We start from the raw sequence: 115343 nt of genomic DNA on the forward strand, positions 1-115343 counted from the left end.
TGGTTTCCCTACCGGTTTGATTTACGATAGCCGTAATAATAAGTTTAATGCAACAAAAGGGTTATATGGTGAAGTTCTGATTGAGCCTTTTTATGAAATGCGATTTAACGATTTTGTGACAAAAATAACGGCAGAAGGTCGTTCTTATTGGGCGCTAGATGAAGGAGGCCGTTTTGTTTTTGCTGCACGGGCAAAGCTTGGTACAATTCTTGGGAGTGATAAAGCACAAGTCCCTGCAGATACGCTCTTTTTTGCTGGAGGTGGTGGCTCTGTTCGTGGTTATGCTTATCGTAATATTGGTGTCAAAATAGAAAATGATGCAGTCATTGGTGGACGGGCGCTTATTGAGGGTGCGGCAGAATTGCGTGTTTCTCTAAATGATAAAGTAGGATTTGTCAGTTTTCTTGATGGAGGTCTCGTAGGAGAAAAGGCAAAATTTGATTTTTCTCAAAAAATTAAATGGGGAGCTGGTATAGGAGGTCGCTATATGACGGGTCTTGGTCCTTTACGCATTGATTTAGCCTTTCCTTTAAAAAGAGAGCAAGGTGATCCTCGCATTGGTTTTTATGTGGGTATAGGACAAGCATTTTAATGAAAAAAAGTGTACGTTTATCAGCTTTCTTCTTTGTTTTTTTGTTTTTGGGGGTCGGTAGTTTTGTTTTTGCGCAGAGAGAAGACCGTATTCCCTCTAACGAGGAGACAGTAGATGATCGTTCGTGGTTTGTTTCTTTAATCGAACGAAAGCTTTCAGCGCCTAATCGTCAAGTTCGTTTACACAATATGCAAGGGGCACTGTCCTCTCAAGCATCAGTTGATGTTATTACTGTCAGCGATAAAAAGGGGATTTGGCTTAAAATTACTCATGCTAAAATGGATTGGAATCGTCTAGCGTTATTAAGAGGGCGGATAGATATTAATCAACTTTCGGCAGAACAGGTTACGTTTTTACGCAAACCACAAGGCAATTCCTCCCTTGTTTCTTCCCTTGAGACGGGGAAGTTTTCTCTCCCCAAATTGCCACTTGCTCTTTCTATCAATAGGCTTACAGCGCAACATGTGACGTTTGAACAGAATCTTTTTGGTCTTCCTGCTGATACGTCTTTAGAAGGCAGTTTCACTTTGGCGAGTGGTAATTTTGATATTGATATAGCGGCACATCGTTTAGATGCGCCGGGTTCTTTTTCTGTTCTTACCAAGATATCTGAAAGCGATCGTACAGCTCAAATTGATATCTCTGCTGATGAACCACAAAACGGTATTTTGGCAAATGTTTTGAATATTGAAAAACGCCCGGCATTAAATTTCGTCATTAAAGGTAAGGGTACTTTTGATGATTTGGTTATCAAACTTTCTTTAGAAGCCGATCATCATTCTGTTTTAGATGGTAATATTATTCTTGCAAGTGTTTCAGAAGGATACAATTTTTCTACGCGACTAGAGGGTGTACTGAGTCCTTTAATGCCTTCTCAATATCGTGACATTTTTACGTCTGGTATAACGTTAAAAGCAGAGGCAAAGAGAACAAGAGAAGGTGTGACACATCTTGATCAGATGGTACTTCAGAGCAAAGAAATGAATGTTTTAGCCAATGCTGAAATAACAGCCGATGGATTTTTGCGGCGGCTTTTTGTCGATGGCAAAATGGCTTTTGATAAGGAAAAGGACTCTGTTCATTTACCTTTATCAAAAACGCCAAAACCTGCAAATAATATTTCTTTAAACATTGACTATGGTCGCGAAGGACAGCAATCTTGGAATGGGCGGTTGGTTGTACATCATTTGAGCAATAAAAATATTTATATTCGCGATGCTGTTTTTGATATGGGGGGAGTAAGCGAAAATCTTGATAATGCGGCTTCTCGTCATGTTGGTGTTCAGGTTAATGGAACGCTTCAAGGAGTTAAAAAGATTAAAGGAACATTGGTAGAAGATTTAAGCCAAGTGGTTCATATGCATTTAGATACGGATATTGTTTCGCATAAACCAATTTTGATTCATGATTTTAGTGTTACGGCTCAGGGGTTTTCTTCTTGGTTAAAAGGGACAATGGAGCATTTTATCTTTAAAGGCGATCTTGGTTTAAAAGCTCAAACATTAACTCCTTTGGAAATATTCAATAAACAACCGCTCTCTGGTAGTGCAGATATTAAAGCCAAGGGGACTCTCGGTTTATTGAATGGTACTTTTGATCTAAAGTTATCAGGGATAGCTGAAAATATGAAAATAGGCGTGCAGCCTTTTGATCGTTTATTCAAAGGAAATATCACTCTTTCAGGTGGCGCTGCTCGAAATATGAATGGCTTCACTTTACGTCATTTGAATTTGAAAAATCAATATGCAAATATAAAGGCTGATGGTTATTTTTCAGATGAAAATGCTAAAATGGATTTGTCTGCTCAAATATTAGATTTGGCCAAATTAGATCCGAAGATAAGCGGTGTACTTACCATTCAAGGGACAGCAAGAGGGCGCAATAGCCATATAAAACTCAATACAAGTGCTCATATTGCTGAAGCGTTAGTCGTTGGGAAGAAACTTCAAAACACAACATTTAATATAAAGGCACTTGTAGATAATACAGCACCGATTACTTCTTTAACAGGAGAGGTAAAAGGTGAAGGAATTTTTTCTCATAAACCTCTGCATTTATCTGCTTCTTTTCAAAATTCTCAGAAAATAAGGAAACTTGAAAATATTGATATTAAAGGGGGAAGTGCAAAAATAACGGGTGATATTTCTCAACAACTTGGAGGTTTTTTAAAAGGAGCGTTGCATATTGATGCCGATGATATTTCAGTACTTTCAGCGTTATTTTTGCAGGATGGGAGTGGAAAAGTAAAAGGAGATTTTATTTTTGATGAACAAAATGGCAAACAGATAGCCAATGTGAAGGCGCATGTTAACCATTTGAATTTTGCTAAGAATAAAATAAAAAAATTAGCAATAGATGCTGATATATTTGATCCTTTTGGCGTGACTCAGTTTGAAGGTGTTATCAATGCAGAACATATTCAAACACCTTTTATAATGGTCAATCATTTAAATGCGCACGCTAATAGAGATAATGAACAAACGGTTTTTACTGTTAAAGCAATGTTGCATGACACTCTCAAGGCTCATCTTTCTGGTCGTATGATGGCTATGGAATTTCCAGAAGGCGTAAAACGAGAAGTGCAAATTGCAACCATGGATTTAAATCAACACAATCTTCATGCAACGCTGCCGAAACCATCGATAATTATTTTTGATAAAGATGGAATGGCAATTAATGAATTAGGAATTGCAATAAATGGCGGTAAAATTACCCTTGCAGGGAATATTCAAGATACTCTGAATTTGCAACTTAACATAGATTCTCTTCCTGCTACTTTAGCCAATCTGTGGAAATCCGATCTTGGAGCCGCAGGGAGTGTAACAGGACAGGTTATGATTCGTGGGCATTTTAAAAAACCCGATATAATCTACGATATAAAAGGTGAAGGACTGACAACCGTTGCTCTTCAAGATAAAAAAATTATGCCTTTTTCGCTTTCTGCTACGGGGAAAACCTTAGATCAAAATCTTACTTTGAATGCAAGTTTAACAGGAGAAGGAGCACAAGCACAAGCTCAGGGGCTTGTATCTTTAGACAAAGACAAGCTTGATTTCCATATCAATTTGCAAAATTTATCTGCACGTTTTGCAAATAGTTTTATTGCAGGACAAGCATTTGATGGGACGTTGATAGGCAAAGTTGATATTGGGGGGACAATGAAAGATCCATCTGCTCATTTTGATTTTTCTAGTCAAAGTTTAACTGCTATGACACCTAAAGGACCGATGTCAATCAATATAAATGCTCGTGGTTCTTATAAAAAATCGACATTTCGCATTGAAAATATGATAGCAACAGGAGATAAAGGATTAGATCTTTCCATCCATGGGCCTGTTTCTCTTAATGGTTCAGAGGCAAAATTAAACATTAAAGGGATAATGCCTCTTGATTTTGTTAATCTCTTATTAGCTAAACGTGGTGCAAATATAACGGGTACAGCAAGAATTGATACAGTTCTTAATGGTGCGTTATCAAAGCCGCAATTGACAGGAAATATTTCTATAGGCGATGGTAGTTTTTTTGATTCAAAAACCAATGTAGGACTGAATAATATAACGCTTGAAGGCAAATTAAATGGCGATCATATTCTTATAGAGAAAGCTTCAGCTTCTTCGTTTGAGGGGGGGGGAATTTCTGCTTCAGGTCGTATCTCTCATGATCTAGAGACAGATTTGATCTTTCATCTTGATAATGCCAACTATAATGATGGTTCTATGATTCTTGCAACATTGTCAGGTGAGATGAAAATGACAGGTCATTTTTTGAGTGATCTTGTTATTGGTGGTGATATTATCGTTGAAAAAGCTGAAATTGTGGTTCCTGATCATTTTAAAAATGCTAAGTTTCTTGATATCAGAAATAAGAATTTAACAAAACCAATTCAAACAACACTTGAACGTGCTGATGTTAAGAGCACGAACAAAAGCCCTAGTGTCACAGAAGAATCGTCATCTGTTGTGCTATCAAATATGCGTATTACAGCACGTAATCAGTTTTTTGTACGCGGAAAAGGGTTAGATGCTGAACTGGGAGGACGCATTAATCTAGCGGGTCCATTAAATGATGTGCATCCAGTGGGTGAGTTTAGAATGATTCGTGGACGTTTTGATATTCTTTCACAACGTCTTAATTTTGATCAAGGACAGGCGAGTTTTAGCGGTACTCTTAATCCTATAGTTTATTTTGTAAGCAACAATAACAGTGGTGACATTCGCGTTACTGTAACCGTAAGTGGCACGATTGATAATCTTGATATTAATTTTTCTTCACAACCGAATTTGCCTCAGGATGAGATTTTGGCACGTTTGATTTTTAATCGCTCTCTTAATGAACTATCGCCATTTCAGATTGCTCAACTTGCGGCAGCCGCAGCTGATCTTGCGGGGGCTTCTAATACATCTTTGTTGAACACTTTACGCACTAAAATTGGGCTTGATGATCTTGATGTTATTGTTAATGAAAAGGGTAATACAGGCTTACGCATTGGACGCTATATACACAATAACATTTATTTAGGTTTTGAAGCAGGGTCTGATGGAACGACGAAAGGAACAATTAATTTGGATATTTCGCGTCATCTCAAAGCTAAAGGTGCTGTAGGAAATGAACAAAATTCTAGTATTGGTCTCTTTTATGAAAGAGATTACTAAAGTTTAAATTTTAAAAAACAAATTCTTTATTTTTTGTCTCTCATTTTTAAGGTTGAGGAAGGAAGCCTAGACTAGGAATACACCTAAAGAAGAAATGTTTTATTGCGATGTGAAGAGAACGATCTAAAATATTCGGTTTTTTCTTTATGACGTCTTCTAAAGAGACAAAATCTTCACAAAAGAGAGTATGTTATTTTGCTAATCTATACGTAATTTTAGAGAAATACTTAAACCTTGTTCTCAAGCCCATTTCATACTGTTGCCTAAAGAGTATAACTCATGCAAAATATTGACTTTATAAAGATAGTTTATTGTTATGCAACTTGAGTTAGAACTTTTAACGTTGAATGCCATAAGATTTTCTCATTCATTACAAATCTCTTTCATGTTGAATCACTCAAAACTATTCGCTTGCATGTTACAAGTGGGGAAGCCCCGCGTGGATAAAAACAATTAAGCAATGGCAAAATACCTCCTATGAACCATCTCGAGAGCTAAGGGCTGTAGCAACACCCACGAGTTGGCAAAATAGTGTGAATGGTACCGGTTTGTTACTCCGTAAGCGTAAAGATAGGGGCGCTCAATAGATTGATCGTTGTACAATTCATGCAGGTTTTCGCGAAATGAACTTGGGAGAACGTTGCGAGACATATCTTTAAAACAAGCCCATGAATTTGCAATGCAATGGCATTTCTATTTAACGTGAAGGACGTGTCTCCATTAAAGAGCAAGACAAACAAAAGCGTGAGGCACGTGTAGAATTCAGAAGATATCGATTTCATTTGCAAACGTATTTAAAGCAATATTTTTAATAATAAAAAGTGATCTATTGTTTTAAATTTTTGTTTATTATGTTTTTGAATGATATCACTTTTCTTATAACGAACAGCCCCTCAAATAGAACACCATTATGTTGCAAATTCATATGTTTGTGCTTGTTTTAAAGAAACATTTTTCCGTGTAGGCTTGAGTCTATTTCACAATACTGCTTGTGAAATGAGATAAAGTATCTCTTATGATGGTATAAAATCCATATTACCGTTATCAATAAAAATATAAGTATTTAATAAAGATATAAGTTGGCATTATCATTCTATTTTCAGCTTCTCATGTCTGCCGATAACTTTTGCACTTGAAAGCGTAGAGGTATTTTTATTGCTTATTTTAAGCGTTTTTATAGATACACCAATGTTTTTTTATGATGTACCACAAGTGCTTTTGATTGTTTCATCGTAAATGTAAAGAAGAAATAGGCAAATGACATTGTATCTTTTATCTGAGATGAAAATAATAAATTATGATTACAAATCAATATGTTAATATATATCAAAAGATATTTTTTGTAAAAATATTTATCAGACTTATATCGTATTTTTCTATTTAAACGGTTAGAAAGAAGAGAAATTTTGTTTTGCTTTTCATCTGTTTTTTGAGCATATTGAAATTATAGCTTTATATCAGAAATAACGTTGTGCATGTACAAGCGCTTCAAGAAGTTAAGGTATTTGAGGAATATCATTTTAGCTTCTAGAGGCGAAGATAAAACAGAAAAGCTTGCTCTCAAGCAATCTACAACAGTAAAAAGTTTTATAATAAATCTTTTCTTATTTTTTCAGTCTTTTTTTACATTGAGTGTATCTATAGTTTACAGCACACTTTTTGTAATTGGTAGTTTATCCTGCTGTACCATAAAAGACTGTTATTTGAGGTCTAGTGATAGTAAGGCGTGTAGCCTTTTTGATCAAGTGTTTTGAAAGCATGTGGTGAATGGGTGGCTTTGTTCGTTGAGCTTTGTAAGTGAATCACATAAGTTGTTATCGGGTAGAACGAATTCAATAAAAATCTGGATTTTTTATAAATTAGGTTGAGTAGAAATCTTTTTACTTTCAAGGTGTTAAGAGGAAAAAATTATTAGCGGAGAGATAAGTATGGATAAAGGTGGCATCAATCTAGATTCTTCCTCTTTCGTGGAATTTTTTAAAAACTTTATTCTCCTTTAGGATTCGCAAAATTTACGAATGTTTCATTACTTTTTTAAAAAGAGAAGAAGTTTTTTTCTCAAGTTTCATTGTTAAAAATCAATTGCATTCAACAAAACAAAAGAGAATGTTTTGTCTAAATCCAAGAAGTTTATTCTCAATAAACCATAAATTCTTTGCCAATTCTTAATTGAAATAATACTTTTCCTTGGTGATTCTGCTTTTGAAAATGGGGTGTCAGCTTCTATCCATTTTTTTATTTTAAATCTTATTTAAAAACTTAGAAATTAGGATGTGTGTTTTTTGAACTGAATGTTATGAAGTTTTTTATAAAACCCATGTTCTTTTGCGAGCAATTCTTTCTGAGTCCCTTGTTCAATCAGTTGTCCATTTTGTATGACCACAATTTTATGGGCGCGAGTAATCGTTGAAAGGCGATGAGCAATAACAATCGTTGTGCGCCCTTTGGTAAGATGATGAATGGCTTCATTAATTTGTGCTTCGGTGTGTGAATCGAGCGCGCTTGTTGCCTCATCAAGAATCAGAATTTCACTATCGTGAATCATTGCTCTAGCAATTGCGAGTCGTTGTTTTTGTCCCCCTGAAAGATTACAGCCATTATCGCCTATCTGTGTATCATAACCATTTGGCAAATTCATAATAAAGTCATGAGCATTTGCTGCTTTTGCTGCTTCGATAATTTCGTCATCACGAGCGCCTTCTTTTCCAAGTCCAATATTATATTTAACGGTTCCTTGAAAGAGAAAAGTATCTTGCCCTACATAAGCCATCAGGTTTCTCAGAGAACGAAAAGTTGTGTAGCGGATGTCTTGATCATTAATCAATATGCGTCCTTTTGTGGGGTCATAGAGGCGCATAATAAGATTGATAAGGGTTGACTTTCCTGAACCAGATGGCCCCACCAATGCTGTCATTTTTCCAGCTTCTATTTCTAGATTGATGTCTTTTAATACCATTTTATTATCAGTATAGGCAAAAGAAACATGCTCGAAACGAATAGCTCCTTGCGTTTTATTCAGATCTTTAGCTTCTTTATGTTCTATAACTGTAAGGGGACGATCGAGTATTTCAAACATCGTACGGATATTGACCAAGCCGGATTCAATTTTGATACGGACATTTGCTAGTCTTTTTGCGGGTTCATAAGCTAAAAGTAAAGCAACAATAAAGGACATAAATTCACCTTGAACACCTGCACGTTGGGTGGCAAGGTAACCGGAAAAGCAGATAATACCCGCAATGGCGACACCTGTGAGTGTTTCCATAATCGGATTGGTAATAGCTTCAAGTGTTGCAATATTGTTTGTTTGTTTTTCAACATCACAAATGGCTTTGTCCATCCTTTTTTTCATGACTTCTTCTAGTGAAAAAGCCTTGATGACTCGAATACCAACAGCTGTTTCCTGTACGATTTTGATAATTTCACCAAGTGAAAGAAGTTCTTTTTCCATAAGGCGACGAACGCGTTTTAAAGCCATTCGAACACCTAAAAAAGCCAGTGGTCCTACAATTAAAGTAATGGAGATTAACACAAAGTTTTGAATAAACATGACAAGCAACAGACCACTAACGGAAAGCAAATCGCGTACAAAAGTTGTGATGATAGTATCAACGATATTACGCACGGCTGTCGCATTATGGGTTACGCGAACAAGCAGATCAGATGACGTGTTATTATGATAAAAAGAGACACCTTGTTCCATAAGGCGCGCATAAATTTTGCGCTGTTGTTCAGCAATGATACTGTTGCCTGCTTTGCTTAAAAAGTAAGTTTGGGCAAAAGTTGCAATCCCTTTAAGAATAAAGATAAAAGCAATAAAGCTAGAAATCAAAACGATCATAGCAAAATTCTGCGCATCAACAATATAATTAACAACATCACGCATAATCCACGCACTGGTTGCAGTTGTACAGGAAATGATGATCATTGAGATAATAGCCGCACTGTACCAACGCGCATGTTTATGAAAATTTTCTCGCAAAAGGCGGATAATAAGATGTTTGTCAAAAGAGGAAAGTTTTTTTTGGGCCATGCAGTGCTTCTATATTTTCTTGTTGTTTTATGCAAGATTGAAGCGCTCTTAATTAAAAAGTCCCTTAATTTTTTTTACAAAAAGAGTTTTCTTCTTTCAATGCATGTCATACTCTTTCATGCGACGGTGCCTCGTGTAACGTAAAATTCTCCATACATTATCTGTGCACCACTATTTCATTTATATATATAAGATATAGATACCATCACTCTATTGGTATTCCCATATTGCAACTGTCCCTAGTTGCTATAAAAGATTCATAAGAAGCGTACGATTTCGTTCATATAATTTCTCCCCACTTGTGACGCACAGACGAATATTTTTGTATGATTTCATATTGAAAAGATTTAAAATAAGAAAACTCTACAATATTCACTTCTTTTATTCGAGAAGCAAAAATATAAATTATTAATATGTTATTCTATTTCACTCCATGTAAAATATCGCGCAAGGAGTTTTTCATGCTTGGAGTATTTTAAAATACATCATTTTCATCCTATCACGTTGCGTATCTGCTTTATCCTTTTACCTTCTAGAAGGTTAGATTAAAATCAATGGAATAAAAAAATTTTAAAGGCTTTGATAGTCAATAAACAAAACGATTCATCTTTAAAAGAGATAGTGACTAAAGTTGCTGAGAATTCTGACAATAGAGGGAATAATAAGGGGAAATCTGTAATGAGAAGATGATATCTTATTTTGAAAAATAAGCACTTATTATCCACTGGCTTATCGAATGCTGTTTGGTAAAGCGTTGTTATTAAGTACCTCCATCTTTACGCTTAAGAGGAAACAAGCCGGCACCATCACACGCTTTACCAGCTCGTGCGTGTTGCTTAGCCCTTGTCATTCGAGACGATTCATAAGAGGCATTTTTGCTCTTTTCTTGTACAGTTTTTATTCGCACACCCTCTCTGCTTATGATGTGCAAGCAAGTAATTTTGATTAATTCAAAATGAGAGAGAGCTGAAACGAAAGAACCCTACAATATTGGAGTCTCTTATTCAATATGTAAAAAAATGAATATCTTTATAAATCAGTGTGTTGTCATTGCAAGCAACAGATGAGGACGATAGCACTAACGGGCATTATTATTTTTAAGGTTATGGAAGTTCAAGCCAACGCCATCATTCTTTTACCAGTTTTTATACTGTTATAACTTTTGGCATTTGAAATGATTTACAACAGACATTTCTACTTTTTTAATATTTTATGTATTATCTCTGTTTGTGATATCCAAGCAAAGCTTATGGTGTACAAGCAAATGATTCTTTGCTGGATTCTACAAACAAGAGAACTCGAAATGAGAAGATCTTACAATATTCGTGCTCTCTCATTTAATATGCAAATAACAAACCCTTCTTAATAATTTGAGAAAGCATTATTAAACTCTTTAACATGCTATTTTATAAAACCCTAAAAGCACCACAACTCATTGTGGCGCTTCTAAATGATACCCATTCGCTTATTTCGATGAATTGAATACGGATACTATTCCAATGAAAAACTATTTAGGTGCTATCACCATCATCATTTGCCGTCCTTCAAGTTTTGGCTCCAATTCAATTTTAGCAATTTCACTTGTATCTTCTTTCACACGCTGAAGAAGTTTTAATCCAAGATCTTGATGAGCCATCTCACGACCACGAAAACGCAAAGTGATCTTTACTTTATCACCATGATCAATAAAGCGATGGATAGCCTTAAGCTTGACTCCATAATCATGGACATCAACATTCGGTCGCACCTTAATCTCTTTGATTTCGATAACTTTTTGTTTTTTACGTGTTTCAGCAGCTTTTTTTTGAGTTTGATACTTTAACTTGCCCAAATCGATGATTTTACATACGGGTGGTTCCGCGTTTGGTACAATTTCAACCAAATCAAGCCCCGCCTCTGCAGCCATAGCGAGAGCTTCTTGTATCGAAACAACCCCCTGATGTTGTCCCTCATCATTGATAAGCTGAACATGAGGTACCCGAATATCCTGATTTGAACGTGGCCCGTCTTTTTGGGTAGGTGTCATTTTAAACGGTCTACGAATGGTTTATGCTCCTTAATTTTGATTCAACTATGGTTATTTAATATACAATTATGTACATAAAAACAACTATAATTCGTGCTTTTTTCATTATTTGATTTGTTACTTTTTTAAGTGATTTAGATTGTAAAAGTTTTTCCCTTAATTTAAAGAAATTGTTTTATGGAGGAGAAGAATCATGAATCAAAATATTTCTTGCCAGTTTTTTTCGTTTGAGGATACTGCTCTTGCAGTACGCCATCGCAAGGGGCGCCATTTTCCAGGTTTGGTTTGGCTTCCTGGCTATCTATCCGATATGTTAGGGGATAAGGCTGTGTTTGTTGATAATTTCGCTCAGAAGAATGATTTGTCCTGCTTACGTTTTGATTACTCTGGGAATGGAGAATCTGGGGGCGATTTTTTTCAAGGAACGATTTCACGTTGGGTGAGCGAAAGTTTAGCGGTTTTTGAAACCTATAGTGAAGGACCGCAAATTTTGGTTGGTTCCTCTATGGGGGGATGGATTGCGCTAAAGCTAGCTAAGTTGCTAGCGCAGAAAAATAAAAAGCTTGCTGGCATGATATTGATTGCTCCAGCGCCTGATTTTACAAAAACACTGATAGAATCAGGGTTAGGTGTGAAGAAGTGGAAAATTTTGGAAGAAACGGCGCATATCGAACGATCTGAAATTAGTTATACAGAGCCGGTTCCTTTTACAAAAGCGTTTATTGAAGATGGCAGAAACAACTGTGTCATGGAAGGATGCATTGATGTTGGGTGCCCAATCCATATTCTACAAGGGATGGAAGATGTGGAAATACCCTATCAGCATACATTGACTTTGCTTGATCACTTACCTCTTCATGATGTAACATTGACGCTTGTTCGTGATGCAGATCACCGTTTTTCTCGTCCACAAGATTTTGATTGTCTGGAAACAGCCTTGAAATCTTTGATTAATCAGATTAATGCAAAATAAGGGGGCCATTTATTGATGATGAAGATAAATATATGAGCATTTCTGAAAAGCATTTTATTTTTTCTGATGGTGCTATCCCTGTGCGAATGCGGGAAAATAGGCATGCGCGCCATCTTACCTTACGTATTGATGCCAGAAGTCAGGAGATTTGTGTAACAACACCACAAGCGATAAATCTCTATACGGTTGAAAATTTTATTGAGAAACATCGGTCTTGGATTGAGGCGCGTCTTGCTCGTGTACAAGTTCCTCATAAAAATACTTATCTCAAAGAGGGGGCGACAATTCCTTTATTGGGTGTTTCTCATACCATAAAGCATAGAGAAGGACGTGGGGTAACAGAAATTGTTACAGCAGATGCGGAGCAAGGGCCTGAAATTATTGTTTATGGTCAATTAGAATATCTTCCAAGACGCATTGCTGATGTTTTAAAAAAACAAGCAGCGCTTATTATAACGCCTTTGGTGGCACATTATGCTCATCAGATAGAGCGTAAAGTCAAATCCATTTGTTATAAAGATACGAGAAGTCGTTGGGGATCTTGTTCAATCGATAAGCGTCTTTCTTTTTCTTGGCGCCTTATTATGGCACCGAAAGAAGTTGTTGAGTATGTTGTTGCCCATGAAGTTGCTCATCTTATTGAAATGAATCATGGGCCAAGATTTTGGGCTCTTTGTGAGAAACTTTGCCCTGATAGTAAAACGTATCGTGCTTGGTTGAAAGAAAATGCTCAGAGACTACATGCCATTAATTTTGATTCATATAGATTATAGGTGTAAAAAACTTTCAAATAAAGGCTATATTTAATGGAACTTTTTGTTGAGTGTTTCATTGTGTGTGTACTTGCTCATGCATGATGAGGAAGCCATTGAAGCTCTCAGCACGATTGTCCTCCCCTACTTGGTTTGCTGAGTGTCTTCAATGTTTTTTCTTTATCTTTTTTGTCATTCAGCGTAATAACCTTAAGTTCCGGTGATTTATAACAAATGGGAAGGTTTTTTTATGCTTGTTCTTACAGATCCGCTTCAGCTATTGCAGGCACTTATCCGTTGTCCTTCTGTTACACCTCATGAAGCAGGGGCTTTATCAGCTTTGGAACAATTTTTGAAAAAAATGGGATTTCATGTCGAGCGTCCTATTTTTACGGATAAAAATACAGATAATGTTGAAAATCTTTATGCCAAAATGGGAAATGAAGGACCCCATCTTATGTTTGCGGGTCATACGGATGTTGTACCGCCAGGTGCATTGGAAGACTGGACTTATCCGCCTTTTGAAGCTGTTATAGATCAGGGAAAATTATATGGGCGGGGTGCTGTTGATATGAAAGGCGGAATTGCTTGTTTTATTGCGGCTCTAGCACGCGTTCTTGAGAAACGGTCTATTAAAGGAAGGGTAAGCCTTTTAATTACTGGTGATGAAGAGGGGACTGCTATTAATGGTACGGTAAAACTTCTCAAATGGGCAGAAAAAAAAGGTGAAAAATGGACTGCGGCGCTTGTGGGAGAACCAACAAGCGTAAAGACTGTTGGTGATATTATAAAAATTGGACGACGCGGATCGATTTCTGGTATCATTACCGTGAAAGGTCGCCAAGGTCATGTTGCTTTTCCAGAGCGGGCTGCCAATCCTTTGCCTTTGGCGAGTAAGCTTATTCAAGCGTTGACACAAATTGCTTTAGATCAAGGAACAGAGAATTTTCAACCCAGTAATTTAGAGCTAACAACCATCGATACCGGTAATTTAGCGGTCAATGTTATTCCAGCGCAGACAACGGTTCGTTTTAATATACGCTACAATGATCTTTGGACAAAAGAAACATTGATGGAGGAAATTGAAAAGCGTCTTTCTTTGGTGCAAGAAAAAAATAATAGTGGTCAATATCCCTTTTATCAGCTTGAATGGATTCCAAGTTTAGGGGATGTTTTTTTGACCAAAAATGATAAGCTGATTCAAGTTTTATCCAATGCTATTAAAAGTGTAACAGGGAGTTTACCAGAATGTTCCACGTCTGGTGGAACTTCAGATGCGCGGTTTATTAAGGATTATTGCCCCGTGGTTGAATTTGGCTTACCAGGGCAAACGATGCATATGGTCGATGAATGTGTTGCCCTTGATGCAGTAGAAACACTTACTGCTATTTATGAGCGTTTTATTATTGATTTTTTTGTATAAAAAAGAAACAATTATTCAGTTTAACAATATCTTTATCTTGTTTTGCCATAAAACTCTTTTGTTGCCACAAAACATTATCATTTGAGGTGTGGTGGTATAAGGTGAGACTTAATTGTATTAGGTGGTTTTAGAGCACGTGGGGAGCATTCTTAAACTGGGACTTTATGTTCGTAAATTCTTCAGTTCAGTAAAACACATAAGTGGAAAACCAAGTAAAGCTGTTTTAAGAAGTAGAGCTGTTTACAGACAAGATTTGGGTTAAGAATACGCGTCCTTTAAGGTGTAGGGAAGAAATTAACGTGCAGTCTATATATGGAAAACAACGCACGTTAATATCATAATTGATGTGATGACAGGTTAAAGCCATAAAGACACATAAAAATATGCCGCTTTTCTAAAAATTTTCTACTACGTAAATGTGCTCATTTTCACTATAGGTTTTAATATAGTTACCATGCTCTTATACAAAACGACATATCATTATATTGTATTCACGTGCTTGTTTTAAAGAAACTCTCTCAATGTTTGTTACATTCAACGGTGCTTATGATATAGTGTAATATAAAATCTACAGGGCATAACTCTCTTTACGCTTATGAAAAAGAACGTTAGATCATCATAGACTTTCTAGCTCAAAATATTGCGATAGCTTTTAGTATTTTAAGCTGTTCATAAAAAGCATTTTTTACGCCTTTTATAGTTTTTATTCAAAAATTTTCCTACGTTTAAGGGGTAAATGAATGGTTGTCATTAATGTATTATAAATAGTTTTGAAATGAAAAAATCTTACGATATTTTAGTCTTGCTTTTGCTATAAAAATGATAATTATCATTAAAATCAATGTGTTGTTATAAAATATTTAGTTTGCAAGTTGACTGATAATGTGATCAAGAACAATACGTCCTTTGGTTGTTGCTTTTAAGCGTTGGTTATTCACCATTTCTACCAATTCTTGCTGTTGTAAATCGATAAGTTTTTCCATTGGAATGCGTTTGGAGCTTAAGGTTTCATAGCGTGTAAGTTCCAAGCCTTCGCAAAGGCGTAACCCCATAAGGAGCATTTCATTTGCCTGTTGTTCAGTGGTTAATCGTTCTGTTTCAATACAGCCATGTCCTGTTTTTTCGACCAATTCAAGCCACTGTTCGGGATGCCTTTCATTAATTGTGACATAACGTTCATGGTTTTCAAAGTGTGATAAAGATGTTTTTGAAAAGGCGGAAGAGTAATTCGGTATGTTCTCAATAAAACGTCCGTGTGCTCCTGGACCAAAGCCTGCATATTGGTGATAACGCCAATAAAGAAGGTTGTGTGCTGATTCAGCACCAGGCATAGCATGGTTTGAGATTTCATAAGCAGGAAGTCCATACAGAGCTGTTATTTCTTGGGTAAGATGATACAGATCTGCTGTTTGCTCTGAGGGGGGGAGGATAAGTCTTCCTGCATCATGAAGCCGTTTAAAGGCGGTTCCTTCTTCGATTGTCAATTGATAAAGAGAAAGATGATCCGCTGCCAAATCAATGGCTTGTATAAGTTCAGATTTCCATTGTTCAAGGGTTTGTTCGGGGCGAGCATAAATAAGATCAAAGGATAAGCGTGGAAAAATTTGCCGAGCTAAATCAATGGCGTAAAGAGCTTGTTCCACATTATGGAGTCGGCCAAGTTTGCGCAATGCTTTATCATTGAGCGCTTGTATCCCTAAAGATAAGCGATTAACACCTGCAGCACGGTATCCGCGAAAACGTTCTGCTTCCACACTGGATGGATTCGCTTCCAATGTAATTTCAACTTTATCATCAAGTATCCACTTTCTTGCAAGTGCTTGCAAGAGGGCATCAACAGTTTGCGGTTCCATAAGAGAGGGAGTTCCCCCACCAATAAAAATACTCGTAATATGACGCGGACCTATTTTATGGTATTGCGTTTCTATTTCGCGTTCAAAGGCGCTGACAAAACGTGGTTGATCAACACCATGAATGCGAACATGTGAGTTAAAGTCACAATAGGGACATTTCGCTGTACAAAAGGGCCAATGAATATAAATGCCAAAAGGTTCATTCATGAGAATGCCAAAAGGTTTTCTGCCAAAAGTTTAAAAGCCCGTGCGCGATGTGAAAGAGGAAGAATGTCATTGTGTTGCCAGCCGTGTTTTTGCTCCGTTGACATTTCTCCAAAGGTATTTTCATAACCATCTGGTAAAAAAATAGGATCAAAGCCAAAGCCTTTATCGCCCCGTGGAGGCCAAACGAAAGTTCCTTCAACACAGCCACGGAAATAATCTGCGTGGTTATCAGGCCATGCAATGCAAATGACGGATATAAAACGGCATTTTCGTTGGCTTTTTTCTCGTGCTTCGATTTTCTGGAGTTCATCTTCTATTTTTTGCATCGCTTTTGGAAAATTACGTGTACCATCGGCTTGAATCGCCCAATCAGCTGTATAAACACCTGGCGCACCACCCAATGCATCCACCTCTAATCCTGAATCATCAGAGAGAGCAGGAAGCCCTGTCTTTTTTGCTGCTGCAAAAGCTTTAATATAAGCATTTTCTTCAAATGTTGTTCCCGTTTCTTTTGGTTCTGGTAAACCAAGCTCTTTTGCTGATTGTATTATTAAACCGAAAGGTGCAACCAAAGTGGTGATTTCATGTAATTTACCAGTGTTATGTGTAGCAATGACAAGTTTTTTATCTGCTATGCTTCTCATATAGATTGCTCCAAAAATGAAAGGGAAACTATTTTAGTGCTAAAAGCCAGCTTAAATGCTTAACACATATTCTGCTTGGTTTTACATGATAGAGTTATTTTACACGTTTTATGATATTTTATTCAAATAAAATTTTTTGTATTTTTTAAAGATAACGATTGAAAAGATAAGAGAGACGATTTTTTTATAAGAGCTTTTTATGGCAAAAAAAGACAATTTTCCACTCGCAGTGGTTTGTAAACAATCAAGCTTCTCTTGGTAAGCTCCTAAAGAAGGCCACAGTTCCTGTCTTAAATATCCAATCACACTCTTTCATAAAAACACCTCATGCATAATTTATTTACCTCATATCATCACTCTAAAAGATGGTATTTTATGGCTCAATAGGATAATATATCCCTATACTGCTTTACTGCTTTAGATTATTTGACCAAACCTTAGCAAAACTTATATAAGAAAAGAGTGTTTTTTTAAGTATTGAAATAATTGTGATGAAGCACAAACCTATTGATAATGAACTAAAATATCTTGATGAGCGTTCACGTGATATTTTTCGCCATATTGTTGAAGCCTATCTTAATGATGGTGAACCTGTGGGGTCACGCAATCTTTCGCGACTTTTGCAACAGACATTATCACCTGCGACGATTCGCAATGTGATGAGTGATCTTGAACATCTCGGTTTGATTTATGCACCGCATGTTTCGGCAGGGCGAATGCCAACCCAATCGGGTTTACGCTTTTTTGTTGATGCATTTATGGAAGCGGGTGATTTGCCAAACGAGGAGCGAGAAAATATTGAAATGCAAGTCAAAGAGGCTGGTCATGCACAATCGGTTGAACATTTTCTTGTTCAAGCAAGCCGAGTTCTTTCAGATCTCTCGCGTGGGGCAGGGCTTGTTCTCGCAACAAAACAAGAAGGAACATTGAAACATATTGAATTTGTGCGCCTTGATAGGGAGCACGCTCTTGCCGTTTTGGTGACTCAACAAGGTGAGGTTGAAAATCGTATTGTTCATTTGCCAGAAGGGGTTACCCATGCACAATTGACAGAAGCAACGAATTTTCTCAATGCTCATATTCAAGGACGTACATTGAGTGAAGCTAAAGAAGAAATTGCTTGTCTGTGTGCAGAGACGCGGGCTGCACTTGATGATTTATCACATCATCTTGTTGAAACGGGATTAGCTCTCCTAGGAGGAGAAGGTGCTGATCATAAAATACACCTTATTGTTCGTGGACGCAGTAATTTGCTTGAAGATGTGAAAGCAGAAGAAGATTTAGAACGGTTACGCCATTTGTTTGATGATCTTGAAACGCGTGAGAGTATGGCACAGCTTCTCGATTTAACGGATGAAGGTTCAGGGGTTCGAATTTTTATTGGGTCAGAAAATAAGTTATTCTCACTTTCTGGTTCTTCTTTAGTCGTAGCACCTTATCGTGATTCACAACAAAGAGTCATTGGTGCTTTAGGCGTTATTGGTCCTACACGGCTTAACTATGCAAGGATTGTGCCCATGGTTGATTATACGGCTCAACTTGTATCACAGTTATTGCGTTAAAACGATGCAGGTAAGTATTTGTACTATAAAAGCTCATTGTATTAATATACATCAGTACCTCTTGATTTTTGTCTGTAAAATTTCGATATCGAGAATAATAAATCTTATGAAGGAATAAAATTTTTATGTCTGATGAAAAAAACAAATTTACTGACGCTTCATTTGAAAATTGCGATTTAAAAAATCCAGCTGATCGTAATACACTTAAACAAGCAGCTGATGAATTTTTAAAAACACATAAAACAGAAGCACGCGAAGATGTTGAGGAAGAAAGTAAAGAGGTTGATCCTTTAGCGTCTTTGCAGGATGAAAATAAAGAGCTGAAAAATCAGCTTTTACGTCTTGCTGCAGATATGGAAAATCTTCGACGCCGTACGGCGCGTGATGTAGCGGATGCAAGGGCTTATTCCATTGCTAATTTTGCGCGGGATATGTTATCTGTTTCTGATAATCTCAATCGTGCTTTGGAAGCGATTCCAGAAGGTGCACGGGAGAGTGATGCTGGTTTGAAGTCATTGGCAGAAGGTGTTGAAATGACTGAGCGCGCCATGATGGCAGCATTAGAACGTCATGGGGTGCAGAAAATTCATCCAGAGGGGCAAAAATTTGATCCTCACTTTCATCAAGCGATGTTTGAAATTCCTAATGCCGATGTTCCCGATAACACTGTTCAACAAGTCGTTCAGGCCGGTTATATTATCGGGGAAAGAGTTTTACGTCCAGCTATAGTGGGTGTAGCCAAAGGAGGAACAAAAGAAGCTTCTATTGAAACTGATAAGGCTTCACATCAATAACAGTCCTCCAACGTAAAATGCAGCATTCCCTGCAATTTCGACGTATGGGATCTTTTTCAATCAAAGAACTTTAAAGGGTGTTACAAACACCCTTTTACCTTTGAAGTGGCCAACACCCTTTTACAATATATGGTGTATCACTTGAGGGAGATGGTGATAAAAATAAAAAAAAATGATCAACCTCAAAAGGAGGAAATGAAAAATCACCCCGATAGGACAGATAAGGAGGAAGATCTTCGGATTTAATATCGAGCAATCGTGCAACAGTAATATGTGGAGTAAATTCTCTTTCATCAGGCGCTAGCCTTAAATGACTACGAATACGTTGCATCTTTTCGTGTAAAAGATTGAGAGTTTCACAAGGTTCAATGCGAATAACAAGAGAATGTGGAGCGTTTTCTGAACCAAAAATGTCAAAACCCTTCATTTGTAGCATAAAAGGAGGGAGTTTTATCGTGTCAAAGGCATGCATAAGTACATCTGCTGTAGAACTTTCAACTTCACCGAAAAAAGACAAAGTGACGTGGAAGTTTTGCGGATTGATCCACTGCGCATTTGGCAAGGCAGTTTGTAATGATACAAGCTGTTGTGTTGTTTGTTGAGGAATTTGAAGGGCACTAAATAGACGAGACATAATATTATATCCTTATAATGAAAAGATGCTATCCCAAGTGCAATGACGGATAAATTAAAAGTGAAAAATGCCACAGAAGATAAGGCAATAGTATAGAAAAAGAATGTCCAAAAAATGCTTATCATAATTATGCGTGTACAAAGCTTATTAGTTTTAAGAAAAAGATTATGATACCAATAAAAATTGCGTTTTTACGATATGCATCACAATGATGGGCAATTGGAAATTGTTTGTGTGTTATGAAAAGATACGAAGTTAGCAGAAAATAAAGAAAATTGATTGATTTCTGATTTGTGAAATTATCTTGATATTTTTCTTTCGCTTAAAAACAAATATATTCAATGAAAGTAAGCATTCTCTTTTTTGTAAAGATGTAAATCATATGATTATAATTGGGTAACGGCCATAATACACAACAACTGCTAAAATTGGTCACCAATTTATAAATAATTATGCCAATCTACAGTGGATATGAGTCTCGGCATAAAAACGGGAAAAGCAATAAAAATTCAAGATAATGATGGAAAGTTCTTGTTCTCTAAGGACCTAAAGATTATCATCCTCGTTTATGGTGAGAAAGCACTAATTTTCCTCTCCAAAATTGTTATTAATAAGTTGTTCAAGAGCATTAAGAACATCTGTTGCTTCTGGTCCTGAAACGCGAATGGTGAGGTTGCATCCAGATGAAGCTGCTAGCATCATAAGTCCCATAATTGATGATCCACCAACGATTTTTCCATCCTTTTCAACTTCAACAGTGGCGTTAAAATTGTCAACAGTTTGGACAAATTTTGCAGAAGCTCTTGCATGCAACCCACGTTTATTACAGATATTGAAATGGCGGCTTATACATGGGAGGGTATCTTTAGAAAGCATCAATATTTTATCATCCGCTATAAAATCATACTTGGTACATTAATATATTTACGCCCTGCTTCTTGCGCCATTCTTAACGCGTCTGATAATGAGATATCAGGACATTTGCGAATAGAAATCAGTTTAATAAGCATGGGCAAATTAACCCCCGCAATCATTTCAACGCGTCCTTTTTCAATAGCAGGAATAGCTATATTTGATGGTGTTCCACCGAACACATCTGTTAATATGATGACGCCATGATCTGTATTTGTATCGGTTACTGCGGCTATAATATCACCTCGGCGCTGATCTATATCGTCATCGGGATAAACGCATATTGTTGCAAACTTTTCTTGTGTTCCAACAACATGTTCCACGGCATGTAAAAATTCAACAGCCAGCTCACCGTGCGTTACAAGCACGAGTCCAATCATTTACGCAAACTCCTGTTAACTAATAAGATCCGACCATATTGGTGGAAAAGCTATTTTACAAGGCTTTGTCTTGCTGCCAAGAAAAATTTGCAAAAAAAAGGCAAAAAGTGTGATTTTTTTATCTTTAGGAAAAAATTAGACAGGTTTACGCCATATTTTTCTAAACAAAAATGCTTCAATAGCTTGACAAATGGCGGTACAATCGGCTTCACGAAGAGAGGGAAGTTTTAAAAGAGGAATGTGCAAATCTTCAAATTGAAAAGTTTTATTTGTGGAAAAACGTTCATACTGGGGACCGAGAAAAACAACACAATCGATAGCTGTGTTCTTTTGGAATTCTATCATATAAAGGCCAGCGCCACGAATCTCAATACCGCCCTGTAAGTTATCAGGCGTGTATCCGTGAAGTTTTCCATTTTCCGCACGCAGCACTGTATAATCATCACTGATAAGTTTCGCTTCACGTTTTGACCATTCAGCGCGGTCGAGTAGAGAGAGGGTGAGGGTTGATTTCCCTGATCCCGATGGCCCCATAATTAACAGTCCTTTTCCACTCAATTGAAGGCAATTTGCGTGGCGTAGTTCACATTTTGTTTTCATACCTTTTACTTTGGATAAAAGATTTATTTAACGAGAGGAAGCATAATAATAAAACGTGCACCAGTTTTACATTTTCCAAGTGCCGGATCAATAATATTTTCGGCTGTAATTGTCCCATTATGGGCTTCGATGATTTGCCGACTAATAGAAAGCCCAAGTCCAGAGTTTTGTCCAAAAGCATCTTCATTTGGTCGATCTGTATAAAAACGTTCAAAAATACGTTCAATATTTTCTGAACGAATACCGGGGCCATTGTCTTCAATGGTTAAAATAAGGGTTGAAGCATGACTTTTCATAGTAATGGAAATTTTGCCACGATTACGGGGAATAAAGGAACGTGCATTTTCAAGAAGATTGGAAATGACTTGCCCTAAACGGAGTTCATGTCCCAACACAAGATAAGCTTTTCCATGAGGACGTGGGACAATATTAAGGCTTACATCGATGGTTTGCGCATTGCGGTATACTTCTTGAACGGCATGAACAAGACTTTCCAAAAGCGGTTTCATATCAACGATCTCCGCGGTTTCTCGTGCAAGCTCTGCATCAAGTCGCGATGCATCAGAAATATCTGTAATCAACCGATCAAGACGGCGCACATCGTGTTGAATAATTTCAAGCAATTTTTCTTGTGCTTCTTCATTTTTAGCCAGAGGGAGGGTTTCAACAGCACTGCGTAGAGAAGTGAGGGGATTTTTTAATTCGTGGCTTACATCAGCAGCAAAGCGTTCAATGGCTTCAATACGCATATAAAGGGCATTGGTCATGTCACGAATAGAGGTTGAGAGATGGCCAATTTCATCTTCACGCATTGAAAAATCAGGAATTTCTACACGCTGATTATTGCCATTACGTACTCGGTTAGCAGAGGCAGATAATTTACTTAAGGGATGGGCAATTGTATGGGCTAAAAAGAGCGAAAGAACCAAAAGGACGCTGCCTACAACGGCAAAAACTTTAAATATAACCAGTCTTTCAGCTTTTACAATGTTATCAATATCAGAGCCAGTGGTTGAAAGAAGAAGGGCGCCAACCACTGCGCGATAGCGTTGAACAGGAACGGCAACAGAAACAATGAGTTGACCTTGTCTGTTGCGTCTTTTGGCGGTAGCAAGAGATCCGTTTAATGCTCGGTACACTTCTGGATAAGCAATGCCACGGTTTTTTGTTTGCTCTCTATCAAGAGCAATACCTTTGTCATAAAATGTGTTTGAATACCATGCAGTCAAGCGATCCCATATGTTTTGTTCTGTTTTAAGTGGGGGTAAATCATAGCTAAAAACTTCTCCACTAGAATAAAGAACGCGCGAATCAAGAAGTAAAGTAGCATCACGATCATAGATACGTGCTCTTGTCGTTTTAGGTGTGATGAGACGTCGTAAAAGAGGGGCAACTTGCTCAGGGTTAATGGGAAAATCCCAAGAGTCGGTTGATTGAGGGGCGGGTGTAACGCTTTCACCGGTCTGTAACTCCAAGAGTTTTTGGGGGTCAATAAGGATAGAATTTGTATCTACCGTTGCAGAAGCAGCAATAGCTCCAGCGATAATTTTACCTTGGGTACATAAACTTTTAATTTTTGCTTCAATTAAACCATCACGAAATTGGTTAAGGTATAAAATGCCTGTAACCAGAACGGCAAGGGCAGCAATGTTTAATATAACAATGCGGCGTGTGAGACTGGAAAAAAGCAATTGTCTAAAGAGACGTTGTGTTCGAAGACGCAAACGAGCAAACATAAGAAATGGCGTTGAAGATACACCGTTAGGGGCTGTTTTTTTTAGAGTTTCCAGTTGAGAATTGTCTGTCATCGATTTGATTGCCGTTCAAATTTTTGCGACAAAGCAGCTTTATACCTCGTGAAAACGATAACCTACACCATAAAGTGTTTCAATCATTGCAAAATCATCATCCACTTGTTTAAATTTTTTACGCAAACGTTTAATGTGACTATCAATGGTGCGATCATCTACGTAGACCTGATCACTATAGGCAGCATCCATTAAAGCGTCACGACTTTTTACAACGCCTGGCCTTTGTGCTAAGGTTTGCAGAATCAAAAATTCCGTAACAGTTAAAATAACAGGTTTATCTTTCCATGTACAGGTGTGACGTTCTTGATCCATCACAAGATCTCCACGTTTGAGAGAAGAGGTGGAAGCAGTTCCCGTAGAAAGCGGTTGATTACGCGCATTGGAGCGGCGCAAAATAGCTCTCACACGCTCAATGAGAAGGCGTTGAGAGAAAGGTTTCGTAATAAAATCATCAGCTCCCATTTTGAGACCAAATAATTCATCGATTTCATCATCTTTAGAGGTGAGAAAAATAACTGGAAGATCAGATTTTTGACGTAAACGACGCAAGAGCTCCATCCCATCCATTCGGGGCATTTTAATATCAAAAATAGCTAAGTGTGGGGGGTGAAGTGTGAGACCTTTAAGTGCAGATGCTCCATCCGTATAGCTTTCAACCCGATATCCTTCTGTCTCAAGCGCAAAAGATAGAGAAGTCAAAATATTGCGATCATCATCAACAAGTACAATCGTTTGCGTGATTGTTGGTGTATCTTTCATGGTTTCTTAGACCTTTCTATTGCTGTGGTAGCAAATTACCCACACTTATTTATATGGGAGTTCACATTTTTTTTGCAAAACAAATATGATACAAATTGCAGCAAAGTAAAAAAGCTTTTGTCATTCCCGTAAAATCTTGTTTTGCTTTCATAATTTATAATGTTTCTACGTCTATAAAGATCCCTTCGTTTAAGAGAAAATTTGCATAAAGGCTTTTTTTCTCAAAATTTATTGCACAGTTTATTCTTGTTTTTGTACCAAAATCGAACAGGTTTAGTTTTGATTGTTGAAGTTTAGAAAATCCGCCTATGTGTTTTAAGAGCAAAGACAAGAATGTGGCAATATATGCACAAAAATTTGTTTCTGCTATACGATAAGGAGGTCATTATGGGATTTTTTAATTTTATTAAAACTGTAGGGGAAAAGCTAGGTATGGGGGAGCATGAACCAAAAGAAAAAGATTTTAGAGCCGCATTTGATCATTTTCAACTCGCTACAGAAAAAGTCAATATTCAAGTTGAAGACGGTAAAGCTATTTTAAGCGGTGAGGTTCCAGATAGGGAAACACTTGAAAAAGCACTTTTGGTTGTTGGCAATTCACAAGGTATCTCTTCTGTAGATGTTGAGAAATTAAAGGTTATAGATACGACGCCTAGAAAAACTTCTCGTTTTTATGAGGTCAAATCTGGTGATAATCTTTGGAAAATTGCTGAAGAGGTTTATGGAAAAGGGCAAGGGGATAAAAACACATTTATTTTTGAAGCCAATAAACCAATGCTAAAATCCCCTGATAAAATTTATCCTGGACAAGTTTTGCGTATTCCTGAAATTGATCATATTTAACGCATCAAAGAGGATAATTTTTTGCTTATTTTATGGCATTAAACAAAAATAAGAAGCGTAAAAAATTTCACGCTTCTCTTCATTTTGTAAAATGTGTGTTTATAATAAAAAAGGCTTATTGAGCATGAGTGGAATGAGAGGGTGAGGTTGTTTTCATAGCGTTTACAGAGAAATCAACATCAATGGTTCCTGCGTTTTCAAATGTTAATTTTGCGCTAATTTTATCACCTAGCTTGAATGGTTCTGAAAGCCCCATAAACATAATATGATTACCACCTGGCTTAAGTGTGACTTCACCATTTCCCGGAATTTCAATACCATTATGCATTTTTTCCATTTTCATAATATCATTGACAACAGCCATAGTGTGCATTTCTGTTGCTTTTACGCCGTTTGTGGAAATAGAAACTAAACGGTCTGGGGTATTACTGTGATTAATAATATAGAAATAACCGCTACTAACTTTTGCACCTTTAGGTGTTTCGCGTGCCCAAGGATTGAGAATTTCTATGTCACCAAGTTTATATTGCTGGGCACTTGCGGGTAGTGTTATACCAGCAAAGAGAAGAGCACATACGATATTTGCGACAACCTTTTTGTATGAATATTGTGCATGTATTGTATTTTTAAAGATGAGATTTTTTATTTTCTTGATAATAGATACCATCATTGATTTACCCTCCTTCATAAGATTCACACTTTGAATGTTTTTTCATTTTAGCAGATTTTTTATTTAAAATAAAAGCAAAGAATTTCTAAAATAAAAATCATAGAATTCTTGGATCTTAAAGGAAAAAATAAGATTTACAAAGATAAAACATCTCTCAACATTTCCGTTTTCATCTGACAACATTATTTGTAAATGGTAAAAATTTATGGTGCATCACTATTTTACTGAATAAAAATACAATACAGAAAGATCATACACTGGATCAACTCTCAATATGACGATAGCTCTTGGTACTTTAAAGCGTTTTGACAGAAGTATTTTTATATATTTTCAAATTCCAGAAGTATAAAATTAAGAAAAAGCTTGTTCGGTGAATTTAAAGCGCAGCTTTTAAATAACAATGAATGATAAGGCTATTAGAAGAAGAATTTTTGAGAGGAGGCTGATAGATGATATCGTTATCGATATGAGCATACGGAAAAGCACCGTTTAATACTATGAAAGAGGCTCATAAAAAAGTAGTTATCATAAGTTATGACGGCTATTTCATTCTTAAGGAAGGTTTATAATATTTTATTATATAAGTTATTCGCTTTTTTTAAAAGCTTTTATGTTGGGATTTCTTAATTAATGATGAGAGATTGAGAACGTGTGTGCAATTATTCTTTTTAATTTTTAAGAGAGATATGGTTGTTGGGAATTGCGAAAAAAATAGATTATGACTTCAAGTCTTTTATAAATATGGTATTTATAGGTTATTAGAGCGCCTATTTTAAAAGAATTTTTTTATTTTGGAGATGTTTCTCTCATTATTCTCTTGTAGCAGTAAAATCCTGTTCTTATATACGGGACAGCGAGGCTTGTTGCGACTTGCGGTTTATGATTATTTTATGTTGCTTGAAGCCAATATACGGGCTTTGAGTGTTATGAGGAGCTATCTTAAAAAGATGCTTTATGAAGGTTGAGGTAGCTTGCTGAATGGAGATTATAATATGGCAAAAGTAATTGGTATTGATTTGGGGACGACGAACTCTTGTGTGGCTGTTATGGATGGCAAAAACGCAAAGGTTATCGAAAACTCAGAAGGAGCGCGAACAACACCTTCTGTTGTTGCTTTTACTGATGGAGGAGAGCGGCTTGTTGGACAGCCTGCTAAACGTCAGGCAGTAACAAATCCTGAAGGGACAGTTTTTGCAGTAAAACGTTTAATAGGGCGCCGTTTTGATGACCCTATGGTTGAAAAAGATAAGGCGCTTGTACCTTATAAAATCGTTAAAGGTGACAATGGCGATGCATGGGTTGAAGAAGCGGGTAAGAAATATTCTCCATCACAAATTTCAGCGATGATTTTGCAAAAGATGAAGGAAACAGCTGAATCTTATCTTGGTGAAAAAGTTGAGCAAGCCGTTATTACTGTTCCTGCTTATTTCAATGATGCACAACGTCAAGCGACTAAAGATGCGGGTAAAATTGCTGGACTTGAAGTTTTACGGATTATTAATGAGCCGACTGCCGCTGCCTTAGCTTATGGTTTGGACAAAAAGGACGGAAAAACAATTGCTGTTTACGATCTTGGTGGTGGTACATTTGATATTTCAGTCCTTGAAATTGGCGATGGCGTTTTTGAGGTTAAGTCAACCAATGGGGATACATTTTTAGGGGGTGAAGACTTTGACATGCGCTTGGTCGGTTATTTTGCTGATGAATTCAAAAAAGAGCAAGGAATTGATCTGAAAAATGATAAACTCGCTTTACAGCGCTTAAAAGAAGCGGCGGAAAAAGCAAAGATTGAGCTTTCGTCATCACAGCAAACAGAAATCAATTTACCATTTATCACGGCAGATCAATCAGGTCCCAAGCACTTAACGATGAAATTGACTCGGGCAAAATTTGAATCTCTGGTTGATGATTTAGTGCAGCGTACCATCGAGCCTTGTAAAGCTGCGTTGAAAGATGCTGGATTAAAGGCCGGTGAGATTGACGAAGTTGTTTTAGTGGGCGGTATGACACGTATGCCCAAGATTCAGCAAGTCGTGCAGAACTTCTTTGGCAAAGATCCGCACAAAGGTGTTAATCCCGATGAAGTTGTCGCAATGGGAGCTGCCATCCAAGGGGGCGTCTTACAAGGTGATGTCAAAGATGTGTTGCTGCTGGATGTAACACCTTTATCCTTAGGTATTGAAACTTTGGGTGGGGTTTTCACACGCCTTATTGAGCGCAATACCACGATCCCGACGAAAAAATCACAAGTTTTTTCGACAGCTGATGATAATCAGAGTGCTGTGACAATTCGCGTTTTCCAAGGTGAACGGGAAATGGCGAGTGATAATAAGTTATTGGCACAATTTGATCTTGTTGGTATTCCCCCAGCACCACGTGGTATACCTCAAATTGAAGTTACTTTTGATATTGATGCGAATGGTATTGTTAATGTTTCGGCCAAAGATAAGGGAACGGGTAAAGAGCATCAGATTCGTATTCAGGCATCAGGTGGTTTAAGTGATGCTGATATTGAAAAAATGGTAAAGGATGCAGAAGAGCACGCAGCTGAGGATAAAAAACGCCGTGAAGGTGTTGAAGCCAAAAATCAAGCGGAGGCTCTTATTCATTCAACGGAAAAGTCGCTCAATGAATATGGTGATAAAGTATCAGTTGAAGAAAAGGGACAGATTGAAGCAGCAATCTCTGATTTGAAATCTGCGCTTGAAGGCAGTGATACCGAAGAAGTAACAACAAAGATGCAAAAATTAGCAGAAGTCAGTATGAAGCTTGGACAGGCTATGTATGAATCCTCACAAGCAGCGAGCGCTGACACTGAAACAGAGACAAAGGATGATGATGTTGTCGATGCTGATTTTGAAGAAGTTAATGATAAGAAGAAATAGTGTCAGCCTATGTGTTGATTAATTGATAAACCCGGCCTTTGAAAGATAAGGCTGGGCTTTATTATTTGAGATAAGTTGCAACTTTGTTGCTAAAAATATAGATTAAAAGCGATATTATCCATAAAGATGGATGACAGGAAAACTATCAGGAATACATGATGAAGGTTGATTATTATGAAATTCTTGGCGTGACTCGTGAATGTGATGATAAAAAGTTGAAATCTGCTTTTCGTAAGTTGGCAATGCAATATCATCCTGATCGCAACGCCGGGGATAAAGAGGCAGAGCGAAGATTCAAAGAAATTGGCGAAGCCTATGAAGTTCTGAAAGATCCTCAAAAGCGTGCTGCTTATGACCGATTTGGTCACGCGGCCTTTGAAAATAGCGGTGGTCAGGGGGGAGGAAATCCTTTTAGCGGTTTTGCTTCTGGTAGTGGATTTGCTGATATTTTTGAAGACTTTTTTGGTGAGATTATGGGAGGTGCGCACCGTAAGCGTGGTGATGGTCGCGAACGTGGTGCAGATCTAAGTTATAATATGGAAGTGACCTTAGAAGAGGCATTTTCAGGAAAAACTGCGGAAATTAATATTCCTAGTTCGCTCACGTGTGATGTTTGTGAAGGTTCAGGAGCGAGAAAGGGCTCTAAGCCACAAGTTTGTGGAACATGTCATGGTTCTGGTCGTGTGCGTGCTGCACAAGGTTTCTTTTCTATTGAGCGAACATGTCCTACATGTCATGGACGTGGTGAAACGATTACGGATCCATGCCCTAAATGTCAGGGGACACGGCGCATAGAAAAAAAACGTTCATTGAGCGTGAATATTCCAGCTGGTATTGAAGATGGGACGCGTATTCGTCTTTCTGGTGAGGGCGATGCCGGTATTCGTGGTGGTCCCAATGGTGATCTTTATATTTTCCTTTCCGTTAAACCGCATGAATTTTTTCAGCGAGAAGGAGCAGATCTTCACTGTCGTGTTCCTATTTCGATGGTAACAGCGGCTTTAGGAGGAGAGTTTGAAGTTTCTGACCTTGATGGTGTTAAGGCACGTGTTAAGATTCCAGAAGGGACACAAAATGGACGTCAATTCCGCCTTAAAGGCAAAGGCATGCCCATGTTGCGTCGTCAGCAAGCAAGGGGTGATCTTTACATCCATATCACGATTGAGACACCGCAGAAACTTACGCAAGAGCAACGTGAATTGTTGCAAAAATTTGAAAAACTTTCAAATCATGAAAATTCACCCCAATCACATGGTTTTTTTTCCCGTATGAAAGAATTTTTTGAAAATATTTCTGGTTAAAATATGTGAATGTTCTCAGAATAAATGAGAAAACACTTTTGGAAGGTTATTTTCATTAAACTTTCTATTGTCTCACCATCTTTGAAAAGCTTTATTGGCTTGAAAAGAAAAGGGAAAAACGATTAATTGAGTGTAAGTTCCTGCTGCTGAGAGTTTTTTTACATTTCATGGATTTTATGGATAAGTCTTGCTTTTGAGTGCTTATAACGTTTTAAAAAAGACTTATCCATATAAGGATGCAATTGAATGACGGATAATATTTCCAGTGTTAACTGCATTTATCTTTTTGTGCTGTAAAAGATCGTCATTTAAGGCGGTAATACAAGGATGTAAGCCTCTTGTACACATGAAGTGTTTTTAGAAGTACGTGTTTATTAGGCTTGTTCGTAGAGCCTTATGTGAACAAATCGCATGAGCGGTCATCAGATGGAACCAGCCCAGTCAAAATTCAGATTATTTACAGATAAAATCTCTTAAGAATCTTCTCCTTTAAAGGAAAGGAGAGGAAGAAGTTAAGCATTCAGAATTTTTGTGTTTATCTTTCTTTTTTATGATTTTTTTACTTAAAAGACCTTTTAAAACTCTCATAATAAAACTGTAAAATTGCAAGATCTTACCAAGTAAGGCTAAAGAAGCTGTTGGGCAATCCATTTTTTCCTAATAATATAGCTCCTCATTACCGATTGTATAGAGACAGTTTTTCATAGTCTTAACCGCTGCCTCCTCTAAAATATGGGCCATTTTATTCAGATAATGCTATATTATGATTATAAATCCGATTGCATTATAAGCTTTATATGGTGTCCATACGTCCCTTTCATTTTTAATGTGAAAGCTAATTTTAAAGTGAAAGCCAATGGTTTTTATTGATTTGGAGTTTGAGAGTTAGAATGATAAACTGTCCTTATGTTCAAATCTCTTAATTTACGATATAAAAAGATAAATAACTGTTATAAATCAGTTTATTATCATTCTCCATAACATGCATTTTCGTAAATTATTTTAATTGATATTTTCGAATGTTCAATTTTAAATACGATATAAATAGAGCCATTGAGCGATTTCTATGTCGGTAATATATTGATTTTATTATTATAAGAAAATTTTATTTTTATCTTACAAAATCAATGGTTGTATATATTCCTATTCATTGTTAAGTATCCATAAGGGTAAACGGGTGCGTTGAATGTACAGCGTAGCTTAAAAATTTTGCTTTTCAATTTTATACATAAGATCATAAAATACCAACGTTTTTTGCGCTTATTTTATTTAACTTTTCGCTGTTAATTTTTTAAGAGGACGTTTTTTTCTTGTTTCATCTCATTATTATTTTTTCGCAATTTGAAGGAAAATTGACGATTTTCAGGGGGATAGATAGAGTAAAGCTTTGTTTTATTGTTTTCACTTTTCTTAAATTTCACTAAGAGATAGTAAAAAGTGGTGAGGAGGCTCTATTAATGGATGATGCTAAAAACAGTGCTGTCGATGTTTTGGAAAAACAAGCAGCATTTTTATCGTCTGCTTTACCTTATATGCAAAAATATGAAAATGAAACGGTTGTGGTAAAATATGGCGGTCATGCTATGGGTGATCCGGCTTTGGGGCGAGCATTTGCGCGTGATATTGCTCTATTAAAGCAATCGGGTATTAATCCTGTTGTTGTTCATGGTGGTGGGCCTCAAATTGCTGAAATTTTAATGAAAATGGGGATTGAATCACGATTTGAAAACGGTTTACGGGTAACCGATGAGCGGATCGTTGAAGTGGTTGAAATGGTTTTAGCGGGTTCCATCAATAAGGAAATAGTTGCTCTCATTAATGCTGAGGGTGAATGGGCAATAGGGCTGTGCGGTAAGGATGGCAATATGGTTTTTGCCGAAAAGGCTTATAGAACTGTCATTGATCCTGATTCGCATATTGAACGTGTTTTAGATTTGGGATTTGTTGGTGAGCCGATTGAAGTTGATCGTACATTACTGGATCTTTTAGCCTGTTCTGAAATGATACCAGTTCTTGCTCCTGTGGCTCCAGGTCGGGATGGTAAAACCTATAATATTAATGCTGATATTTTTGCTGGAGCTATTGCGGGTGCATTAGAGGCAAAACGTCTTTTATTCCTCACGGATGTTCCTGGTGTTCTGGATAAACAGGGCAAACTTTTAAAAGAATTGACAGTTTCTGAAGCTGAGAAACTTATCAAAAATGGAACAATTTCAGGGGGCATGATTCCAAAAGTAGAAACTTGTGTGAAAGCCCTTCAAAATGGTGTGGAAGGTGTTGTCATTTTAAATGGCAAAACCCCACATTCTGTTTTACTAGAGCTGTTTACCGAACAGGGAGTTGGAACGCTTATTGTTTCATAAATTGTACGGAAAATTGGAGGAGAAGGCCTTTCATGACGAATATAAAACAGTTTAAATATCCTTTATTAAGTAAACCAGAATTGGCAATATTTGTTGCAACAATATTGTGGGGGATTACGTTTTTAGTCATTCACATTGCGGTACGCTATAGCGGTCCTCTATTTTTTGTTGGATTTCGTTTTATTGTTGCATCCCTTATATGTGGGGCAATTTTTTGGCGCTCTATAAAAGGTATAACTGTTTATGAAGTTTTCGCTGGGATGGCGATAGGCTTATCCATGTTTTTTGGTTATGCTTTTCAAGCAGCTGGACTTCAAACGATTATTAGTAGTCAGTCGGCTTTTATCACAGCGCTTTATGTTCCGATGGTTCCAATCTTGCAATGGATTGTTTTTAAAAAACCTCCCCGTTTTGCCTGTTGGGTTGGTATTGTTTTCGCTTTTATTGGGCTTGTCCTTGTTTCAGGACAAAAGCCGGGAAGTTTTGATTTTTCAAAAGGTGAAATTTTGACTTTGTTGGGCGCTTTAGCGATTGCTGGAGAAGTCATACTCATTGGAATTTTTGCCAACAAGGTTGATAGTCGGCGTGTAACCATTATCCAGTTATTCTTTAGTGGTTTTTTTTCATTTTCTTGTATGCCTTTGATGGGTGAAAGCATTCCTGAATTTTCGTGGGTATGGTTTAGTGTTGGTATGGGATTGGCATTAATGAGTGCTATTATTCAATTGGCTATGAATTGGGCACAAAAGTCTATTTCTCCTACGCGTGCTACACTCATTTATGCAGGTGAACCGGTATGGGCTGGTATCGTTGGGCGTTTGGCTGGAGAGCATTTATCTCCTTTAGCTTTATTGGGTGGTTTGCTTATTCTGATTGGGATCATTGTTGCTGAATTACAACCTTCACAATGGCGTAAAAAAAAATAAAGCAATTGAAAAAATTGGTGAGCGATTCATCTTTACTATGATGATTTTATTGCATGCGTTTTTTGCTTGCAGAGTTTTCATTTTTGAGGCTTTTTTAAAATTAAAGATGACGAAGAGGCTTTATTTTTTCTGACTTCTGAAACGGGAAGATTACCTTCATGGGATTAAAATATGAAGGGATAAGGATAAAAACCAGCTCTCATCTTTATTGGTATTTTTAAATTTGGCTTTACAACTTTCAAAAAACATCCAAGATAATACCTATAATGGGGATTTTGCATTGGTGCCGTGTTATTTCTTTTGTTCTTTCATGGGATTATGCTTTTCAAGCAAAATAGAACGCTCAAAGCGGTCTCCCATCATGTTGTCCATTGCCATGCTTTTTAGAAAGAAACTTTTCTCAATATATGTCATACTCATTGGTGGTCCGTGTGAAGTATATAAAAGCCACAGAGCATCATCATTTTACTGAACATAAAAGGTACCAGCATTTTTTATTAGTTCCCAATATTACATGATAGCCTTTGGCATTTGAAAGAGGATGAAGAATTTTGATTCATTTTTGAAACGATTTTATTGACACACTAGCCCTGTTTGTAAGGGAGAAGAGAAAAAATTTGATTGTTTCATCCATGAGAAGATTTAAAATGAAAGGGGCTCGCGATATTCAGAGATTTCATTTAAATTGCAAAACCATAAAAGATCATTATAAATCAAAGCATTACCTAGTCAATCGTAGAGGATTTGATGTTTTTTATCTTTTATGGAAGAAGAAAGGAGTTGTATAAAAAGTACATAAAAATTCTCCTCGATAGAGCCTATTTCTAAAGTTTTAAACGTTTTAAAGAAAATTATCCCTCCTGATATGCATTTATTTTATATAAAATTACTAGAAAAGCAGATTATTGCGTGAAAATAAAAAAGCATTTTTTTCAAATTTTGTCAGAAGTTTAAGTGATATACGCGCCTACCATATATCCATACAATACATTGTATTTATAATGATAATTGTAGTATTATTCGCATTGGATGAGAACCCTAAAAACTGTAACATTTTCTCATTTCAAATCTTTTTCACGTTAAATCAATCTAAGTTACTCGTTTTACACGTCACAAGCGGGCAGTATATGTGGATAAAAACTGTACAGGAAAGGCATGCTTCTTATAAACCCTTGTCAGGTGTTAAAATTATAGCAACATTGGAGGTTGGCAAAGTATGTGATGGTGCTGGCTTATCCAGCTTATGAGTTATCAAACAAGATGTAAAAAGATCATTTTAGTTCCTTTGGTATTTAATTGAGTAAACAAAAGTCTTATTTTTTAGGCTATGAGAAGTTGTGTTTTGAGAAGCTCTTTTGGTTAATATTCTTTTGAAAGGTTCTCGATAGGACATAATTGGTCTTTGCGTTTTATATTATTCTTTGCTAAATCGCCTTATATGACAATAGATCGTAATTATATTCGTAATTTTTCCATCGTGGCGCATATTGATCACGGTAAGTCCACTTTAGCGGATCGTTTGATTCAGATGACAGGGGGGCTTGATACACGTGAGATGAAGGAGCAAGTGCTCGATTCCATGGATATTGAGCGTGAGCGTGGGATTACGATTAAAGCACAAACAGTCCGTTTACACTATAAAGCAAAGAATGGTGAGACCTATATTTTAAATCTTATGGATACACCTGGTCATGTGGATTTTGCTTATGAAGTTTCACGTTCATTGGCAGCTTGTGAAGGTTCACTGTTGGTGGTGGATGCAAGCCAAGGTGTCGAGGCGCAGACTTTGGCAAATGTTTATCAAGCCATTGATAATTCCCATGAATTGGTTGTTGTGCTCAATAAAATTGATCTTCCAGCAGCAGAACCTGAACGTGTTAAAGAACAGATTGAAGATGTAATAGGCATTGATACATCTCAAGCGGTAGAAATATCAGCAAAAACAGGTTTGGGGATTCCTGATGTTTTGGAGGCAATCGTTACACAATTGCCACCTCCACGTATAGGCGATGTTACAAATCCCTTGAAAGCAATGTTGGTTGATAGTTGGTATGATGCATATCTTGGTGTCATTGTTTTGGTACGGGTGATAGATGGTATTTTAAAAAAAGGTCAAACCATTCGTATGATGGGGACGGGAGCAAAATATCCCGTTGAGCGCGTTGGGGTATTTACACCTAAAATGGTCCAGGTTGATGAATTAGGACCAGGCGAGATTGGTTTTATCACTGCTTCTATCAAAGAGGTTGCCGATACACGGGTTGGGGATACGATTACCGAAGAACGTCGTCCTTGTGAAAATGCTTTGCCTGGTTTTAAGCCTGCGCAACCGGTTGTCTTTTGTGGACTTTTTCCAATTGATGCTGCCGATTTTGATGATTTGCGTGCAGCCATGGGTAAATTACGCTTAAATGACGCGAGTTTTTCCTTTGAAATGGAAACATCAGCAGCTTTGGGATTTGGTTTTCGGTGTGGTTTTTTAGGGTTGCTTCATCTTGAAATTATTCAAGAGCGGTTAGAGCGTGAGTTTAATTTAGATTTAATTGCAACGGCACCTTCGGTTGTTTATCGCATGAATATGAATGATGGTTCTGTTAAAGAATTGCACAATCCAGCAGATATGCCTGACGTGGTTAAAATTTCTTCTATCGAAGAACCATGGATTCGTGCAACAATCATGACTCCTGATAATTATCTTGGATCGATTTTAGAACTATGCCAAGAGCGGCGGGGAATACAGGTTGGTTTATCCTATGTTGGAACGCGGGCTATGGTGACGTATGATTTACCTCTGAATGAAGTCGTTTTTGATTTTTATGATCGCTTAAAATCAATCTCAAAGGGCTATGCTTCTTTTGATTATCAGATGACGGATTATGCAGAGGGGGATTTAGTTAAAATGTCTATTTTGGTAAATGGAGAGCCTATTGATGCCTTGTCGATGCTTGTGCACCGTACGATTGCAGAAAAGCGGGGGCGTTCCATGTGCGAAAAACTGAAAGATCTTATTCCCCAGCATATGTTTCAGATTCCGATTCAAGCGGCTATTGGTGGTAAAATTATAGCGCGCGAAACGATTCGTGCTTTGCGTAAAGATGTAACAGCAAAATGTTACGGGGGCGATATAACACGTAAACGCAAACTTTTGGAAAAGCAAAAAGAAGGTAAAAAACGAATGCGTCAATTTGGGAAAGTAGAAATTCCTCAGTCGGCCTTTATTCAAGCGCTCAAAATGAATAAATAATGAAAAGAGAGTATTTTCTCTTAGTTTATTGCACTTTTGCTTTTCTTGATTGGTTCAGTTTTAGAAGAGTGCTTTTTAATATAAATTACGCAGTAATTACATTTTTAGGTAGAATGTCTTTTCATTGTGTCACATTGCTCACGTAAACATAAAACAGAATGCTTTAAACAAAAATATATTTGTGTTGCATATTAGCGTGTTTATTTTAAAGAAAATCTCTCAATACACCTTATCTCATTTCACTAATGGTATTTGTAAAAAGTATAACGGTAAAGCTTTCGTGAATGACATAAAACTTATTTGGCACGACCATCTTTACATGTCATAAAGACGCATGGTGCTATCATCACACTCTTTGCGCGTTCAAAATGTTATGATAGCTCTTAGTGTTTAAGAAAATTCATTAAAGACATTTTTACTCTTTTTAAAAGCGTGTTTTACTTATACACTGACTGTGTTTGTGATGCACAAAGAAAAGAGAGTGATTGATTCGATATGAAAGGATTTAAAAGGATACAATCCCTGTATTTTGGGGTGTTATTTAAGTTGAAAAACAATGAATGATCATTATAAATTAACATTGTGTCTCATCACGTAAAAGCTCATTAATGGATGTTTTCTCTCGTGTTTTTTGATCAACGCGTTTTACAATAACAGCACAATAAAGGTTTGGTCCTGCTTCACCATTAGGGAGTGGTTTGCCAGGAAGAGAACCCGGTACAACAACCGAATAGGCTGGTACTTCACCAATAAAAATTTCTCCTGTTGTACGATCGATAATCTTGGTGGATTGTCCAATAAAAACGCCCATTCCTAAAACAGCGCCTTCACGAATAATACAGCCTTCAACAACTTCAGAGCGTGCACCAATAAAACAATGATCTTCAATAATGGTTGGATTTGCTTGCAGTGGTTCTAAAACACCTCCGATTCCAACACCACCAGAAAGATGAACATGTTTACCAATTTGTGCGCAAGAACCAACGGTTGTCCATGTATCAACCATTGTACCCTCATCGACAAAAGCGCCAAGATTGATAAAGGATGGCATGAGTATGACGTTTGGTGCAACATAGGCAGAATGGCGTACAATCGCTCCAGGAACAGAACGAAACCCCGCTTTTTGAAAATCATCTTCTTTCCAACCAGAAAATTTTGAGGGAACTTTATCCCACCAATGTGTTCCATTGATTCCACCAGTAATAATTTGCATTGGGTTTAGCCGAAAAGAGAGCAAAACAGCTTTTTTCAACCATTGATGAACATACCATTGTCCATTTTTTTGCCGTTCTGCAACACGGATTTCACCTTTATCAAGAAGGCTCAATGTGTGTTCGACACTCTCACGAATTTCACCTTTTGTGGTAGTATTAATAGAATCGCGATCATCAAATGCTTTTTCGATAATGATTTCAAGTTGTGTGAGATGGGTCATGACGAAAGTTCCGTTAAACAAGTTGAAAGCTTCAAGATTTATTCTCTATGACCTACGCGAAGAAATGTTTTCAGTCAATAAAACGATGAGAAAGTAAGACATGTGCATGAAAAAAGGCTGTAAAGAAAAAATAAAAAAAGAACGAGACAATTGGACACCACTTCTTCATACGAAAGAAGCTCTACAACAGATCCATAAAGTTTCTAATTCAGCACAAATGCGTTCTCCGACTTATCGTTTAGCCTATATCGATCAAGATTTTATGATGCGTCCAGAGCTGCGTTCACAACGTATTGGTCTTGAATTTTTAAAGCCAGAAATAACCCTTAAAGAATATAATATTCAATCAACAGTTGTTTTATTTGGTGGTGCGCGTATTCCTGAACCCGGGCAAGCAGCGTGGGCTGCAAAAAATGAAACACAAAAGAAAAACTTGCATGCTATGTCGTATTATTACGATGAAGCAAGAGAATTTGCACGTTTGTGTTCCCTCTATTCGGCAAAAACAGAATACCGTGAATTTGTGGTTGTCACAGGGGGTGGGCCAGGGATCATGGAAGCAGGAAATCGTGGCGCTTGTGATGTTGGGGCCCCAACGGTTGGCTTAAATATTATTTTACCGCATGAGCAAGAGCCTAATCCTTATGTGTCTCCGCATTTGTGTTTCAATTTTCACTATTTTGGGATGCGAAAAATGCATTTTTTAGTACGTGCGAAAGCATTAGCTATTTTTCCTGGAGGATTTGGGACTCTGGATGAGTTGTTTGAGACGTTAACTTTAATACAAACAGGACGTATGAAACAGGTACCAATTTTATTGTTTGGCAAAGAATTTTGGAGCAATACGATCAATTTTGAATATTTAGCTTCACAAGGTACAATTTCTCCTGCGGATATTAATTTGGTGAAATTTGTCAATACAGCAGCAGAAGCTTTTGAAGAGATTCGCTCTTTTTATAAGTTGCCTTAATTGCTTTTGAAAAAGTCATTTTTGTGGGACAGTTAATATTCTACCTTAGTTAAATAAAGTCCTGAAGGGGGAGCAACAACACCACAACGTTTACGATCTTTAGCATGAAGAGCTGCTTCAAGATCTTGAGCTGTCCAACGTCCAATACCCACTTCCATGAGGCTTCCTGCAAATGAACGGATTTGATGATGAAGAAAAGAGCGGGCTTTTGCATAAATGAAGATTTCCTCTCCTTCTTTTTGAATATCGAGGCGTTCAAGGGTCCGAATAGGGCTTTTGGCTTGGCAATGTGCTGAACGGAAAGTTGTAAAATCATGTTGTCCTACAAGCTTTTGAGCCGCTTCATGCATAGCTTGCGCATTAAGAGGCTTTGGTATCCACCACACGCGTTTAGCATTTAAAGCTGGTGGAGAGCGACGATTAAGAATTTTAAAAAGATAATGGCGTTTGATAGCGGAAAATCGTGCATCAAAATCATCAGGGACATTTTCTACGTTTAAGATTGAAATTGCTTCACTCTGTTGACGTAAAAGAGCATTGAGCGCATCTCTTACAGTATGGGGGGGCCAGTTTTTTATGAAATCAACATGGGCAACTTGCCCCGTAGCATGTACCCCTGCATCCGTTCGTCCTGCTGTTGTTATGGTCAATTGTTGCCCACTAAAGCGAAAAATCGCTTGTTCAAGAGCTCCTTGTATTGTGTGAAGTTTTGCTTGACGTTGCCAGCCAGCGTAATTTGAACCATCATATTCAAGAGTGAGTTTGAAGCGTGACATTTTAAAAAACAGCAGAAATGTGAGCACCTCGTAAAAAGGTTGCGCTATCAAGAATTTTACCGCCAGATCTTTGGAGAGTGGTTATTTCTATCCGTCCTTGTCCGCAATGAACAATCAAAGAATTTGGTTCTATTCGACCAATTTCAAGAGAAGTTCCGGTTGCTAAGCGACTTTCAAGAATTTTTACGCGTTCTTCTCGTCCACCGATATTCATATTGCACCAGCAACCAGGAGAGGGAGAAAGCGCACGGATATGCCTATGAATAAACTCTGCTGGTTTTTTCCAATCAATGCGGGTTTCTTCTTTTTTGATTTTGGCAGCATAGGTGATGCCTTCTTTTGATTGGGGGATAAGTTTGAGTTGTCCTTTTTCTAGAGTTGATAGAGTTTCTATCATAAGTTCTGCGCCGATATATGAAAGCTCATTTGAAAGTTTATCCGTGGTGGTGGTATCAGTGATGGGAATGGAGCGTGAGAGAACAATAGACCCTGTATCAAGTCCTTCGTCCATCTTCATAATCATCATCCCCGTTTCTTTATCCCCAGCCATAATTGCACGCTGAATAGGTGCAGCACCACGCCACCGTGGTAAAAGTGAAGCATGGGCATTAAAACATCCAAAACGCGGTGTTTCAAGAATAGCTTTCGGTAAGAGGAGTCCATAAGCCACGACAATAGCCGCATCAACAGAAAGTGCTGCAAATTGGGCTTGCTGTTCGGCTGTTTTGAGTGTTTGGGGTGTAAAGGTAGGAATAGATCTTTCTTCTGCTGCATTTTGCACAGGCGAGGGAATAAGTTTAAGCCTCCGACGTCCTGCTGGACGAGGAGGTTGACTATAAACGGCAACAACATCATGCCCAGCATCTAACAAAGCATGTAAAATGGGAACAGAAAAATCTGGTGTTCCCATAAAACTTAATCGTAATGCCATTACAAAACTGCTTCCTGCGTGTTTTTTTCTTTTGCACGTTTTTTAAATTTTCGTATCACCATATCGCGTTTGATCCTTGAAATGTAATCAATAAACAGGCGGCCATCCAAATGATCAATTTCATGCTGCAAACAAGTTGCCAACAGATCATCTGCTTCAATTTCTTTTTGTTTTCCTTCACGGTTCTGATAGCGAACGCGCAAACGTTTAGGGCGTTCAACTTCTGCAAAATAGTCAGGTATAGAAAGACAACCTTCTTTGTAAACATTGCGCTCATCTGAAAGCCATAAAATCTCAGGGTTGATAATAACAAGTGGTTTTTTCTGCGTATCTTCAGCATTTCCAGAGACATCTATAACCAACATACGTAGTGGTATACCAATTTGAATAGCAGCAAGACCAATACCTTTAGCATGATACATGGTTTCCAACATATCATCCGCGAGTTCTTGGAGAGCGGTATCAACCTGTTCAACAGGTTTGGATACTTCCCGTAAAATCGGATCTGGTAAAGTAACTAAAGATCTCATTGGCATGAAGAAGAGATTAATCAATGGTTTGTTATTGGTCAATATTGAATAACAGATTCTTGCGCTTTTTTACGATAAGGGCTTTATATTACTGTTTATGTTTGATTCGTTTTTTTCTATACTCGCTGGTGAGTTTTTTTCTAAACTAATGCTTTTGCTTTTATTTATACTTGTCTGTTTGGCATTTTTTATGCTGATGCATTCTCATCGAAAAAAGGCACTTTTGGAAAATGAAATTGCTGAACGCGCACGTGAGGCACAAATTCAGATGGCTACTTTGCTGAAAACACAAGCTGAAATGCAAGGGCGCATGCAAACGATGGCTGAAATCTTTGGTCAAAGACAGGCTGAGTTGAATAAGTCACTCAGTGAACAACTCAATGGCATGACAGCCAATATCGGTCAAACACTTCAGGTACAGACAAAATCAACGTATGAAAATTTAAATCGTTTGCAAGAGCGTTTAGCAGTCATTGATGCAGCACAAAATAATATTCAATCGCTCACGGGACAAGTTGTGCAACTGCAATCCATTTTAAGCAATAAGCAGACGCGTGGTACCTTTGGTCAGGGGCGGATGGAAGCAATTATTGCCGATGCCTTACCAGCAAATGCTTATGTTTTTCAAGCTGCTCTTTCAAATGGAAAGCGGCCAGATTGTCTCATTCATATGCCAAATAAAGCACCTTCTCTTGTTGTAGATGCTAAATTTCCTCTGGAAGCTTGGAATAGCATGCGTAAAGCAACAACAGCTCAAGAACGTCAAGAGGCAGAACGCCAATTTCGCACCAATATGGAAGTTCATATCCATGATATTGCGCAAAAATATTTAATTCCTGGAGAAACCCATGACACGGCTTTTCTTTTTGTACCATCGGAATCGATTTTTGCAACAATTTATGAGGACTTTGAGCCATTGGTACAAAAAGCCAATAGAGCCCATGTGATCATTGTTTCACCGTCTTTGTTGATGCTCTCTGTCCAAGTTGTACAAACCATTATGAAAGATGCGCGGATGCGTGAACAAGCGCATTTAATTCAATCAGAAGTGGCAAAATTGATGGAAGATTTTGGACGAATGGATACGCGTGTTCGCGCACTACAGAAGCATTTTCACAAAGCAAGTGACGATATAGAGGGAATTTTAATATCATCCTCCAAAATTATGAAACGGGCAAATCGCATTGAAACTGTCGAATTAAAAGAAAATTATTCTGAACCAGCACAAATGACAACATCGGCTCAGTCGCAAACATTGCGTTTGGTTGATGAGGAATAAAGTAAAGCAAGCTTCTCAACGATAACAAGTTAAGATCATGTTCTTTATTGATTGGTAATAATTTTTTAGTATCTCTATCTTGTTTTATTTCTTAAACGAGAGGAATAGGGAATATGCGACACCTTTTGTTTTTAGGGGCACTGGTGTTTCTGCTAGGGGGGTGCGCAACAACCACTCCCATCTACACAAACAATGCTTGCGCTATTTTAGCACAAAAAAATGGTTTTTTTGATAATTGGGGTAGGGCGTCTCAAAGAGCAGAAATGCGCTATGGAATTCCTATGTCGATTATTCTTGCAACCATTAATATGGAATCGAGCTTTCGTCATAATGCACGTCCTCCACGCAAAAAACTCCTTGGTTTTATTCCATGGAAGCGTCGGTCGACAGCTTATGGTTATTCTCAAGCACTTGACAGTACATGGGCAATGTATCTTCGCTCTACAGGAAAGTCTTTTGCATGGCGTACCAATTTTGCAGATGCTGCTGATTTTGTTGCTTGGTATCATCGCCAAACTGTTCAACGCAATGGAGTGAGGTTTGATGATGCCTATAATCTTTATTTAAATTATCATATGGGGCATGGTGCTTATGCGCGTAGTGGTGGATATGTCAGTGCTTCGCTTTCACAGGCAGCACAGCGCATGGCAAGGATATCGAGACTTTATGAACAGCAATTAAAGAGATGTGGATGGCGTTAGGGAGAATTCTGAAAACTTCAATTAGGGAATTGATGGGATAAAATTATTCGAGAACAAAGTTTCTTATGACGTGATAAGACAATGTCGTCTTGCCGATTATCGAATGAAATAAATTGTTATTTTTTTAAAATAAACTCAAGCAATAGAAAGCTTTAACACTACACAATATATTTGAAGATACGCTTGATATTTTTGTTCCCCTTTGTTCAAAGAATTTACATTTCTTCAAAAAAATTACAATGGACACGATCTTCCATTGAACGCTAGCATTTAACTTTGGGGAAAATACTAGAGATTATTGAAGGAAAATTTTAAAATATAATATCATTTTTTATTTTCATTATGTGCATTATTGGCTGATGACGACATGAATATTCTACTTATTAAGCGTATAAAATAGCAATTAAAACAAATGCAATTCGAGAATCATAAAAAAGGTAAAACATTCAATATAAAAAACAAGAAATGCATTAAATTAAAGAACATTGCTTCATAAAATTTTGCTTTGTATAAAGGGGGTGCTACAGTCCTCAAAAGGACTAATGAATAGTCTTTAATACTATATAGTCTTTAATATTAATGAAGTCTGTCCATTCATCTTGCCTGTCCATCTTAATTAAAAAAGTTATTTTGTTGTACGACGCTATCATTTAGGAGGGGTAAGGTACATACAACCTTACATATTAATGAGTATTCATGGCAGGACTTTCCTGTAGCGTGAAGTAACATTGGGAGCTGGAAAAGTGTGTGATAGCATCGCTTTGCTCCTACACCTCAACCTGGCTCATAATATGCCAAGAAAACGATTTTATTGATTCAATATGTGAGAGTTTATAATCAGAGAAGCTTACTCTGTTTGGAATTATTATTTAATGTATAAATAAGTTATCGCGATAAATCAATATGTTATTAAAAAATTAACATATCTCAGGAATTAGCTGGTGAACGCTACTCAAGGGGGATAATTTTTTAAAATTGGTAGAACATTTATAAGGCTAAAAACACTCAAAAAAGTTCTGATTCGCAATAATTGAGAAATATATCCTATTCCCAAGCCGTTATTTAAGTAGCTCGCACCTTTTAAAAAGATATCCATAATCAATATATTATATTTTGCGGAAATTTTGTAGCGGAGGGGAAGTTAAGATTTTGTTTTTTTTACAATGCGTAAGCTAAACAGCTCACTTTTTATTTCTGTACAAAGCATAAAAAACTTCATTTATTTTTCGTTGTTATGAAAGTAAAATTTTACCAATCCAACAAACGATTAAAAGTGCATCATGATAGCGTTAAAACACAAGCAGTGCGCCGTTAGACTTCAAAGTTACAAAGCACATAAACTTTTTTCTCTTGACAGAAGAGCTGGTCCTTTTGGTGGAGCTAAGCGGGATCGAACCGCTGACCTCTTGCATGCCATGCAAGCGCTCTCCCAGCTGAGCTATAGCCCCTATAAAAACAAATTTTTCCCAAAAGAACAGTCTATCATTCCAACTTTTCTAAAACGAGAAAAATTGAAGATCAAGAAAAATTTGCATTCAACGGAAAAGATGCCTTCTTTTAAGCATCGTCATCATTAGAAACGCCGCCTCCAAGAATATCGGTAACGTCATCCTCCTCATCGTCATCATCGTGAGATAAAAATGTATCATCGTCATCACCGAGATCGACATCACTGTCTTCCAAATCAGGAAGATCGTCATCTTTAGAACCGTCATCATCCTCTTCAAGAAGCATAAAAGCAGACTTTTCAAGTGCTGTATCAAGCTCTTCAGTATCCACTTCTTCTTCATTGTTTGCTTCAGCTGCCGCAACCTCAAAATAAGAACGCGGATAAGAAATTCCTGTATAGGGTGACACAATAGGATCGCGATTGAGATCGTAAAACTTTTTTCCTGTTTCTGGATCAACACGTTTCGTTCCAAGTTCTTGTTTTGCCATAAACCGTGCCTCTTTGATTAACTACATTCTATTAAAAGATAAATTTCATGGTGCTTAATCGAAAAATAACGCCTTTGTCAAAGATAAATACACTGTTCCACGTAGATTTTTTCATGACGCCCTTTAAAGCATGTGCTAAAGGATGCATAATTTCATAAAGATTAGATAGAATTTCCATGCAAAAAGCAATCCCTATAACCGCCTATAAATCGAGTAGTCTCTCTGGAAAAATTCGAATACCAGGAGATAAATCAATTTCCCATCGCTCTCTTATATTGGGAGGGTTAGCAAATGGTGAAACATATATCCACGGATTACTTGAAAGCGCTGATGTCCTCAATACGGCTTCTGCTATGCAAGCTATGGGTGCTTGTATAATTAAGAAAGATGACTTCTGGATCATACGAGGAACAGGGAATGGTTGCCTCTTAGCTGCACAAAAACCTTTAGACTTTGGAAACGCTGGAACAGGTGCTCGTTTGGTTATGGGAATGGTTGGCCCCTATCATATGAAAACAACTTTTATTGGTGATGCTTCTCTCTCTAAACGTCCTATGGGACGTATCCTCGACCCCTTACGTCTTATGGGGGTGGAAATTGAGGCTACACACGGTGACCATCTTCCTTTAACGCTTTATGGTCCCAAAATGGCTAATCCGATTCGCTACCATGTTCCAATAGCTTCCTCTCAAGTTAAATCAGCGATTCTCCTTGCTGGACTCAATACCGCCGGCATTACAACGGTTATTGAACCGGTTCTCACACGCGATCATACGGAAAAAATGTTAAAAGCATTCGGTGCTACACTTGAAATAGAAAGAGATAAAGAAGGTGCGCGTTTGATTCATCTTTATGGTCACCCCCATCTTACGGGACAAACGATTCATATTCCGGGTGATCCTTCTTCTGCTGCTTTTCTAATTATCGCAGCTCTTCTTGTAGAAGATTCTGATATCACTATTGAAAATGTTCTGATAAACAATTCTCGAATAGGACTTATCGAAACATTGTGGGAAATGGGCGCTCACATTGAATTTTTGAACCAACGCCAAACAGGTGGAGAGGATGTTGCCGATCTACGGATAAAATCATCAGTTCTTAAAGGTGTTACTGTGCCTAAAGAACGTGCTCCATCGATGATTGATGAATATCCTGCTTTGGCGGTCGCGGCAGCCTTTGCAGAAGGTAAAACCGTTATGCTAGGAATTGAGGAATTACGCGTTAAAGAATCAGATCGACTGTCTGCTGTTGCTCAAGGATTAAAAATTAATTGCGTAGACTGTGAAGAAGGGCAAGATTTTCTTGTTGTTTATGGAAAAGGTTCCGCCAAAGGTTTAGGTGGTGGGTATGTCTCCACACATCTTGATCATCGAATTGCTATGTGCTTTCTCACCTTTGGACTTGTATCAGAAAAACCTGTTACCATTGATGATCAACGAATGATTGCTACGAGCTTTCCAGAATTTATTCCTTTTATAAAACAACTTGGAGGGAAAATTGCTTGAAGCCTTTTGTTATTGCCATTGATGGACCTGCCGCTTCAGGCAAAGGGACCTTAGCACGTAAAATTGCTGCGCATTATCATCTTCATCATTTGGATACAGGGCTTACTTATCGTGGTGTTGCTTATGCGCTTTTACAACACAATTTAGCTCTTGATGATGAAAAAAATGCTATCACTTATGCTAAAGAACTTGATTTTAATACCTTAAATCTTGCTTTTCTTTCTTCTCATGAACTTGGTGAGGCGGCTTCAAAAATAGCGCTTAATCCTACTATACGCAAAATTCTTGTCGAAAAACAACGTAACTTTGCCAAAACTTTACCTGGAAGCGTGCTCGATGGGCGAGATATTGGCACCATCGTTTGTCCTGATGCTGATATCAAGTTTTATATTCTAGCCAATGTTCAAACACGTGCCAAACGTCGTTACCAAGAGATTTTAAAAAAAGGAGGGCAAGCAAATTATCATGAAATACTTAACGATCTTGAACAGCGAGACAGTCGCGATATAACGCGCAAAGAAAGCCCCCTAAAACCAGCCGAAAACGCCCACTTGCTTGATACGTCAGAATTGAGTATAGAAGCAACATTTGCAATTGCATGTAGTTTTATTGATCCAATCATAAAAATGCATATAATTGGATGAATTCGTTAAGGTAACTTCCAGCCTCGCGCTAACTTTTCTTCCTGTATTATAAGGAAAAAGGCTAAGGAGTTGCTCATGTTAACACTAACCTAGCGCTCATACCTTATAATACAAGGTATATATTAGGAGTTCTTATGTCACAATACAATCCCACAACAGCGGATTTTGAAGCCCTTTTAACAGAATCTTTTCAAACCAATGATCTTAATGAAGGATCTGTTGTTAAAGGTCGTGTTATTGCAATCGAAAAAGACATGGCCATTATTGATGCTGGACTTAAAGTCGAAGGACGTATTCCTCTCAAAGAATTTGGAGCTAAAGCAAAAGATGGTTCTTTACAAGTTGGCGATGAAGTTGAGGTTTACATTGAACGCATTGAAAATGCCATGGGTGAAGCTGTTTTATCGCGCGAAAAAGCACGGCGCGAAGAAAGTTGGGTCCGTTTAGAAGAAAAATTCAATGCTGGTGTACGTGTTGAGGGCGTTATCTTTAGCCAAGTAAAAGGTGGCTTTACAGTCGATCTTGATGGTGCTGTTGCTTTTTTACCGCGCAGCCAAGTTGATATTCGTCCTATTCGTGATGTTTCACCTCTCATGCATAATTCACAATCCTTTGAAATTTTGAAGATGGATCGTCGTCGTGGCAATATTGTTGTTTCACGTCGTACTGTCTTAGAAGAAAGTCGCGCTGAGCAACGTTCAGAAATTGTACAAAATCTTGAAGAAAACCAAATCGTTGAAGGTGTGGTGAAAAATATTACAGATTATGGTGCCTTTGTTGATCTTGGTGGGATTGATGGTCTCTTACACGTTACGGATATGGCATGGCGGCGTGTTAACCACCCCTCTGAAGTGCTGACAATTGGTCAAACAATTAAAGTTCAGATTATTCGCATCAATCAAGATACACACCGTATTTCTCTTGGAATGAAACAGCTTGAAAGTGATCCTTGGGAAAGCATCAGTGTCCGCTATCCAATTGGTAAAAAAATTACGGGCGCTGTTACCAACATTACGGATTACGGTGGTTTTGTTGAAATTGAACCAGGAATTGAAGGATTGATCCATGTTTCTGAAATGAGTTGGACAAAGAAAAATGTTCACCCTGGAAAAATTCTATCTACATCACAAGAGGTAGAAGTAGTTGTTCTTGAAATTGATCCTTCTAAACGACGTATTTCTCTTGGCTTAAAGCAAACATTTGAAAATCCATGGGAAGCTTTTGCCAATAAATTTCCTGTCAATTCACAAATTGAGGGAGAGGTTAAAAATAAAACAGAATTTGGTTTGTTTATTGGGCTTGAAGGCGATGTTGATGGTATGGTTCATCTCTCTGATCTTGATTGGAACCGTCCAGGTGAACAAGTCATTGATACTTACAATAAAGGCGACATTGTTAAAGCTGTGGTTTTGGATGTTGACATTGAAAAAGAGCGTATCTCTCTTGGAATTAAGCAGCTTTCCAGCGATAAAGTTGGAGAAGCAGCCGCTTCTGGCGAATTGCGCAAAGGTGCTGTTGTAACCTGTGAAGTTGTTGCTGTTAACGACAATGACATTAATGTGAAATTGATTGACCACAACCTTGAGACAACCATTCGCCGTACTGATCTTGCGCGTGATCGTGATGAACAACGGCCTGAACGTTTTGCAATTGGGCAAAAGGTTGATGCGCGCATCACAGCGTTTGATAAAAAAACACGTAAAATTTCAGTATCAATCAAAGCGTTAGAAATTGCAGAAGAAAAAGAAGCTGTTGCTCAATATGGTTCTAGAGACTCAGGGGCTTCTCTTGGCGATATTCTTGGTGCAGCTTTGAAAAAACAAGAACAAGACTAATCATCAATCATTAAAATTGATGGTGTTATTAAGGTCACTCGTTTTAGGAGTGACCTTTTTATTTTCTGAAGAAATTCTCTCCTTATTTTTTAATGATTGCATTAAAAATTATTATAAATGCTTGCAAATAAAAACAAAAAGTTTGTTTTTTGCCTATCAACGGTTCACTATTCAGATAAAATGCTTACAATTTAAATAAAAAACGATGTAATTAAATAACAACGAGACATTATGGCGTGCACAATACCTTTTATAAAGTACTTTTTCTCTCACAAGAAGGGGAAAGATTATTTTATTAATACGGACTTTCCTCTTCGTGCAATTTATAAAGTACAGGAAGATCTTTATAATCTAGGGCATGATATAGCTTCTGGCAAAGCAATTTTACTTCCTGAATATGAAGGAGTAGAAGATTTTCGCAAGAGATTGAATGAAAATGCTAAACTTATCCTTCATGCCTTTCATACCAGTTATTTTGCTGCTCAAAATGATGAAACGATCGCACCGTCTGCTCAATGGCTCATTGATAATCATTACGTCATTGATAAAACCGTACAACAACTACGCCGTAGCCTTCTCAAGTCCTTCATAAAGCAACTTCCTCTTTCTACACAAAAAGCAGGAATGCCACGCATTTTTACTTTAACTTGGCTTTATATTGCACATACCGATAGCAGCTTCTCACAAGAAACACTTACGGCTATGATTAATGGGTTTCAAGAAGTTTGTGCGCTCACAATTGGTGAATTATGGGCTCTTCCTTCCGTTATGCAAATGCTGCTCATTGAAAATGTTCGTCGTCTTTCAGTGCGTATCGAAAAAGCGCGGCATATGCGCCATCTTGCTAATCAAGTAGCGGATAAAATTTCTCTTGTAGAGAATAAAACAAGTCTAAACTCTCTTTTCACACAGTACAAACCATTCACTGCTGACCCAACTTTTTCAGCGCATTTATTCTATCGCTTACGCAGTGCAACTGTCGATTCAACCGTAGCATTAACTTGGCTTGAAAAGCAATTGGAAAGTCAAGGCAGTAGCTTAGAAAGCGCAACAGCCGATGAACACACTCGACAAGCCGCAGATGGTGTGACCACGGGTAATATTATCCGTGCTCTTAAAGCTATAGATGATATTGATTGGACAGTGTGGTTTGAAACAGTGAGTTGTGTCGATGCTATTTTGCGTAAAAATAATGATTTTTCTGAAATTGATTCTCACTCACGCAGTATTTATCGACAAGTCATTGAAAAAGTAGCACGTTTTTCGCTTCTTAGTGAGCTAGAAGTTTCCCATAAAGCTGTAGAAATGGCAAATTCCACTTTTGAAGATACACCTCATCATTCTTGTGTGGGATGGTATCTTGTCGGTGATGGTCGTGACGCCTTTGAAAAGGCTTGTGGATATACGCCGCCTTCTCTCATAAAATGGGCACGCGCTTTTTATTGCTTAAAACTGAGAGTCATTGCCCTTCCTGTCTCTTTTCTAACACTTGCTCTTTTGCTTGCAGTTTACACCCTTTTACAAATATCTGGTATGACATCATGGATGTCCCTTTGCTTTACTGTATTGGCGATTTTTCCTGCTATGGATGCGGCTTTTGCTCTATTTAATACAGTTATTTCATGGTTTGTTCCATCAAGACAGCTCATTGGTTATGAATATAAAGAAGGTATTCCAAGACATGCGCGTACAATGGTTGTTGTTCCTACTTTGATAACATCACGCGATGATATTGATGCGCAAGTGCACAATCTTGAAGTGAATTATCTTTCCAATCCTAAAGGTGCTATTCATTTTGCACTCATTACAGATTGGGTGGATGCTCCATTAAGAGAAACACAAGATGATCTTGATTTATTGCATTATGCGCAAAGAAGCGTTGATAAACTCAATGGTCGTTATTATCGTGATGAACTTCCTGTTTTTTTCCTTTTACATCGCCGACGTCTTTATAATAGCAGCGAAAAATGTTGGATGGGATGGGAACGAAAGCGGGGAAAACTTCATGAATTCAATCGGTTTTTAAGAGACGATAAAAACACCAGCTTTTATCCTCCCGATCTACCTCTTCCTATGGATTGCCGTTTTGTTATGACGCTGGATGCCGATACACGTCTTACTCCTGAGAGCGTCACAAAACTTGTTGGAAAGCTCAACCATCCACTCAATCATCCCATTTTCGACCCCAAAAGTGGCAAGGTTGTAAAAGGCTATAGCATTTTGCAACCGCGCATTATTCCTTCTCTGACAACAGAAAAAAAAACATCAATTTTCCAACGTGTTTTTTCTACCAACCGTGGTATTGATCCTTATGTTTTTGCTGTTTCTGATACTTATCAAGATCTTTTAGGAGAAGGCACCTTTGTCGGTAAAGGTCTTTATAATATTGATGCATTTGAACAAGCACTTGATGGCAAAGTTAAAGAAAATACTGTTCTTAGTCATGATCTCTTAGAAGGAGGATATGCCCGTACCGCTCTGGTAAGTAGCATCACAGTCATTGAAGATTATCCAACGGCTTATAATATTGATGTTATGCGTTATCATCGCTGGATTCGCGGTGATTGGCAACTTTTGCCTTATCTTTTTTTACCTCATCAAATAAGCTTCGTGACGCGTTGGAAAATGCAGGATAATTTGCGCCGTTCTCTCACTCCATTGATGTGGTTAATCGCAGCATTTGCAGGATGGGCTCTTTTGCCATTAAAGAGTGCAATCGTCTGGCAGATATTTTTGTTGCTTAGCGCCTTCATTGCACCCATTTTATGTGTATTAAAAACGCTTATCTCATACAATATAGATCATTCTTTGCGCGGACATTTTCAATTAATTTGGAATAAAACTGCTCTTACAAGCGCTTATATGTTTCTTAAAGTGACGTTTTTTGCTCATTCGGCGTATTTTATGACCGATGCGATTATTCGTACACTCTATCGTATAACGATTTCAAAACAGCATCTTCTTGAATGGAAAACTTTTTTTGCAACAAAATCAATGCCTAATAGTTTGCCTTTCTACGTGTTTACAATGGCACCAGCATCGCTTATTGGTGCTCTTGCCCTAATACTCCCTCTTTTTTTTGATAGTTTTGCAGGCTTTATTGCTTTGCCTTTTGGGATAGCATGGTTTTTTTCACCTTTCATAGCTTGGGTTGTGAGTCGACCTTCAACATTTCAAGATGGCCTTTATCTTTCTTCAAAAGATGAAAAAATCCTTCGTTCTATTGCACGGCGGACGTGGCTTTATTATGCAACCTTTGTTAATGCACAAAACAACTATTTGCCTCCCGATAATTTTCAAGAAGATCCTGAACCTCTTGTTGCTCAACGTACATCCCCTACGAATATAGGGGTTTATCTTCTTTCTATTATTGCTGCACGTGATTTTGGCTGGATTGGTTTTGAAGAGACCATCACCCGTATTGAATGTACATTACGCTCTCTTGCAAAAATGGAAAAGTTCCATGGTCATCTTTATAATTGGTATGAAACGGATACACTCAGACCTCTTTTGCCTGCTTATGTATCAACTGTTGATTCAGGAAATCTTGCTGGTCATTTGGTAACCCTTTCTTCTGCTTTAAGGGGATGGGCTGAAAAACCGCATCTTCTTTTTCAAAGTGATCGAGAAGGCTTATCGGATGTTCTGACTATTCTTGAAGAAACTGTCAAAGAAATTCCAGATCATCAACCCAGTTTATGTTCCTTACGCCAAAGAATCGAAGAAAATATTGCTCGTTTTCATCACTCTGTCTGTAGTTTTGTAGAACAAAAAAATACGATTCCTTCTCATATCAGGGATCTTTCACGCGCAGCCCATGATATTGTACACTTAGTCGATGAACTCGACCAAAAAATTCAAACGACAGAATCTGCTCGTGCGCTTTCTTGGGTTAAATGCCTTATCGAAACCTGCGACGCTCATCATCTTGATGCAACGACTCATTGTGATACTGAAAAATTATGCAAAAAACTAAACAAGTTGGCTATAGCGGCACGGCAAATAGCTTTTGATATGAAATTTGATTTTTTAGAACAGCCTAAACGGCATCTCTTATCGATAGGATATCGTGTTCAAGAAAACAAACTTGATGAAAATTGTTATGATCTCCTTGCTTCAGAAGCACGTCTTGCAAGCTTCTTTGCCATTGCAAAGGGAGATATAAAACTTAAACATTGGTTTCATCTTGGTCGACTCCTCATCCCCGTAGGTTGGAAAAGTGCGCTCCTATCATGGTCTGGTTCCATGTTCGAATACCTTATGCCATCTCTTGTGATGCATGAACCTTTAGGATCTCTCTTAGATCAAACCAATCGATTAATTATTCGTTGTCAAATACAATATGCCCATACACGGGAATTGCCATGGGGTATTTCAGAGGCCGCATTTAACGCTCGTGATCATTTAATGAATTACCAATATGCTCATTTTGGTGTTCCAAGCCTTGGACTCCAACGGGGTCTTTCACGCAATGCTGTCATTGCTCCCTATGCCAGCTTTCTTGCAGCACAATATGTGCCTCACAAAGCTGTAACCAATTTAAAACGACTCCGTGATCTTGGAGCTTTAGGAACATATGGTTATTATGATTCTATTGATTTTACTCCTTCACGCGTAAAAACAGGGGAAAAATACGCTATTGTACGCAATTATTATGCGCACCATCATGGTATGTCTATCCTTGCTCTTAACAATGTTATTTTTCAGGGGAGAATGCGTGATCGTTTTCATCGTGATCCCATTATTGAAGCAATGCAATTTCTTTTACAAGAGCGCGCTCCCCATCTTATTCCTATTATTCACACCAAAGCTATTAAGCGTATGCGCAATAAATCTCAAGTATTGGATGCTGCTCCTTTACGCATTATTAAAAATCCATTGCTCAAACCACGGGAAACTTTGCTCTTATCAAATGGCTCTTATTCCACCATGCTAACAGCGAATGGTTCTGGCTATAGCCGTTGGCATGATTATGCGATTACACGCTTTATTCCTGATGCAACAGAAGATCAACAAGGGACTTTATTTTTCTTACGTGATACACATAGTGGACGGTGGTGGTCTGTGACCAGTGAACCAACACGCGTTATTGAAGAAGAAGCCGTCAGCATTTTCACAGATGAAAAAGCTGAATATACAAAAATAGTTGATGGGCTCAAATCAACACTTGAATGTCTTATTACATCTGAAGGATGCGGCGAAGGTAGACGTATTCAACTGATGAATACAACAAACAAAGATTGTCTTATTGAAGTTACCTCTTATGGTGAACTAGCGCTCGCAACAATGGATATGGATAGTGCTCATCCTGTTTTTTCGCGGATGTTTATAGAGACAGAAATTGCTGAGGAAGGCAAAACAATTTTTGCCAAAAGGCGCAAACGCTCACCTAACGATCCTGAGATTCATATTGCCCATTTTGTTTCCAGTACAACGGATACTCTTCAAGAGACAGAAGCTGAAACAGATCGTTCATTGTTTATTGGTCGAGGGCGATCCATTTATCGTCCCGCTGCATTTGATCAAAATGCTCGTTTGAGTAACAGTCAGGGTTGTGTTCTTGATCCTATTATGTCATTGCGATGTCGTATAAAAATTCCAGCGCATGGAAAAGCAGAACTTACCTTTTGGACTTTTGCGGCTCATACAAAAGAAGCGCTACGTAATCATATGAAACATTATCGACAACCTGATATGTTTCAAAAAGAACTTTCAATGGCATGGACACGCTCACAAGTTGCACTGTATCAGAGTGGAACCCATCTTAAAGAAGCTATTATCTATCAAAAATATGCAACGCCGCTTATCTATCCTGATCGCACATGGCGTCTTCCTTCTGAAATATTAGCAAAAACGCTTGGAAAACAGTCTGATCTTTGGCCCATGTCCATCTCAGGAGATAATCCACTCTGTCTTCTTAGATTAAATAACGAGGGAAATATAACTGTACTGCATGAACTCCTTAAAGCACACGAATATTGGCGTACGCGTGGCCTTATTGTTGATTTGGTCATTCTCAATGAACAAGCATTTTCTTATATACAAGATACACAACGCGCTCTTGAATGGGTATGCGAATCTTATCGACATCACATGCAAAAAACAGATGAGCGCCAACATATTTTTACACTTCGGCGCGATCAAATAAATGAACAAAGTTTTAAAACGCTTCTTGCATCAGCACGCATTATTCTTGATGCCCAAAATGGCTCTCTATCTGAACAGCTTAAACGAATTGAGGAGAATGATTTTGATTTTTCAATTCGTAAAAATTATCAGGGACCTCATGATCAATTAGACCCCCAAAAATATAACGAGGGAAGGCAAATTATAACACAAACTGAACAGAATCTTTTTGCTTCCATTGGTCTTGCGAGCCAACAAAAACCCTCTTATCCTTTCGTTAATGGAGAAGATCTAAAATATTGGAATGGTTATGGTGGTTTTAATCAGCATAATCATTATGTAGTACGTCTTCATGGACACACCACCACACCGCATCCGTGGATTAACGTCATTGCTCATCATGGGTTTGGTTTTCATGTTTCTGCTGAAGGTGCAATCTTTACTTGGGCTCACAATAGTCGCGATTATCAATTAACCCCTTGGGCGAATGATCCAACGTCTAACCGGCCAGGCGAAGCACTTTATCTGGTCGATCGCCAGTCTTTAAAACGTTTCTCACCTGTTTCTGCTGTAGAATGTGATGAAAATGTTGTTTATGAGGCTTGTCATGGTTTTGGATTCTCAACTTTTAAATCGACACATTCAGAAATCGCATTAGAACTGACCCATACACTCGACCCAGAAAAACCTGTTCGCTTTTCACGTCTTATTCTCACGAATGAAGGGAAAAAACCACGCAGTTTACGCCTTTATAATTATGTTGAGTGGGTTTTAGGAAATGTCCGTACAAAATATGCTCCCTTCATTGTTCCCTCTTATGAGGCTAAAAGAGGGGTACATTTCATTGAAAATCCTTATCACATTGAAAAATCTCAACAAGTTACATTTTTATCAGCATCTAAAATGCCAACCAGCACCACAACCAATCGCAGCGAATTTATCGGTACAACGGGAAGCATAACACATCCAAATGCGATCCGTAGAGCCAGTGCACTTTCCAATACCATTGAAGCAGGATGTGATCCTTGTTCAGCATTTGCCTATGATATTGATCTTCAACCAGGGCAAACAAAAGAAATCATTTTCTATCTTGGCAGTGCTGAAAATAGAAAAGAAGCTGAAAAATTACTCAATCAAGTACGTGCAAGTGACTTTGAAACTTTGCTCAAAAAACAAAAACACTATTGGAGTGATTTTGTTTCCCCACTCCAAGTAAAAACACCGGACCCCTCTTTTGATATTATGGTCAACCATTGGCTTCCTTATCAAGTCTATGCCTGCCGCATTATGGCGCGCGCTGCCTTTTATCAAGCAAGTGGTGCATTTGGTTTCCGTGACCAGTTACAAGATAGTTTGTCTTTGTTATTGCTGAAACCACAATTAGCCCATGAACAATTGTTAAATGCTGCAGCGCACCAATTTCTTGAAGGGGATGTGCAACATTGGTGGTTGCCTGACACAAATGCTGGTGTTCGCACATACATTTCTGATGATATCGTTTGGCTTGCCTATGCAACCGCTCTTTATGTCAATACCATGGGTGATGACGCTTTTCTTGATACGCTCATCCCTTTTATTGAAGGCGATGTTCTCAAAAGTGGGCAACAGGATGCTTATTTTCAACCCACCCAATCCTCAAAGGTCGCAACAGTTTATGAACATTGTGCTTTAGCTCTAGATCTTGCCATTAAACGCTGTGGCCCCCACGGTCTTCCTCTTATTTTAGGGGGCGATTGGAATGATGGCATGAATTTTGTAGGTATTAAAGGAAAAGGCGAAAGCACTTGGTTAGGATGGTTTCTTGGGAGCACACTAAAAGCATTTATTCCTTTGGCCAAAAAACGTGGTGACAACAGCCATATGCAAATATGGAGTACGTACCTTGAACGCTTGAAAAAATCCCTAGAAAAAAACGGTTGGGATGGCGCTTGGTATCGACGTGGTTATTTTGATGATGGAACACCTCTTGGCTCTAAAAGCAATGATGAATGCCAAATTGATACCATTGCTCAATCTTGGGCTGTTATTTCTCAAATGGCACCGCTTGAGCGTCAAAAACAGGCTATGGTCTCAATGCTTGAACATCTCTATGATAAACAAGGAAAACTTCTACGTCTTTTCTGGCCACCTTTTGATAAAAGTACACTCGAGCCCGGTTATATAAAAGGTTATCCCCCTGGCATTCGAGAAAATGGTGGTCAATACACCCATGGCGCTATTTGGAGCATTTTAGCGCTTGCACAAATAGATGAAAGCGATCAAGCTTACCGTTTATTTTCTGCGATTAATCCAATTACCCATGGACAAAATCCTGAAACCTATCGTGTTGAACCTTATGTGATGGCCGCAGATATTTATGCTGTTGAACCACGGTGTGGTCAAGGTGGTTGGACATGGTATACAGGTTCAGCTGGGTGGTTTTATCATGCTGCAACACAAGCTATCCTTGGAATAAAGCGCCAAGGAGATCGATTGTTTTTACATCCACACTTGCCTTCCTTCTGGCCCGAATATGAAGCAAAAATGAAATTTTATGAAGCTGTTTATATTCTTAAAGTAAAATGGGGATCTGAAAATATATTCAGAGTTAATGGAAAAGAATATGCTCATGTTCAAACAGGAATAAAGTTAGAAAAAACCGGAAAACATGAAATCATACGCATACTTAAATCCTCAAAATAGAAAAACTCAAGGGCTTTTTTATTCTTGCTCAAAATCTTAGAGTTGTTATAGTTCCTCTCATTCCTATATGGACCTTGTTGGAGCACAATAATTTTAAATTCTATGAGATTGAAAGAAAGAGGATTATGAATCATCCAGACATCGCAAGGCGTGTTTATAATCATACCTGGAAACTTGATCCCATTATTCGTTCACTTCTTGATACGGATTTTTATAAGCTTCTTATGGTACAGATGATTTGGGGGCTTTATCCCACTGTCAATGTTACTTTTTCCCTCATAAACCGTACAAAAACAATACGTCTTGCCGATGATATTGATGAGAGTGAATTGCGAGCTCAACTTGATCACGCTCTTAGTCTGCGTTTTACGAAAAAAGAAATGATCTGGCTTGCTGGTAATACATTTTATGGACGCAAACAAATTTTTGAACCGGATTTTCTTCAGTGGCTTGAGAATTTTCAACTCCCAGAATACGAGCTCGCCCGCAAAGATGGCCAATATATTCTCCACTTTCATGGATCATGGGCTCATAGCTCTATGTGGGAAATTCCAGCCCTTGCTATCATCAGTGAATTACGTTCACGCGCTGCACTCAAAAAACTAGACCGCTTTGCTCTTGATGTACTTTATGCACGTGCTAAAGCAAAAATGTGGCGTAAAGTTGAACGCCTTAAAAAATTGCCTGATATTAAAATATCCGACTTTGGGACAAGACGCCGCCATTCTTTTTTATGGCAGCGTTGGTGTGTTGAAGCTTTAAAAGAAGGCATTGGTGATTCTTTTACGGGAACTTCTAATGTCCTTCTCGCCATGGATACAGATTTAGAGGCTCTTGGAACCAATGCGCATGAATTGCCTATGGTCATTGCTGCTCTCAGCAACAACGATGATGAATTACGCAGAGCTCCGTATCAAGTTTTGCAAGATTGGAACCGTTATTATGGTGGAAATCTTCTCATTGTTTTACCTGATACCTTTGGTACAGAAGCATTTTTATGTGATGCCCCAGATTGGGTAGCAGATTGGACGGGCTTTAGACCGGATAGTGCCCCCCCTATAGAAGGTGGAGAGCGTATTATTCAGTGGTGGAAAGAAAAAGGACAAGATCCACGTGAAAAACTTTTAATTTTTTCTGATGCACTTGATGTCGATACAATTGAAAAAACCTATCATCATTTCCATGGGAAAGTGCGCATGAGTTTTGGATGGGGCACGGATCTTACCAATGACTTTACAGGCTGTGCCCCTCAAGAAATCGCAACCCTTGATGCTCTTTCTCTTGTTTGTAAGGTGACCCATGCCAATGGTCGACCAGCCGTAAAACTTTCAGATAATCCTGAGAAGACGATCGGTGATTCAAAAGAAGTGCAACGTTATCTCAATTTTTTTGGCAATAAAAAGCGCGTTGCTAGACCTGTCAAGATGTAGTTTTCAGCTCTTTAAACGGATATATTGATTCATTATATTGTTTATAAGGTTAACCTTTTTACCCACCCTAAGGACGAGGATTCTTAACCCTTGCAGGTCTGTAAATAGTTCTGTTTTTTGTTGAGCGGATTCCATTTGGCTTCTCACACGTGCGGTTTACCTACATAAAGCTCGATAAGCAAAACTTAAAAAATATGCACGATGCACTCAAAAAAAATTACCTACTAAGAAATTTTAGTTAAGGAAGCTTATATGCTTTATATCATTGTTATAGATAAAAGTATTTTATGGTATAATGGGATACTATCATGATGCATGTTGGGTGAGAATTCTCGAATCTCATGAAAAAACAGAATGCTATAATATGTTTATTTCGAATAAGTTTTATGCAAAGTCAGAAAATTTATTCACACGCATATCATAAGAATACAATGTTTTCATCCAGAGATATGAAAACAAACGAAATATCTTGTTAGAAAAAAGATATAATATCAATGTGTTTTTCAGTAGAGATGTATATAGAAATTTGTACAAGCAAGCTTTACAAAAATAAAATCTCTTCATGAAGGTGATTTATCATTGTTTACAAAGCAACTTTTTATGAGTTTTAAAAGGGCTTTGTGCATAATTTTCTTTGCTCATAAAAATTATTTCACAAGTATATCATTAATCAATTGCTTTTAAAAAAGCTTGTTATTTCATATGCGTTTTGAATAGGGATATGTTATATCTAAAACTTAAGGGGAAAGATTCTCTCATCATTCTAACAAATAAGGCAAAGCTAAAAAGAGCATCTCATAAAGTTTTTTATGTCATTATGAAGATGGACGTGTCACGATATAAACAGCAATCAACAATAATATAACGGCAACGAGTAAAAAAATCCATAAAGGAGGGTGTACCATCACGAAAAAGGATAATCCTCCCCCTGTCATACTTATTACTGCAAAAATTTTAACAAATGGAGAGATAGCTCTTCTTTCTTCCCATTGTTTAAGAGGGGGACCGAAAATACGATGATTATTCAGCCACTGATGAAAACGTGGAGAAGAGCGTGTAAAACACCATGAGGCAATCAACAAAAAAGGCATCGTCGGCATAATAGGTAATACCACACCGATAATACCTAATATAACCATTGCCCAACCTGCTATATAATAGCAGAGGCGCAAAGGGTGTGATATCTTGAAATATTTCTTCATTCTCTCGTATTATTTTCTTCCACGTAAAATTTTACGCAAAAATTATATCTGTTTCATTGTTTATATGTTTGAGTGGATAATTCCTCTCCATCATTTCCCCTTGCCACTATTTCTATGTGCCACACATTTCTATGTGTAAGTATCTTTGACTTTCATAAGTTCCCTCAAGAGATAAACCAGCTTTGCAATATGATAATTATTTTAAATGGTTTCAAGAAATAAGAAGAAATTTTAGAAAAGCAAAAAAATAAAAAGGCTGCAGAATAAATCAATGCAGCCTCTTAATTAAGAATGCAGCATTGGGGGGGAGAAAATGTGCTGCACTCATTTGCTAGACATTAGGAGGAAAAATAACCTAGCGATTCAACATCTAATTAAAATAAGCATGAAAAACAATATATAAAAATGCATTGCTGATATGCATGAATTTGATCACCATCAAGTTTCTTGAACTGTATTTTGACGAAAGAAAGTTATCATGAAAATGGCAATAAAAATCAACGTCAAGATTAACACAATTGTGGAAGCAGAATCAGAGCCGATAAATAGGCTAAGATAAATTCCTAAAAAACCAGAAAAAGCTGCAATAAGTATCGCGATCATTAACATAAAAGAAAACCGTTTTGTGACAAGATAGGCAATTGCTCCTGGTGCTATCAGTAAAGAAATAACAAGCACAATTCCAACCGCTTTCAAAGCTGCAACAATTGTAAGAGAAATCATTGTGAGAAGGGTATAGTGGAGCAGTGGTATTCGCAATCCCATTGCACGACCTTGTACTGAATCAAAAATATACAGCATAAAATCGCGCCATTTTGCCCCTAAAATGAAAGTAACAATGGCAGAAATGACCGCTGTCTGCGTAATATCAAGCCAATTAACGCCCAACAGGTTACCAAATAGAATATGATTTAAGTCTAAGCTACTATAGATAGATGTTGCCAAAACAAGCCCTAAACCAAACATCGATGAAAAGACAACACCCATCACTGTATCCTGTTTGATACGACTGTTACTTCCCAAAAAACCTGTTGTAAGTGCACAAACCATACCCGCAACAAAAGCACCACAAGTAATCAAAGTCATTGTAATATTCTCTGGGCGCATATGCTGGAGCCAAGCAAATGGCAAAGAAGTTAAAAGTGCTATCACCCACGGTGTTGTCATATAACCAACAACAACACCTGGAAAAACTGCATGGGAAATGGCATCACCTAACAGTGCCCATCCTTTCAAAATAAGAAAACAGGAAAGCATTGCCATTGGAATAGAAAGGATCGTAACAATAAGCATGCCTTTCAGCATAAAAGAAAACTGGAAAGGAAGGAGCAATTGATCAATCATGATAACACCACACCTTTTTTTGCTGCATTTATCCGTAAACGTGCGGCAATATATCCGTGTTTAGGAGCAAAAATAAAAGCTAACATAAATAAGAATGCTTGAAAAAGTACGACAACCCCGCCCGTTTGTGCATTCAGAAAATAACTCATATAAACACCCAATACGCTTGTGAGTGTTCCAATTATAACTGCAATAACCAAGATATTTACAAAACGGTCACTTAAAAGATAAGCAGTTGCCCCAGGCGTCACAACCAAACAAATAACTAAAAATGCTCCAACCGTTTGCATTGCCGCAACAGTACAAGCAGCAAGCAGTGTGAAGAAGAGAATTTTTAAAAATTTTACATTCAATCCAATGGCACGAGCGTGTGTTTCATCAAATAAAGAAACAAGGAGATCTTTCCATTTCAAAAGCAATATAAATAAAGAAAAAAAACCAATAAAAGCCAATTGGATAATATCTGATGAACTAACGGCTAAAATATTTCCTAAAACAATTGTATCAATATTAACAGCCATTGGTTTTAATGATTTGAGAAATAATCCAAAAGCAAAAAAGGAAGAAAAAATGAGACCAATAATGGTATCTTCTTTCAGTTTTGTCCGCTGATTAAAAAACAGCATTGCTGCTGCAGCAAGACCACCAGAAAAAAAAGCGCCAAGTGAAAAAGGTAACCCTAAAAGATAAGCTCCTGCGACACCAGGAACAATTGAATGGGATAGCGCATCACCAATCAATGACCAACCTTTTAACATCAAAAAAGCTGAAAGAAAGGCACAAACACACCCAACTAATCCAGAAACCCACATTGCATTCACCATATATTGATAGCTCAGTGGTTCAAGCAACCAAGAAATCATGCAACGTGCCCCACTCTTTCAATATTTTCGCAAACTGCAGACTGTTTTCTCCCCATGAAAACATCATTTTTTTTCGTACCTTGAAGATCAAAAATATGGTGATGCAAAGAGCCTCCGAAAGTTTTTTCCAGATTTTCCTTTGTAAAGATTTTTTCTGTTAACCCAGAAGCTAAAACGGTTCCTTTTATTAAAACTGTATGATCACAAAATTCCGGAACAGAGCCTAAATTGTGGGTAGAGACCAAAATTACTGCTCCTTCTTTACGAAGATCTTGTAACAAAGCAATGATTTTATCTTCTGTTGTAACATCAACCCCTGTAAACGGCTCATCTAATAAAATAGCTTTTGCTTTCTGTGCCAGAGCACGCGCTAGAAAAACGCGCTTTTTCTGTCCACCAGAAAGTTCTCCAATCTGGCGTTTGGCAAAAGGCAACATATCAACGCGTTCCAAGGCGACACGAACAGCTTCATAATCTCGTGCGCTGGCATAGCGAAAGAAATTCATATGACCGTACCGCCCCATCAAGACAACATCTTCAACCAGAACAGGAAAGTTCCAATCCACATCTTCACTTTGAGGGACATAAGCAATAAGGTTTTTTTTCAAAGCTATATCAACGGGCAAATCAAACATGCGAATTTTTCCCTTTGAGGGGCGTACAAATCCCATAATTGCTTTAAATAATGTTGATTTACCGGATCCATTAACGCCAACCAATGCTGTAATAGAACCCTTTGGACTTTCAAAATTTACTTCACGTAAAGCTGTGTGTCCATTACGATAAGTTACCGTTACTCCTTGGGCAAATATTCCACATTCCTTCATTGGTTTTTTACTCCCTCTAACAAGGCTTTGCTAATACGACCACTCGTGACACGTAATAAGTCAATATAAGTGGGGACCTCACCATTTTTTTCACTGAGAGAATCGACATAGAGAACACCACCGTATTTAGCTCCTGTTTCTCTTGCGACTTGTTTAGCAGGTGCTGGAGAAATTGTGCTTTCAGAAAAAACTGCATGGATATTGTATTTGCGAACCATATCAACAACATGCTTAACCTGTTGTGGTGTTCCTTGCTGGTCAGCATTGATTGGCCATAAATAAAGTTCTTTCAGATCAAAATCACGTGCCAAATAACTAAATGCACCTTCACTCGTTACAAGCCAACGCTTATCTTGAGGAACTGCTTGCAATTCCGCTCTGATTGGATCAATCGTTGCGCGAATCTTCTGTTTATAAATTTCAGCATTTTCTTTATAAACAGCAGCATGTTCAGGATCGTACTTTACAAAAGCATCACGAATATTATCAACGTAAATTAGAGCAGAAGTCGGTGACATCCATGCATGGGGATTGGGTTTACCACTAAAGGGCCCTTCACCAATGGTAATTGGTACAACACCTTCTGAAACAACAACACTTGGAATATCCTTGATATTTTGAAAAAATTTTTCAAACCAAAGTTCTAATTCTAACCCATTCCACAAGATAAGATTTGCGCCTTGTGCACGCATGAGATCACGAGGGGTGGGTTGATATTCGTGAATTTCAGCACCTGGTTTTGTGATAGATTCAACATCAGCGGCATCACCCGCTACATTGCGCGCCATATCAGCAATAATGGTGAATGTTGTAACAGCTTTAAATTTACCAGCACATACCGCTAAATCGGGAGTAAAAAAGATAAGACTTCCCAGAATTAGAGTAAAAATTCTCTTTATATTCATTAATTTTCTCTTTGTTTTATTGCGAATGATTTGCATTATCATTTAGCAATAACAGTTATCTTTTGCATTTGCAATGAGGGATTTTTACAAAAATTAACTTTTCAAGCCCTTTAAAAACAATTCTCTCTCGCCTTGAAAATTCATCTTGAAAAACCGGATGATTTTAAAGAGAAATTGCTTTGTTGTTTTGCAAAGCTTTTAAAAAGCTGAGATATGTTTCTCATTCTTTACTGGTAAGCTTATGTTTTATGACACTTATTTATCTCATAAAGCTTGTGTCTTTTTTGTTGCTGATCAATCAACCGCTAATCACAATGATAACATATTAATTTATAAGGATAATATATTATTTTATTAAGTTAACGACCCCAATATCATAGTTTTTTTGATTTTAAACCCTTTTATGATGAATCAGTGACTACTTTTTACATATCCATTCCAAGCAGAGTGAGCCTGTGAACAAAAACGATAAAAAGGAATAAAAATCCTCCTCATGACTTCTCTCAAAGACAAGGACTTGTCGGCTACATGGAAGCTAAAAAGAGAAAGTATAACGGAGCTAATTTGCCCTTTACGAAGCATAAAGAGGATAATTCAGAAAAAAGCTTAAATCATACCATTCACAGATGCTGTCGTAAAATAAACTGAGAAGCACTGGGATATGTTTCTTAAAATAAATACACATTTGAAAGATATTACATTTAAAAGCTTTATAAGAAATTTTCGCTTTTATCTGCTAAAATGGAGAAAAAATATTACAGTCTTTTGGGTTTATCTTTTTAAACGCAAACGTAGCCTCTTTAAAAAAAATATGAAGATGCAAACTAAAAACCGATTTTCGATTATCTTCCCTTTTTAATTTGTCTTTACGTAAAATGAGTTTTAAAAACCCAAAAGGTTTTAGTATGTTACTGGTGGTTCTAAGAGATCAGGCTCGTCAAGTTATTTACAGCCATTATGCAATTTGTGCACTTTTCAAAAGCATCTCAAGCAATGTCTTTGAATTCATGGAATGCATATTGCCCCATGTTTTTACTCTCATTTTCCAATGAGATCACATCTCTCATAAAAAACAGAATGCTCAAAACAGAGACTTATCATATCATTCATGTACTTGTTTTAACAAACATCTTATATTCATTTCATGGCAATACCTGTAAGGCACATACCCCAAAGGAGGTGAAATCCATGGGGCATCATCGTTGGCTTTACAAAATGCGGTACCATTTTTATTTTTTCAATTCCAGTGTTGCATAATCAATTTCTCATATTGCGACAGGCTTTGGCATTTGAGAGCCTGTATAAAGAGCATTTTTACTCCTTTTTTATGGTTTCTATATAACCACTCCACTTTAAGGTATGAAAATAAAAGATTTTGATTTATTCAAAGAGGAGTTGAAATGATAAGTCCTATAATATTACAGATTTTATTTAAAAATTATCCTTATAAATGAATGGATTGTAGTAAAATTTTCTTTCAAGAGAATTCTATAGATCTCAAACCCTTTAAAAAATAAAGGAGCACTCAAAAGTGCTCCTTTATTTTTTAAAGTAATCTGAAAATACTCAACGACGAAGATAAGCACCTGTCATTTTAGTAACATTTTCTGTGACTTTTGCAGCAATTTCTTCTAGGTCTTTATCTGTCAAAGTGCGTTCAAGCGGTTGAATAACAATCTCAATGGCAACAGATTTTTTATCTTCACCAAGGCTTTTCTCTTCAAAAAGATCAAAAACCTGGACGGAATGAATCAGTTTTTTATCAGCTCCCTGAGCAGCACGAACAATAAGAGAAGAAGCAATCGTTTTATCAACGATAAATGCAAAATCACGCCGTACCATTTGAAATGGCGATAATTTCAAGGGAGGACGGCTTTTCGTTGTTTTTTTCTTTGGTTCTGGAATTTGATCGAGAAAAATTTCAAAGCCGCATAAAGGACCACTGATATCTAATTTTTCTAAGGTCGCTGGATGAAGAACACCGAAAAAACCAAGAATAATTTTTGATCCAAGCTTTATGACTCCTGAACGACCTGGATGATACCAATCAGGGGCGCCAACTTCAATCTGTACTTTCCCAACATCTATATCGCATGCCTCTAAAACGGCTAACGCATCTGCTTTGGCATCAAAAACATCAACGGCTGTTGCATTTCCATTCCAAAAACGCCCAGCGCCTTCAAATTGCTCTGTGCCACGACGAATTCCACTCACAACACGTCGCTGTTTATCAGGGGTATCGCCTTCATAAATGCTGGAAATTTCAAACAAAGCAAGATCAGAAAAACCACGATCAGCATTTCTCTGCGCTGCCATAAGCAAACCAGGTAAAAGAGAAGGCCGCATCACTGACATATCAGCGGCAATAGGATTGACCAATTTAAGCTCTTTTTGACCTCCTCCAAAAGAAAGAGCCTGATTTTCAGAGATAAAAGACCACGTTACCGCTTCTTTCATACCGCGATGTGCTAGAGACAAACGGGCAGCGCGTGAACGAATTTGCGCGCATGTTAAAACGTGATCTTTTCCTTTTGTAAAGTTTTCCAAAGGAACAGGCTGAATTTTATCTAACCCATAAATCCTCATGACTTCTTCCACCAAATCGGCTTTTCCCATAATATCAGGGCGCCATGATGGTACTTTTACTGTAACAATATTTCCTTTTCCCTCAACGCAAAATCCAAGTTTCGTTAAAATAGAAATGACTTTTGCAGGCTCTATGTCCAAATGTGTCAAACGTTTAATTTCAGAAAAAGGAAAAGCGATCTGTTTGGTTTCTTGTTGCTGATAGCCAACAATTTTCGCCTTGGATACTTCACCGCCACAAAGACGTAAGACCAATTCTGTTGCAATCTCAAGCCCTGTTTCCATAAAAGCCGAATCAACACCTCGTTCAAACCGATAACGTGCATCACTGATAAGACCTAATGTTCGCCCTGTTTGTGCGATGCTTTGCGCATCCCAAAGCGCTGATTCAATAATAACGCGCCGTGTTGTTTCATCACAACTCGTTCTTTCACCACCCATGATACCGGCAATGGAAACAACACCTTCTTCATCTGCAATGACACAATCCTGAACGTTCAAATGATAGGTTTTTCCATTAAGTGCTTGAAGTTGTTCCCCTTCACGAGCACAACGTACATATAAACTGCCTTTAATCTTATCAGCATCAAAAACATGGAGCGGACGACCAAGATCAAAACAGATGTAATTGGTCATGTCAACTAGGGCATTAATCGGTCTTAAACCAATTGCACTTAAACGCTGTTGCATCCATTGCGGTGATGCGCCATTTTGAACATTACACACTTCACGCAAAGCAAAACCTAAGCATAACGATGAAGTTTGCGAAAAATCTAATGAAACGTCGAGAGGTGTGTCAAAGGAAGCTTCAAATTTTGGTAAAGACAATTCTTTTAATTGTCCGATTCCAGAGGCAGCAAGATCACGGGCAATACCACGAATACCTGTGCAATCAGAGCGGTTGGGTGTCAAACCAATATCAATGATCGGATCATCGAGACCAGCATAAGCGGCAAACGAATCCCCAATAGGTGCATCTTTTGGAAGTTCGATAATGCCATCGTGCTCATTTGATAATTCAAGCTCAGCTTGCGAACACATCATCCCAAAACTCTCAACACCACGGATTTTTCCTACAGATAATGTCACATCGAGTCCTGGAATATAAGTGCCTGGTCGTGCAAGGACACCAACAAGCCCAGCGCGCGCATTCGGTGCGCCACAGACAACTTGAACAGGTGTAGCAGTTCCCGTATCGATTGATAAAATTTGAAGTTTATCTGCATCAGGATGTTTTATTGCTGTTAAAACTTTTGCAATCACAAAATCTTTTAAAGAAGAGCGATCATCAACGTGATCAACCTCAAGACCGATAGCGGTTAGTTTCTCGCAAATATCATCCAAAGATGCATCTGTCTCTAAGTGATCTTTTAACCACGACAAAGTAAATTTCATTTTAAAACCTCACATGAAAGCGATGATAAGATCACACATTTCTATTAGGAAAAAAAGCAGGCATATCAAAGCAACGAAAGCCATAATGATCTAACCAACGCAGATCAGCATCAAAAAAAGCGCGTAAATCAGGCATACCGTATTTCAACATGGCAATACGATCAATGCCCATTCCCCATGCAAAACCTTGATATTCATCGGGATCTAAACCAACATTTTTCAACACATGAGGATGCACCATTCCGCATCCTAAAATTTCTAACCAGTCTTGTCCTTCACCAAATTTTACTTCTGAACCAGAACGATCACATTGAATATCCACTTCCATAGACGGTTCGGTAAAAGGGAAAAAAGAGGGACGAAAACGCATTTTTACTGAAGCAACTTCAAAAAACTCTTTACAAAAGGTTTCATGCAGCCACATCATGTGGGCAATGGTGGAGGTTTTATCAATGACAAGACCCTCGACCTGATGAAACATGGGCGAATGCGTTGCATCCGAATCCATGCGGTAAGTTTTTCCAGGAATAATGATCCGTATTGGTGCTTTTTGTTTTTCCAGTGTGCGAATTTGTACGGGTGATGTATGGGTCCGCAATAATTTGCGTTCTCCGATTTTATCAACATCAAAAAAGAAGGTATCATGCATTTCACGTGCTGGATGCCCTTCAGGAAAATTCAATGCCGTAAAATTATAATAGTCTGTTTCAATATCTGGACCTTCTGCAAGAGAAAAACCCATTTTTGTATAAATGGCGATAATTTCCTCAATCACTTGTGAAATAGGATGAATACGCCCCCGTTCCATAGGTGAAGAACGAACAGGCAAGGTAATATCAACCGTTTCACGAGAAAGACGGGTATCCATTGCTTGTCTTTTTAGCAGATCACGCTTTTGCGCCCATAATTCTAAAATACGATTTTTTAACCCATTAAGGACTGGTCCAGCTTTTTGGCGCTCGCTAGCCTCCATCTTTCCTAATGCTTTTAATTTTTCAGAGATGCTCCCCTTTTTCCCCAATGCTGCAATACGCACTGCTTCAAGTGCCTGTTCATCATTAGCTGCCTCTAAAGCTAAACAAATTTCTTGTTCCAAACGCTCAATGTCGCTCATATTTTTGCCTATTTCTTTAATAAAAAAGACCCGCACTCGCCATAGCCAGCACGGGACCTCGAATAAATGAATGCTTTAAGAGAACACGACTGGCTTACTTGACAGCGCCTTCAAAAGCATTAGGTGTTGTATCTTTTAAATATTCTAAAGCTTTTTTTGCCGAAGCGACTAAAGCAGAAAATGCTTCCGCTTCATAGATTGCTATATCTGAAAGAACTTTACGATCAACTTCAATACCGGCTTTTGATAGACCATCAATGAAACGTCCATAAGTTAAACCTTCTGCACGAACAGCCGCATTAATTCTCTGAATCCATAAAGCACGGAAAGTACGCTTTCTATTTTTGCGGTCACGATAAGCATACTGCTTTGAACGATCAACGGCTGCTTTAGCGGCACGAATGGTATTTTTACGTCGACCATAAAAGCCTTCAGCTTGTTTAAGAACTTTTTTGTGCTTAGCGTGCGCTGTCACACCTCTTTTCACACGGGCCATGTCATAATCTCCTTAAAATCAAAAGCGTAAGGTTTAAAGACCATTCGGCAAATAATGCTGAATGACTTTTTTTGCATCTTGTTCACACAAAACCATTGTTCCACGTGCATCGCGAATAAATTTATTCGAACGCTTAATCATGCCGTGGCGCTTACCGGCAGCTGCTACTTTAATTTTGCCTGACGCAGTGACTTTAAACCGCTTTTTAGCGGATGATTTGGTCTTCATTTTGGGCATTTTGCTACTCCATACATTAATTGATTCAATCAAACATTTTATTCACTCAAGCGGACCAACGCTTGAACAAGCATTCAAACAGCCACGGCATGCCCTGCCGGGCGGCTCTTTAAAGACGCTTTCATAAGCCAGTATACAAAAAATAGCAAGAGTGCATTACAAAAAAATCGGTGCTCCATTGCCTTGAATCTCAACTAAAGGTGCCGGAATAGCATTTGTTTTGCTGGCGGCTTTACATAAATCAGCAATAATGCATTGCGTACATTGTGGTTTACGGGCTTGACAAATATAGCGACCATGTAAAATCAACCAATGATGCGCATGACGAAGATAATGAACCGGTATAATTTTTAATAATTTTTTCTCAACAATCTCTGGTGTTTTTCCAGGCGCCAAACCAAGACGATTGCTTAAGCGAAAAATATGTGTATCGACTGCCAATGTAGGCTGACCAAAAGCAACATTTAACACAACATTCGCTGTTTTACGTCCCACGCCCGGAAGGGACATAAGTGCTTCACACGTATCTGGGACTTGACCGCCATATTGGTCAATTAAACAGTTAGAAAGTGCATAAACATTGCGTGCTTTTGCACGCCAAAGACCAATTGAACGGATATGATGTGCTATTTCTTCTTCCCCTAATGCAACCATTTTTTCCGGTTGATCAGCAAGGCGAAAGAGTTCTTTTGTTGCTTTGTTAACACTTATATCTGTCGCTTGGGCTGAAAGAACAACGGCAACTAAAAGCGTAAAAGTATTTATATAGTTAAGATCACTCTTAGGGGTTGGGCGTTGCACAGAAAAACGGCGAAATATTTCCGCAATTTCATCTTTATTATACGATATACTAGATAAATTTCGCATCTTTGATAATTTTATGGTATTTCGAGGTGTTTTTATGTTACTTTGAGGCATTGAACTCTCTTAATCTTCTCTCTTGAAGTTATCATTCACGCTCGCCATATGAGAAGAATGCAGCGAACATTTTAATATAGAGTTTGGTCAAGTAAAGCCGCTTTAAAGAGGATACTCATGAATGACACATGTGACACCTTTCTCCAATCCTTTTCTTTTAGGATTTGAAACCGTAGAAAAAATATTACAACGTATCGGTAAAGCTGATGAGGCTTACCCAGCCTATAATATTGAACGTTTACATAAAAACGATGATGCAAATCATATCCGGATAACTTTAGCTGTTGCTGGATTTAATATTAATCATCTTAATATTTTGCTTGATGATAATCAATTGGTTATTCATGGTAAACAAACAGACAATCAAAATCATCAATATTTATATCGCGGTATAGCTGCGCGACAGTTCCAGCGGACCTTTGTCCTTGCAGAAGGGATGCACGTCACAAATGCCGAGTTGAAAAATGGTCTTTTATCAATTAATCTGTATCAACCAAAATTAAAAAAAGAAATAAAACAGATCCCAATTAAAGGCAGTAGTGATGAGTCATAAAAGTTAAGGCGTAAAGGAACAGTGAAATGGGAGAACATAAACAAAGCTTATCGTTTCAGAATACGTCCTATTCTGATACAGTGCAGATTGCCTATTTGAAAAAGGTTTGTACAGATGATCTGGCTAAAAATTTTCCAGATCTTCCCCCCATGACTCCAGGCATTACCATATGGGTGCTTTTTGGTGAAACAGGTTATCCTATCATTTTATCCGATGAGCGCTCTATCGCCCTTGCTGGAGCCAATGAGCATGAGCTCCAAATTGTAACTCTACACTAGATTGCTTGACGAGGAAAAACTTAAGCTTTTTATAAATTCTATCCGTTTTTTCTCAGTTAAAGGGTATGAAACTGTTTAGCGGTATTTTTGGATTTTTGCCTTCTTTTGTTGGTGAGGGAACGCGCTGTCTTTATATTGTGTATAGGTGTTTCTTAAAAAAGATTGGTATTTTTGCATGATGGACGTTATCTTTAATATGATTGCTGTGGGGAATATGGATGGTACGTGGTTGGGTGTGTTGGAAGGCGGTGATGTTTTGCTGCAATGTGTATTATCATTCAATAAAATATTGATTTATATTCATAATTAGTCTTTTACAACTGGAATAAGAGTTCTGAAAATCGTGAGATTCTCTCATTTAAAGTTCTCTTATATTGATCAATTAAAATTACTTGTTTTCTCATCATAAGCAGAGTTGGCGTGTAGGTAAAAAATACTTGAAGAAAGGTATAAAAATGCCTCGTATGAATTGTCTTAATTGCCAAGGACTTTTGCAACATTGGGGATGAGTAAAATGTATGATTTTTCCAAATTTCTCTTTACATGAGTGTAAAGGGGGATGGTAATTTATAAGTTTTATTTATTTATGGGGCTTTTATACTACTTAGGGGCTTGGTGATGAAATAGGCTAGAGCGTATTGAGAGATACTTTTTTAAAACGAGTGCGTGAATTGGGAGGACGAGTGTATTTTGTTGGAGTATTCTGTTCTTCATGAGGGGCGTGACTTCAGTGAAGAATGTGAAAAACAAAAGCATGAGAAAATGTGCCATCATTATTAAGATATCGCTATGGATGCTTTTGAAAGTCGTAAAGCTGACGTGTAAGGAGATGGTAAATTTTTATACCATTAGGCTTTCATATTTTTCACCAATTAAGCTATCTTTTGGTTCCAGAAATTACGCAAACAGATCGATGCAATATACTCACTAAATCTGGCATATAAAAATCTGGAACAGTTCGTGTTGTAGTGAATCGTTTTGATATTTATCTCAAACGTGCAGTTGCGCAGGGATTAGATGTTGATTAACAGGTAATAAAAAATAAAGTTTTATGATTTTATGGAGAATTTTATACAGTACTTTTAATTTTGTGCTTCAAATGCCTCAGTACAAAGTATTTTTCTCTTTTGAATATTAAAGCTCTTGTTTTTAGAGTGAAGTTACAGCACAACAAGCGAAATGGAATTATTTGAGGGGAAAAAAATAATGCCTTCTTACCGTTCAAGAATATCGACTCACGGGCGTAATATGGCAGGAGCCCGCGGTCTTTGGCGTGCAACAGGGATGAAAGATGCGGATTTTGGTAAACCCATTATTGCGATTGCGAATTCTTTTACACAATTTGTACCAGGGCATGTCCATTTAAAAGATCTTGGGCAATTGGTTGCACAACAGATAGAAATTGCCGGTGGCGTTGCGAAAGAGTTTAACACCATTGCTGTCGATGATGGAATTGCGATGGGGCATGATGGAATGCTTTATTCTTTGCCCTCACGTGAAATTATTGCTGATTCTGTAGAGTATATGGTCAACGCCCATTGTGCGGATGCTCTTGTCTGTATTTCTAATTGTGACAAAATTACCCCTGGAATGTTAATGGCGGCTTTACGGTTGAATATTCCAACAATCTTTGTTTCAGGTGGTCCTATGGAAGCCGGTAAGATTAAATGGAAAGATCAAGATTTAAGGGTTGATTTAGTTGATGCTATGATCGCAGCCGCTTCAGAACACAATTCAGAAGAAGAAGTTGCTGAAATGGAGCGTGCTGCTTGTCCTACATGTGGTTCTTGTTCAGGAATGTTTACGGCCAACTCCATGAATTGCTTAACGGAAGCCTTGGGGCTTTCGCTTCCCGGAAATGGATCAGTGCTTGCAACACATAGAGATCGACGGATGCTTTTTGAAGAAGCTGGAAGGCAGATTGTTGCATTGGTCAAGCGTTATTATGAAAAAGATGATGAAACAGTTTTGCCACGCTCTATTGCTTCACGCAAGGCTTTTGAAAATGCCATGACCGTTGATATAGCCATGGGGGGGTCAACTAATACCGTACTACATCTTTTAGCAGCGGCGCAAGAAGGTGAGGTGGATTTTACCATGACAGATATTGATCATCTTTCACGTCGTGTTCCGGTTTTATGCAAGGTTGCTCCTGCTGTTGCGAATGTTCATATGGAAGATGTTCATCGCGCGGGAGGTATTATGGGGCTTTTAGGAGAATTGGATGCGGCGGGACTTATTGATACATCAACTTATACAGTCCACGCAAAAACGATGAAAGAAGCTCTTGATCATTGGGATATAAAACAAACCAATGAACCAACAGTTTGTGCATTTTATCGTGCTGCTCCAGGGGGTATTCCAACACAGAGAGCTTTTAGTCAATCTTGTCGCTATGAGACTCTTGATCTTGATCGTGCAAAAGGTGTGATTCGTGATAAGGAACATGCCTATTCACAAGATGGAGGATTGGCAGTTCTTTATGGAAATCTCGCCAAAGATGGCTGTATTGTAAAAACAGCGGGCGTTGATCAATCAATTTTGACCTTTAAAGGTCCGGCAAGAATTTTTGAAAGCCAAGATTCAGCTGTTTCAGCAATTTTAAATGATAAAATTAAAACAGGTGAAATTGTTTTAATCCGTTATGAAGGTCCACGTGGGGGACCTGGAATGCAAGAAATGCTTTATCCCACGAGTTATCTCAAATCTAAAGGATTGGGCAAAGTTTGTGCACTTGTTACGGATGGACGTTTTTCAGGGGGCAGCTCAGGGCTCTCGATAGGCCATGTTTCACCAGAAGCGGCTGAAGGAGGAGAAATTGCGTTGGTGGAAGAAGGGGATATCATAGAAATTGATATTCCAAACCGTAGCATTCATATGTTGGTTGATGACGTTGAAATGAAGCAGCGTCGTGCTAAGATGGCAGCAAAAGGAAATGGCGCTTGGCAACCGATTGAGAAGCGTCAGCGTAAAGTTTCAAAGGCTCTCAAAGCTTATGCTGCGATGACCACATCTGCTGCAAAGGGTGCAGTTCGCAATATTTAATGAAGAGATATCGAAATTGATATTTCAAACCGTAGCATTCATACGTTGCTTAATGACGTTGAGATGAAGCAGCGTCGTGCTAAGATGGAAGCAAAAGGAAAAGGTGCTTGGCAACCGGTTGAGAAGCGTCAGCGTAAAGTTTCAAAGGCTCTCAAAGCTTATGCTGTGATGACCACATTTGCAGGGTGCAGTTCGTAATATTTGATAAGGAGATATCATAGAAATTGATATTCCATAGCTGTAGTATTTATTATGTTTGTTGATGTTGTTGAGATGAAGTGATTCGTATAAAGAGGATAGTACTCTGAAAGATTTTGCCGCATCTTTTGTACGATATTCTAAGCGAATTATTTTATGAATTCGGCGCTTATCAGAATATTTCGAGTCATCGTGAGGACAAGAAAAAAAGCAACTGAGGATTTTTTAGCAATTATATAAGATCGATAAAGCTGGATATAGCATTTCACCTTTCATGTCATATTCTGGTTTTATACGAGATGGCAATTTCCTAACTTATCTTATGAAAGATATTTATTATACTGGTGATATTATCTTGTTGTTCTCTACAATACTGTCATTGAGGAGTATGATATAAGAAAGCCTTCAACATTAAGTATTTTTAAAATGTGGGGTGAATATTTTAGATTTTCTTGTCAACTTTTGTGTTATTGAATCACATGACTGGTAAGCGAAGAGGAAAACATTAGAATCTGGACTGTCTACAGACCTGATTTGAATGAAAGTTTTCATCCTTTGAAGAGCTAGAAAGAATTCAAAAGTTTTTGAGGAAAATCAAATACTGCTGGATTTATTAGTATATTTCATTATCTGTTTCATGGAAAAATAGCAACAGAGCTCTTTATCGTTTAATCTTTATCGTAGAAAATGGATGACCCATTATCTATGAATTTATTATGCAAAATTGAATGGCACTCGAACATAGACAGCTTTAAACCAAAACTGTCTGCGATGATAACAAGAGTATTGATCGTGAAAAAGAATAATTCATTAGATATTGTATATTTGCAAGATGGAGGGAACTTACAATCTTTGCAAAAAATGACTGTTGTTTAAGAGTCGATATTGATCAATTTTTTGTATAAGAGCTAACCTTGTTCTAAGGAAATATTAGAATGCGTAGGATTTTTTCTCTCTATGCTTATCAAAATATGTTGTCCAGAAAAGCGATGGGAATACAGTAAACAACTATTTTAAGCTGAAACATATCAAAAAAGGGCGCTTTAATATTAAGAAAGCTTTTTAATAAAAAAACATCTGTTTTCTATAGACCGTTATTTTTTTCAAGCTGTTTTAGGTGGTAAATTGCTTCTAAAGCTTGCTTAGGGGAGAGCTCATCGGGATGAATATTTTTTAAAGCTTCGTGAAGTGCATCATGTTTGTTTTTTTCTTCGTTGAGGGAAGAGGTTGCTTTAAGAGAAAAGAGAGGTAAATCATCAATGAGTTTGTGTCCTTTTCCAGCCATTTCACCTTGTTCTAATTGATGAAGAACATCTGTCGCTCGTGTAATAACGGCTGGAGGAAGTCCAGCAAGCTTTGCAACCTGTACACCATAGGATCGGTCTGCCGCTCCTGGTGTGACCTCATGAAGAAAAACCACATCACCATCCCAATTTTTGACTTTCATGGTGACATTATGCAGTCTGTCAAGTTTTTCGGTAAGAGCGGTCATTTCATGAAAATGGGTAGCGAGAATAGCACGACAGTGATTAACTTCATGGAGATATTCAACGGCTGCCCAAGCAATAGAAAGTCCATCAAAGGTTGATGTTCCACGTCCTATTTCATCAAGAATAACAAGAGAATGGTGACTTGCATGATTGAGAATCGTTGCTGTTTCAACCATTTCCATCATAAAGGTTGAGCGCCCCCGTGCAAGATCATCGGAAGCACCAACGCGACTAAACAGGCGATCAACGACGCCAATATGTGCTGAAGTTGCTGGAACAAAGGACCCCATTTGTGCCATAATAGCAATGAGAGCATTTTGCCGCAAAAAAGTTGATTTTCCTCCCATATTAGGCCCTGTCAAAAGCCAGATTGCTGCATATTGCTGGTTTTCTTGTACAGAGAGATCACAATCATTGGCAACGAAGGGTTCGGCTGCTTGTTTACGGAGTGCTTGCTCAACGACAGGATGGCGTCCTGCTGTAATATGAAAGGTTAGTGAATGATCAATTTTAGGGCGACAATATCCTTGTTCTTCAGCAAGATATGCTAAAGCAACAGACACATCTAAAATAGCAAGCGCTTCAGCGGCTTTACGAATAAACTCAACTTGTTCAATAATTTCCTGAACAAGAGTATCAAAGATCTCTAGTTCAAGGGTTAATGCGTGATTGGCAGCATGGGCAATACGGCTTTCAAGGTCAGCAAGCTCTGTTGTTGTAAAACGCATAGCGTTTGCCATTGTTTGTCGATGAATAAAACGAGCTTTAGCTTGTGGATTATTTGTAAGGCCAGATGCTTGTGTACTGGTGATTTCAATAAAGTAGCCTAGAATATTATTATGCTTGATTTTAAGAGTCTTAATATCTGTTTCTTGGGCATATTGTGCTTGAAGCTCAGCAATAACACGGCGAGATTCATCTCGTAAAGCACGCATTTCATCGAGTTCTTTATGATAATTGGAGCGAATAAAACCACCATCACGTTTAAGCAGAGGGAGATCATCAGCCAATGCTTGTTCTAAATGGCAATGTAAAGAAACGGGTAAGTTTGAGAATATTTGTTGTACATCACTTATTTCTTGAGGCAGAAGCTCATTATTAAGAATTTGATTCAATTCACGAATGATCTCAAAGCCGCGCTGGATTGTTGCCATATCGCGGGGACCTCCTCGTCCAAGAGCCAAACGTGAAACGGCGCGGGGCATATCTGGTCCCCCTTTTAAAACGAGTTTTATCGCTTCTGCAAGAGAAGGATTACGGAGAAAAAAATCAATAGAATCCAAGCGTGTATCAATCGCTGAAGGGGTGGTGAGGGGAGCAATAAGACGATCGATAAGAAGGCGTGATCCTCCTCCTGTTACAGTGCGGTCAATCGCTTTCAATAAGCTTCCATCCCGTTGACCTGATGTTGTTCGAATAAGTTCAAGGCTTAGTCTAGTTGCAGCATCGATAAAAAGGGTAGCACTTTCATTTTGGCGCTCAGGTTGCATGAGGGGAGGACGATGCGTGATTTGTGTTTTTTCGATATAACGAATAGCAGCCACGATGGCAGAGAGTTCGCAGCGTGAATAATCGGCAACACCTTCAAGTGTTGAAAGTTTAAAATAAGTGCAAATATCGCGTTCAGCGGTGAGGGTATCAAAGAGACAAGCTGGTTGTGGTGATACGATATGATCAAGAACATTAAAAAGTGATTTGTGGGATTTATCATGAAAAAAGGCATCAGCAACAATAATTTCTTGCGGATCCACACGCATAATATCTGCTAAAAGTTTTTCTTGTCGGCTTTCTGTTACACGAAATATGCCTGTTGAAATATCAATCCAAGAAAGGGCAAAATCCTCTCCATCGCTGGTTTTTATACGGGAGAGTGTCATCAAATAATTTGCACGTGTTGGATCAAGGAGTTTTTCTTCTGTTATTGTTCCAGGGGTTACAAGGCGAACAACATCACGCCGAACAACAGATTTTGATCCCCGTTTTTTTGCCTCAGCAGGATCTTCTGTTTGTTCACAAACAGCAACGCGATAACCACAAGCAATCAGTTTTTGCAAATAATCGTCTGCCGCGTGAACTGGAACACCACACATAGGAATATCTTGCCCTAAATGTTTTCCGCGTGCTGTGAGTGTGATTCCTAAAGCCTGAGCAGCTTCAATTGCATCATTAAAAAATAATTCATAAAAATCCCCCATTCGGTAAAAAAGAAGGGAATCATGATGGACGGCTTTGATTTCTATGTATTGCTCCATCATGGGGGTAGGACGTTCTTGAGAGGAAGCGAATGAGGAGGCAGGCTGTGGAATTAAATTATTTTTATGGTCGTTTTTTTTATCCATTTTTACGTGGCCCGTTCCCTTTAACTGAAGCTTTTAGTCTTTTTTTATTTACTTCAATATTTATTTATCTCTAAATTGAAACGCATCATCAGATTTGCTAAGGCAAGAATAGCGATTTCTAACATATGAATCAAATTTAATGACTATACGCATTATCAAGCAAAATTTACACTGTTTTTGGAGAAAATAAAGTGAGATGAAAAAGAGCGAGCAGGATCAAAAAACACCTCAAGTGATTTACAGTGCGAGCGAACGAGAAGCTCTTGATTTTCATAGTCGTGGTCGACCAGGAAAACTTGAGATTGTTGCAACAAAGTCTATGGCAACACAACATGATTTAGCCCTTGCTTATTCACCAGGTGTTGCAGTTCCAGTGAAGGCAATTGCTCAAAATCCGGCTCTTGCTTACGATTATACAGCAAAAGGCAATCTTGTTGCTGTTGTTTCAAATGGTACAGCTATCTTAGGGTTAGGCAATTTAGGTGCCCTTGCCTCTAAGCCGGTTATGGAAGGCAAAGCAGTGCTGTTCAAGCGTTTTGCGGATATTGATTCCATTGATTTAGAAATTGATATCAATGATACGGAAAGTTTTATCAATTTGGTACGCCATTTAGAACCTTCTTTTGGTGGCATCAATCTTGAAGATATTAAGGCACCTGAGTGCTTTATGATTGAAAGTCGTCTACGTGAAGTGATGAACATTCCTGTTTTTCACGATGATCAACATGGTACAGCAATTATTGCGGCTGCCGGTGTTCTCAATGCTTTGACTTTAACAGGACGCGATATGCAAAATACGCGGTTAGTCTGTAATGGTGCTGGTTCCGCTGGGATTGCTTGTCTTGAACTGATTAAAGCAATGGGCTTTCCTTCTGAAAATATCATATTATGTGATACAAAGGGTGTGGTTTATGAAGGTCGTCAAGAGGGGATGAATCAGTGGAAATCTACGCATGCTATTCGAACCGATAAACGTACGCTTGTGGAAGCAATGGAAGGGGCCGATATATTTTTTGGGGTTTCTGCGAAAGGTGCATTGACTGCTGAAATGGTAAAATCCATGGCGCCACAGCCAATCATTTTTGCTATGGCCAATCCGGATCCAGAAATTACGCCGGAAGAGGTTTTCCAAGTGCGTCAGGATGCCATTATCGCAACAGGACGTTCCGATTATCCAAATCAGATTAATAATGTTCTTTGTTTTCCTTATATATTTCGTGGTGCCCTTGATGTACGTGCAACGGTTATTAATGAAGAGATGAAAATTGCTGCAGCAAGAGCTCTTGCCGATTTAGCGCATGAGGAAGTTCCTGACAGCGTTGCAGAAGCTTATCGCGGAAAGCGATTAAAATTTGGTCCTAATTATATCATCCCTGTTCCTTTTGATCCGCGTTTATTCACGGTTGTTTCAAGTGCGGTAGCAAAAGCAGCAATGGAAAGCGGTGTCGCGCAAAAGAACATAGATGATTTAGAGGCTTATGAGCGCGATTTGAATGCAAGACGTGATCCTATTTCTTCGATGATGCGAGGAGTTTATCACCATGTACGTCAAGCACCAAAACAAATTGTCTTTGCAGAAGGTGAAGAAGAGCAAGTCATGCGGGCTGCTGTTTCCTATGTTCATCAAAAATTAGGACAAGCGATTTTGGTTGGTCGTGAAGAGCAAGTCAGAGAAACGGCTGTTACTGCTGGAATTGATTTGGAGCGTGAAGGTATCTCACTGATGAATGCCAAGCTTTCCTGTCGTACAGATGCTTATGCGAATTATCTTTATAAAAAGATGCAGCGTCAAGGCTGGCTGTTGCGCGATTGTCATCGTCGTATCAATAATGATCGAAATTATTTTGCTGCGTGTATGGTGGCACTAGGAGATGCGGATGCAATGGTTACAGGGGTAACACGCAATTATGAAACAGCGCTGGTTGATATACGTCGGGCAATTGATGAAAAACCAAAAGAACGATTGATTGGTATTTCAATGGCGATTTGCCGTGGTCGAACTGTGTTTATTGCGGATACGGCTGTTTATGAAAATCCTAATGCTGAAGAACTTGCAGATATAGCAGAACAAACTGCTTCTTTTGTGCGTGGATTTGGATATCATCCAAGGGTTGCGTTTTTGGCATTTTCGACGTTTGGTTATATGAAAGGGAAGACGACACAGCAAATTCAGGATGCGATTAATATTTTGCATGAGCGCAAAGTTGATTTTGAGTTTGATGGAGAAATGAGTGCTGATGTAGCGCTTAATTCCAAATTGATGCAGCAATATCCATTTATGGGATTAACAGAGCCCGCTAATATTTTGGTTATGCCTGGATATCACGCGTCTTCCATTGCAAGCAAAATGTTACAAGAGCTTGGTGAAGCGACCATCATTGGTCCTATTTTAATTGGATTGGAAAAATCTGTCCAAATTGTACCGTTTAGTGGAAACGATACAGATGTTGTCAATATTGCAATGCTTGCAGCGTATCATGCAGCAAAAGTCGTCTAAAAGAAAAAAGCCCCATATACTAATAATATAAAGGGGCTTTATGATAGCAAAGGAATAAATTTTTAAGAGGGTTGTATTTGATTGTCTTTTTGTTCTTCAGCGAGACGCTTTTGGAAGAGGGCTGCAAAATCAATAGGATCAATCCACAAAGGCGGAAAACCACCATTCTGAGTAGCATCAGATATAATTTGGCGAGCAAATGGAAATAAAAGGCGGGGACATTCAATAAAGACCAGTGGCATAATATGTTCTTGTGGAATGTTTTTAAGGTGGAAAACACCACCGTAAATCAGTTCTACATGAAATAAGGTTTCAGTGTTATCATTGGCTTTAACGGAGAGAGATAAAACGACATCATAATTATCATCACCAATTGGATTAGCATTGACATTAATATTGATATCAATTTGTGGTGATTTTTCACGCGCACGCAATGAATGAGGAGCACCTGGGTTCTCGAATGATAAATCTTTTAAATATTGCGTTAATACAGCAAAAACCGGCTCTCCACCACTGTTGTTCATTTCACCTTCGGCCATAAGACGAACCTCTCTCGTTATAATAATATGTATATTTATTTTAAGATCTAAAGATTGGACTGGTTATCATGCCTTGCAAAAGGTTGCAAGGAATGCGCTCTTTATCTTAATTATTTTTTTTGTTTGTTACAAAATTTTTTAGGCATTTCAATGGTTATCATCGTTTTTGCACCATGGAGATTCTGTCGTATCATGAATTTTGTAATCTTCAGCGTTAAGATCAATTATTTTTTCAGAGTCATTTTTTCTTCTCGTATTGGGATTCATTTTGTTTTTTAATGATGTAAAGAAATGCCAAGCAACAGAACGAATTGGTTTAATAAGCAGTAATATTCCCAAGAGATCACTTACAAAACCAGGAAGAATAAGCAAAATTGCACTCAACATGATGCAAGTATCGTTAATAATACTTTGTTCTAATGTGCGTCCTTGGATAAGTTCACTTTGTATGTTTTTTAAAAGGCTAATCCCTTGAATTCGCAATAAAACAACCCCAACTATGGTTGTGAGAATAACCAAACTCAGAGTTGCCAAAATGCCAATTTCTTGACCAACAAAGATAAAACCAGCGATCTCAATTAAAAGAATACAGAGAAAGATAACGACAAAAAAACGAGGATTTATAGAATAAAGTTTTATCACATGAAAATTTCCTTCTGGATGAGTAGGGGAGAAATTCTTAAAGAGTACTCCTTATATAAGATCTATAAAAATATTTGAATGGTAGGATTCCCTATTTTACATATTTATTGATAAATGATATTGACTGCAATGTTTATTACAGACTTAAGCTTTGGAGATTGACAGCGCCCATGGAATTTGACGTTATACTTGTCATCGCTCTTGTTGTTATGGTTGTTATTTTTGTGCAGCTCCGTAGTGTATTAGGGAAGCGAATAGGGTTTGAAAAGCCTCCCTTTGATCCTTATTCACGTCGCTCTAAAAAACAAACTGAGGCGGAAACGACAGAGAATATTGTTTCGTTCCCTCATCAAAAAAATTTACAAAAGGGCGATTTTAGTGAAATTGATGAGATTGCCCCGGAGGGGAGTATTTTGAATGAAAATTTGCGCGCACTGCGTAGAATTGATCCTCATTTTTCTCCTCAATCGTTTATAAAAGGTGCGCAAATTGCTTATGAAATGATTGTAACAGCTTTTGCCAAAGGTGATCGCAGTCAACTTAAAAGCTTGCTTTGTCAAGATGTTTTTGAGAGCTTTTGTGCTGTTATTGAGCAACGAGAAAAAAACAAAGAAAGAATAGAGTTTACTTTTGTTGGAATTAATAAAATCGAGTTTGTTTCGGCGGCAATACAAGAAAAGGACGAACTTTTAACGATACGTATTATCAGTGAGATGATTTCTGTTACTTATAATGAACAAGGTGAACGTATAGACGGTAATCCCGATGCTATTGTAGAAATTAGGGATATTTGGACGTTTGTTCGCAATAGCCTATCGCCGGATCCAAATTGGAAGCTTTTTGCTACAGAAGATGAAAATTAAAATACTTTTTTCTTCCATAAGCACTCAATGATTTATGAGAAATTAAAATGTCCTCAAGTAAATGGAGACAAAAAAGAGATTTATTGGTTTCACGAGATCGCCTTTTATGGGAGATGGTTTGTCGTACCACAACACCGCTTCATGGTAAGAGGGTTTCTTCTATTTCAGAAACGATTACAAATATTAATGATAAAAAACGGTGCATAACTCAAAACACCCCAGTTTCTCAGGAAAATCAACAACACGCAACAATTATTAAAAAAGAAAAGAGAGCAGTTACACAAGCGCATAAGATTCATTTTTTTGATCATGTTGCACATCGTAAAATTTCCCAAGGTCGTTATCCTCTTGAGGCGCGTCTTGATCTTCACGGTTATATGCAGGAAGAAGCTTATTTTTTCTTAAAAAAATTTCTACAATCCTCTCAGCAGAGTGGATTGCGTTATGTCCTTGTGATTACAGGAAAAGGCCGGTCTATTGGGAGTGATGGAGCTTTGTATAGATTTGTTCCGTATTGGTTATCAACACCAGCTTTTCGATATTATGTTCATGCGTTTGAGCAAGCAGCGCGTCAGCATGGCGGAGAAGGTGCGCTGTATGTTTGGTTGCGTCGTTTTGTGTCGGGAAAAAGAGTGTGATGCTCTTTTAGCGTTTTAGATTCGATATTGATTTCAAAAGATGTCGTATATTATAGATCATAGAATATAATATAATAACATGTTGATTTATAATTATAATTTCTGTCTCTTGCGTAAAATCTTTAAATAAAATATTTCTTCATTTTTAATTTTTTATAAAGACTATTTGTCTTGCACACTACGCGTTGCATCATGCTTTTGTTTTTTACGGTTTAAAGACATTGCGCCATCCACACAAAACAGAACGCTTCAAGTAGAATACACTTACGTTGTACATCTCACGCACTTATTTTAGGAGAAATATCTCTTAATACTTTCAAGCTTATTCCATGACAGGGCACGAACAATAGGAAGCTCCATGAAGCGTAAAAATTTGTTATATACCCCTATCTTAAAATTGCAAGTCAGGCACCATCACACACTTGCTATCCCTTAATATTGCGAAATCCTTGGCATTTGAGAGAGGTTATAAGAGGCTACTTTTCTTTAAATGTTTTTACTCTACATGGCTCCTTTTGCTTGTGACGCGCAAACGAAAGATTTTTATTGATTAAACATAAGAGAGCTCAAAATGAGAAAGATATTTGTGGATTTCACTTCGGTTGCCAAACGACAAATTATTTTTATAAACCACGACATTACGCTATTAAGTAGTATACGGAGAATAAAAACATAATAAATTAGAGAAACTGTATTATTCAAAAGATATTCCCTATAGATAGTTTTAAAATTAGTACAACTAAATTAAAGAGAATTGTGAAAATAAATAAAAATATAATCTTATAACATATAGCTACACAATAGCACTAAAAGATACAATTCCGTTGAATATTTTCAGCAAGAAACGTTTTCATTCATTAAAGTCCTCATCAAATTCCTTTCTCATAATAATTCGATCATTGAAATTTAATAATGAGACGCAGAAAACGCAGAATATAAAATGATATCGCGGATCTTATATTCTTATTCGCCGTCTTTCAGATATTGGTTGAAATGCTAGCTTAGCATGAAAAGCACAATAGGGGCTATTTTCATCAGAATCGGCACCACAAAAATGAAAATCAGCTGATAATGGATCGCCTACCGGCCATCTACATGTATTTTCACTCAATTGTAGCAGATTAAGTTGACGTGATATAGGCACCACTACATTAGATTTTGTAAACATATCAACTTCTTTTACATCTTCTGCTACAAATTCCGTCTTTAAAGCTGTTTCTTCAACGTTGATAGATGAAGTGTTTATTGGCGATACTGTGGATGTGGTGCGACGCGCACGTGGAGATGATGGGCTGCTTGCTGCAGGCGTTTTTTGTGTACGCGCGCTTCCTGGTGCTGTTTTGCCACGCCCTGGCAATTTTAGTCGATGCACTTTACCGATAACCGCATTTCTGCTGACCCCGCCTAATTGAGCAGCAATTTGACTTGCACTTAACCCTTCACTCCAAAGCTTCTTAAGAAGCTCAACACGTTCACATGTCCAACCCATATCAGCACTCCATTCCGATTACGTCTCTGAGATGCTTTCCCTTTGCATCTTCAAATGTTTCAATAATTTTTTCAATGCACTTAATGAAAGAGTTTTACATTCTAAGTGCGCATAAAAAAATCATCCAACCTGTGGAACTTATAAATCAAAACACATCATCTTGCTTAACTTAGTGTAAGTTACAATATACACTCACTCTATGACAAGAGTCTTTGCCTCTCAAAGAGTTTATTTAGAATGTTTTCCCCAACTTGCAAATCAATCATAGGTTAAACGTCCACTTTTGTTTAAGGTTTTTTTTCAAAATGCTTATTTGTAGAACCTTCATTGACTTTTTTTCAATTGGTGTAATGATTTATTTCATAGGTGTAATCATTAATCTAGTGAAATTTTGAAAGCACCATAAAAAAAGCATCATGTTTTTTATTTGTAGTGTTGCTCTGTATATATATTGAAAAGGTTAAAGTATAAAGGAAATAATGATGGATGCCATCTCTATACAACCACTTTATGAATGCTTCGCGCGACGAAATTTGCATTTTAAACAGGGGCATGGTGTATGGCTTACTTCCGATAAAGGAGAACATTATCTTGATTTCACATCTGGCATTGCTGTTAATGCATTAGGGTATGCCCATCCAAAATTGGTTGATACGCTCAAAAGACAAGCTGAAAAACTTTGGCATATTTCTAATCTTTTTCAATCTCCTGAACAAGTAGCTTTTGCCACCCGGCTTTGTGCACATAGTTTTTCGGATAAGGTTTTTTTCTGCAATTCAGGCACTGAAGCATTGGAATGCGCCTTTAAAACGGCACGTCATTATTACTACGCTGCGGGTTACCCAGAACGCGTTGAAATAATTACGTTTGAAGGGGCATTTCATGGGCGTACACTTGCAGCACTTGCTGCGACTGGGCATGAAAAGTATCTTGAAGGCTTTGGACCTAAAGCTGGTGGCTTTATTCAAGTCCCTTTTTGTGATGAAATCGCTTTGCGTAACGCTATTAATGAAAATACCGCTGCTATTCTTATTGAACCTATACAAGGAGAAGGAGGAATACGAAAGGTCTCTCATGAATATTTAAGATTTTTGCGCAAAATATGCGATGATAATGGTCTGTTGTTGATTTTTGATGAAGTTCAAACGGGCATGGGACGGACAGGAAAGCTTTTTGCTTATGAATGGAGTGATGTTACGCCTGATATTCTTGCCCTCGCAAAAGGACTAGGAGGTGGATTTCCATTGGGTGCTTGCCTTGCAACGGATAAAGTTGCAAAAAGTATGACACCTGGAACACATGGTTCAACCTTTGGAGGAAATTTGCTTGGAATGGCTATAGGAAATAGTGTTCTTGATATTCTGTTAGAGCCAAGTTTTCTCAATCATGTTCAGCGTATGGGGGATAAACTAAAAAGTGGACTTTTGCACATTCTCAATATCTATCCTGATATTATCTGCGCAATCCAAGGGATGGGCCTTATGGTGGGCATTCAGTGTGTTGTACCTTCAAATCTTGTCGTTAATGCTTTGGAAAATGAATATCTTTTAAGTGTCGCTGCTAACAACAACGTTGTGCGCTTATTGCCTCCTCTTATCATTAGGGAAGAAGAAATAGATGACAGCTTACATCGTATTGAAAAAGCAATTTCTTATCTTTCGCAAATCAATAAAGAAGGGTAAATATCATACACATGACAAATGCTCTTTGTCATTTCACGGACTGATCCATTTTAACGCCAGCAATAGCACGTGCACTGATCGATTATGCAAAAATCCTTAAAGCATCTTTTAAAGCAGGGAAAAGTTCAAAACTTTTTATAGGTAAAACACTTGCGATGATTTTTGAAAAACCATCTACACGAACCCGTATTTCATTCGATATCAGTATGCGCCAGCTTGGGGGAGATACAATCATCTCACAGGGGCAGAGATGCAGCTTGGTTATAGTGAAACCATAGCTGATACGGCACGCGTTTTATCCCGCTTTGTAGATATCGTGATATTGCGGACAACAAAACATCAACGTATGCTTGAATTAGCACAATATGCACAAATTCCTGTCATTAATGCCCTTACAGATGATACACATCCTTGCCAAATTCTAGCAGATATCTTAACCTATGAGGAACATCGAGGGCCCATTACTGGCAAAATATTGGCATGGCTGGGGGATGGTAATAACGTGCTCCATTCTTTAATTGAAGCTGCAGCTCTTTTTGGTTTTCATTTGCATGTTGCTACTCCAAAAGGTAGTGAACCGCAAGAGCAGTTTCTACATTGGGCACGTGAGCGGGGAGCATATCTTACGCTAACCCATAAATCCTCAAAAAGCAGCTCAAGATGCTGATTGTATTATGACTGATACATGGGTTTCCATGGGACAAGAATTTCGTGCTCGCAGTCATTCCATTTTTCAGCCATATCAAGTCAATGAAGCTTTCATGAAATTAGCAAAATCTGATGCTCTTTTTATGCATTGTCTTCCAGCTCATCGTAGTGAAGAAGTTGTCGATACTGTGATTGATGGACCACATTCAGTCGTGTTCGATGAGGCTGAAAATCGTCTTCATGCTCAAAAAGCAATTCTTTCTTGGTGTTTACAAGATGCATTTTTCTCTTCACAATAGCCTACCTACAACAAATTTTATATAAAAGGCCAAGCCATGAGTGAACAAGCGAAAGATGAAGCCTCTCTCAACGACATCTCCTTGCATGAAGATGATGCTGTTATTCCCTTTCAAGTCGAAGAACTTGATATCCGTGGACGTGTTGTACAACTTGGGGAAACTTTAAATTCTATTCTTAACAGACATCAATATCCTGAACCGGTTTCTTATCTTCTGGCCGAGGCTTTACTTTTGACTGTTCTGCTTGGAACTTCTCTAAAGCTTACGGGAAAGTTTATTTTACAAACCCATTCCGATGGACCGGTTAATATGTTGGTATGTGATTTTTCTCCTCCTTGCAGTTTACGTGGATACGCTCGTTTTGATAAAGAACGGCTTCAACAAGCAATAGATAAGGATAAAGCCTCTTCAGAAACACTCTTAGGAAAAGGTACTTTAGCTTTTACAATTGATCAAGGTTCCCACATGCAACCCTATCAAGGAATTGTTGCATTAGATGGATCAAATTTACAAGATGCTTCTCGTACTTATTTTGATCAATCAGAGCAAATTCCTACCGATATCCGTTTGGCTGTTGCTATATTAATTAATCGTGACCAACAAGGAAAACCGCAGAAAAGCTGGCGAGCTGGAGGTATTTTGACACAACTTTTACCTCAAGCATCGTCCCATCATAAAGTCTATGAATTTCATCAAAAGCAAGAAAAAACGAAAACTCATACCCAATTGGATAACCAATGGCAGGAAGCTAAAATACTCATGGCAACGATTGAAAGTTCAGAATTAACAGATCCCCACGTTGGGAGTAAACAGCTCTTGTTTCGTCTTTTTCATGAACAAGGTGTGAGAGTTTTTAATCCTCTTTCTCTTGTCGATCAATGCTCTTGTTCCCGCGAAAAAATTAGAGGAATCCTAGAAGGTTTTCCGATTGATGAACGCAATAAAATGGTTAAAAATAAATATATTTCAGTCACATGTGAATTTTGCTCAGAAACGTATCGTTTTACAGCACAAGAATTTTTGGAAGAAAAAACGTAATCAAATTATTTATAAAAATGATGATTACAACAAAATCCCATTTTATTCGTGCTATAAAAACTTAAGTACAAGCTCATATGAAGCTTTAGAAGTAGCACTTTCCGATGTATATTAATGATCTTTCTGTTGAAGTCACGATTCATAGGATATGCTTTTTAAAAAAGAGTGCCTTGTAAAATTTTCTAAGAAAAATAAGGATTTATACAAATAAAACTGGATGCATAGCATGATAAAACTTTATATTCTTATAACTCTGCATTATATATTTTCAACTTAAAATGTTGCGCATTATTTTTAGGTTTAGATGATTCATAAAAGGTATTTTTAGCATTTTCTTAAACATTTTTTTTAATTCAACATAAAGAAATTTGAAAAAATCTCATAATATTCAGTATTTTACACGGGTTTGATAGTAGAAAAATAACTAAAGTACGTCATAAGAATTTCACGACATAAATATTCGAAAAAGACGCATTCATGCAAAACATAGAAAGAAAAAATACCTAAATTTTAAAAAGATAAGTATGAAATTGTTAATCTAGAATGCACCAGTGGCAATAGATGCATCACAATGCAAAACGCATTAATCTGTACTGGGTACGGGTTGATTTTATCTGAAAAAAGAATTGTGATGATAGCTATTTTTAAACTTGATATGCTCTATCATCGCTCAAATGATGTGCCAACAACACGTATAATAGCTGCTGAGTGTGTAGAATTAGCTGAATGCGAAATGCACACTGCCTATGAATCACTTCAAAGTGCTTATAAAAAATTATATCAACGATCTATTACGTTTTATGAACCCGCTTACATTCGCAAAGGTAAATCTATTTCTTCAACAGAATTTAAAATGAGGTGGGTTTGGCAAACACACTATCAAAAAGCAATTGATTAGCGATCAACTTAAACAGGTCTCAGCGCTCCGTTTTATCTATTCATGGCGTTTATTAGAATTATTAACGTGCTTAAAAGATTTAGGTACTACAAGTATACAATTGATGATTTTTGTATTTCAATGGATTGCGCAGAAAAACAACGAAAGAATTTTAGTAACATTAAACGTTGTATTATCGAGCCAGTCATGAGAGAACTAAACAAAAAAGATGGCTGGAAAATTGCCTGGAAGTTCACCAAAATTGGGAAGAAAGTTACAGCAGTTGAGTTTCAATTTAAAAAATATCCGCAAGGGAAATTATTATAATCAACAGAAACAAATATATCCACAATCATGATATTTTGAGAAGTTTCTTATAGACGCTAAAATCGAGAAAATATCGTTTTTTTTGATATATATTTTGCATCCTAAAATTACGTAAAGGTATAATTGCACCTTCAAAAATCTTACAGAGAAAGACATTTTCAGAAGTATATAAATAAAATACGCTTTTTTAGTTTGTGATGTTTTTTTAATGATCTTTATAAACTAAAACTATCTTTTAGGCTAAAAAAGCTTTGTGAGAGCCTGTCACTTTTAAAACGTAGAGTTTTTATTTCATCGAATGCATTGTATGGTTAAATTTAGCGTAAAAAGAGATTTTTTGATTTGATCATGATTGGGGAGTTGCATGAGAAGGACAAAACCAGTCCGTTTGGTTTTGGATCAAGGACTATTAGGCATCCTGTAGGCGTTTCCTTGATCCTAAAAAACTAAGATTATTAGTCCCTTCGATAAAAGCGGATCTGAGCGCATGATTTTTGTGAGCGTACAGAGAGTTTGAGAGGCGTTAGTCTCTCACTTTATTGATGTATGTTCGAATAAAGTTATTTTTATTTATTCTCTCAATCGAAATTTGAATTACATGGATATGTTGAGTATTTATGCGAATAAATTGAGTGATGTTAGTTGCGTAGCGCTACATTACACATCTTGCCCGCCGCCGCCGCCGTTTTTTTTGAATAAAATCTTTCTAAATTTTTCAAAAACGCCACTTTAATTGACAATGAGGTTATTTTTTTAAAAGACTTGGAAAAATACTGTAAGTTTTAAACGTACTTTGAAATCAGATATTGTTAAATTACCTCCTTCTATTGATGCTTTTATTTTAGTGGAAGTTTACTTTCTAAAAAGGAACGGTTTTCTGTTAAAAGAGCTATAAAACTTCAACATGATTTTCGTTTTTTCTTATTTTTTATTTACAAATCAATATTTTGATATTTTATTTTTCTTCTGTCATGAGCGCTTGTTCAATTTTTGGTAGAATTTTTGTTTGATAAATTTGCCATGTTAAGGGACCAATATGTTTGGCAATAATGATGCTCTTTTTATTCAAGAGAAAGGTTTCTGGGGGGCCATATACCCCCCAGTCAATGGCTGTATATCCTGAAACATCAAAGCCACTCAATTTAAAAGGATTACCAAAATTATTTAAAAAGCGCAGGGCATTTGCTTTATTATCCTTATAATTAATACCAATCAGATCAAAACGTTTATCTTGTGCAATTTTCATAAGAAGAGGATGCTCTTCGCGACAAGGCAAACACCAAGAACCCCAAAAATTGACCAATGTGACACGTCCTTTAAATTGTTTTGAATGAAGATAACTTTCCTTATCAAGGAGAGGAAGATGCGTATTGGGAGCAGGTTTTCCAGCGAATGCATTTGGGAGAAGAGAAGAATTTTGAGGATATTTTTTATCCATAAAGTTGAAAAAAAACACCATGAGAAGAAGAAAAAACACAAAGGGTCCAAAAAGAACAAACAAAACAGGTAAAGGTATATTTTTTTTAAGTTTTGGAGGGATGTTCTTCATCGTATTTTTCTTTTTGTGAAAACTCTTTTTTGTTTAGCTGTTGGAGAATTTTTTTTTGGTATAGGGCTTTGCAAAGAATATAGCCAATAAGACAGAGAAGGGATATTGCAGAAAGCGTATAGCTTAAAACAACAATTTGCTTGTGTTTAAGGGAGCCAAGGAAAAAATCAATTTTCTGAGATAAGTTTCCTAAAAGTCCACTGTGGATGCCATTTAGGTCGAGCATGATGAAGAGTCCTGTTGTTGTGCACGACGGGATTTTTTAATCTGCAGTATTTGAATATAACGACGATTAATTTCATTTCGCATAGCCATCAAATAGAGCGTAATAAACATAAAGATGAAACAACATAACATGGCTATAAGAGGCCATAACATAGCATTGTCGATTGTTGGTCCACCAGCACGTAACAGTGATGCTGGTTGATGCAATGTGTTCCACCAGTTAACGGAAAATTTAATAATAGGAATATTAACAAATCCAACAAGTGTGAGAATTGCAGTAGCACGAGCGGCTTTTACTTGGTTGTCAAAAGAACGTCCAAGCAGGATAATGGCAAGATAGATAAAAAGCAGAATTAAAACCGATGTTAACCGTGCATCCCATACCCACCATGTTCCCCATGTAGGTCGCCCCCAAAGGGCTCCTGTCATGAGAGCCAAAGCGGTAAAAATTGCTCCAATGGGTGCACCACATTTGAGTGCCACATCAGCAAGATGATATTTCCCAATCAGATTTGCTAATGCCGCTGCACTCATCGTTATGTAACAGAATGTAGACAACCACGCAAAAGGTACATGAAGGTACATAATTTTAACAGTAATCCCCTGTTGATAGTCATCAGGGGAATGCATGACGAGAATAAGCCCTAAGATAAGAAGACATAAGGTTATGCCGGCGAACCAAGGCAAAACCATTTTGCTTATTTTCATGAAACGGGTAAAACTTATAGGGAGTGACCTCATTTTATGTGTGTGAGATATTTCATTCATGAAATTTATCATAGGCATAGTTTTGCTATGCGGCAATCATCTTTTATTATTCTGACAAAAGCTTGAGCGTTAGAGCGGCAATAAAAGAGCTAAAAAGACTCAAAAAAAGTGAAAAAGCACTAAGAAGAGCTAGGGAAGTGAGAAAAGAAGCATTTGGATTTGTTGGGGCTGTAGCTGCTGAAACACCAAAAATCATAATTGGAATGATCCACGGCAGGATAATAACGAAAATAAGAAGAGTGCTATGCAACAATGAGCTTGCAAGTGCTGCTCCTATGGCACCAATAAAAATAATAGCTGGTGTTCCGCATACAAGGGTAAGTATTGTTGTAAAAGTTATCGTTACATCTAAGTGGAGCATGAGAGCCAAAATAGGCGTAGCAAAAATAAGAGGAAGCATTGTTCCTACCCAATGGGCGATACATTTAGTAAAGATAATGAGCATAAAACTTTGTCTTTGCCCCGAAAGAATAAATTGGTCGAGATTGCCATCATCGCGATCAATTTGAAAAAGTTTGTTCAGATTAAGGAGTCCTGCAAGAAGGGCACCGAACCACAATATTCCTGGCCCTATTTGTGCAAGAATTTTAGGATCTGGTCCAATGGCAAAGGGGGTTATGATCACAATAGCGATGAAAAACAATAGTCCTGTTAGCGAAGAGGCTTGTGGCGCTAATAATAGTTTAAGATCACGCCAGAACAGTGCTTTCATTTTATTCTCTCCTAGAGAGGTACAAATTTTTCCAGAGTGATTTTATGGTTTTCTGGAATACCTAAAGAATGATGGGTTGCGGCGATAATCATACCCCCTTGATTGAGATGACGCTGGAAAATCCGAGTAAGACGTTTCTGAGCATGGCTATCAAGCCCTGACATTGGTTCATCTAAAATCCAAATAGGACGATAGGAGAGCAAAAGGCGAGCAAGAGCGACACGCCTTTGTTGTCCAGTTGACAGAGTCTTAAAGGGTAAATATTCAAGATCAGAAAGACCGATATCAGCAAGGGCTTCATAGGGGGAGTAGAGAGGTTGTCCATAAAACGCTGCCCAAAATTGCAAATTATCAATGACAGATAAAAGAGGTTTCATGGCATTTTGAGGGCCGAGATAATGACACACAGTTGTAACAGGATATCTTTGTTCATAGTCTTTAAGTACGATATGACCTTCAGAGGCTTCAAGAAGACCAACAATGATTCGGAGTAATGTCGATTTTCCGATGCCATTTGGGCCGGTGATTGTCATCAGTTGCTGTGGAAATAGACAAAAAGAAAGATCTTTAAACAGAATTTCCTCGTTTCTATAAGCTGCCAAATCTTTGCCTGATAACATCATGTGATTGCCTATTTTTTATTTTCCTATTCTTTATTGCATTATAAAATAAAAAAACACGTTTTTTATGCAATTGTATCTAGAATAGTTCTAGAAATAGTTCTATAAGGGGTGCGTTACATCAAGATCTGGTGTAGAATGGTTTTTGGCGCTGATTTCCGCATTTACCTATGAAAGGTGGAGGGGGAAGTGGATAGCGGAGGTAATTGCGTCTGCGCTCAAGCTGCGACCTTGACTCGTAGTTTGTGTTGTTCATTCCTGGAAATTGGGTGGTTTTTAGTATGAGGGTGGACAGTCATGACTCACATTGATAGCTTTAATTGTCGCAGAATGTTAAATGTTGGTGGCAAAGAATATACTTATTATAGCTTGATCGAAGCGGAGAAGAATGGACTTGAAGGGATTTCGCGTTTGCCGTTTTCGATGAAAGTTATTCTCGAAAATTTATTGCGCTTTGAAGATGGGCGCACGGTTAAAAAAGAGGATATCCTCAATGTTGCTAAATGGTTAAGCGACAAAGGGAGCGCAGGGGCAGAAATCGCCTACCGTCCTGCACGTGTTCTTATGCAAGACTTTACTGGTGTTCCGGCGGTTGTTGATCTTTCTGCAATGCGTGATGCTATGGTCAAACTTGGTGGTAACGCTGAAAAAATTAATCCTCTCATACCCGTTGATCTCGTCATTGATCACTCAGTTATTGTTGATGATTTTGGCACTCCCATGGCTTTTAAGGAAAACGTTGAGCATGAATATGAGCGCAATGGTGAACGTTATCGTTTCCTGAAATGGGGACAACAAGCCTTTCAAAATTTTCGTGTTGTTCCTCCAGGTACGGGGATTTGTCATCAGGTTAACCTTGAATATTTAGCACAATGCGTGTGGATGAAGAGTGAAGAGGGGAATGAGACGGTTTATCCTGATACCTGCGTGGGAACTGATTCTCATACGACGATGGTCAATGGTTTGGGTGTTTTAGGTTGGGGTGTTGGTGGCATTGAAGCCGAAGCGGCAATGTTAGGCCAGCCCGTTTCTATGTTGTTACCTGAAGTGATTGGCTTTCGCTTAATAGGAAAACTTAAAGAAGGTGTAACTGCTACCGATCTCGTATTGACGGTGACCCAAATGCTCCGCCAAAAGGGTGTTGTTGGTAAATTTGTTGAATTTTTTGGCCCTGGTTTGGAGCATATGACGCTTGCTGATCGGGCGACGATTGGGAATATGGCACCTGAATATGGAGCAACCTGTGGCTTTTTTCCAATTGATAAAGAGACAGTACGTTATCTCAATATGACAGGGCGTGATGAAAATCGGATTGCCTTAGTGGAGGCTTACTCCAAAGCACAAGGGATGTGGCATGACGAAAGGGTGGCTAGTCCCATTTTTAGTGATACAATTGAATTAGATATGGGAACCGTTGTTCCTTCGATGGCTGGTCCTAAACGTCCTGAAGGACGTATTGCATTGGAAAATGTTGGGCAAGGTTTTGAGAAGGCATTGGTTGAAGACTATAAGAAAACTTCAGGACAAGATGAGCATTATCAGGTTGAAGGAGAAGAATATGAACTTAGTCACGGTGATGTGGTGATCGCTGCGATTACTTCCTGTACAAATACATCGAATCCAAGTGTTCTTATTGCAGCAGGTCTTTTGGCACGAAATGCAGTGGCAAAAGGTCTCAAAAGCAAACCATGGGTAAAAACTTCCCTTGCACCTGGTTCACAAGTCGTTGAAGCTTACCTTAAAAATTCGGGTCTTCAAAAAGATTTAGATGCATTAGGATTTAACTTAGTAGGGTTTGGGTGCACGACATGTATTGGAAATTCTGGTCCTTTGCATCCAGCTATTTCCAAAACGATTAATGACAATGGTGTCATTGCAGCTGCAGTTCTTTCAGGAAATCGTAATTTTGAAGGACGTGTTTCCCCTGATGTGCAAGCGAATTATTTAGCTTCACCCCCATTAGTTGTTGCACATGCACTTGTCGGAACGGTGCGTAAAGATTTAACCAAGGAGCCTCTTGGTGAAGATTCAGATGGTCAACCGATTTACTTGAGAGATATTTGGCCAACTTCTCAAGAAATACAGGCGTTTATCGAAGAAAATGTCACGCGTAAGGTTTTTGCCGAAAAATATGCAGATGTTTTTAAGGGAGATGAAAATTGGCAAAAAGTTCAAATCCCTACGGGGGCTACCTATTCTTGGGATGAGCAATCCACCTATGTCCGTAATCCACCTTATTTTTATGATATGCAGAAAACGCCTAATGTCTTACCAGATATTAAGGATGCACGGATTTTAGGTTTGTTTGGTGATAAAATCACGACGGATCATATTTCTCCTGCTGGTTCTATTAAGGCAGCTTCTCCTGCTGGAAAGTATTTAATGGATCATGGTGTTCACGTGGCTGATTTTAATCAATATGGGACGCGTCGTGGGAATCATGAAGTTATGGTTCGTGGGACCTTTGCCAATATCCGCATTCGTAATTTCATGTTAGGAGAAGATGGTCGAGAAGGAGGTTATACGGTTCATTATCCCTCAGCGATAGAACAAACCATTTACGATGCAGCCATGGCGTATAAACAAGAAGGTATTCCGCTCGTTGTTTTTGCGGGGATTGAATATGGCAATGGATCATCACGCGATTGGGCTGCCAAGGGAACCAATCTTCTTGGTATCAAAGCGGTGATTGTGCAATCTTTTGAAAGGATTCATCGTTCTAATCTTGTTGGTATGGGCATTGTCCCTTTTGTCTTTGGGGAGGGGTTAAGTTGGAAATCTTTAGGCTTAAAGGGCGATGAAAAGGTGACAATTGAAGGGATTCATAACTTGAAACCTCGTCAAAAGACTGTAGCGAAAATTACTTTTTCTGATGATACGGTAAAAACCGTTCCATTATTATGCCGTATTGATACGGAAGATGAGCTAGATTATTTGCATCATGGTGGAATTTTGCAATATGTTTTGCGTAAGCTAGCCATTTAAATGCCTTTGTTTGTTGAAGAATATCTTCAAACGATTAAGCTATAAAGTTGCCGATCAAAGAATTTGGCTTCGTTTTTTATGTCCGTCTTTGAAAATTTAATTGACGTTGGCTTTGACATTGCGCTATAGGTTACACAAGTTATAAGCAGCTTTATAGTTTTGCTTGAGTTAGGTTTGTTTACATTGGTAGAATTGTTATTGAGACTTATTTTACCAAGGTGTTGAAAGAGAGATTATATTTATGGCGAATACACCTTCTGCTCGAAAAGCGGTGCGCAAGGTTGCAGCACGCACACAGGTTAATAAGGCCCGCCGTTCACGCGTTCGTACTTTTATGCGTAAGTTTGATGATGCTTTAGCAGGGGGTGATAAGGCGTCTGCAGAAATTGCATTTAAGAATTTTGAGCCTGAGATTATGCGTGCGGTTTCTAAAGGGGTTTTTCATAAAAATACTGCTGCGAGGAAAGTATCGCGTTTAGCGAAACGTTTGAAGGCTCTCAGCGTTTAAGCTTTTTCTATTTTATTAAGAAATAAGCCAGTATCCGTAAGGGTACTGGCTTTTTATTTATTGTTTCAAAAAGTTTCTATTGAAAACAAGAATCGATAACGATTCTCCTCTTGAAAAAGGAGAGAAAGTTTATAGGGGGGAGTATGGTTATCCACAAGCTTTGTGGATTTTTACAGAGTCTTTTTTGTCAAGCATTTTATTTTTTTTTTTTAATCTGAAGAGATTCTTTAATGATTGGTAAATTCAGAGAAAAAAAATGAATTGAATCAATAATTTTTCTCATTCCTCATTGAAATAAGCATTTTTATAACATTTTTTTGGGGCTTTTGACTTTATTTTGACCTCTTGCATTTTACCTCTGCTGTTTTGTATGGTTCTTTTGAAGACTAAAAAGCATGAAGGGGTCATATCAGCGCATTATCCTGTATTTTTTGAATATAAGATGCTTTGGTTTGAGGCTTTTTGAGGCTTTTGTGTTGGGTAGTTTTTTTGATGATTTTTTTAGTTTCTTTAATTGGTATGTTTACCATTGTAGAAGGGTGGGTCATATCATGAATACAAGTAAATCTTATTGGTCATCTTTGTTGGTGGAGTTGTGATGATTCTATCCTAGGGGAGGGTGAGTAATCTTATTTGGGGTAGGGCGTTTTGCCTTCGCTGGATTTGTTTCAGCTGTTTGGCAGGACAGAATTTTATTTTTATCGGGATGGAAGATGGTGGATAAATTGAACTCTAAAGCTAGTTCCTTTAAAAGGGTTTCGGTGAATATCCTGTCGGCAGAGAACATAATAAAGAATAGGATGACGGAGGGTGATGGGGTTGTTTGTAGAAATGTTTCTGTAGGGTATTCTATTGTTTCAGAGGAGGAGAGTGCGGCGGCTTTTATACGTGTTATGGCGCAATTAAAGGCGCAGGTTGGTGTTGAGGCTTATACCAGTTGGTTTGGTCGTGTGAAACTTGCTGAGTATAGTCATACTCTTGTAAAGCTTTCTGTTCCTACGGCTTTTTTACGTTCGTGGATTAATAATCACTATGGTTCTCTTTTGACTCATTTATGGAAACAAGAGAACTCAGCAATTCTTCGTGTTGAAGTCATCGTTCGCGGTATGGAACGCGTTTCCAGAGATGTTGTTTGTAAAACAAGTGCACCTTCTATTGTGTTGGAGGAGCAGGCAACTTCATCTTTTGTTGAGAGTTGTGCAGAGCATTCAGTCAAGAGTTCTCAAGCGGGGGTTTTTGGATCTCCCCTTGATTCTCGTTATACTTTTGAAAGTTTTGTTGAGGGGGCTTCTAATCGCGTTGCTTTAGCGGCAGCACGTTCAATTGCGGAGGGACATAAAAGTGCTTTGCGTTTTAACCCTCTTTTTATTCATGCGTCTGTTGGTTTAGGAAAAACGCATTTGCTTCAAGCGATTGCCGCTTCTGCATTGAAGCGTTTAACGTCTGCGCGTGTTATTTATTTGACTGCTGAATATTTTATGTGGCGTTTTGCAACAGCTATTCGTGATAATGATGCTCTTTCTTTTAAAGAACAGCTTCGCGATATCGACCTTTTGATTATTGATGATATGCAGTTTTTGCAGGGTAAGTCGATACAACATGAATTTTGCCATTTGCTTAATATGTTGCTTGATAGTGCAAAACAGGTTGTTGTCGCTGCAGATCGCCCACCAGCAGAATTAGAATCGCTTGATCTTCGTGTTCGGTCTCGTCTTCAGGGAGGAGTTTCTCTTGAAATTGAAGCACCGGATTATGAAATGCGTTTACAAATGTTGCGTCAGCGGTTAAAGGTGGCGCAGCAAGATGATGGCATGATATCCATTTCTGATGATGTCTTGGAATATATTGCGAAAACGGTTTTAGGGTCGGGGCGTGATATCGAAGGCGCATTTAACCAGCTCTTATTTCGTCAATCTTTTGAATCTAATTTATCTTTAGAACGGATTGATGAGTTATTAGGCCACTTGACCCGTCCAGGTGAACCTAAGCGCATTCGGATTGAAGAAATTCAGCGTACGGTAGCGCGCCATTATAACGTTTCTAAACAGGACTTGTTATCTAATCGTCGAACACGTACGGTTGTGAAGCCACGACAAGTTGCAATGTATTTAGCAAAAGTATTAACGCCTCGCTCATTGCCAGAAATAGGACGCCGTTTTGGTGGGCGTGATCATACAACAGTTTTACATGCTGTGCGTAAAATTGAAGATTTAGTTTGTGGTGATCAGACCTTGGCCAAGGAACTCGAATTGCTGAAGCGGTTGATTGGAGAACAGGCTGTATAGCGCTTACCATTTCTTTCTTTGAGGAAACTTTAAAGAATTTAATGAGAGGATTTGTTTTTTCTTATTGCAGGAGTGACTTGCCATTTTAAAAGAGGTTTAATAGACTCTAGCAAGCGATTCTCTAAAAAGGATCTGTTATTTTAATTCTAAGGAATTCTTATAGTTTTTGGTAAATCATACGGGGCTTTTATGCGTATTACAGTGGATCGCAATCAATTTCTCAAGTCTCTTGGTCGTGTTCACCGTGTGGTAGAACGCCGTAATACTGTTCCTATTTTATCGAATGTGCTCATTGATGCAGAAAATGGCCATGTGCAGTTAAAGACAACAGATCTTGATTTAGAGGTTACAGAATCCTTTACAGTCAATGTCGAGCACGCTGGAGCAACCACTGTTCCGGCACATTTGCTCTATGATATCATTCGGAAACTTCCTGATGGCAATGAAATTGTATTATCCGTCGATGAGAATCAAGCAAGTACAATGTCCGTTGTTTCGGGTTGTGTACATTTCCAACTTCAATGTCTGCCAAAAGCAGATTTTCCAGAGTCGCTTCCTGGACAGTTTGGTTATCGCTTTTCTCTGTCTGCATCTGGGTTGAAACATTTACTTGATTGTACGCAATTTGCCATTTCTACTGAAGAAACCCGCTATTATCTGAATGGTATTTACTTCCATGTTATTAATGATGATGTTTTGAAGCTGCGTTTGGTTGCAACTGATGGTCATCGTTTGGCACAAGTTGAGATGGAAGCTCCTTCAGGCGTCGAAGGAATGCCCGGTGTTATCGTTCCTCGTAAAGCTGTAGGAGAGTTGCAAAAACTTCTTTCAGAAGAAAATGATGGTGATGTATGTATAGAGCTTTCAGAGACAAAGATTCGTTTTTCTGTAGGTTCTGTGATTTTTACATCAAAGTTAATTGATGGAACATTTCCAGATTATCAACGTGTTATTCCTCTTGGCAATGATAAAGAATTAGTTGTTAATAGACAGGATTTTTCTTCTGCAGTTGATCGTGTTTCAACGATTTCAAGTGATCGGGGGCGTGCAGTTAAGTTAACGATTGAGCATGGACAGTTAAGGCTTGTTGTTAATAGTCCTGATTCGGGTAGTGCGGAAGATCAATTATCCGTAACTTACTCATCTGAACCGCTTGAGATAGGGTTTAATTCACGTTATCTTTTAGATATTGCTGGGCAGCTTTCAAGCGATGAGATGGTTTTCATGTTGGCTGAAGCTGGAGCGCCAGCTCTGATTCGTGATAATGATGATGCGGATGTACTCTATGTGCTGATGCCTATTCGCGTTTAGGGGCAATTGTTTTGCAATGCATGGAAAGTCATGTGCACAAAGTGTCTGTGAGGCAGCTGAAGCTTTTACGTTATCGCAATTATTCTTTTTTTAATATTCATTTTTCGGGTCAGCATGTGGTTTTTACTGGCCACAACGGTGCTGGTAAGACAAATCTTTTAGAGGCGTTATCTTTTCTTTCTCCAGGTCGTGGTTTGCGACGGGCTGCATATTCTGACATTAGCTTTATAGATGGAGGCGGTGAAGGATTTGTTGTATTTGCATGTCTTGAATGTGCTCTTTATGGTGAAGTAAAGATCGGTACTGCTTTGGAGGTTAGCGATAACAGTCGAAAGGTCCATATTGATGGTGTGAATGAGCCAAGTGATTGCTTAACAGATTATTGCCATATTAGTATATTAACACCATCTATGGATGGTCTTTTTACAGGTCCTTCGCTTGAGCGCCGACGTTTTTTGGATCGTATGGTTTTGGCGATTGATCCTTTGCATAGTCGTCGTATAGCTGATTATGATAAGACGATGCGTGCACGGAATCGTTTATTTTTGGATGGCAATGAAGACAATGCTTGGTTTAATGCTTTAGAAAAGCAGATGGCAGAATTAGCGACAGCTATTTCCGCGGCGCGTATTGATGTTATTCGACTTTTAAATGACATGTTTACACAAATGCCATCTCAGATACCTTTTCCACGCGCTTTTTTGCAAATTGATGGTTTTTTAGAAACAGCTCTTGGTGATATATCAGCGACTGAAGTTGAAGAGCAATTTTGTGATTTGTTGCGGCGTAATCGCGCAATGGATCGTGCTGCTGGACGGACATTAGAAGGACCACATCGCACAGATTTACAAGTTTTTTATGCGGATAAAAATAGAGCAGCAACGTCTTGTTCAACAGGTGAACAAAAAGCGCTACTGACAGGTTTGGTTTTATGTCATGCACGTCTAACAGGTATGATATCACAAAGGGCTCCCATTCTGCTTCTTGATGAAATGGCAGCGCATCTTGATTCACATCGACGTGCTGCTTTATTTGATATTCTTGATGATTTATCTGTGCAAACATTTATGACAGGAACGGACCGTCTTTTATTTGATGACTTAAAAGGACGCGCAGAATTTTTTGAGATTAAGGATGGCGCTTTATTGCTGTAAAAAACATGCTACATATTTTTTAATAAGTGGTGGTTGAGAATAAAAGGCTTAATATGTCTGTTATGATAACGATTTTAAATGGTCCTAATTTAAATTTTCTGGGTCAACGTGAGCCAAAAATTTATGGAACTGAAACTTTAGAAGATATTGAAAAAAATTGCAGAGAATGGGCGAAAAGAGCTGATGTTATCATCAATTTTTATCAAAGTAACTATGAGGGTCAGCTAGTAGAATGGATACAGGAAGCAATAGGGCTAAGCTCTGGATTGATCATCAACCCTGCGGCTTACAGTCATACATCTGTTGCGCTTCTTGATGCTCTAAAAATGTTTTCAGGTCCGAAAGTAGAAGTTCATTTATCCCATATTTATCGACGTGAAGCTTTTCGCCATCATTCTTATACATCTATAGGTGTAGACGCCATCATAAGTGGATGTGGAAGTGATGGATATCGGTTTGCGCTTGAATATATTGCAAAACAATTAATAAATTGTAAAAGGTGAAAGAATAAGCGTTGGATAAGAGTAATACAGGCATTGAATTCACTTGATAATTATTTTCAAATCTGTACAATATGAGGTATTATATTTATGACAATTTTTAGTGCGTATGACGGGGGTAAATAAAGATGAGAAGCTTTGTTAGACAATTAGAAATGCTTATGATTTTAGGGGGAGCACTGCTTTTGTCTGGTTGTAAAATGGATGTCCTTCAGCCGTCAGGTTATGTCGCACGTCAACAGCTCATTTTGATTGTTGCTTGTGTGGTTGTTATGCTTTGCGTTGTCATTCCAGTTATGGTGAGTGTAGTATTTTTAGCGATAAAATATCGCGCATCGAATACGAAAGCGAACTATTCTCCTGATTGGGCGCATTCAAATAAAATTGAAGCAGTAATGTGGGGTATTCCAATTGTAATCGTAATGGTTTTAGGTTCATTAACAGCTTATTATACCTATAAGCTTGAGCCTACAAATCCTCTTCCAGTAGAGGTTGTGGGTGAAGGAGAGCCATTGCAGATTGATGCTGTAGCTCTTGATTGGAAATGGGTTTTTATTTATCCTCAATATGGTGTTGCATCGATCAATGAAATCTACGCACCTAAAGGACGTCAAGTTTTATTGCAATTGACGTCAGAAAATTCTGTCAATGCCTTTTGGGTTCCTAAATTGGGTACGGTTCTTTATGCTATGCCGCAGATGAATGCTAAGTTGCATTTGGTCGCTGAAGAACAGGGAGTATTCAAAGGAACCTCGGCAAATTACAGCGGTGATGGTTTTTCAGGGATGCGGTTTAAGTGGCATTCTGTGTCTTCGCAGGATTTTGAGGATTGGATTGTGAAAGCTCGGGCTAATGGTCGAGTTCTTGATCGTACATCTTATCGTCAACTTTCTATTGCGCCTCGTATGGGTGATATTGCTGCGAAGGAAAAAGATGCTGAAGTTCGTTATTTTGCGCCTGTTGAGAAGCGGCTTTACTATCGTATTGTTAATCGGTGTGTCGACGAAAATACGGTATGTAATGAAGATTTAATGAAGCGTGCTGCTGCTCAGACACTGTGGGGTGCACTGTGTTCAGTATTTGATCCTGATGTTATTTAAAGGATCAATAGGGAAAGAGCCCTTTTAATATAAGGTTTCTTTTAAACTTGAATTTCATTTGAAATGGGTTGAAAAATGTTTGGAAGACTTACAGATCCTACGGCAGGTGCTTTTCATGCGCTTGCACATGAACCAATCGTTTTGTATACATGTATCGCGATTGTTGTGATTGGTTTAGTTGCTGTTGTTGCTTTAACAGCACTTGGGTGGTGGGGAGTTTTATGGCGAAATTGGATTACAACTGTTGATCATAAACGCATCGGTATTATGTATATAATTCTTGGAATTATTATGCTTGTTCGCGGTTTTGCGGACGCGCTTATGATGCGAACGCATCAAGCTTTAGCTCTTGGGAGTGAAACAGCAGGTTATTTGCCCCCTGAGCATTTTGATCAAATTTTTTCGGCGCATGGTACGATCATGATTTTTTTCATGGCCACGCCTATTTTATTTGGTCTTTTTAATTATCTTATACCGCTTCAAATTGGTGCGCGTGATGTTGCTTTTCCCTTTGCAAATAATCTGGGTTTTTGGATTACGGCAGCTGGGGCGATTTTAATTAATATATCACTAGGTGTTGGTAATTTTGGTCGTGGTGGTTGGTTGATGTATCCACCTTTTACAGAATTGCAAACGAGTCCAGATACAGGGGTAGATTATTATTTATGGTCTCTTCAGCTTTCTGGTATTGCAACAACAATGGGATCAGTGAATTTTATTGCAACGATGATTAAAATGCGTGCTCCTGGAATGACAATGATGAGAATGCCTGTTTTTTGTTGGAGTGCTTTTGTTAGCAATGTTCTTATTGTCGTTATTTATCCTGTCTTAACTGTAGCATTTGCACTCTTGGCATGTGATCGTTATTTGAACATGAATTTCTTTACTAATGTTGGTGGTGGAAATCCAATGGTGTGGATTAATTATGTTTGGGTTTTTGGTCATCCTGAAGTGTATGTTTTGGTCGTTCCTGCTTTTGGAATTGTTTCCGAGGTTGTATCAACTTTTTCTTCAAAACGCCTCTTTGGTTATACTTCCATGATATGGGCCATGGTGGTTATTTTGATTCTTTCGCTTCTTGTTTGGGGACATCATTTCTTTACAATGGGTGGCGGTGAAGCTGTAAATACCTTCTTTAGTATTGCGACGATGATCATCGCAGTTCCAACAGGTGTAAAAGTCTTTAATTGGCTGCTTACGATGTATAAAGGTCGGATTCGCTTTGAGCCTCCGATGCTTTGGTGCATGGGAATGATCTTTACGTTTGTTGGTGGTGGATTAACCGGTGTTTTATTATCTATTGTCCCTGCTGATTGGCAGTTTCATAATTCGCTCTTTTTGATAGCACATTTCCATCATACAATTATTGGAGGTGTTGTTTTTGCTTATTTAGCTGGGCTTGCTTTTTGGTTTCCAAAAGCTTTTGGTTATAAACCAAATCGCATGCTAGGTATTGCATCTTTCTGGTGTTGGTTTATTGGTTTTTACCTTGCCTTTTTCCCCGTTTATGCGCTTGGTTTAATGGGTGCAACACGTCGTCTTCAGCATTACATGGAACCTAGTTGGCAGCCGATGTTTATTATTGCTGCTCTAGGTGCTTTGATCATCTTACTTGGTATCCTTTGTTTTGTGTTACAGGTTGTTTTAGCGATTTGGTACGGTATTAAGCATAAAGGTCATTTACCAGTAACGTTAAATGATTCTTGGGGTGATGCTCGTACACTTGAATGGTTTACCTCTTCACCGCCTCCTTCTTATAATTTTGCCCTCCTTCCCAAGATACAGTCTGATGATGCTTATTGGAATATGAAGAAAAGTGGTTATCAACGCCCGACAAGTGGATTTACAAAAATTCATATGCCTTCGAATACATCAGCTGGAATTATTGCTGGCTTCTTCTCATTAGTTGTTGGTTTTGCCCTTGTTTGGCATATTTGGTGGCTTGTTGCGATCGGACTGGTTGGTTTTGTTGCAACGCTTGTGTGTCATTCATTAACAGGTGATCACCATGGTTACTATATTCCAGCTGAAGAAGTGCAAAAAACTGAAGATGCCTTTACAGCTGTTCTTAAAGAGCAAGGAGTGACAGTATGAGTGCTGTAACAATGAATAATGCGAGTACTGTGGATGAACTTCACCACGATAGTAGCTCGGTAATGACGTTTGGTTTTTGGGTCTATATCCTTTCAGACTTGATTCTGTTTTCGACACTTTTTTCAAGTTTTGCTGTCTTTTCTGCTTCTTATGGTGGTGGTAAAGCGGGTAATGAGTTTATAGATTTAAAGTTTGTTTTGGTTGAGACTGCTTTCTTATTGTTTTCCTCCGTCACTTATGGCTTTGCAATGGTACAAGCACATAAAAATAACATCAGTGGTGTGCGCTTATGGATGGCTATTACCTTTGTATTTGGGTGTTGCTTCATTGCTATGGAGCTTTATGAGTTCCATGAATTATTGGGTGAGGTCTTTTATTACGATCCAAATGCTTATGCGGGTATTGATCCTGCAACAGGTTTACAGCTTTTTGGACGGGAAATTCTTTCTGCTTATTGGTCAGCATTTTTTGCTTTGGTTGGCACGCATGGACTTCACGTAAGTGTCGGTCTTCTTTGGATGGTTGTGATGTTTTTTCATCTTCGTCGCAATGGTTTAGATCAGAATAATAAAACACGTTTAGCATGTCTTTCCATTTTTTGGCATTTACTTGATATTGTATGGATTGGTGTTTTCACCATGGTTTATCTATTAGGAGCGTTGTGATGAGCATGCAAAATGAAACACATAGTCCCAGTATTGGTTCCTATTTGATCGGTTTTATTCTGGCTGTATTTTTTACCTTGGGTTCTTTTATTCCTGTGATGTATGGAATGATGGAAAGTTGGGCAATTAGTACAAAGGTTGTATATCTTATTGGGATGGCGCTTATTCAGATTATAGTACAAATTGTTTTCTTTTTACATTTGAATTCTGGTCCAGATGCCAAGTGGAATTTGAGTGCTTTATGGTTTGCTGCTATTTGCGTTTTTATTATTGTTGGGGGCACCTGGTGGGCTATCTCTCATTTGAATTATAATATGATGGGGGGCTCAGGACGTGTTATTGAACCGGAGGTATCAGGTGTAGATAATTCTTCAGTATCTGAGCAGTTATCAAATAAAGATATATCCGTGAGAAAACAGCCAGAAAAGATATTGGACTCAGAAATGTCCATGGAGCAAGCTCCAAGTATGCAAACTCCTGTAGATCAAGCGCCTGGTTCAGAAATGCCCATGGAGCCAGTTCCAAGTATGCAAACTCCTGTAGATCAAGCGCCTGGTTCAGAAATGCCCATGGAGTCAGTTCCGAGTATGCAAACTCCTGTAGAACAAGCACCTGGTTCAGAAGTGCCCATGGAGCAAGTTCCAAGTATGCAAACTCCTGTAGAACAAGCACCTGGTTCAGAAGTGCCCATGGAGCAAACTCCAAATGTGCACTCTCCTATAGAATAGGAGTGATAAATACCTGTGGAGCTGATGCGGCATGTATCAGCTCTACAAATGTTGTTGCTAAGTTCATAGAATATGAAGAGGGGGCTAAGTGTAGGATATCAGTGGAGTGAGTATCATGATTTTGAATATGCTTTTATTTTTAACAAGATAGCTCATTGAATATTTAATCAAATTTTTTCAGACAAATAGCTATTTGTAGAATCTACAAAGAATAGTTTTTTGTACAATTCAATACAAAGAAAAAGAAAGAGAACGTGAAAAACAAGTTTTATGTTGTGTGAGATAAAGCTGTGAAGAAGTAACGTTTTAGTTTGACAGGATTTATGTTAAAGCTAGCATTGAAGTTATTTGTAGTAATAACGTGCAATTGAAATTGATAATTTAGAGAATAATCAGAACACTTAATGAAAACCATTGCAATGACAATTATTGGTGCTGGTTCTTTTGGTACTGCATTAGCGATTGCTCTTGCTCGTAATGGCCATAGTGTTTTACTTTGGGGATATAATCCTCAACACATCAAAAAGTTACAAGAACAACGTTGTAATCAAGTATATTTACCTGATATTCGATTTCCTGAAAATTTACTCCTTGAAGCTTCTCTTGAAACTGCAATAACAGCAAGTGATAATATATTAATCGCTGTTCCAAGCCACGTATTTCATCAAGTGTTGTATAATATTCAGCCTTATTTGGATCAACATTCACGCGTTATTTGGGCAACGAAAGGTTTAGAACATGGTACAGGACGTTTCTTACAAGAAGTTGCTCGTGAAATTTTAGGTGAAAAAATCCCTTTAGCTGTTTTTTCTGGACCAACTTTTGCTAAAGAACTCGCTATTGGTTGGCCTACTGCAATGACGATAGCAGCTTCTGATGCTGAGTTTGGTAAAGAATTGCAGCAGCTTTTTCACTGTGACAAAAGTTTTAGAGTTTATAAAAGCTCAGATATGATTGGTGTTCAATTAGGGGGCGCTGTCAAAAATGTTATTGCTATTGGTGCAGGAATATCAGATGGCATGGGTTTCGGGGCAAATGCACGAATAGCTCTCATCACACGAGGACTAGCTGAAATCAGTCGTTTAGGAAGTGCTATGGGAGCTGAGCTTTCCACATTTATGGGAATGACAGGCTTAGGTGATCTGGTTTTGACATGTACTGATAATCAGTCGCGTAATCGCCGTTTTGGAATACTTCTTGGTAAAGGGATAGATATAAAAGAAGCGGAAAAACAAATTGGTCAAGTTGTGGAAGGGTACTTAAATACCAAGGAAGTATATACATTAGCGAAACGTATAGGGGTAGAAATGCCTATTGTAGAACAAATTTATCAAATTCTCTATTGTGGTAAAAACATAACTGAAGCGGCTAACACATTACTAAGCCGCACTCTCAAGGACGAAATATAGTGGTATCTGTGTTTTTTAATAATTCCAATCGTAAAAAATGAAATATATTATGATAAAAATATCAAATAGATTGTATTGATGATTATGTAAGATGGTCGTATTTCAGAAAATATAGATTTATATCATTTTATATTTTGATGAAATATGATTGAAATATAAAAGTTTTGGTTTTTGTTTAAGAGTTATCTCTTTGAAAATAAATTATTGTTTCCACTTAAACATATTTCTGTAATATAATGAAAGGGATAGTTTGATTTTCTCTTAAATGCATCTCACAATGATATTTGCAAACAGAAATAATAGAAAATTCATTGGGAAGGAGCGGTTTCTTTTATATAAGGTGTAAGCCCTAGAAATATCATTGCTATGGTTCAATTTCCTATATTATTTTAGCGTGTAATCGCTCTTGTATACTAGATAGGGGGAGGGTATTATGTATCTCTGTTTGTGTAATCCCTGAAAAATGATGGCAACCTAATTTGGGAAGGATATGAGGCTTTAAAGGTGAAAACCAGTTCCCTACCTCTACCATCATTTTTAATTTAGCTGTACGACTTTCAAAGGCATCTAAAGTAATATCTTTTAAATAATGGAGATTACCTCATGTTTTTATTTCTCTCGTTCTTTAATAGGGGGGCATGCCTCTCACCCAAAACAAAACACTCTTGCTGCTCATTCACATACTTTTTTAAAAAGGTATCTCTCAATGCACGCAATTCCATAATGGTACTATAAACAGTATAATTAAGATCCCTGTGAAATACATAAAACTCTTTTGGCACTACCACCTTGACGTTTATGCAGATGACAAATCGACATCATCATTCCATTTACCAAGTTTTAATGTTGCAACACCCCTTGACATTTGAGATGATTCATTAGAGGTATTTTTACTCTTTTCTTAAATAACTTTTATCCATACGCCGCCCCACTTGTGACATAAAAGCAAAGAATTTTGATTAATTCAATACAAAAATATGATAAACTATTTATATAAATCAATATATTATCTTGATAATTACATTATTTTTCAGTTTAAATGACAGCCACAAATACAATAGCATTCTTTCAATTGTAGACTTTTACATTTGAATCAAAAAAATCGTTTTTTGCATATAAAAACAGAATTGATATGTAGGAAAAGAAAAGGCGTAAATATCTCCATTGAATCGCCTTAAGTGCCAAAAGCTGCCTCAACATTGTGATCTGGAAAAGTGTTTGATATTTCGGCTTTCTCCTTCACAAACGTTAGATGGTAGAGGCAAAAGAGTTTTATTTATTTCACAGGGATTTTAATTATACTGTTTATAGTACCATTATGGAATGGCGCGTATTGAGAGACGCTTTTTTGAAAAAGTACGTGAATGAGCAGCAAGCGTGTTCTTTTAGACATTCTATTTTATCTGATACATAAAGGAGATGTGCCTTCAAAAGAACGAGAGAAATAAGGGTGTGAGGGAATGCGTAATCTTCATTATTTAAAAAATATTTTTGTGAAAGTCGTGCAGCTGAATTAAAGGATGATTGTAAAGACCGGAAGATGTTTCCTACCTTTATGCTTTTATATTCTTCCCAAATTAAGTTGTCTCCCCGTTTCAGAGATAAATCAAACAGAAATACTCAACATAGTTGTTTCCATTTGGCATATAGAAGCTGCGACAGTAGAGAAAGCGCTAAACCGCTTTAATATTTGTCCTAAATATGGTGTGGCTTTGAGATTGGATGTTGATCTACAGGCAGTAGAAAAATAATGGGTTTTGTTAGGAAAAAAACTCCAAAAAACACAAAATTTTCCAGCAAAATGGATTGGAGAGATATACTGGCTTTTTATAAAACACTTTGCAAAATAATAACAATGGCACAATTGGCTTTGTGTTGGGTTATCCTTATAGGAGATCGTATACGTCCTTTGCGTTATATTCACAAAGATCAGATTGAGAGAAATATATAGATTATCCTTGACTCGAAAATATGAAAGGAAAGCGTAATACGATAACAGAATTTCCTTTCTATTTTCATCAGAGACATTAAAAATCTTGAAACAAACCGTTTACTCTCTCGTAATGATTTCTTTTTTCTGCAACTGATCGTGTTCCCTTGGTGAACATTGTATGTCATCATATATGCAAAAGATTGGACTTGAAGCTCGTCTCTATGAGGTTTAGTCTAGCAGAGAACGCCGCTTCAATACGCGACTAAAGCACTCTACAGATGGTCGATTTTATTTTTTTAGGCGGATGTTTTTTTATCCTTCTTGGGAATCTTCAGTTTTTTTCAGTTCTTCAAGTATTGGCATAGACATGATGTTATAGCCTGAATCAACATAATGAATTTCACCCGTAACGCCTGATGATAAATCAGAGAGTAGATAAAGAGCGGACTTTCCAATTTCATGAATATTTATGGTACGACGTAATGGGGCATTACGGCGTTGATGTGAAAATATTGCACGTGCAGCTGCAATGCCATTACCCGCTAAGGTTCTAACAGGACCAGCTGAAATCGCATTGACGCGGATATTTTGTGGGCCAAAATCTGCTGCTAAATAACGGACCATAGCTTCTAAAGCAGCCTTAGCTACCCCCATGATATTATAATTAGGGACAACTTGCTGTGAAGCACCATAAGTAAGGGTTAAAAGTGCTCCTCCATGAGGCATAAGCTTCCCCGCGCGTTGAGCAATTTCAGTAAAGGAATAAGCTGAAATAACCATTGTACGTTGAAAGTTTTCACGCGTTGTAACATCAACGTAACGCCCTTTTAGCTGATTTTTATCTGAAAAACCGATAGCATGGACAATAAAATCAATCGTTTTCCATTCTTTTTCTAGTTTTTCAAAGACGTCGTCAACATTTTCAATTTTTTCAACATCACACTCTAGAACTAATTTGCAGCCAAGCTTATCTGCTAGCGGCTGAACACGTTTTCCGAAAGCCTCTCCTTGATAAGTTAAAGCTAATTCAGCTCCTGCTTGTGCGAGTTGACAGGCAATGCCCCAAGCAATTGAATGGTCATTCGCAATTCCCATAATAAGGCCACGTTTGCCCTCCATCAAACTTTTCATATTATTCTCCGTAAGACCGTAATGTTTTCAATTACTAAGAACTTTCATTTATACATAGCGTTGAAAAATAAGCGTTGCATTGGTACCGCCAAAGCCAAAAGTATTTGACAATACGGTATTCAGTTGTTGATAATCACGTCGTTCACGAACGATTGGCATATCAGCAAAAGCTGGATCAAGTTCTTCAATATGAGCACTTTCACAAATAAAATTATGATTCATCATTAACAATGTATAGATTGCTTCGTGAACACCTGCGGCTCCTAAGGAATGTCCTGTTAGAGATTTGGTCGCAGAAATGGGCGGGCATTGATCACCCGCTCCGAAAATACGTCGGATAGCTTCTATTTCAGGAGGATCACCAACAGGTGTTGCTGTTGCATGGGGATTGATATAATCAATTTTATTATTGACTGTTGCAAGGGCCATGCGCATGCATCGTTCTGCTCCCTCTCCTGATGGAGCGACCATATCATGTCCATCGGATGTCGCACCATACCCAACGATTTCTCCGTAGATTTTTGCACCACGCGCTTTAGCAAGTTCTAGATCTTCAAGGACCAAAACGCCAGCGCCTCCAGCAATAACAAATCCATCACGATTGACATCATAGGCACGTGAAGCTTTGTGAGGGATGTCATTATATCTGCTAGACATAGCGCCCATAGCATCAAATAAAACAGAGAGTGTCCAATCCAAATCTTCGCAGCCACCGGCAAAGATGCGCTTCTGTTTACCATATTGGATCATTTCATAAGCATTCCCAATACAATGATTGGAGGTAGCGCAAGCTGAAGAGATTGAATAGTTGATCCCTTTTATTTTAAAGAAAGTTGCTAATGTAGCAGATGCTGTAGAACTCATCGCTTTAGGGACAACAAAAGGCCCAACACGTTTTGGACCTTTTTGGCGTGTAACATCAGCAGCTTCTACGATTGATTGCGTTGAAGCACCTCCAGAACCCATAATAATCCCCGTGTGTTCGTTGGATACTTCATGAGGTTCTAGACCAGCATCAACAATCGCTTGATCCATGGCTATATGATTCCAAGCTGTTCCACGTCCATGAAAACGTAGAGCGCGTCGATCTACGAGTTCTTCTATATTAATATCAGGTTTACCGTAAACTCTGCTACGAAAGCCTAATTCAGCATATTGAGGTGCGTAAGAAATTCCGGATTTTGCCTCACGTAAACTGGTTAAAACGGCTTGAGGGTCATTTCCAATCGCGGAGACAATTCCCATTCCGGTTACAACAACTCGACGCATTCATACCTCCTTATTCCACACAGAATAGTAAAAAATTCTTCCTAAAGAAAATAACATTCAATCTTCTTTGAATAAAGCAACGCGCAAATCGTTTGCCTTGTAAATAGTTTCTCCATCTGCTTTTAGCCATCCATCAGCGATTCCTAAGACTAAATTTCCACGTCGAATGCGCTTAAAATCTATTTCATATTCAAGAAGTTTGGTTTGTGGCGTTACCATACCTGATAACTTTACTTCACCTGTTGATATCGCTCTTCCTTTTCCTGGTTCGCCCAACCAACCAAGAAAAAAACCTGTTAATTGCCACATACCATCCAATCCGAGACATCCTGGCATAACGGGATCGCCTATAAAGTGACAATTAAAAAACCACAGGTCTGATGTAACGTCAAATTCGGCACGAACCATTCCTTTATCATACGTGCCACCAGTTTCACTGATTTGAGTGATTCGATGAATCATCAACATTGGCGGTGCTGGCAATTGCGCATTACCCTTACCAAACATTTCGCCGCGAGCGCAGCTTAGAAGCTCTTCATAAGTGTAGCGAGACTTTTGTTCAGCCATGGTTACTCCATTTATTTGCATATATCTTTATTTCTGCGCTTTTCCCCAACTTAATTTTAGAGCAAATTTTAAAGAGAGGGAAATGATTTTATATCATTTTTAATGACAAAAGCCCTTTTTTATGTATTCTACATAGATAATTATTTAAAAATGGAATACAAGATTGCACTTTACTGTTCCTATTTTTTTCTATTTTTATCTTATTGAAGCAGGAAGATATTTTGGTTTGTGACATGTCAGGAAGTGCAGATAATTTAGATATGAATGAAGAGCAACAGTTCACAAAAGAATGTGGAGAAGGTGCGCAATATTATTCCACTTCTATGTTAGAAAAACGTTTGCGTGAAAATGGTTTGCGTCCAACACGTCAGCGATTAGAACTTGCGCATATGATTTTTTCTCAAGGAAACCGTCATATTACTGCTGAAGAGCTTTACGAGGAAGCGGTGAGGGCAGGTGTTCCTGTATCTCTAGCAACGGTTTATAATACGCTTCATCAATTTACGGAAGCAGGATTGTTACGGATTATTGCTGTAGAAGGTTCGAAAACTTGGTTTGATACCAATACCTCTGATCATTACCATTTTTATATAGAAGGCGAAAATCGTATTTTTGATATTCCATGTGATTTGGAAAAAGCTTCCATTATTAGAAATTTGCCTACACCACCAGAAGGTATGGAAATTTCACATGTTGATTTGATCGTTCGATTGAAACAAAAAAGTCAATCTTGTGATAGGGATTGAAGACGTTCAATGAGGAATAAAAATTAAACTTAATGCGTTTGAGTATTCACCAACCTTTTATTTTTTCATCAGGATAAATCCCCCATAATTGAGATTGATGAAGCCATCCATGAACGTTATTAAGAGTAATTTCG

The 115343-nt window shown here is 37.9% G+C and carries 84 protein-coding genes, 1 tRNA gene and 2 pseudogenes (2 of these 87 cut by a window edge); 46 read left to right on the forward strand and 41 right to left on the reverse strand.

Translation table 11 applies throughout. From position 1 onward, the window contains the following. Both BTR_RS00300 and BTR_RS00305 read left to right on the forward strand, forming a co-directional pair. Positions 1 to 592, forward strand: partial view of an autotransporter assembly complex protein TamA gene (locus BTR_RS00300; RefSeq protein ID WP_012230339.1) — the 3' portion only. The gene continues 1373 nt to the left of window position 1, outside the view; the window shows 592 of its 1965 coding nt (coding positions 1374-1965); its start codon lies off the left edge, out of view; the stop codon is at positions 590 to 592. Next, positions 592 to 5244 carry a translocation/assembly module TamB domain-containing protein gene (locus BTR_RS00305; RefSeq protein ID WP_012230340.1) on the forward strand — a complete coding sequence of 1551 codons (4653 nt, stop codon included), beginning with the start codon at positions 592 to 594 and terminating at the stop codon, positions 5242 to 5244. The genes BTR_RS00300 and BTR_RS00305 overlap by 1 nt, the downstream gene beginning before the upstream one ends. Positions 5245 to 7510: 2266 nt before the next feature. On the opposite strand, the gene BTR_RS00310 is transcribed toward BTR_RS00305, so the two are convergent. The 3 genes from BTR_RS00310 to infC all read right to left on the reverse strand — a co-directional run bounded on the left by BTR_RS00310 (position 7511) and on the right by infC (position 11303). Next, positions 7511 to 9277, reverse strand: coding sequence for an ABC transporter ATP-binding protein (locus BTR_RS00310; RefSeq protein ID WP_012230341.1), 1767 nt, complete (start codon positions 9275 to 9277; stop codon positions 7511 to 7513). Between the two features lie 760 nt (positions 9278 to 10037). After that, positions 10038 to 10184 carry a hypothetical protein gene (locus BTR_RS12860; protein WP_158305288.1) on the reverse strand — a complete coding sequence of 49 codons (147 nt, stop codon included), beginning with the start codon at positions 10182 to 10184 and terminating at the stop codon, positions 10038 to 10040. 600 nt (positions 10185 to 10784) lie between these two features. Further along, a complete protein-coding gene (infC, locus tag BTR_RS00315) occupies positions 10785 to 11303 on the reverse strand; it encodes a translation initiation factor IF-3 (RefSeq protein WP_012230344.1) in 519 nt (172 codons plus the stop codon). Between the two features lie 193 nt (positions 11304 to 11496). On the opposite strand from infC, the gene BTR_RS00320 reads away from it, so the two are divergent. The 3 genes from BTR_RS00320 (at position 11497) to dapE (ending at position 14451) form a co-directional block, all read left to right on the forward strand. Beyond that, complete coding sequence (locus tag BTR_RS00320) at positions 11497 to 12276, forward strand: alpha/beta hydrolase (RefSeq protein ID WP_012230347.1); 780 nt, start codon at positions 11497 to 11499, stop codon at positions 12274 to 12276. A 32-nt stretch (positions 12277 to 12308) separates the two neighbouring features. Then, positions 12309 to 13049 (forward strand): M48 family metallopeptidase, encoded by a 741-nt coding sequence (locus BTR_RS00325; RefSeq protein ID WP_012230349.1) that lies wholly within the window; start codon positions 12309 to 12311, stop codon positions 13047 to 13049. Positions 13050 to 13278: 229 nt separating this feature from the next. After that, positions 13279 to 14451 carry a succinyl-diaminopimelate desuccinylase gene (gene dapE, locus BTR_RS00330; RefSeq protein WP_012230350.1) on the forward strand — a complete coding sequence of 391 codons (1173 nt, stop codon included), beginning with the start codon at positions 13279 to 13281 and terminating at the stop codon, positions 14449 to 14451. 860 nt (positions 14452 to 15311) lie between these two features. On the opposite strand, the gene hemW is transcribed toward dapE, so the two are convergent. Both hemW and rdgB read right to left on the reverse strand, forming a co-directional pair. Further along, the gene (gene hemW, locus BTR_RS00335; RefSeq protein WP_012230351.1) at positions 15312 to 16511 is read right to left on the reverse strand and encodes a radical SAM family heme chaperone HemW; all 1200 of its coding nucleotides are present in this window, start codon (positions 16509 to 16511) and stop codon (positions 15312 to 15314) included. Beyond that, positions 16508 to 17155: an RdgB/HAM1 family non-canonical purine NTP pyrophosphatase gene (rdgB, locus tag BTR_RS00340; protein WP_012230352.1), complete on the reverse strand. Its 648-nt coding sequence runs from the start codon at positions 17153 to 17155 to the stop codon at positions 16508 to 16510. Before rdgB ends, hemW begins: the two co-directional genes overlap by 4 nt. A 491-nt stretch (positions 17156 to 17646) precedes the next feature. Here rdgB and hrcA point away from each other — a divergent pair, with 491 nt between their 5' ends. Together hrcA and grpE are read left to right on the forward strand one after the other, a co-directional pair. Further along, positions 17647 to 18717 (forward strand): heat-inducible transcriptional repressor HrcA, encoded by a 1071-nt coding sequence (gene hrcA / locus BTR_RS00350; RefSeq protein ID WP_012230353.1) that lies wholly within the window; start codon positions 17647 to 17649, stop codon positions 18715 to 18717. 125 nt (positions 18718 to 18842) lie between these two features. Beyond that, on the forward strand, positions 18843 to 19511 hold the full coding sequence (gene grpE, locus BTR_RS00355; RefSeq protein ID WP_012230354.1) for a nucleotide exchange factor GrpE: 669 nt from the start codon (positions 18843 to 18845) through the stop codon (positions 19509 to 19511). Positions 19512 to 19605: 94 nt separating this feature from the next. Here the strand turns inward: grpE and thpR are convergent, their stop codons facing one another. From thpR to BTR_RS00385, 6 genes are all read right to left on the reverse strand, one after another. Beyond that, positions 19606 to 20145, reverse strand: a complete 540-nt coding sequence (thpR, locus tag BTR_RS00360) for an RNA 2',3'-cyclic phosphodiesterase (RefSeq protein WP_012230360.1) — start codon at positions 20143 to 20145, stop codon at positions 19606 to 19608. 582 nt (positions 20146 to 20727) lie between these two features. Next, entirely contained in the window at positions 20728 to 21021 is a 294-nt protein-coding gene (locus BTR_RS00365) for an HPr family phosphocarrier protein (protein WP_012230362.1), read from the reverse strand. A 17-nt stretch (positions 21022 to 21038) separates the two neighbouring features. Continuing rightward, positions 21039 to 21437 (reverse strand): PTS sugar transporter subunit IIA, encoded by a 399-nt coding sequence (locus BTR_RS00370; RefSeq protein WP_012230363.1) that lies wholly within the window; start codon positions 21435 to 21437, stop codon positions 21039 to 21041. A 135-nt stretch (positions 21438 to 21572) separates the two neighbouring features. Beyond that, positions 21573 to 22037 carry an HPr kinase/phosphatase C-terminal domain-containing protein gene (locus BTR_RS00375; RefSeq protein WP_012230364.1) on the reverse strand — a complete coding sequence of 155 codons (465 nt, stop codon included), beginning with the start codon at positions 22035 to 22037 and terminating at the stop codon, positions 21573 to 21575. Positions 22038 to 22060: 23 nt separating this feature from the next. Next, a complete protein-coding gene (locus tag BTR_RS00380) occupies positions 22061 to 23845 on the reverse strand; it encodes a sensor histidine kinase (RefSeq protein ID WP_012230365.1) in 1785 nt (594 codons plus the stop codon). Positions 23846 to 23884: 39 nt separating this feature from the next. Beyond that, a complete protein-coding gene (locus BTR_RS00385) occupies positions 23885 to 24607 on the reverse strand; it encodes a response regulator transcription factor (RefSeq protein ID WP_012230366.1) in 723 nt (240 codons plus the stop codon). 387 nt (positions 24608 to 24994) lie between these two features. On the opposite strand from BTR_RS00385, the gene lysM reads away from it, so the two are divergent. Continuing rightward, on the forward strand, positions 24995 to 25450 hold the full coding sequence (gene lysM / locus BTR_RS00390; protein ID WP_012230371.1) for a peptidoglycan-binding protein LysM: 456 nt from the start codon (positions 24995 to 24997) through the stop codon (positions 25448 to 25450). 115 nt (positions 25451 to 25565) lie between these two features. Here the strand turns inward: lysM and BTR_RS00395 are convergent, their stop codons facing one another. Continuing rightward, positions 25566 to 26120, reverse strand: coding sequence for a copper chaperone PCu(A)C (locus BTR_RS00395; RefSeq protein ID WP_012230373.1), 555 nt, complete (start codon positions 26118 to 26120; stop codon positions 25566 to 25568). Between the two features lie 992 nt (positions 26121 to 27112). Here BTR_RS00395 and dnaK point away from each other — a divergent pair. From dnaK to lepA, 5 genes are all read left to right on the forward strand, one after another. Further along, positions 27113 to 29005 carry a molecular chaperone DnaK gene (gene dnaK / locus BTR_RS00400; RefSeq protein ID WP_012230375.1) on the forward strand — a complete coding sequence of 631 codons (1893 nt, stop codon included), beginning with the start codon at positions 27113 to 27115 and terminating at the stop codon, positions 29003 to 29005. Between the two features lie 158 nt (positions 29006 to 29163). Next, entirely contained in the window at positions 29164 to 30306 is a 1143-nt protein-coding gene (gene dnaJ / locus BTR_RS00405) for a molecular chaperone DnaJ (RefSeq protein WP_012230377.1), read from the forward strand. Between the two features lie 1457 nt (positions 30307 to 31763). Beyond that, on the forward strand, positions 31764 to 32669 hold the full coding sequence (gene argB, locus BTR_RS00410; protein WP_012230379.1) for an acetylglutamate kinase: 906 nt from the start codon (positions 31764 to 31766) through the stop codon (positions 32667 to 32669). 32 nt (positions 32670 to 32701) lie between these two features. Continuing rightward, the gene (locus tag BTR_RS00415; RefSeq protein WP_012230381.1) at positions 32702 to 33595 is read left to right on the forward strand and encodes a DMT family transporter; all 894 of its coding nucleotides are present in this window, start codon (positions 32702 to 32704) and stop codon (positions 33593 to 33595) included. 1438 nt (positions 33596 to 35033) lie between these two features. Next, positions 35034 to 36839, forward strand: coding sequence for a translation elongation factor 4 (gene lepA / locus BTR_RS00425; protein ID WP_038474408.1), 1806 nt, complete (start codon positions 35034 to 35036; stop codon positions 36837 to 36839). A gap of 574 nt (positions 36840 to 37413) precedes the next feature. Here the strand turns inward: lepA and dapD are convergent. Beyond that, positions 37414 to 38274 (reverse strand): 2,3,4,5-tetrahydropyridine-2,6-dicarboxylate N-succinyltransferase, encoded by an 861-nt coding sequence (gene dapD, locus BTR_RS00430; RefSeq protein ID WP_012230384.1) that lies wholly within the window; start codon positions 38272 to 38274, stop codon positions 37414 to 37416. 106 nt (positions 38275 to 38380) lie between these two features. Here dapD and BTR_RS00435 point away from each other — a divergent pair, with 106 nt between their 5' ends. Then, positions 38381 to 39244 carry an LOG family protein gene (locus BTR_RS00435; protein ID WP_041582671.1) on the forward strand — a complete coding sequence of 288 codons (864 nt, stop codon included), beginning with the start codon at positions 38381 to 38383 and terminating at the stop codon, positions 39242 to 39244. Between the two features lie 32 nt (positions 39245 to 39276). On the opposite strand, the gene truA is transcribed toward BTR_RS00435, so the two are convergent. Genes truA through def form a run of 3 tightly spaced genes read right to left on the reverse strand, consistent with a single transcriptional unit; the run spans position 39277 to position 41487 of the window. Next, entirely contained in the window at positions 39277 to 40020 is a 744-nt protein-coding gene (truA, locus tag BTR_RS00440; RefSeq protein ID WP_012230389.1) for a tRNA pseudouridine(38-40) synthase TruA, read from the reverse strand. Between the two features lies 1 nt (position 40021). Further along, positions 40022 to 40951, reverse strand: coding sequence for a methionyl-tRNA formyltransferase (fmt, locus tag BTR_RS00445; protein ID WP_012230390.1), 930 nt, complete (start codon positions 40949 to 40951; stop codon positions 40022 to 40024). Further along, positions 40951 to 41487: a peptide deformylase gene (gene def, locus BTR_RS00450; protein WP_012230394.1), complete on the reverse strand. Its 537-nt coding sequence runs from the start codon at positions 41485 to 41487 to the stop codon at positions 40951 to 40953. The genes fmt and def overlap by 1 nt, the downstream gene beginning before the upstream one ends. Before the next feature lie 91 nt (positions 41488 to 41578). Here def and BTR_RS00455 point away from each other — a divergent pair, with 91 nt between their 5' ends. Together BTR_RS00455 and BTR_RS00460 are read left to right on the forward strand one after the other, a co-directional pair. Continuing rightward, complete coding sequence (locus BTR_RS00455; protein WP_012230396.1) at positions 41579 to 42760, forward strand: DNA recombination protein RmuC; 1182 nt, start codon at positions 41579 to 41581, stop codon at positions 42758 to 42760. Between the two features lie 113 nt (positions 42761 to 42873). Next, positions 42874 to 43461 (forward strand): transglycosylase SLT domain-containing protein, encoded by a 588-nt coding sequence (locus tag BTR_RS00460; RefSeq protein WP_012230398.1) that lies wholly within the window; start codon positions 42874 to 42876, stop codon positions 43459 to 43461. A 1372-nt stretch (positions 43462 to 44833) separates the two neighbouring features. Here BTR_RS00460 and BTR_RS00465 read toward each other — a convergent pair. Next, positions 44834 to 44909: transfer RNA gene (locus BTR_RS00465), tRNA-Ala, on the reverse strand. A gap of 109 nt (positions 44910 to 45018) precedes the next feature. Continuing rightward, positions 45019 to 45399, reverse strand: coding sequence for a TIGR02300 family protein (locus tag BTR_RS00470; protein ID WP_012230400.1), 381 nt, complete (start codon positions 45397 to 45399; stop codon positions 45019 to 45021). Between the two features lie 176 nt (positions 45400 to 45575). Here BTR_RS00470 and aroA point away from each other — a divergent pair, with 176 nt between their 5' ends. The 5 genes from aroA (at position 45576) to pncB (ending at position 59621) form a co-directional block, all read left to right on the forward strand. Continuing rightward, positions 45576 to 46904, forward strand: coding sequence for a 3-phosphoshikimate 1-carboxyvinyltransferase (gene aroA, locus BTR_RS00475; RefSeq protein ID WP_012230402.1), 1329 nt, complete (start codon positions 45576 to 45578; stop codon positions 46902 to 46904). After that, the gene (gene cmk, locus BTR_RS00480; protein WP_012230404.1) at positions 46901 to 47548 is read left to right on the forward strand and encodes a (d)CMP kinase; all 648 of its coding nucleotides are present in this window, start codon (positions 46901 to 46903) and stop codon (positions 47546 to 47548) included. Before aroA ends, cmk begins: the two co-directional genes overlap by 4 nt. A 134-nt stretch (positions 47549 to 47682) precedes the next feature. Next, positions 47683 to 49383, forward strand: coding sequence for a 30S ribosomal protein S1 (gene rpsA, locus BTR_RS00485; RefSeq protein ID WP_012230405.1), 1701 nt, complete (start codon positions 47683 to 47685; stop codon positions 49381 to 49383). A 231-nt stretch (positions 49384 to 49614) separates the two neighbouring features. Then, positions 49615 to 58191 carry a glycoside hydrolase family 94 protein gene (locus BTR_RS00490; protein ID WP_012230406.1) on the forward strand — a complete coding sequence of 2859 codons (8577 nt, stop codon included), beginning with the start codon at positions 49615 to 49617 and terminating at the stop codon, positions 58189 to 58191. A 125-nt stretch (positions 58192 to 58316) separates the two neighbouring features. Next, positions 58317 to 59621, forward strand: a complete 1305-nt coding sequence (gene pncB, locus BTR_RS00495; RefSeq protein ID WP_012230407.1) for a nicotinate phosphoribosyltransferase — start codon at positions 58317 to 58319, stop codon at positions 59619 to 59621. 815 nt (positions 59622 to 60436) lie between these two features. Here pncB and BTR_RS00500 read toward each other — a convergent pair. The 10 genes from BTR_RS00500 to nth all read right to left on the reverse strand — a co-directional run bounded on the left by BTR_RS00500 (position 60437) and on the right by nth (position 71457). After that, positions 60437 to 60823: a YbaN family protein gene (locus BTR_RS00500; RefSeq protein WP_012230408.1), complete on the reverse strand. Its 387-nt coding sequence runs from the start codon at positions 60821 to 60823 to the stop codon at positions 60437 to 60439. A gap of 438 nt (positions 60824 to 61261) precedes the next feature. Then, positions 61262 to 62167: a metal ABC transporter permease gene (locus tag BTR_RS00505; RefSeq protein WP_012230410.1), complete on the reverse strand. Its 906-nt coding sequence runs from the start codon at positions 62165 to 62167 to the stop codon at positions 61262 to 61264. After that, entirely contained in the window at positions 62164 to 63030 is an 867-nt protein-coding gene (locus BTR_RS00510) for a metal ABC transporter permease (protein ID WP_012230412.1), read from the reverse strand. The genes BTR_RS00505 and BTR_RS00510 overlap by 4 nt, the downstream gene beginning before the upstream one ends. Then, the gene (locus BTR_RS00515) at positions 63027 to 63857 is read right to left on the reverse strand and encodes a manganese/iron ABC transporter ATP-binding protein (protein WP_012230414.1); all 831 of its coding nucleotides are present in this window, start codon (positions 63855 to 63857) and stop codon (positions 63027 to 63029) included. Before BTR_RS00515 ends, BTR_RS00510 begins: the two co-directional genes overlap by 4 nt. Next, positions 63854 to 64762, reverse strand: a complete 909-nt coding sequence (locus BTR_RS00520) for a metal ABC transporter substrate-binding protein (protein WP_012230416.1) — start codon at positions 64760 to 64762, stop codon at positions 63854 to 63856. The genes BTR_RS00515 and BTR_RS00520 overlap by 4 nt, the downstream gene beginning before the upstream one ends. 1566 nt (positions 64763 to 66328) lie before the next feature. Next, positions 66329 to 68743 (reverse strand): phenylalanine--tRNA ligase subunit beta, encoded by a 2415-nt coding sequence (gene pheT, locus BTR_RS00535; protein ID WP_012230418.1) that lies wholly within the window; start codon positions 68741 to 68743, stop codon positions 66329 to 66331. Between the two features lie 31 nt (positions 68744 to 68774). Beyond that, on the reverse strand, positions 68775 to 69857 hold the full coding sequence (gene pheS / locus BTR_RS00540; RefSeq protein ID WP_012230419.1) for a phenylalanine--tRNA ligase subunit alpha: 1083 nt from the start codon (positions 69855 to 69857) through the stop codon (positions 68775 to 68777). A gap of 94 nt (positions 69858 to 69951) precedes the next feature. Then, complete coding sequence (gene rplT / locus BTR_RS00545; RefSeq protein ID WP_012230420.1) at positions 69952 to 70353, reverse strand: 50S ribosomal protein L20; 402 nt, start codon at positions 70351 to 70353, stop codon at positions 69952 to 69954. A 33-nt stretch (positions 70354 to 70386) separates the two neighbouring features. After that, entirely contained in the window at positions 70387 to 70590 is a 204-nt protein-coding gene (gene rpmI / locus BTR_RS00550) for a 50S ribosomal protein L35 (RefSeq protein ID WP_012230422.1), read from the reverse strand. Positions 70591 to 70746: 156 nt separating this feature from the next. Next, positions 70747 to 71457, reverse strand: a complete 711-nt coding sequence (gene nth / locus BTR_RS00555) for an endonuclease III (RefSeq protein WP_122364094.1) — start codon at positions 71455 to 71457, stop codon at positions 70747 to 70749. A 172-nt stretch (positions 71458 to 71629) separates the two neighbouring features. On the opposite strand from nth, the gene BTR_RS00560 reads away from it, so the two are divergent. The 5 genes and pseudogenes from BTR_RS00560 to BTR_RS13640 all read left to right on the forward strand — a co-directional run. Continuing rightward, on the forward strand, positions 71630 to 72061 hold the full coding sequence (locus BTR_RS00560) for an Hsp20 family protein (RefSeq protein ID WP_012230424.1): 432 nt from the start codon (positions 71630 to 71632) through the stop codon (positions 72059 to 72061). Positions 72062 to 72087: 26 nt separating this feature from the next. Further along, positions 72088 to 72339 carry a BQ00720 family protein gene (locus BTR_RS00565; RefSeq protein ID WP_012230425.1) on the forward strand — a complete coding sequence of 84 codons (252 nt, stop codon included), beginning with the start codon at positions 72088 to 72090 and terminating at the stop codon, positions 72337 to 72339. Positions 72340 to 72514: 175 nt separating this feature from the next. Continuing rightward, a complete protein-coding gene (locus BTR_RS13635) occupies positions 72515 to 72649 on the forward strand; it encodes a hypothetical protein (protein ID WP_280109593.1) in 135 nt (44 codons plus the stop codon). 896 nt (positions 72650 to 73545) lie between these two features. Beyond that, entirely contained in the window at positions 73546 to 75384 is a 1839-nt protein-coding gene (gene ilvD, locus BTR_RS00570; protein WP_012230426.1) for a dihydroxy-acid dehydratase, read from the forward strand. A gap of 9 nt (positions 75385 to 75393) precedes the next feature. Next, a pseudogene (locus tag BTR_RS13640) lies at positions 75394 to 75582 on the forward strand (hypothetical protein); the annotation flags it as partial. 1084 nt (positions 75583 to 76666) lie between these two features. On the opposite strand, the gene mutS reads toward BTR_RS13640, so the two are convergent. Then, on the reverse strand, positions 76667 to 79411 hold the full coding sequence (mutS, locus tag BTR_RS00580) for a DNA mismatch repair protein MutS (RefSeq protein WP_012230428.1): 2745 nt from the start codon (positions 79409 to 79411) through the stop codon (positions 76667 to 76669). A 196-nt stretch (positions 79412 to 79607) separates the two neighbouring features. On the opposite strand from mutS, the gene BTR_RS00585 reads away from it, so the two are divergent. Beyond that, positions 79608 to 81908, forward strand: a complete 2301-nt coding sequence (locus BTR_RS00585) for an NADP-dependent malic enzyme (RefSeq protein ID WP_012230430.1) — start codon at positions 79608 to 79610, stop codon at positions 81906 to 81908. Between the two features lie 62 nt (positions 81909 to 81970). Here BTR_RS00585 and secB read toward each other — a convergent pair whose 3' ends face one another. Next, the gene (gene secB, locus BTR_RS00590; RefSeq protein ID WP_012230432.1) at positions 81971 to 82447 is read right to left on the reverse strand and encodes a protein-export chaperone SecB; all 477 of its coding nucleotides are present in this window, start codon (positions 82445 to 82447) and stop codon (positions 81971 to 81973) included. Between the two features lie 147 nt (positions 82448 to 82594). Beyond that, positions 82595 to 83089: an FxsA family protein gene (locus BTR_RS00595; RefSeq protein WP_012230434.1), complete on the reverse strand. Its 495-nt coding sequence runs from the start codon at positions 83087 to 83089 to the stop codon at positions 82595 to 82597. Positions 83090 to 83259: 170 nt separating this feature from the next. Between BTR_RS00595 and BTR_RS00600 the strand changes: the two genes are divergently transcribed. After that, positions 83260 to 83952: a Tim44/TimA family putative adaptor protein gene (locus BTR_RS00600; RefSeq protein ID WP_012230436.1), complete on the forward strand. Its 693-nt coding sequence runs from the start codon at positions 83260 to 83262 to the stop codon at positions 83950 to 83952. Positions 83953 to 83999: 47 nt separating this feature from the next. After that, on the forward strand, positions 84000 to 84590 hold the full coding sequence (locus BTR_RS00605; protein WP_012230437.1) for a Smr/MutS family protein: 591 nt from the start codon (positions 84000 to 84002) through the stop codon (positions 84588 to 84590). Positions 84591 to 85545: 955 nt separating this feature from the next. On the opposite strand, the gene BTR_RS00610 is transcribed toward BTR_RS00605, so the two are convergent. Further along, entirely contained in the window at positions 85546 to 86079 is a 534-nt protein-coding gene (locus BTR_RS00610; RefSeq protein ID WP_012230438.1) for a GcrA family cell cycle regulator, read from the reverse strand. A gap of 482 nt (positions 86080 to 86561) precedes the next feature. Here BTR_RS00610 and BTR_RS00615 point away from each other — a divergent pair, with 482 nt between their 5' ends. From BTR_RS00615 to BTR_RS13795, 5 genes and pseudogenes are all read left to right on the forward strand, one after another. Continuing rightward, entirely contained in the window at positions 86562 to 87761 is a 1200-nt protein-coding gene (locus BTR_RS00615) for an aspartate aminotransferase family protein (protein ID WP_012230439.1), read from the forward strand. 47 nt (positions 87762 to 87808) lie between these two features. Then, a pseudogene (gene argF, locus BTR_RS00620) lies at positions 87809 to 88708 on the forward strand (ornithine carbamoyltransferase). A gap of 36 nt (positions 88709 to 88744) precedes the next feature. After that, positions 88745 to 89746, forward strand: a complete 1002-nt coding sequence (locus tag BTR_RS00625; protein ID WP_012230440.1) for an Hsp33 family molecular chaperone — start codon at positions 88745 to 88747, stop codon at positions 89744 to 89746. A gap of 571 nt (positions 89747 to 90317) precedes the next feature. Further along, complete coding sequence (locus tag BTR_RS13740) at positions 90318 to 90644, forward strand: RepB family plasmid replication initiator protein (RefSeq protein WP_012230441.1); 327 nt, start codon at positions 90318 to 90320, stop codon at positions 90642 to 90644. A gap of 42 nt (positions 90645 to 90686) precedes the next feature. Further along, positions 90687 to 90950 carry a replication initiation protein gene (locus BTR_RS13795; protein WP_051616019.1) on the forward strand — a complete coding sequence of 88 codons (264 nt, stop codon included), beginning with the start codon at positions 90687 to 90689 and terminating at the stop codon, positions 90948 to 90950. Positions 90951 to 91905: 955 nt separating this feature from the next. Here the strand turns inward: BTR_RS13795 and BTR_RS00635 are convergent. Genes BTR_RS00635 through ccmA form a run of 5 tightly spaced genes read right to left on the reverse strand, consistent with a single transcriptional unit; the run spans position 91906 to position 94827 of the window. Continuing rightward, entirely contained in the window at positions 91906 to 92499 is a 594-nt protein-coding gene (locus BTR_RS00635) for a DsbE family thiol:disulfide interchange protein (RefSeq protein ID WP_012230442.1), read from the reverse strand. Next, positions 92474 to 92725: a heme exporter protein CcmD gene (locus BTR_RS00640; protein WP_012230444.1), complete on the reverse strand. Its 252-nt coding sequence runs from the start codon at positions 92723 to 92725 to the stop codon at positions 92474 to 92476. Before BTR_RS00640 ends, BTR_RS00635 begins: the two co-directional genes overlap by 26 nt. Further along, the gene (locus BTR_RS00645; protein WP_038474411.1) at positions 92713 to 93492 is read right to left on the reverse strand and encodes a heme ABC transporter permease; all 780 of its coding nucleotides are present in this window, start codon (positions 93490 to 93492) and stop codon (positions 92713 to 92715) included. The genes BTR_RS00640 and BTR_RS00645 overlap by 13 nt, the downstream gene beginning before the upstream one ends. A 46-nt stretch (positions 93493 to 93538) precedes the next feature. After that, the gene (gene ccmB, locus BTR_RS00650; protein ID WP_012230447.1) at positions 93539 to 94204 is read right to left on the reverse strand and encodes a heme exporter protein CcmB; all 666 of its coding nucleotides are present in this window, start codon (positions 94202 to 94204) and stop codon (positions 93539 to 93541) included. Positions 94205 to 94215: 11 nt separating this feature from the next. Further along, positions 94216 to 94827: a heme ABC exporter ATP-binding protein CcmA gene (ccmA, locus tag BTR_RS00655; RefSeq protein ID WP_012230448.1), complete on the reverse strand. Its 612-nt coding sequence runs from the start codon at positions 94825 to 94827 to the stop codon at positions 94216 to 94218. 294 nt (positions 94828 to 95121) lie between these two features. Between ccmA and acnA the strand changes: the two genes are divergently transcribed. The 11 genes from acnA (at position 95122) to gpsA (ending at position 109563) form a co-directional block, all read left to right on the forward strand. Further along, positions 95122 to 97809: an aconitate hydratase AcnA gene (gene acnA / locus BTR_RS00660; protein ID WP_012230449.1), complete on the forward strand. Its 2688-nt coding sequence runs from the start codon at positions 95122 to 95124 to the stop codon at positions 97807 to 97809. A 241-nt stretch (positions 97810 to 98050) separates the two neighbouring features. Beyond that, entirely contained in the window at positions 98051 to 98317 is a 267-nt protein-coding gene (gene rpsT, locus BTR_RS00665; protein ID WP_012230450.1) for a 30S ribosomal protein S20, read from the forward strand. Between the two features lie 713 nt (positions 98318 to 99030). Then, positions 99031 to 100602, forward strand: coding sequence for a chromosomal replication initiator protein DnaA (dnaA, locus tag BTR_RS00670; RefSeq protein ID WP_012230451.1), 1572 nt, complete (start codon positions 99031 to 99033; stop codon positions 100600 to 100602). A gap of 189 nt (positions 100603 to 100791) precedes the next feature. Next, complete coding sequence (gene dnaN / locus BTR_RS00675) at positions 100792 to 101913, forward strand: DNA polymerase III subunit beta (RefSeq protein ID WP_012230452.1); 1122 nt, start codon at positions 100792 to 100794, stop codon at positions 101911 to 101913. A gap of 20 nt (positions 101914 to 101933) precedes the next feature. Continuing rightward, entirely contained in the window at positions 101934 to 103067 is a 1134-nt protein-coding gene (gene recF / locus BTR_RS00680) for a DNA replication/repair protein RecF (protein WP_012230453.1), read from the forward strand. Positions 103068 to 103120: 53 nt separating this feature from the next. Further along, positions 103121 to 103570 carry a type II 3-dehydroquinate dehydratase gene (gene aroQ / locus BTR_RS00685; protein ID WP_012230455.1) on the forward strand — a complete coding sequence of 150 codons (450 nt, stop codon included), beginning with the start codon at positions 103121 to 103123 and terminating at the stop codon, positions 103568 to 103570. A 125-nt stretch (positions 103571 to 103695) separates the two neighbouring features. After that, entirely contained in the window at positions 103696 to 104667 is a 972-nt protein-coding gene (cyoA, locus tag BTR_RS00690; protein WP_012230468.1) for a ubiquinol oxidase subunit II, read from the forward strand. 75 nt (positions 104668 to 104742) lie between these two features. Beyond that, positions 104743 to 106761: a cytochrome o ubiquinol oxidase subunit I gene (gene cyoB, locus BTR_RS00695; RefSeq protein WP_012230469.1), complete on the forward strand. Its 2019-nt coding sequence runs from the start codon at positions 104743 to 104745 to the stop codon at positions 106759 to 106761. Continuing rightward, entirely contained in the window at positions 106758 to 107426 is a 669-nt protein-coding gene (locus BTR_RS00700; RefSeq protein WP_012230470.1) for a cytochrome (ubi)quinol oxidase subunit III, read from the forward strand. The genes cyoB and BTR_RS00700 overlap by 4 nt, the downstream gene beginning before the upstream one ends. 5 nt (positions 107427 to 107431) lie before the next feature. Continuing rightward, on the forward strand, positions 107432 to 108154 hold the full coding sequence (cyoD, locus tag BTR_RS00705; protein ID WP_341871959.1) for a cytochrome o ubiquinol oxidase subunit IV: 723 nt from the start codon (positions 107432 to 107434) through the stop codon (positions 108152 to 108154). A gap of 404 nt (positions 108155 to 108558) precedes the next feature. Beyond that, complete coding sequence (gene gpsA / locus BTR_RS00710) at positions 108559 to 109563, forward strand: NAD(P)H-dependent glycerol-3-phosphate dehydrogenase (protein ID WP_012230472.1); 1005 nt, start codon at positions 108559 to 108561, stop codon at positions 109561 to 109563. Between the two features lie 2245 nt (positions 109564 to 111808). Here gpsA and fabI read toward each other — a convergent pair. From fabI to fabA, 3 genes are read right to left on the reverse strand one after another with little or no spacing between them, the layout of a single operon-like run. Next, a complete protein-coding gene (gene fabI, locus BTR_RS00725) occupies positions 111809 to 112627 on the reverse strand; it encodes an enoyl-ACP reductase FabI (RefSeq protein ID WP_012230475.1) in 819 nt (272 codons plus the stop codon). 48 nt (positions 112628 to 112675) lie between these two features. Beyond that, entirely contained in the window at positions 112676 to 113896 is a 1221-nt protein-coding gene (fabB, locus tag BTR_RS00730; RefSeq protein WP_012230476.1) for a beta-ketoacyl-ACP synthase I, read from the reverse strand. Between the two features lie 57 nt (positions 113897 to 113953). Next, positions 113954 to 114463, reverse strand: a complete 510-nt coding sequence (gene fabA, locus BTR_RS00735; RefSeq protein WP_012230477.1) for a 3-hydroxyacyl-[acyl-carrier-protein] dehydratase FabA — start codon at positions 114461 to 114463, stop codon at positions 113954 to 113956. Positions 114464 to 114696: 233 nt separating this feature from the next. Here fabA and irrA point away from each other — a divergent pair, with 233 nt between their 5' ends. Continuing rightward, positions 114697 to 115209: an iron response transcriptional regulator IrrA gene (irrA, locus tag BTR_RS00740; protein ID WP_012230478.1), complete on the forward strand. Its 513-nt coding sequence runs from the start codon at positions 114697 to 114699 to the stop codon at positions 115207 to 115209. A gap of 46 nt (positions 115210 to 115255) precedes the next feature. Here the strand turns inward: irrA and BTR_RS00745 are convergent, their stop codons facing one another. Next, a protein-coding gene (locus BTR_RS00745; protein WP_012230479.1) for an SH3 domain-containing protein crosses the window boundary here: on the reverse strand, positions 115256 to 115343 show its 3' portion. It continues 473 nt past the right edge of the window; only the last 88 of its 561 coding nucleotides appear in the window; its start codon lies beyond the right edge, outside the window — the gene reads right to left on this strand; its stop codon occupies positions 115256 to 115258.

Source organism: Bartonella tribocorum CIP 105476 (assembly GCF_000196435.1).
In the GTDB taxonomy this organism is placed as follows: domain Bacteria; phylum Pseudomonadota; class Alphaproteobacteria; order Rhizobiales; family Rhizobiaceae; genus Bartonella; species Bartonella tribocorum.

What these genes read in the sequence shown, in the direction of transcription:
- BTR_RS00305 (WP_012230340.1), top strand. Translation starts at nt 592, where the DNA reads ATGAAAAAAAGTGTACGTTTATCAGCTTTCTTCTTTGTTTTTTTGTTT.
- BTR_RS00310 (WP_012230341.1), bottom strand. Translation starts at nt 9,277, where the DNA reads ATGGCCCAAAAAAAACTTTCCTCTTTTGACAAACATCTTATTATCCGC.
- infC (WP_012230344.1), bottom strand. Translation starts at nt 11,303, where the DNA reads ATGACACCTACCCAAAAAGACGGGCCACGTTCAAATCAGGATATTCGG.
- BTR_RS00320 (WP_012230347.1), top strand. Translation starts at nt 11,497, where the DNA reads ATGAATCAAAATATTTCTTGCCAGTTTTTTTCGTTTGAGGATACTGCT.
- BTR_RS00325 (WP_012230349.1), top strand. Translation starts at nt 12,309, where the DNA reads ATGAGCATTTCTGAAAAGCATTTTATTTTTTCTGATGGTGCTATCCCT.
- dapE (WP_012230350.1), top strand. Translation starts at nt 13,279, where the DNA reads ATGCTTGTTCTTACAGATCCGCTTCAGCTATTGCAGGCACTTATCCGT.
- hemW (WP_012230351.1), bottom strand. Translation starts at nt 16,511, where the DNA reads ATGAATGAACCTTTTGGCATTTATATTCATTGGCCCTTTTGTACAGCG.
- rdgB (WP_012230352.1), bottom strand. Translation starts at nt 17,155, where the DNA reads ATGAGAAGCATAGCAGATAAAAAACTTGTCATTGCTACACATAACACT.
- hrcA (WP_012230353.1), top strand. Translation starts at nt 17,647, where the DNA reads ATGAAGCACAAACCTATTGATAATGAACTAAAATATCTTGATGAGCGT.
- grpE (WP_012230354.1), top strand. Translation starts at nt 18,843, where the DNA reads ATGTCTGATGAAAAAAACAAATTTACTGACGCTTCATTTGAAAATTGC.
- thpR (WP_012230360.1), bottom strand. Translation starts at nt 20,145, where the DNA reads ATGTCTCGTCTATTTAGTGCCCTTCAAATTCCTCAACAAACAACACAA.
- BTR_RS00365 (WP_012230362.1), bottom strand. Translation starts at nt 21,021, where the DNA reads ATGCTTTCTAAAGATACCCTCCCATGTATAAGCCGCCATTTCAATATC.
- BTR_RS00370 (WP_012230363.1), bottom strand. Translation starts at nt 21,437, where the DNA reads ATGATTGGACTCGTGCTTGTAACGCACGGTGAGCTGGCTGTTGAATTT.
- BTR_RS00375 (WP_012230364.1), bottom strand. Translation starts at nt 22,037, where the DNA reads ATGAAAACAAAATGTGAACTACGCCACGCAAATTGCCTTCAATTGAGT.
- BTR_RS00380 (WP_012230365.1), bottom strand. Translation starts at nt 23,845, where the DNA reads ATGACAGACAATTCTCAACTGGAAACTCTAAAAAAAACAGCCCCTAAC.
- BTR_RS00385 (WP_012230366.1), bottom strand. Translation starts at nt 24,607, where the DNA reads ATGAAAGATACACCAACAATCACGCAAACGATTGTACTTGTTGATGAT.
- lysM (WP_012230371.1), top strand. Translation starts at nt 24,995, where the DNA reads ATGGGATTTTTTAATTTTATTAAAACTGTAGGGGAAAAGCTAGGTATG.
- BTR_RS00395 (WP_012230373.1), bottom strand. Translation starts at nt 26,120, where the DNA reads ATGATGGTATCTATTATCAAGAAAATAAAAAATCTCATCTTTAAAAAT.
- dnaK (WP_012230375.1), top strand. Translation starts at nt 27,113, where the DNA reads ATGGCAAAAGTAATTGGTATTGATTTGGGGACGACGAACTCTTGTGTG.
- dnaJ (WP_012230377.1), top strand. Translation starts at nt 29,164, where the DNA reads ATGAAGGTTGATTATTATGAAATTCTTGGCGTGACTCGTGAATGTGAT.
- argB (WP_012230379.1), top strand. Translation starts at nt 31,764, where the DNA reads ATGGATGATGCTAAAAACAGTGCTGTCGATGTTTTGGAAAAACAAGCA.
- BTR_RS00415 (WP_012230381.1), top strand. Translation starts at nt 32,702, where the DNA reads ATGACGAATATAAAACAGTTTAAATATCCTTTATTAAGTAAACCAGAA.
- lepA (WP_038474408.1), top strand. Translation starts at nt 35,034, where the DNA reads ATGACAATAGATCGTAATTATATTCGTAATTTTTCCATCGTGGCGCAT.
- dapD (WP_012230384.1), bottom strand. Translation starts at nt 38,274, where the DNA reads ATGACCCATCTCACACAACTTGAAATCATTATCGAAAAAGCATTTGAT.
- BTR_RS00435 (WP_041582671.1), top strand. Translation starts at nt 38,381, where the DNA reads ATGAAAAAAGGCTGTAAAGAAAAAATAAAAAAAGAACGAGACAATTGG.
- truA (WP_012230389.1), bottom strand. Translation starts at nt 40,020, where the DNA reads ATGTCACGCTTCAAACTCACTCTTGAATATGATGGTTCAAATTACGCT.
- fmt (WP_012230390.1), bottom strand. Translation starts at nt 40,951, where the DNA reads ATGGCATTACGATTAAGTTTTATGGGAACACCAGATTTTTCTGTTCCC.
- def (WP_012230394.1), bottom strand. Translation starts at nt 41,487, where the DNA reads ATGCCAATGAGATCTTTAGTTACTTTACCAGATCCGATTTTACGGGAA.
- BTR_RS00455 (WP_012230396.1), top strand. Translation starts at nt 41,579, where the DNA reads ATGTTTGATTCGTTTTTTTCTATACTCGCTGGTGAGTTTTTTTCTAAA.
- BTR_RS00460 (WP_012230398.1), top strand. Translation starts at nt 42,874, where the DNA reads ATGCGACACCTTTTGTTTTTAGGGGCACTGGTGTTTCTGCTAGGGGGG.
- BTR_RS00470 (WP_012230400.1), bottom strand. Translation starts at nt 45,399, where the DNA reads ATGGCAAAACAAGAACTTGGAACGAAACGTGTTGATCCAGAAACAGGA.
- aroA (WP_012230402.1), top strand. Translation starts at nt 45,576, where the DNA reads ATGCAAAAAGCAATCCCTATAACCGCCTATAAATCGAGTAGTCTCTCT.
- rpsA (WP_012230405.1), top strand. Translation starts at nt 47,683, where the DNA reads ATGTCACAATACAATCCCACAACAGCGGATTTTGAAGCCCTTTTAACA.
- BTR_RS00490 (WP_012230406.1), top strand. Translation starts at nt 49,615, where the DNA reads ATGGCGTGCACAATACCTTTTATAAAGTACTTTTTCTCTCACAAGAAG.
- pncB (WP_012230407.1), top strand. Translation starts at nt 58,317, where the DNA reads ATGAATCATCCAGACATCGCAAGGCGTGTTTATAATCATACCTGGAAA.
- BTR_RS00500 (WP_012230408.1), bottom strand. Translation starts at nt 60,823, where the DNA reads ATGAAGAAATATTTCAAGATATCACACCCTTTGCGCCTCTGCTATTAT.
- BTR_RS00505 (WP_012230410.1), bottom strand. Translation starts at nt 62,167, where the DNA reads ATGATTGATCAATTGCTCCTTCCTTTCCAGTTTTCTTTTATGCTGAAA.
- BTR_RS00510 (WP_012230412.1), bottom strand. Translation starts at nt 63,030, where the DNA reads ATGATTTCTTGGTTGCTTGAACCACTGAGCTATCAATATATGGTGAAT.
- BTR_RS00515 (WP_012230414.1), bottom strand. Translation starts at nt 63,857, where the DNA reads ATGAAGGAATGTGGAATATTTGCCCAAGGAGTAACGGTAACTTATCGT.
- BTR_RS00520 (WP_012230416.1), bottom strand. Translation starts at nt 64,762, where the DNA reads ATGAATATAAAGAGAATTTTTACTCTAATTCTGGGAAGTCTTATCTTT.
- pheT (WP_012230418.1), bottom strand. Translation starts at nt 68,743, where the DNA reads ATGAAATTTACTTTGTCGTGGTTAAAAGATCACTTAGAGACAGATGCA.
- pheS (WP_012230419.1), bottom strand. Translation starts at nt 69,857, where the DNA reads ATGAGCGACATTGAGCGTTTGGAACAAGAAATTTGTTTAGCTTTAGAG.
- rplT (WP_012230420.1), bottom strand. Translation starts at nt 70,353, where the DNA reads ATGGCCCGTGTGAAAAGAGGTGTGACAGCGCACGCTAAGCACAAAAAA.
- rpmI (WP_012230422.1), bottom strand. Translation starts at nt 70,590, where the DNA reads ATGCCCAAAATGAAGACCAAATCATCCGCTAAAAAGCGGTTTAAAGTC.
- nth (WP_122364094.1), bottom strand. Translation starts at nt 71,457, where the DNA reads ATGCGAAATTTATCTAGTATATCGTATAATAAAGATGAAATTGCGGAA.
- BTR_RS00560 (WP_012230424.1), top strand. Translation starts at nt 71,630, where the DNA reads ATGACACATGTGACACCTTTCTCCAATCCTTTTCTTTTAGGATTTGAA.
- BTR_RS00565 (WP_012230425.1), top strand. Translation starts at nt 72,088, where the DNA reads ATGGGAGAACATAAACAAAGCTTATCGTTTCAGAATACGTCCTATTCT.
- BTR_RS13635 (WP_280109593.1), top strand. Translation starts at nt 72,515, where the DNA reads ATGATGGACGTTATCTTTAATATGATTGCTGTGGGGAATATGGATGGT.
- ilvD (WP_012230426.1), top strand. Translation starts at nt 73,546, where the DNA reads ATGCCTTCTTACCGTTCAAGAATATCGACTCACGGGCGTAATATGGCA.
- mutS (WP_012230428.1), bottom strand. Translation starts at nt 79,411, where the DNA reads ATGGATAAAAAAAACGACCATAAAAATAATTTAATTCCACAGCCTGCC.
- BTR_RS00585 (WP_012230430.1), top strand. Translation starts at nt 79,608, where the DNA reads ATGAAAAAGAGCGAGCAGGATCAAAAAACACCTCAAGTGATTTACAGT.
- secB (WP_012230432.1), bottom strand. Translation starts at nt 82,447, where the DNA reads ATGGCCGAAGGTGAAATGAACAACAGTGGTGGAGAGCCGGTTTTTGCT.
- BTR_RS00600 (WP_012230436.1), top strand. Translation starts at nt 83,260, where the DNA reads ATGGAATTTGACGTTATACTTGTCATCGCTCTTGTTGTTATGGTTGTT.
- BTR_RS00605 (WP_012230437.1), top strand. Translation starts at nt 84,000, where the DNA reads ATGTCCTCAAGTAAATGGAGACAAAAAAGAGATTTATTGGTTTCACGA.
- BTR_RS00610 (WP_012230438.1), bottom strand. Translation starts at nt 86,079, where the DNA reads ATGGGTTGGACATGTGAACGTGTTGAGCTTCTTAAGAAGCTTTGGAGT.
- BTR_RS00615 (WP_012230439.1), top strand. Translation starts at nt 86,562, where the DNA reads ATGGATGCCATCTCTATACAACCACTTTATGAATGCTTCGCGCGACGA.
- BTR_RS00625 (WP_012230440.1), top strand. Translation starts at nt 88,745, where the DNA reads ATGAGTGAACAAGCGAAAGATGAAGCCTCTCTCAACGACATCTCCTTG.
- BTR_RS13740 (WP_012230441.1), top strand. Translation starts at nt 90,318, where the DNA reads ATGCAAAACGCATTAATCTGTACTGGGTACGGGTTGATTTTATCTGAA.
- BTR_RS13795 (WP_051616019.1), top strand. Translation starts at nt 90,687, where the DNA reads ATGGCGTTTATTAGAATTATTAACGTGCTTAAAAGATTTAGGTACTAC.
- BTR_RS00635 (WP_012230442.1), bottom strand. Translation starts at nt 92,499, where the DNA reads ATGAAGAACATCCCTCCAAAACTTAAAAAAAATATACCTTTACCTGTT.
- BTR_RS00640 (WP_012230444.1), bottom strand. Translation starts at nt 92,725, where the DNA reads ATGCTCGACCTAAATGGCATCCACAGTGGACTTTTAGGAAACTTATCT.
- BTR_RS00645 (WP_038474411.1), bottom strand. Translation starts at nt 93,492, where the DNA reads ATGAATGAAATATCTCACACACATAAAATGAGGTCACTCCCTATAAGT.
- ccmB (WP_012230447.1), bottom strand. Translation starts at nt 94,204, where the DNA reads ATGAAAGCACTGTTCTGGCGTGATCTTAAACTATTATTAGCGCCACAA.
- ccmA (WP_012230448.1), bottom strand. Translation starts at nt 94,827, where the DNA reads ATGATGTTATCAGGCAAAGATTTGGCAGCTTATAGAAACGAGGAAATT.
- acnA (WP_012230449.1), top strand. Translation starts at nt 95,122, where the DNA reads ATGACTCACATTGATAGCTTTAATTGTCGCAGAATGTTAAATGTTGGT.
- rpsT (WP_012230450.1), top strand. Translation starts at nt 98,051, where the DNA reads ATGGCGAATACACCTTCTGCTCGAAAAGCGGTGCGCAAGGTTGCAGCA.
- dnaA (WP_012230451.1), top strand. Translation starts at nt 99,031, where the DNA reads ATGGTGGATAAATTGAACTCTAAAGCTAGTTCCTTTAAAAGGGTTTCG.
- dnaN (WP_012230452.1), top strand. Translation starts at nt 100,792, where the DNA reads ATGCGTATTACAGTGGATCGCAATCAATTTCTCAAGTCTCTTGGTCGT.
- recF (WP_012230453.1), top strand. Translation starts at nt 101,934, where the DNA reads ATGGAAAGTCATGTGCACAAAGTGTCTGTGAGGCAGCTGAAGCTTTTA.
- aroQ (WP_012230455.1), top strand. Translation starts at nt 103,121, where the DNA reads ATGTCTGTTATGATAACGATTTTAAATGGTCCTAATTTAAATTTTCTG.
- cyoA (WP_012230468.1), top strand. Translation starts at nt 103,696, where the DNA reads ATGAGAAGCTTTGTTAGACAATTAGAAATGCTTATGATTTTAGGGGGA.
- cyoB (WP_012230469.1), top strand. Translation starts at nt 104,743, where the DNA reads ATGTTTGGAAGACTTACAGATCCTACGGCAGGTGCTTTTCATGCGCTT.
- BTR_RS00700 (WP_012230470.1), top strand. Translation starts at nt 106,758, where the DNA reads ATGAGTGCTGTAACAATGAATAATGCGAGTACTGTGGATGAACTTCAC.
- cyoD (WP_341871959.1), top strand. Translation starts at nt 107,432, where the DNA reads ATGCAAAATGAAACACATAGTCCCAGTATTGGTTCCTATTTGATCGGT.
- gpsA (WP_012230472.1), top strand. Translation starts at nt 108,559, where the DNA reads ATGAAAACCATTGCAATGACAATTATTGGTGCTGGTTCTTTTGGTACT.
- fabI (WP_012230475.1), bottom strand. Translation starts at nt 112,627, where the DNA reads ATGAAAAGTTTGATGGAGGGCAAACGTGGCCTTATTATGGGAATTGCG.
- fabB (WP_012230476.1), bottom strand. Translation starts at nt 113,896, where the DNA reads ATGCGTCGAGTTGTTGTAACCGGAATGGGAATTGTCTCCGCGATTGGA.
- fabA (WP_012230477.1), bottom strand. Translation starts at nt 114,463, where the DNA reads ATGGCTGAACAAAAGTCTCGCTACACTTATGAAGAGCTTCTAAGCTGC.
- irrA (WP_012230478.1), top strand. Translation starts at nt 114,697, where the DNA reads ATGTCAGGAAGTGCAGATAATTTAGATATGAATGAAGAGCAACAGTTC.